We start from the raw sequence: 111,886 nt of genomic DNA, 5'->3' as shown, positions 1-111,886 counted from the left end.
GGGACTTCGGGCGGCGGCTGCCACATGCGGGCGAGGCCGAAATTGACGTTTTTGTGGATCACCAGCAGGCCGGCCGCCTGCAGCTCCTCGCGCGCGGAGGGCCGCCTCTCTTTCCAGGGCTTGACTGGGCCCGCCTCGACGCCGCGCGCGGCGATGACGATCAGCCTTCGCGCGGCGGCCTCTGCCGGGCGCAACAACCGCACGATCCTGCGCCAGACGCGGCGCGGCACGTCCTGCGCCCCGCCATCGTCCAGCCCGGCATAGAGCACCAGCACCGCGACGACGCGCAGCAACGCCGCCCGGTTGCGGGCGATCGCGGCTGGCCAGTCGAAGATGTCGGATCGCGCGGCGGTCATCCGGCGAGGGTAAGGGCGGGGAGCGGGGCGGTGGATCAGAGGATGGTGCCTGGGGGCGGCGGGTCTGGTGCAGGGTTTTGTTTTTGGTGGAGTTTTTTGGTTGTCGCTTCGCGACGACCCCCACCCTCTATCCCTCCCCACAAGGGGGAGGGAGGGCGTCGGCATTGCGTTCAACCGTCGCCTGTTGCGCCTGGCTCGAAGTGTTGGGTGAGGGGTGAGGCGCGGGGTTTCCCTCCCCCTTGTGGGGAGGGATCGCCAAGCCTTGTGAGCGTCAGCGAATTGGGCGCGGCCGGGTGGGGGTATTCCGGCGGCGCCGGACGGGCGCATGGGCGAAACGCTCGGGAACTTCCTTCTCCCTTGATGGGAGAAGGTGGCGCGCGCAGCGTGTCGGATGAGGGTGAGGGCGCTATTCTGGAGGGCTCCGATCCGGGAGCCCCCGTCTTGATCCTGCCGTTCGGATCTCGCGGCCTGTCCGGGGGGAGCCGTTTATTTCGGCGGGGTGAACCGCGCGTAGTTCGGGCAGTGCTGCGCATCAAAGCTCGCGCATCCGGTGTAGCCGCCCTCATGCGTGTAGCCCGTGCAGCAGACCCGTTCCGTGCTGTCCTTGCCCGCGCTGAAGCTGTTCGACGTCGCCCGGCTTTGCTGCAGGGGCGCGGTCTTGTTCTGGATTTGAATGATCTTGAAGTCAGACCCGGCGCTTGCCGTGCCCGGATGAAGAGTGACTGCCGAAACGGACAGGACAGTGAGCATCGCAATGGTTGTCAGGGTTTTCATGGTGCCAATCTCCTATGTCGATGCTGCCAGACTGTGTGACTCACCGCATTCGAGATGTGCGTTCGCGCACAGGCTGGCAGTTTCACGATGGAGCCGACACGGCGTCTGCACCGCGCCGCGATGATGCGCGGAAGGGCGTGGCCTGTGGGTCCGGGACGGTTTCTTGGATGCCGCTTCGCGACGACCTCCACCCTTCATTCCTCCCAACAAGGGGAGGGATTGCCAAGCCTTGTGAGCGTCAGCGAACTAGGCGCGGCTGGGTGGGGGCGTGGCGGTAACGGTTCAGCGCACTGGGAAACGTGCGGGACCTCCCTTCTCCCTTGATGGGAGAAGGTGGCGCGCGTAGCGCGTCGGATGAGGGTGAGGCTCGATTTCCAAGGGCCCTCATCCGTCTGCGCCGGTTCACGGAACCGCCGCATCCACCTTCTCCCACGGGGGGAGAAGGGAGGCGCCCCTGCGGGAGGCTTTGCGTCAGCGTCTCAGAAGGTTCGGCGTTGCGAGAATGTGCAGGGGCGTCACGAGGTGGCGCAAAGAAGTCTGAGTCGCCGCATTGGTGTGGATTTTATAGGAAGATGTATCCGATTTGGCCTTGTGTAAGGATGTTCAAAGGATATTACTTCCAGTCGTTCCAATATAGGATTGCGGAAAATGCACCAAATATTGACCGAAATTCCTGGTCGTGTTCTTGAGAATGCTACTTATGCGCTCACTCAGGCGAATATGCATGCAGTCTTTTCCGATCCGGGAAATGAGCATTGGGGGAATATGTCGGTTTTAAACGCTGCTCATGCTGGAGAGCTCTTTCTAAAAGCTATTGTCGCGACGGAACACCCGCTGCTAATTTTCAAAAATATTTTTGATTTTGGCGATAATTCCTCAACGGAAATAAGTCTCGAACGGTTGCTTCAGAAAGCGAAGACGCACGACTTGCAACATCTTCCTAAGATATTGTGGGCCGTTAAGGGAGAGCGAATACCTGATATGGATAGTTTCGAACGAATTCGGTCGATGAGAAACGCTATCCAGCATTTTTATCATCCTGCCGGATTTGATAATTACGGAGAGGCTGCTCGAGATGCGAGCCTAAAACTCATTTACAATATAATAGACCCATTAATAAATAAGTACTTCGGCTTATGCGCTATCGAGTTTCATGAGGATCACTCAATTGGGTATGATTATGTTGTTGCTACCCTTTTGCGACGAGCCTTGAAATTTAATGTTCCGAATGATTTTCACGTTGGTGAAATCGACATTATGGAAGAGTGCAAAAATACACCGAAAAGTTATAAGGATTGGGTCGTTTCAAAATTACTATAATATCGATACCTATTTGGTCGGGAATAGCACTCAAAGAAACTTGAATTTAAATATAGAAATTAATTATTCATCGGTCATAGACCTCATATGAATTGGAAGCTAACTGATTTGATTCTGATTTCTGTGGCCCAGATGCTCTCTCCATTTAGGTAAGGTCATTGCCATCTGGCTTTGCTCCAAAGTCATTTCGGACATTCCGGTGCTATTCATCCAGTAAATAAAATCTACGGAATTACGGTTAATATCATCATCGTAGAAATCACAAAAAGTCTCAATGAAATCCTTCTCAAATTCATCGCCTTTAAAATCGAACCACTCGCCGGCAACCCAAAAATCTGACAGCGCAATGTGAATCGCTCTTTCGAGATAACTCGCGTGCCAGAATGGCTTTATTCCAACTATTTCGATGTCAGGAATCCAAGTTCGCGCGGCTTTTCGGCGTTCTTGGATGTTTTTTGTTTTGCCAACTTTAATGCGATTTCCATTTCGGAACACATAAAGCCAACCGGGATGTCCATGTTTGACGCCGAAGTTCCTAATCCAACTCTCCGGTTGGAAATCTCCTATCTCCATCACACCCGCTCCACAAACCCGTCCAGAACCCGCTTCTGCCCGGCCTTGTCGAAATCCACCGTCAGCTTGTTGCCTTCAACGGCGACGACGTTGCCGTTGCCGAACTTCATGTGGAAGACGCGGTCGCCGATTGTGAAGGCCGACGGGGTGTCGGAGACGGATTTGGCGACGAGTTCGCCTTCGATGGTGCGGCCCTTGACCGATTTGCGGCCGGCGCCGTAGCCCGAGTCGGTTTCGCCGTAGCCGATGCGCTCGACGCCGACGCCGGAGCGCGAGCCCCAGTTCTGCGCGGTGCCGGCGTTGCGGTTCGCTTGCGCGCGCTGCCAGCCGGGCGAGGAGCGGTTGGCGGTGAACGGGTCGGCCTTGTCGAAGCGCGAGGCGCCGTAGGAGCCGTAGCCGCCATAGTTGGAGGACGGCTCGGCGACGTCGCAATGGGCGGCGGGCAGTTCGTCGAGGAAGCGCGACGGCACGGTGGATTGCCACAGGCCGTGAATGCGGCGGTTGGAGACGAACCAGATGTGGCAGTGGCGCTTGGCGCGCGTCAGGCCGACATAGGCGAGGCGGCGCTCTTCCTCGAGGCCGGAGCGGCCGCCTTCGTCGAGCGCGCGCTGGTGGGGGAACAGGCCTTCCTCCCAGCCGGGCAGGAACACGGTCTCGAATTCCAGCCCCTTGGCGGCGTGCAGCGTCATGATGGAGACGGCGTCCATGTCCTCGTTCTGCTCGGCGTCCATGACGAGGCTGACATGTTCGAGGAAGGCGCGCAGGCTCTCGAACTCCTCCATGGAGCGGATCAGCTCCTTGAGGTTTTCCAGCCGTCCGGGGGCCTCGGCCGAGCGGTCGTTCTGCCACATGGTGGTGTAGCCGCTCTCGTCGAGGATCTCCTCGGCCAGCTCGGCATGCGGCGTCGATTCCAGCCGCTCCTGCCAGCGGGCGAAATTCTCCGTCAGTTCGCGCAGCGCGGCGCGGGGCTTCGGCTTCATCTCCTCGGTCTGGACGAGGTCGGCGGCGGCCTTCAGCATGGGAATGCCGCGCTGGCGCGCATAGTCGTGCACCATGCGCACCGACGCGTCGCCGAGGCCGCGCTTGGGCGTGTTGACGATGCGCTCGAAGGCCAGGTCGTCGGCACCCTGGGCGACGACGCGGAAATAGGCCATGGCGTCGCGGATCTCCAGGCGCTCGTAGAAGCGCGGGCCGCCGATGACGCGATAGTTGAGGCCGAGCGTGACGAAGCGGTCCTCGAATTCGCGCATCTGGAAGGAGGCGCGCACCAGGATCGCCATGTCGTTGAGCTTGTGACCCTTGGTCTGCGCGGCCTCGATCTCCTCGCCGACGGCGCGGGCCTCTTCCTCCGAATCCCAGGCGGCGTGGACCTGCACCCTCGAATGGTCCGGATCGGCCATCTCGGTGAACAGCGTCTTGCCGAGCCGGCCCTCATTGTGGGCGATCAGGTGCGAGGCGGCGCCGAGAATGTGCTCGGTGGAGCGGTAGTTGCGTTCCAGCCGGATGACGGCGGCGCCCGGGAAATCCTTCTCGAAGCGCAGGATGTTGTCGACCTCGGCGCCGCGCCAGCCGTAGATCGACTGGTCGTCGTCGCCGACGCAGCAGAGATTGACCCTGGTTTCGCTCGCGGGCCGTTCCGCGCCGTGCGGCGCTGGCCCTCCGCGGGAGGCTCGCGCAGGCTCGGGCGCCCGGTCGGGCCTGCCGCCTGCGGCGGGGGAGGCAGGCGGGGCATCGCCGGGGAAGGGGATGTCGTCGATGGCGGTGGCGACGGATGATGGCGCTTTCGATTTCGGGCGCTGTGCGATCAGGCGCAGCCACATGTATTGGGCGGTGTTGGTGTCCTGGTACTCGTCGACCAGGATGTATCTGAAGCGCTCGTGATATTCGGCCAGCACGTCCGGATTTTCGCGGAAGATGCGGATCGGGTGGCACAGCAGGTCGCCGAAATCGCAGGCGTTGAGGGTCTTCAGCCGGTCCTGATAGGCGGCGAAGAGTTCGCGGCCCTTGCCGTTGGCAAAGGCGCGGGCGTCGCCCTCGGGGATGTCCTTCGGGCCGTAGCCCTTGTTCTTCCAGCCGTCGATCATGTGGGCGAAGGTGCGCGGCGCCCAGCGCTTGTCGTCGAGGCCCTCGGCCTGGATGACCTGCTTGATCAGGCGGATCTGGTCGTCGGTGTCGAGGATGGTGAAATCGGACCGCAGGCCAGCCAGCTCGGCATGGCGGCGCAGGATCTTGACGCCGATCGAATGGAAGGTGCCGAGCCAGGGCATGCCCTCGACCGCCTCGCCGACGAGCAGGCCGATGCGCTCCTTCATCTCGCGGGCGGCCTTGTTGGTGAAGGTCACGGCGAGGATCTGCGACGGCCAGGCGAGGCCGAGCGACAATATGTGGGCGATGCGCGTCGTCAGGACGCGGGTCTTGCCGGTGCCGGCGCCGGCGAGCACGAGAACCGGGCCCTCGGTGGTCTCCACCGCGCGGCGCTGCTCTTCGTTCAGGCCCTGCAGGTAATCGGGGCGCTGCTGCGGCCGGCGGGCGGCCATGGCGCGCGCGGCAAGGCCGCTGGGGGCGGTCTGCCCCGGCCCCGCGTTGGTCGCTGCCGGGGTCCGCGGCTCGTCGCCGAAGGGAATGTCGTCGAATGGGTCGCTCATCGCCATGGAATGTAGTGATTCGGGGGCGAAAGACCAGAACGGAACGAGAATAGCCAGAGCGCAGGAGGACCGGCGGCCGCGCCGTCCACCGTTTTCGGCGTCATGCGCGGTCAGGCGAGGTCGGCGGCGTCGAGCGTCCGGCCCAGCCGGGCGGCGTAGAGCTTGCGCCAGCCATGCTGCGGCGTGGTCATGAACCAGCTTCGGCGCAGGTCCCAGGCGCGGTCGATGCGGTCTTCCAGCTCGGGCCAGCCGACGGAGCTGTAGCCGCTCAGCGGATAGAAGGTGAATTCGGAAAACCAGACCACGCCGTCGGCCTCGTAGAGATCGACGCGGACGAAGTCGAAGCCGGCGCCCATGCGCAGGGCGGTGGCGGCGATGGTGTCGAAATGCTCGGGCCGGGGGATCAGCATGGTCGGCGAGACGCGGTCGACCAGCGTGTCGCGGGCGATCCCGTCTTCGTCGAGGATCACGTCGGCGGGGCTTTCGCCGTGGCGGTCGATCTTCATGAAGACGTAGAGGATGCGGCCGCCGGCGACGTAGCATTTGTATTCGCGATCGACGGGCCGGCCGCCGGACATCACCATCTCCTCGACGAAAAGGCGCGGCCGGATGTGCTTGTAGGCCCATTCGCCGCGACCGCGGCCGTAATAGCGCCGGTTCATCCACTTGTCGGCCCGGCGGATCAGCTCCGCCCGGTCGACCTTGCCGCCATGCACCAGCATGTTCCAGCCCGAGCCGTGATTGGCCTTGACCACGCAGTCGCCCGAAAGCGCGGCGTCGGGAATGTCGCGCGGATCGTCACCGGCCCACAGGGTCTCGGCGACCTTCAGGTCGGGAAACATCCGCCGCACGCGCTCCTTGCACAGGAGCTTGTCGGCGCATTCGGTGAAGCGCGGGTCGTGGTCGAAGAGTTTCCGCCACAGATACTTCTCGTGATAGTGGACCGGCAAGGTGATCCGCGGCCAATAGCCGACCCGGCGGCGGAAGCTGAAGACCAGCTTCGCATGGCGCATGTAGAGAAGCGCGTCCAGCGTTCTGAAGAAGATCCGTTTCAAGTCGCCAGCCTTGCGTCCCGCCCCCTGCCGCCGGGGCAGTGAATGCCGATTGACGCCGCCAGCGCAAGGGTAGACTTGGCCTTCGGTCGCAGGAACTGCGTAAATTCATGGTTTTCCCAAGGAGAATGACGCTCTTGTGAACGCATCCGCGGCGCCGAAGACTTTACGCAAGGGAATATTTACTTCGGGCCGAAAGTGCATGTTCGCGTCCCTCAAGGAACGATGTGCGGGCGGCGGGATTGCGGCTTGACCGGCGCCGGGCGAGGGCCCTACCGTGAGGCCGGCCGGATGCGGCCGGCAGCCCGCGCCCTTCGAGGCATGGCAAACGCATCCATCCGATCCCTTCGTCGATCCTTTCCAGGTGGCGGGCGGTTCAGCAATGCGGGCACTGAACGCTGCGACGCCATCGCCGAAGGAAACGACGATCATGCGTGACCATCACGACGCCAAGCTCATGGCGAAGACCCTGCGCGAGCAACTCGCCCGCGACGACCTGGAGATCAGCCACACCCGCGCGCTGGAAATCGTGGCCCGGCAATTCGGGCTCGACAGCTGGAACGTGCTGTCCTCGAAGATCACGCCGCCCGACGCGATCGGGCTCTCGGCGGCGGCGCCGATCCTGCGCATCTTCGACGTGGACAAGGCGCGCGAATTCTATCTCGACTTCCTCGGCTTCACGGTGGACTGGGAACACCGGTTCGGCGAGGATTTTCCGCTCTATTTCCAGGTGTCGCGGGGCGAGTTGCGGCTGCATCTGTCCGAACATGCCGGCGACGCCTCGCCGGGCGCCAACATGGTGGTGTCGACGCGCGGCCTGAAGGCGTTTCACGCCGAACTGACGGCGCGCAATTACCGCTACATGAAACCGGGGCTGCACGAGCAGGACTGGGGGCTGGAGATGCAGGTGACCGACCCGTTCCAGAACCGCATCCGGTTTCTCGAACAGGCCTGAGGGCCCTGCGCGGGGCCTGAAGTCGCGGGCCTGCGAGGGCAGGCCCGCCGATTCCGGCGCGGACGGTGGGCTGCGTGGTCACGGCGCGATGCTTCACCGTCGCCGCTGAACGGCCGGTTCGGTCGCGTGGAAACCCCATGCGAAGAAGGTGTCGTCGGGCATGGTGCGAAGGAAGGCGGCGATCGCGGCGGTTGCGGCCACGGCGAAAGCGAGCCGGCCTATCAGCACGCCGCCGATATCCGCGCCGAGTGCCATGACGAGCAAGGTGTCCTCGATGATGCTGTGGGCAAAGCCCATGAAGACGCAGGACAGGAAGACCTGGCGAGGGGACACGGCGCCCGACCGCGCCTCGCGGATCAACAGGCCGCCGCCGTAGGAGATCCCCAGGAACAGGCCGACCGCGGTGAAGTGGCCGGCTTCGCCGCGTATTCCGGCGAGCCGCAGCAAGGGCTCCAGGACGCGCATCATCAGCCCCAGAAGGCCGGTGGATTTCAGGATGTCGAGCCCCCAGGACAGGACGAGGAGAATGACGAGCATGGAGACCATGGTCTCCGTCAGCCCCATGAAGAAGGTCGCCCAATCGGTCGATGCGCTCATCGGGATCCAGGCCGGCTGCACGGGCGCCGCCAGCCAGCCCGTGGCGGCCAGAAATGTGTGCAGCAGGAAGGCGTAGAGCAGGCCGCCGGCGACGCGCAGCAGCGTCGTCACCATCATGGCCGGCCCCGCCTTCTGGATGATCTTCTGCTCGATCGGCAGGCCGTGCGCGAACAGGAGCAACGCCGAGAAGACGGTGATGTCCGCGACGCTGAGCGAGGAGACGGGAACGAGGGTGAAGACCAGGGGAACGGCGCCCCAGATGCCGACCAGCATTCCGGTCAGCCATGCCAGGCCCAGCTCCGGAGGCAGCCCGACAAGGCCCATGACGGGTTCGAAGGCAGGGGCGACCGCCTCGACCACGCCCAGCCGCGACAGGAGTTCGGCGGCGATGGTCACCGGGACCATGATCCGGGCGAGAACATAATAGATTTCAAGCGTTTCGCGTGTCTTGCGCAGGGCAGATGCGAGGACCTTCATCCGGGAACTCCATTGAAGTGGCGCTTCCTTGCTACCCCGAAGCCCATCGCATTTTCGGTCAAAGATTGCGCAGTCGTGCAATTTTATTGCACACCTTTCCGAGCACGGGAGACGCGCATGGACCGGATCGACAGAAAGCTTCTGAACCTCCTGCAACGCGATGCGTCGAGGACGAATGTGGACATCGCCGAGGAGGTCGGGCTGTCGCCGTCCAGTTGCCTGCGCCGGGTGCGGCGGCTTCGCAAGGCGGGCATCATCGAGCGCGTGGTCGCGATCCTCAATCCCGCCAGGACCGGGCGGGTTCTGCAGGCGCTGGTGACGGTGGAACTGAGGCTCCACGGAGAGCAGCACATGCGCCGCTTCCTCGACCTCGCGATCGTGGAAGACGCCGTGTCGCAAGCCTATGCCGTCACCGGCGAAACGGATGTCGTGCTGATGCTGTCGCTGCGCGACATGGAGGAGTTCGACGCCCTGTGCGACAGGCTCTTCCGCGACCAGACCAACGTCGCGCGGTTCTTCACCATGATCGTCATTCGAACCGCGAAGAAGGAAACGGCCATTCCGCTTTGAGCAGCCGGCGGGCGCACGAAAAAGGGCGACCCCGAAAGGGGCCGCCCTCTGATGCATCGGTGAAGGGGTGCTTATTCCACCGGTGCAGCAGTCTCGTCCTGCGGGGCAGGAGCCGGAAGGGCGCTGGTGGTGCCGTTGTCGAGACCCGGCGTGGCGCCCATTTCTTCCATGTCGCGCTTGCGCTGCTCGGCGGCGGCCTGTTCCTCGACGGTCACGAATTCAGGCGCGTTCTCGAGCTGCTCGCGGGTCATGTCCAGGGTCAGCGTGATGTCGCCGGCCTCGACATTCTCGGTCACGGTCAGGGCCTCGTAGCGGATGCCGACATCCTTCTCGCCAAGGCCGAGGAAACCGCCGACGCCGATGATGACGCCTTCAAGTTCGCCTTCCGACGAGATGACGAGGTCGTTGATGTCACCCAGCGTTTCGTCCTGGGCGTTGACGACCGTGTGGCCGACGAGCTCGGTGGAGCGGAACTGGTTGTCTTCCTCGTAGACGAAGAACATGCCGTCACTTTCCACCTTGGCGGTGGCGGTGAGGTCCTTCTTCATCGCCGGAGCGACTTCCTCGGCCTGGCCGGTCATGGTGTCGTTGCCGGTTGCGGCGTCGTCGCTCGGCAGGATGACGGCCGGCTCTTCGGCTGCGGGGGCCTGATCCTGGGCCAGGGACGGAGCGATCGGGCCCATGATCAGGGCGAGACATGCGGTCGAAGTCAAAAGCGTGCGTTTCATGACATTCTCCTCTCTTCACGGGCGTCGCATCAGGCGCGCCTTCGAGGTGGAAACGGTTGCAGTGACGAAGCGGTTCCCGGATCGCGGGAACAAAGCTTCTCAGGCCTGAAACACAGCGTGATGGAACCGATCGGCGAACCGTGCGGGTCAAATGTCCGGCCGCTACCGGCTCGATAGGGCGGAGCGGCCGTGTTATGGGCGAAGCATGTCTCGCGCTCTTTCCCGGCTGACGGCGGCCGCCATCCTTCTGCCCGTGCTGCTTGCCGGCCTTGCCGGCTGCACGGGCATTTCCTATTACGCGCAGTCGCTGGACGGCCATCTGGACCTGCTCGCTTCGCGCAAGAGCGTGGAGAAGCTGATCGACGATCCGTCGCAGCCGAGCGACCTGCGCGCGCAAATGGCGGCGGCGAGCGAGATCCGGCAATATGCGACGGACGCGCTCGGGCTGCCCGACAATGCCAGCTACCGCTCCTATGTGGACACGAAACGCGACTACGTGACGATCGCGGTGTTCGCGGCGCCGGAATTTTCGCTGCAGCCGCTGACATGGTGTTTCCCGGTCTATGGCTGCGTGCCCTATCGCGGCTATTTCTCCAAGGAGGCGGCGATCAGCTTCGCGACCGAGAGCCGGGAGCAGGGCCTCGACGTATACGTGTCGGGGATCACCGCCTATTCGACGCTCGGCTGGTTCGCCGATCCGCTGCTCAACACGATGTTCGACCGGGACGAGGCCTCTCTCGCCGGGCTGGTGTTCCACGAACTGGCGCATCAGCGCGTCTATGTGCGCGACGACACCGCGTTCAACGAGGGCTTCGCGGTTGCCGTGGAGACGACCGGCGTGCGGAAATGGCTGGCCGAGACGGCCGACGCGGCGGCCATCAGGCGCTACGAGGCGGGCCGCGCCCGCGAGGCGGATTTCGTCACGTTGCTGGACGAGGCGCGCAAGGAGCTGTGGGCGGTCTATTCCGGCCCCGGCACCGAAGCGCAGAAGCGGGCGGACAAGGCGGCGGCGATCGAGCGGCTGCGGGCGCGCTACCGGCGCATGCGGGACGGGCGCTGGGGCGGCTATCGCGGGTTCGACGCCTGGTTCGACACCCCGATCAACAATGCGAAACTGGCCGCAAGCGGGGTCTATAACGACCTCGTGCCCGACTTCCTGCGCCTCTTCGAGGCCTGTTCGGGCGATTACGAGGCCTTCTACGCCGCCGTCGCGCGGCTGGGCGCGGTGGCGGCGAACCGTCGCCACGACGCGTTGCGGGCCGCCGACAGTTGCGGCTGACGGGGGCCGATCAGGACAGCGCGCCGCGGTCGAGCGCGCGCTTCAGCCGGGCGGCATAGGCGCCGCGCCAGCCCTTCTGCGGCGAGCGCAGGAACCATGACCGCCGGAGGTCCCAGGAGCGGGCCATGTGGTCGTCCATCTCCTGCCAGTCGATGCAGTCGTAGCCGCTCTGCGAATAGAAGGTGAGTTCGGAAAACCAGACGGTGCCGGCGGTCTCGTAGAGATCGACGCGGACGAAATCGAATTCGGCGCCGAGCCGGCTCGCCGCCGCCTTGATCGCCTCCCAGTGGACGGGTTTGGGGATGTCGACCGACATGTTGGCGCGGTCGATCAGGATCCGGCGGGACCGGCCGTCGATGTCGAGCATGGCTTCGCGCGGATTGTCGCCGAAACGGTCGATCTTGAGATAGGCGTACATGACTTCGCCGGCGGCGACATAGAGCTTGTAGTCGCGGTCGACCGGCTTGTCGCCGTCCATCACGAGGGCCTCGACGAGGAGGCGGGGCGTGACGTGCTTGTAGCCCCACTGGGCGCGGCTGCGGCCGTAATAGCGGCGGCGCAGCCATTTGCGGCTTTCGCGCAGGACATGCGCCCGATCGACGTCGCCGCCGCGCACGATGATGTTCCAGCCCGATCCATGCGCGGCCTTGACCACGCAGTCTCCTTGCAAAAGCGCGTCGGGGATCGCCTGCGGATCGTCGCCCTCCCACAGGGTCTCGGCGACGGCCAGGTCCGGGAACCGCTCGCGCACCAGGCGCTTGGCCTGCAGCTTGTCGGTCCATTGCGGGAAGCGCGGATCGTGGTCGAAGAGTTTCCGCCACAGATATTTCTCGTGATAGCTGACCGGGCAGGAGGGGCGCGGCCAGTAGCCGACGCGGCGGCGGAAGCTGAGGATCAGTTTCGGGTGGCGCAGATAGAGCGCGGCATCCAGCGCCAGGAACACGGCGTCGCGCCGCGCGTGGGGCGCCGAGCGGAAAAAGCCAAAGATTTTCAAAGAACGCCCCATCATTCCCGCGCCTCTATGCGCGGGATGGGCGACCAGCGTCAACCCCGTCATGACGTTGCGGCATGAGAACCTGCCACCTCACCCGAAAGAACGGATGACGCCGCAGCGTCAAGGCCTTAAAACGGGGATCGCGCAACCGTCACCGTGGGGAGGAGAAGGATGGAAGGCACGATCTTTGGCGAGGGGCTCGACCGCAATCCGGCCAACTACCAGCCGCTGACGCCGCTGAAGCACCTGCAGCGCGCCGCCACCGTGTTTCCCGACCATGTCGCGATCGTGCATGGCACGCTGCGCCGGACCTATCGTGACTTCTACGCGCGGTCGCGCCAGCTCGCCTCGGCGCTGGCGAAGGCGGGCGTGAAGCGCGGCGACACGGTGGCCGCGATGCTCTCCAACACGCCGCCGATGCTGGAGGCCCATCACGGCGTGCCGATGGCGGGCGCGGTGCTCCTGTCGATCAACACCCGGCTCGACGCCGACATCATCGCCTTCCAGCTCGACCACGGCGAGGCCAAGGTGGTGCTCGTCGACCGGGAATTCGCCGGCGTGATGCAGGCGGCGATCCAGCGGGCGGAGTGCAACCCGCTGGTGATCAATTACGACGATCCGGACTATCCCGACGACGCGCCGTTCCCGAAGGGCGCGATGATCGGCGATTTGGAATACGAGGCCTTCATCGCCGACGGCGACCCGGCGTTCGACTGGCAGATGCCGGCCGACGAATGGGACGCGATCTCGCTCAACTACACGTCGGGCACGACCGGCAATCCGAAGGGCGTCGTCTACCACCATCGCGGCGCGGCGATGATGGGCTACGCCAACGTCATCGCCTCGGGCATGGGCAAGCATCCCGTCTATCTGTGGACGCTGCCGATGTTCCACTGCAACGGCTGGTGCTTCCCGTGGACGCTCGCCGTGCAGGCGGGCACGCATGTGTGCCTGCGCTGGGTGCGGGCCAGGCAGATGTATGACGCGATCGCCGACCATGGCGTGACGCATCTGTGCGGCGCGCCGATCGTGATGTCGCTGCTGATCAACGCGCCGGACGGCGACAAGCGCGACTTTCCGCAGACCGTGACCTTCAACACGGCCGCCGCGCCGCCGCCGGAAAGCGTGCTCTCCGGCATGGCCGACGCGGGGTTCGAGGTGACGCATCTTTACGGGCTGACGGAGACCTACGGGCCGGCGGTCGTCAATGAGTGGCACGCGCAGTGGAACCTGCTCGACGGGCCGCACAAGGCGGCGCAGAAGGCGCGCCAGGGCGTGCGCTACACCGCGCTGGAAGACGTGACGGTGATGGACCCGGAGACGATGGAAAAGGTGCCCGCCGACGGCGAGACGCTGGGCGAGGTGATGTTCCGCGGCAACATCGTCATGAAGGGCTACCTGAAGAACCCGTCGGCCACCGACGAAGCGTTTCGCGGCGGCTGGTTCCATTCCGGCGATCTCGGCGTGATGCACGAGGACGGCTACATCCAGCTGAAGGACCGGTCCAAGGACATCATCATCTCCGGCGGCGAGAACATCTCGTCGATCGAGGTGGAGGACACGATCTACAAGCATCCGGCGGTGGCCGCGGTGGCGGTCGTGGCGCGGCCCGACGACAAGTGGGGCGAGACGCCCTGCGCCTTCATCGAACTGAAGCCGGGCAGGGAGGCGACGGCCGACGACATCATCGCCCATTGCCGCAACCTGATCGCCCATTACAAGTGCCCGCGCCACGTGGTGTTCGCCGAACTGCCGAAGACCTCGACGGGCAAGATCCAGAAATATGTGCTAAGGGAACATGCCAAGGGTGTCTGAGGGGAAGCTGGAGCGTCGCCGGCCGGCATGACGCGTACGCGCTTCTCCGCGCACGGGAGGATCGGCCGTGGCGAAGCAGAGGGATTTCACGTCGGTTTCGGGGGCCGTTCCCTTCACGGCGAAGGATCGCGACGGTTACGAGGAAACCGTCTTCGACATCGACATCCTGCTGCAGTTCCATGCGAACGGGAAGGTCTTCGGGCGCGAAGAGGACGATACGCGCTATGACGGCGACGTCGACATCGCCGGCGACCACGACCTGGCCGGCACGTGGCATGTCGGGCTCAACGACGTGGTGCGGTTCGACCTGAAGCGCGTGAGGCCGGCGCGCGAGCGCGAAAACGAGATCCCCGGCGACGGCTCCGACTATTACGCCTATCCGACGGTCGCGACGGTGGCCTGCCTCGCGGACGGCTTCTACGCCGGCGTCCATGCCAATGGCCGCTTCGTCCTGATCGGTGGCCCGTCTTCCGGCGAAGGGATCCGTTTCGAGCTGCTGGGCGAGGCGGCCGACGGCTTTCCCGCCATGCAGACGCTTCCGAAGCTGGACAATCCGAAGCTCTGGGCGACGTTCCAGTACGGGCCCTATACCGAGACGCATCAATGGACGCCCGACGACGAGCCGCATGAACACACGCAGGGCTTCTGCCTGCGCATGCATGCCGACAACCATCGGGTCGAGGTGGTGATCACCGGCGACAGCGAGAGGAGCGACCTCTTCGCCTGGCCGATGCCGATGATGGTCGGGACGTGGAGCTTCGACCCGAAGAAGGGCTACCTGATCGACCTGGAGATGGCGCGCAAGGGCGAGAGCGACTACCAGTTCGACATCAAGGCGTCGCGCTACTGGGCGAATTTCCATGCCGGCAAGCTCTGCCTGCGGCCGATCCGCGAGGGGCTGGCCGCCGGCGATCGCGGGCCGGAGGAACGTTTCTACGACCTGCCGCCGCTCGACCATGCAAGCGTCTGGCTGCCTTCGGTCGAGGAGGATCCGCTCACCGACCTGCGGGAGCAGTTCGAGCGCGACAAGGAGGAAGGCTCGCGGCTCGGCCTGCGCTCGCTGGAGCAGCCGGAGGAGCCGCCCGCGCCCGCGCCCAAGCCGCCGCCGATGCCGCGACAGACGTTCTGGGACCGGCCGGCCTTCCAGATGATCTTCAGCGGGATCGTCTGGATCGTTCTCATCTGGCTCGCCTTCAAGTATTTCGGCTAAGGTCGTCGCAGCCGCGCGGGTGATCGCGGCGGGAGACGAGAGGGAGCATGTCGATGAGCAGCAAACACACCGGCTCGTGCCTTTGCGGCGCGGTCGCCTTCGAGATCAACGGCGAATTCGACAGGTTCTTCCTGTGCCACTGCAGCCGGTGCCGCAAGTTCTCGGGCACGGCGCACGCCGCCAATTTGTTCTGTTTCGAGGGCGACATGACCTGGCTGTCGGGCGAGGACAGGATCAAGGCCTACGAGGTGCCGGACACGCGCTTCATGAAGAATTTCTGCGCCGATTGCGGCTCGCCGCTGCCGCGCGAGCGCGGCGAGGGGATGATCGTGCCGGCGGGCTGCCTCGACACCCCCGTCGCGATCGCGCCGACCGCGCATATCTTCTTCGCCGACCGGGCGAACTGGGACGAGCACCTGGAAGCAGTGGAAGCCTTCGACCAGCGGCCGGGGTGATGCTGCACCGCAGTAAAAGCAGCCGTCCCATTCCGGATCAACATGGCCTGTCGCAGGGGAAATCGACCGGTTGCTGTAACGGATTCTGAACTCATTGCGAATACGCTCCGGTCTTCGACGGGGGAGTCTGTCCGATACTTCGGACGACGCGGAGGGGATGAAGACGAGAGTTTCGGCCAACAGCCTGCGAATGTTCGGCAGCCGTTTCGCGGCGGCGTCGGTCGTGATGATCGGCTTGTGGCAGGCGTCGCTCTACCTCGCCGCGGTGGTTGAAAGTCACGAAAAACGGGTGGTGATGAACGCGGCGCTGGAGCGCGCGGTGCACGGGCTGTCCGGAAGCATCTCGGGCTACGTCTCCGACCTGATGATCCTGGCGCGCAACGGAAGGCTGCGCGCGCTTGCCGCCGGCGACGCAGCCGGGTGGAAGGCGGCGACGGCGGATTTCGAGGCCTTCGTCTCCGAAAAGCCGCATGTCGCGCAGCTGCGCTTCATCGACGGGTCGGGCCAGGAGGTGGTCCGCGTCGACCGATGGGGCGGAGAGGCGGTCGTCGTCGGGCCGCAGGCGATGCAGAACAAGGCCGACCGCTATTATTTCAGGAACACGATCGACCTGGATGTCGGCGCGATCTACGCGTCGCCCGTCGACCTGAATGTCGAGCATGGCGCGATCGAACTGCCATGGCGTCCGATGTTCCGCATCGCCACGCCGATCGAACCGGCCGGGCCGGAGAGCCGCGGGATCGTCGTCATCAACATCGACGCAAGCGAATTGCTGAACGAGGTGTCCCAGGCGCAGCCGGGCAACGCGGCGCCGATCCAGCTCGTCAACGCCGACGGATACTGGCTGGCGGGCGTTCCGATCGACAAGCTCTGGGGCTTCATGTTCGGCCGCGACACGAGCCTGGCGGTCGAGGACCCGCAGGCCTGGGCGCGTTTCTCGCAGGGCGATCTCGGCGAGTTCGTGTCGCAGGGCAGGCATTACGTCTTTCGCGCGTTCCGTCCCGGGGCGGTGCTCGCCGATGTCGCCGCCGGCGAGGTGGTCGCGAGCGGCGACGGGAACTGGACGCTGTTCGCGGAGACGCCCGGGGCTTCGCTGCTGTCGGCCTGGCGCTGGTATCACCTGCCTTTCGTGATCGTCGGCCTGGCGATCACGGCGACGATCGCGGCGGGCTGGACCCAGATGGTCAATGCGCGGCGCAACTCGGAAAACGAGGCGCGGCGCGCCGAAGAGGAGGTCATGCGCCAAGAGCGGCTCGCGAGCCTCGGCAGCCTCGTCGCCGGTGTCGCGCATGAATTGAATTCGCCGATCGGCAGCGCGGTCACCATCGCCAGCACGATGGCGCGCGACGCCGACGCCTTCGCGCGCGCCGTGGAGGCCGGACCGGTGCGGCGCTCGCAGATGACCGGTTTCGTCAACGACATGCGGACCGGGTCCGACATGGTCCAGCGCAACCTGGAACGCGCCGACAGCCTGATCCGGCATTTCAAGCAGGTCGCCGTCGACCAGACCAGCGAGCGGCTGCGCGAATTCCGGCTGCAGGACCTGATCGACGACATTCTGAGCAGCAACGCGCACCAGCTTCGCGACACCAGGGTCAAGATCGTCAGCGACATCCGCACGCATGGGACGCTGAGCACCTATCCCGGTCCGCTGGCGCAGGTCCTGTTCAACCTGATCAACAACGCGCGCATCCACGCCTTTTCGCCGGACCAGGAGGGCGTGATCTCCATCGCCGCCCGCGACGACGGCGAAGAGGCGATCGAGATCACCGTCGCCGACAACGGCGCCGGCATCGCACCGGAACACCTCGACAGCATCTTCAATCCCTTCTTCACGACGAAGCTCGGGGCCGGCGGCAGCGGGCTGGGGCTCAGCATCGTGCTCAACATCGTGGAGAACGTGTTGGGGGGATCGATCGAGGCGGACAGCACGCCGGGGGCGGGAACGAGCATGACGATCCGCATGCCCAGATCCGTCCTCTCCGCGGACGACACAGGAAAGGAAAGGCCGCACCATGCCGATGAACTCGCAGCCTGACAATGACGACTTCATGGATTTCGTCGAGGACGACGCCGCGCCGAAGGCCGAGCCCTTGCGAAAATGGCGCGTCGCGATCATCGACGACGACGAGGCGGTCCATGAATCGACCCGGTTCGCGCTGCGCGACGTGCAGGTGTTCGATTGCCCGATCGAATTGCTGCATTTCAGTTCGGCCGAGGAGGCGCGCCGGCATGTCGACGCGTTCCGCGACGTCGCGGTCGCCTTCGTCGACGTGGTGATGGAGACGCCGGACGCGGGCCTGCGTCTCGTGCGCGACCTGCGCGAGGCGGGTCTGGGCGACATGCGCATCGTGCTGCGCACCGGCCAGCCGGGCTATGCGCCGGAATTGTCGGTGGTGTCGAAATACGAGATCGACGACTACCGGACGAAGTCGGAGCTGACGCAGACGCGGCTGATCACGGTGCTCACCTCCTGCATCCGCGCCTACAACCAGATCTGCATGATCAACCGCAGCCGGGTCGGCCTGGAGATGATCGTCGACAGTTCGACGACGCTGTTCCGGCGCACCAATCTGGAACTGTTCTCCTGGGGCGTGCTGACGCAGATCGCCGCCCTGCTGCAGGTCAGCCCGCGGGGCTTCGTCTGCGTCAACAGCCAGGCCGGCGACCTGCTGGAGAGCCGGATCGTCAACGCGGCGGGGCGGTTCTCCGACCTGCTCGGCAAGAGTTGCAGGGAGATACCCGACGCGCTGGCGCTGGACCTCCTGCGCAAGGCGTCGTCGAGCGAGCGGGCCGTGATCGAGGACGGCTTCTTCGCGCTGCGCGTCTCCAGCCCGCCGGACAGCGAACTGATCGCGCTGGTGGAGACCGAAGGCCCGCTGGCCGACACCGAACTTGCGCTCTTGGAACTGTTCTCCAGCAACATCGCGATCGCCTTCGACAATCTGTCGCTGGTCGAGCGGCTCGACCAGTTGGCCTTCACCGACCCGCATGTGAACGCGCCGAACCTGAACGCCTTCGACGCCGCGCTGCGGCAGCGCATCCAAGCGGCCGACAAGGGCTTCCGGCTGGCTCTGGTCGAGATCGAGGCCTATCACGAGATCCTCGCCGATTACGGCATTCCCGTCTCGCAGCGGTTCCTGCGCAGCGTCTATGGCGCCTTGTCGGAGGCGTCGCATCCGCCGATGGTCGCGCGGATCGGCGACGGCATCTTCGCGCTTCTCGGCGACGAGGCGAACATCCGGCGCGACGCGATCACCGCGGCGTTCGAAACGCCCTTCGAGGTTGAAGAGGCGGAGATCGTCGCGCGGCCGAAGAGCGTCATCATGGACGTGGACGAGAAACCGGCCTCGGCCGTCGGCGTGATGTGCGACGCGATGTCGGCTTTGACCTACGCGAAACAGTCGCGGCGCGAAGCATGCGTGCATTTCGACGCGGACATGCGCCGGGAGGTCGGCCGCCGGAGCCGCCTGCAGGCCGCGCTGAAACAGGCGGTGAAACATGGCGACGGGCTGGGGGTCGTCGTGCAGCCGAAAGTCAACCTCCTGACGGACGAATGCGTGGGGGTCGAAGCGCTTCTGCGCTGGCGCCACGAGGACGAGCAGATTTCGCCGTCGGAATTCGTTCCGCTCGCCGAAGCGATCGGCCTGACGCAGCCGCTGACGGATTTCGTGATCGGATCGGTCGGGGAATGGTATGCGAAGCAGAACGTCAACGAGGCGTTCTCGGTGGCGATCAACCTGTCGATGGAAGACCTCAACCATCCCGGTTTCGCCCGGCGGCTGCTGAGACAGGTGAAGCTCGCCGGCCTGCGGCCCGAGGCGGTGGAGTTCGAGGTGACGGAGGGCATCGCGATGAAGAACCGGCCCGTCGTCGTGCGGCAGGTCGGGATCCTGCGCGACGCCGGGCATCGCATCTCGCTCGACGATTTCGGCACGGGCTATTCGTCGCTCAGCCAGTTCGACCACCTGCCGATCGACGTGCTGAAGATCGACCGCAGCTTCGTCAACACGCTGAGCACCGTCTCAGCCAAGCGCAGCATCGCCGCCGTGGTCCTGAACATGGCCGAGGCGCTGAACGTGCAATGCGTCGCGGAAGGCATCGAGACCGAAGAGCAGAAACAGGCGCTTCTGTTCCTCGGTTGCGAGACGGGGCAGGGCTTCCTGATGGGGCGGCCGCAGCCGATGTCGGACTTCGCGATCGGCGCGGCGGGCCATTCTGCGAGCCTTCACTGACGCGCGGCCTTGACATCCTCCCGCGGTCGGGCGCTTCAGTCAGGCGCCGGAATGCAGGCCGGCGCGCGACACGGGACAGGCGGGATCATGACGACATCTTCGATGGAAGCGCTTGCGGAGCGGGTACTGCGCGCGACGGGCGAGGATCGCGCGCTGGACTCGGCGATCCGGGAAGCGCTGGACAGCGGCAATGAGGCGAAGCCGCGCTACACGTCGTCCGTCGACGACTGCATCGCGCTGATCGGCGCGGTGCTGCCCGACTGGGCGTGGCATGTGGGGCACGGGCCGCGCGGGATCATGCCTTACGCGTCGCTGCGCCGCCGCACTGCGTCGGAAGACGGTTCGGACCTGCGCGTCGAGGCGACGGCGTCGACCGTGCCGATCGCGCTTCTGCAGGCGATGGTGAAGGCGCTGTCGCCGGCGGATCACTGATCCCGGACATTCGAGACCGGGCGGGCCGTCATTCGGCGGCGTCGATGCGCGGGGCGTCCTCGGCGTCCGGGTCGCCGCCGGCGGTCTGGGCGTCGAAATCGGGGAAGGCGACGATGCGCTTTCCGGCGTGGTCGGTGTGCAGCACCACGAGTTCGCGTTCCTCGAAATAGTCGAGGAAGCGGCGGGCGCGGCGCTTGGAATGGGTGCCGTAGGCGCGCGCGATGGTCTCGTCGGGCGGGCAGGGTTCGCCGGCGATGGCGGCGCGGGCCAGCATCAGGAACACGCCCTGCAGATCCTCCGGCACGCGCCGAGCGAGGCCGAGCGCCGACTGCCATGCTTCGCCCTCGGCCATTTCGTCATCGACGCCGGAGCGGGCGATGGCGAGACGCAGGCGGAAATCCGGCATGGAGAGGGGCGCGCCGGTGATGCGGCGCATGCGGCCGCGCATCAGGAAATCCTGGTAGAGCTGCGCATCGGAGCGGAAGCCGGAGCCGGCGTCGGCGACGATCTCGGCCAGCGTGTCGGCGATCCAGACCTCCATCTCTTCCGCGCTCATCGGGGCGGGGCGGTTGGGGCTCTCGGCGGCGGGCTCGCTTTCCTGGCGGGCGACGGCCTGGGAGAGCTTCTCCATGATGTCGGTTGTGGCGCGGGCGGTGGGCGCGTTGCGCCTCGGCGCCGGCTGCAGCGCGAAATCCTCCGCCGTCGGCGTCAGGATCAGGTCTTCGGCGTCGGCCGGCTTGTCGGGCAGCGGGATGAGCTTCGGGCTGGACGAGCGCCCGCCGGTTTCCACCGCGCCGATGGTCACGTTGAGCGGGCGGCGCGACAGGGCGGGGCCGAGCGCGACGAAGGAGCCGCGCTTCAGGTCGCGGAACTGCTCGGCCTGGCGGCGGTCCATGCCGAGAAGGTCGGCGGCGCGGGCCATGTCGATGTCGAGGAAGGTGCGCCCCATCAGGAAGTTGGAGGCCTCGGCGGCGACGTTCTTGGCGAGCTTGGCGAGGCGCTGCGTGGCGATGACGCCGGCAAGGCCGCGCTTGCGGCCGCGGCACATGAGGTTGGTCATCGCGCCGAGCGAGGAGCGCCTGGCGTCCTCGGCCACTTCGCCGGCGGCCGACGGCGCGAACATCTGCGCCTCGTCGACCACCACGAGCACCGGAAACCAGAATTCGCGCTCGGCGTCGAACAGGGCGTTGAGAAAGGTCGCGGCGGCGCGCATCTGGTCGTCGATCTCGAGGCCCTCCAGCGTCAGCACGCAGGAGACGCGGTGCTGGCGGATGCGGCCGGCGACGCCGATCAGCTCGCCCTCGGAGCGGTTGGCGTCGACCACCACATGGCCGAAGGCGTCGGCGAGCGTGACGAAATCGCCCTCCGGATCGACGACGACCTGCTGCACCCATTTGGCGGACTGTTCGAGCAGGCGGCGCAGGAGGTGGGACTTGCCGGAGCCGGAATTGCCCTGCACGAGCAGGCGCGTGGCGAGCAGTTCCTCGATATCGAGCCTGGCCACGTCGCCGGTGGACGTCGTTCCCATATCGATGTCGACCTGCACGGCCTGGCTGCCTCTTCTGATCGTTGCCTTCGGCTGACGCGGCGCCCCGGTTCAAGGCGGCCGCCCGGACGCGGCGCCGACTCGCAGACGCGCCGCATCCCCTTGTCCTTAGAGGATCGGCCGGGAGACGAAAACCGGTTGCGACCGGCGTTCCACAGGGGGTTGCGGGGCGGGGGCCGGTCTCAGCCGTTGACCGCCTCGCGGCGGGCGCGGTGCAGCCAGTTGTCGATCTTGCGCAGCAGCGTGTCGGGGCTGATCGGCTTGGAGAGATAGTCGTCCATGCCGGCCTGGATGCAGCGCTCGCGGTCGCCCTTCAGCGCATGCGCCGTGACGCCGATGATCGGCGTGTGGGCGCCGGTCTCCGCCTCGCGGGCGCGGATCGCCTCGGTGGCTTCGAGGCCGTTCATTTCCGGCATGGAAATGTCCATCAGGATCAGCCGGGGCGGCTTGCGCAGGCTGGTGTCCACGGCCTGCCTGCCGTCGCCGACGATCTCGAAGGCGTAGCCGGCTTCGAGCAGGATCTGCGAGAAGACGAGCTGATTGACCTCGTTGTCCTCGGCGATGAGGATGTCGATGGCGAAATCGCCGGGCGCCGTCTCCGCGGGGGCGGGGGGCGCGTCGATCGGGCCGTTCCAGGCGTGCGGCGGTTCCGACAGGCGCGTCGCGCGGTCGTGCCATTCGCCGGGATGCGGGGTCTGCATCGGCGGGGTGTCGTAGAGGACCGGATAGTCCGCGCGCCGGCCGGCCTCCGCGTCGGCGGACCAGCGGTCGTGGCCGGCGGCGGCGATGGCGTCGGTGAGCGCGTCGAGCAGGTGCGAGGAGCGGGCCGGCTTCATCAGGCTCTTGTGGATGTTGAGACGGCGCAGGTTCTGGGCCGACATGCCGCTGTCGACCGAACTCAAGACGATGATCGGCGTGTCGGCGAGGCGGCGGTCGGAGCGCACGGCGGCGGCGAGATCCGTGCCGTTCATGCCGGGCATCTGGTAGTCGAGCACGATGCAGTCGAAGGGCGCGCCCTGCCGGTGGGTCTCGCGCAGGAGCTGCAGCGCCTCCAGGCCGGAGGCGACCGCCTGGCCCTCGAAATTCCAGGCGCCGAGCTGCTCCAGGAGGATGGAGCGGTTCACCGAATTGTCGTCCACGACGAGAATGCGTGCGCCGGAGACGTCGGTCTTCGGCAGTTTCGGGTCGCCGGCCGTCGCGTGCTTGGGCAGCGTGACGGTGAACCAGAAGGTGGAGCCCTGGTTGACGACGCTGTCGACGCCGTAGCGGCCGTTCATCAGCTTGACGATCGAGGCGGAGATCGCGAGCCCCAGGCCGGTGCCCTCGTGACGGCGGGTGGAAGAGCCGTCCACCTGCGAGAATTTCTCGAAGATCGTCTTCAGCTTGTCCTGCGGAATGCCGATGCCCGTGTCGGTGACGCGGAATTTCAGTTCGGTGCCGTCGCCGAGGTCGCGCCCGTCGACATTGATGAGCACATGGCCGAACTCCGTGAACTTCACGGAATTGGAGACCAGGTTGGTGATCACCTGGCGCAGCCGGCCGACATCGCCGACATAGGTGTCGTGCAGCGCCGGATCGACGCGCACGATCAGCTCGATGTCCTTTTGCTGGGCGCGGGCGGTCATCAGGGTCGCCACGTCGGCCACGGCCTCGCGCAGTTCGAAGGGCTGCGGGTCGAGCTCCAGCTGCTCGGCGTCGATCTTGGAGAAGTCGAGGATGTCGTTGATGATGGTCAGCAGCGCGTTGCCCGACTTGATGATGACGTCGGCGAAGGTGCGCTGCTTGGCGTCGAGATCCGTCGCCGACAGGAGTTCGGCCATGCCGAGCACGCCGTTCATCGGGGTGCGGATCTCGTGGCTCATATTGGCCAGGAACTCGGACTTGGCGCGGTCGGCGGCCTCGGCCTTCAACTGGGCGTCGCGCAGCGCCTTCTCGCGCGCCTTGAACTGCGAGATGTCCTCGACGCGGATGACGACGTAGAGTTCGCCGTCGGCCAGTTGCTCGCGCGACTTGTAGACACGCGAGGCGAAGACCGTGCCGTCGGCGCGCACGATGTCGTGCTCGTGCGAGAAGGTCTCGCCGGTTTCCATGACCTCGGCCTCGTACTGGGTTGCCTCGGCGACGCCCTGCGGGCCGACGATCTCTTCCGCCGTCTTGCCGATGATCTCGTCGATCGGCATGGCGTGCAGGTCGGCGAAGGCCTTGTTGGCGACCACGCAGACGCCGTCGCCGTTCTTGACGAGGACGGGGCTGGACAGGCGGTCGAGAATGCTCTGGGCGAGTTCGGCCTGGGTGCGCGCGGCGACAGCCTCGTTCTCGCGCGCCTTCAGTTCGGAGATGTCGGTCGTCACGCCGACGACGTAGACGGAGCCGTCGGAACCGTAGGCGAGGCTCTTGCGGGCGAGGCGGTGGCGGGGCTTTGCGTCGTCGCCGAAGGGGCCGATCTCCTCGAACTGCCGGGTCTCGGCGGTCTCGATCACCTGGCGGTCGGAGGCCATGAATTCTTGGCCGGCCTCGCCGAAGATGTCCTCGTCGGTCAGGCCGACGGCCTCTTCCGGCGAGATGCCGCTGATCTTCTGCCATGCGGAGTTGGCGTAGACGAATTTCAGGTCGGGCGTCTTGGCGTAGACGGCGGCCGGGATCGCCTCGATGATGTTCTGGTAGAGCTCGTTTTCCTGAAGCCGCTCGGCCAGAGCGTCCTGATTGTGCTTCAGCGTGGACACGTCGATCCGGAGGCCGATCAGGAGGCCTCTGTCCGTGCGCTGGTTGACGATCTTGAACCACCGGTCGTTCGATGTGTGGCGCAGCGTCTCGAAATGGTCCTGATGATATTGCTGCAGCTTGCGGCGTTTCCACTCGTCCGGATCGGTCTCATGGAGCGTGTCCATCTCGCCGCCGTCGTTGAAGTACCAGATCTTCTCGCGATGGGCGACTTCGACGGCGTCCTGGATGGTCATGCCGGGACGAAGGGCCTCTTTCAGCTTCGGGTCGTCGGTGTGCAATTGCCGGTTGGCGAGCACGAAGCGGTCGTTCTCGTCATAGACGATGATGCCGATCGGAATGCTGTCGAGGATCGTCTGGAGCAGGTCGGACAGTTTCTCCGACTCGGCGCGTGCGGCAAGGAGCTTGAACTCGCGATCCTTTTCCTCGGTGATGTTCGTGCGAATGCCGATGATCATGCCGTTCGACAGCCGCCGCGTTTCCCGCTTGTACCACTGGCCGGTCTCGGCCTGCTGGGCGATCTGCCCCACGACGGGCTGGCGCGCCTCCTCGACATAAGCGGCGACGTAGGCCTCGAGCTCGTCCTCGCTCATCTCCGAGGTGTCCTTGTCGGAGACGTATATTCCGCGCTTGAGCCCTTCGCGGATGATGGTTTCGAGCTTGGTGCCGGGCACCATGAGATGGGCGACATTGGGGTAATGCGCCTTGATCGCTCGATTGGCGAAGACCAGCCGCTCGTCTTCGTCGTAGATCACGACGCCGGAGCTGATCGTGTCCAGGGTGACGTCTATGATGTTGTAGAGACGGCGGGATTCGTCGCGGGCGCTTTCCGTCTCCTCCAGCATGGAGACGACGGTGCCGAGGCAGTTGCCGGTGCCGCGATAGCCCTGGAACCGGCCTTCGTCGTCGAAGACCGGATGGCCGCTGATCGACACCCAGCGCTGGTTGCCGCTGGGGCTGGTGTATTTGTAGATGAAGTCGCGGAAGGGCTCGTGCCGTTCCAGCGTCTTCAGATGCTCCCGGTAGCTTTCGGTCTCGCCGGAATCGCGCAGGAAGATGTCCATGCGCGACTGCCCGAGATAGTAGGCCGGGTCGATGTTCTCGTCGGGGCCGCCCACCTCGCCGGAGAAATAGGTGAACTTGTGCTCGCGGTCGGTGATCCAGACCCAGCCGGCGCAGACGCCAAGCAGTCGTTTGTAGTCGTCCAGCGTCGCGCTCTCCGGTGGGAGAACCGCCTGTTTGGATCGCGAACCGTCACCCATCATCGACCTGTCAAACGCCAAAGTTGAGCACGCTCGGCCTTTCGGCGTGAGCGCGCAATCCCCGCAGATTCCCCGAAACAGATGAAGCGTGCGTTAAACCTGCGCGCGAGCGTAACGATTTGCTATCGGTGCTCTTCCACCGACGCGTCGATCAGCGCCTTGTTGAAGTAGCGCAGCGCGCGCATCTGGCTGGCCCAGGCGATGATCTTGCCGGGGTCGGTTTCCGAGACGACGGGCAGGCGCGCATGGCCGCCGGCGTCGAAGATGCGAAGCGCGGTTTCCAAGGTGTCGCTCGGTTTGAGAGACGGGCCGCCGGTCTCCGGATCGTGGCGCTCGGGCTCGGCGTCGGGGCCGGGCAGGTCCATGAAGTCCATCACCTTGCGCGACCGGATGAGGCGGTGATGCGGCCCCTCGTGGATGAAGAGGCCGCGCATTTCCAGTTGCCGCTGGAAATAGGAATGGCCGTGGATGGCCTGGTTGAGGCCGTAGGCGATGGCGACGGTGAGGAGGAGCGCGATGGAGAGCGTGTAGCCGCCGGTCAGCTCGAAGACGATCATCGTGGTCGACAGGGGCGCGCCGAGCACGGCCGCGGCGACCGCACCCATGCCGAGGATGGAATAGAGGCCCTCGCTGGAGGCGAGTTCGGGGAAGACCGAGGCGGCGATGAGGCCGAAACTGCCGCCGGCCATCGCGCCGAGATAGAGCGAGGGCGAGAAGATGCCGCCGCCGAAGCGCGAGGCGAGGGTGATCGCGGTCGCCGCCGTCTTGGCGACGAGCAGCATCAGCATCAGCGACAGCGGCAGATTGTTCTTCAGCGCCGCGTCGGTGGTCTCGTAGCCGACGCCCAGCACTTCGGGAAAGACCACGGCGATGGCGCCGACGCCGGCGCCGCCGACCACCGGGCGCAGCCATGTGGGCATGGTGATGTGGCGGGCGACCCAGTCGGTGGCGATCAGCGAGAACTGGAACAGGATGGCGACGACGGCGCAGGTGACGCCGAGAAGGGCGAAGGCCGGGAACTCCCAGTAGGAGGTGATCTGGTGCTCGGGAATGACGAAGGCGGCGATGTCGCCGAACCACATGCGCGTCGCCAGCGTGCCGATCACCGCCGAAAGGATGATCGGCACCAGGGCGGACAGCGCGTAATGGCCGAGCACGACCTCATGGGCGAAGATCATGCCGGCGATCGGCGCGTTGAACGAGGCGGAGACGGCGCTGGCGACGCCGCAGGCCAAGAGAACGCGGCGCGCGGAATCGGTCAGCCGGAAGCGTTCGCAGATCGATGCGCCGAGCGTCGCGCCCAGATGCACGACCGGGCCTTCGCGGCCGGCGCTGGCGCCGGAGCCGAGCGACACGACCGTCAGCGCGGCCGAGGTGATGCCGGGCCAGAAGGGCAGGCCGCGCGCGCCTTGCGCGCAGGCCTCCATGACGTCGGCGACGCTGAAGGTGCGCTGCTTGGCTTGGATGGTCTGCAGAAGGATGCCGACCACGAGGCCGCCGATGACGGGCGCGATGAAGACGACGATCTTCGGGATGCCGGCGGCGGCGCTGACGACATGTTCCGACGCCGTGCCGAGCCAGGCGAGCTGGACGAGGCCGATCGCCTCGCGAAACAGGATGGTCGCCATGGCGACGATGCCGCCGATGACGATCGCCAGCAGCCAGACCAGCGGCAGGCGGCGGGCGGCGAAGGCGCGCAGGCTCGTCGCCGTCTCCGACAGCGCGGCCGCGACGCCGGTCCGCAAGGGGGCGAGCACGCGCTTGAAGGGTGACGGGATCTCGGACATGCCTGCCGCGGGGAATCGGTAAGTTCTTCTTGACGCGGCATTCTAGCCGAAGGCGGTCATCGGCGCGACAGGGCGGCCGTGTCGCGACTTGAACGGCAAATGACCCGGATCGGCCTTGATTTTCGCGTCCACGAGGTTCAGGAGACATGCATTCCGGGCCGACAGCGCGCTTTTGCCATCTGCGAAGCTCCTGCGCATGTCTCCCGGCCCGCACGCGACCGTTTCCGGCCGGAATGAAACCCTAACCAGGCGCCGCCGCGCCGTGTTCGTCATGTCCTTGTCCGATACGCCCTCATCCAGTCCCGCCGCCTCCGACCTGCCCCTTCCCGAATCGCGCATCGTCAGCCTGCCTGTCCTCTGCGTCATGGCCTTCGCCATCGGCCTCGTGGCCGCCGCCGGGGCGGTCGTCTTCCGAATTCTCATCTCGGTCGTCCACAACGCCTTCTTCTTCGGCACCTTCTCGACCGTCTACGACGCCAACCAGTTCGACGCGCCGAGCCCGTTCGGGCCGTTCATCATCCTGGCGCCGGTCGTCGGCGGCCTGATCGTCGTCTGGCTGGTCAAGACCTTCGCGCCCGAGGCCAAGGGCCACGGCGTGCCGGAGGTGATGTATGCGATCTACCACAACAAGGGGAACGTGCGCGGCGTCGTGGCGGTGGTGAAGTCGCTCGCCTCGGCGATCTCCATCGGCTCGGGCGCCTCGGTCGGGCGCGAGGGGCCGATCATCCAGATCGGCGCGTCCTTCGGTTCGACGATGGCGCGCTGGTTCAATCTCGCCCGCTGGGAGAAGATCACGCTGTTGTCGGCGGGTGCCGGCGCGGGCATCGCCGCGACCTTCAATACGCCGCTGGGCGGCGTGCTGTTCGCCGTGGAAATGCTGCTGCCGGAAGTCTCCAACCGCACCTTCCTGCCGGTTGTGGTGGCCACCGCGACGGCGACCTATGCCGGGCGCATCGCCTTCGGCCTCGATCCGGCCTTCATCGTGCCGCTCGCCGACGTGCCGATGCATGCGGCGGTGGACCCGTTCCAGCTGATCGGCTTCGCGCTGCTCGGCGCTCTGGCCGGCGTCGCCTCCTGGGGCTTCATCCGGTCGCTCGCCTGGTGCGAGGACACCTTCCCGAAACTGCCGGGCAACGAATACACGCAGAACATCATCGGCATGCTGATGCTGGGCGTGCTGGGCTACGGCCTGTTCCTGGTGACGGGCGCCTATCACACGATGGGCGTCGGCTACGCGACGATCCAGGACATCCTGAATTCGACGCCCTACACGCTGATCCTTCTGGTGTTCCTGCTGCTGGCCAAGGTGCTGGCGACCTCGATCAGCCTCGGGGCGGGGGCGTCGGGCGGGGTGTTCTCGCCGTCGCTGTTCATCGGCGCGACGCTGGGCGGCGCCGTCGGCGTGCTCGGCATGATGCTGTTTCCGGAGCACAATTTCCATCCGGCCGAATTCGCGCTGGTGGGCATGGGCGCGATGGTCGGCGGCGCGACGGCCGCCTCGATGACCGCGATCGTGATGATCTTCGAGATGACGCGCGACTACAACGTCATCGTGCCGCTGGTGCTGGCCGTGGCGATCGCGGTGGGCGTGCGGCGCTGGCTGATCACCGACACGATCTACACGATCAAGCTGCGCCATCGCGGCCGCCCGATCCCGCAGAACCGGCACACCAACATGTATCTCGTCCGCCCGGCGAAGGAACTGATGGCGCGCAACTTCATCGTGTTGCCGATCGACATGGGCATCAACGCGGCGATCGCCGAACTGGCCAATCACGAAGGGCCGATGCATGTGATCGCCACCGACGAGCAGCGCATCGCCGGCTTCGTGCGCTTCGGCACGATCCCCTACAAGGCCGACCGCTTCGCGCATCAGACGCTGCGCGACGTGATGTCGAGCGACTATGTGATCGCCTCGCAATCGCATATCCTGAACTCGGTGATCACGCGCATGAGCCAGCGCAACCGCTCCTACGCGATCGTGGTCGACGGGCCGGGCGTGGTGCCGCGGCCGGACAACATCGTCGGCGTGATCGACACGCAGGAAATCGCGCAGGCCGTGATTTCGAACCATTACGGGTGACCGCGCGGCGGGCCGTCGCGACGGTGACGGGCCGCGAAGGCGGGTGAGGGGACAGACTTGGCTTTAAGCGACATCAAGACCGCCGAGCGCAACGAGAGCGGCATCGCGCTGGCGCTCGACATTCTCAAGCAGCGCTTCGGCGAGCGGTTTTCCACGGGCGAGGCGCTGCGCCGCCAGCACGCGCATTCCACGACCTACATTCCGGCCCAGTTGCCCGACGGGGTGGTGTTCGCCGAGGACGCCGACGAGGTGCAGCAGGCGGTGCAGGTGTGCGCCGACCACAAGGTTCCCGTCGTGCCCTTCGGCACCGGCACCTCGCTTGAAGGCCACATCAACGCGCCGGCGGGCGGCATCTCCATCGACGTCAGCCGCATGAACCAGGTTCTCAAGGTCAATGCCGAGGATCTGGACTGCGTGGTGCAGCCGGGCATCACCCGCAAGCAGCTGAACGACTATCTGCGCGACACGGGCCTGTTCTTCCCGATCGATCCGGGCGCCGACGCCTCGCTCGGCGGCATGGCGGCGACGCGGGCGTCCGGCACCAACGCGGTGCGCTACGGCACGATGCGCGACAATGTCATTTCGCTCGACGTGGTGATGGCGAACGGGCGCAAGATCACGACCGCGAAGCGGGCGCGCAAGAGCTCGGCCGGCTACGACCTGACCCGGCTGATGGTCGGCTCGGAAGGCACGCTCGGCGTGATCACCGCGCTGACGCTGCGCCTGCAGGGCATTCCGCAGGCGATCTCGGGCGGCGTCTGCCCGTTCCCGACGTTGGAGGCGGCGGCGAACGCCGTCATCATGACGATCCAGATGGGCCTGCCGGTGGCGCGCATCGAGCTCGTCAACGCGCTGCAGGTGCAGGCGATCAACGCCTATTCGAAGCTCGACCTGCCGGTTTCGCCCTGCCTGTTCGTGGAGTTCCACGGCACCGAGGCGGGCGTGAAGGAGCAGGCGGAGACCTTCGGCGAGATCGCGGCCGAACTGGGCGGATCCGACTTCATCTGGTCGACGCGCGAAGAGGAGCGGCTGAAGCTGTGGCAGGCGCGCCACGACGCCTACTGGTCCTGCGTGGCGCTCCGTCCAGGCGCCAAGGCGGTGGCGACCGACGTCTGCGTGCCGATCTCGCGGCTGGCCGAATGCATCGCCGAAACCGAGGTCGACATCGCCGAAGCCGGGCTGATCGCGCCGATCGTCGGCCATGCCGGCGACGGCAATTTCCACGTCTCGGTGCTGGTCGACGACACGAACCCGCGGGAAATCGAGGCGCTGGAGAAATTCGTCGAGCGGCTGAACATGCGGGCGCTGGCGATGGACGGCACCTGCACGGGCGAACATGGCGTCGGCCAGGGCAAGATGGCGTTTCTCGAACTGGAACTGGGCGGCGCGCTGGACGCGATGCGGGCGGTGAAGCGGGCGCTCGATCCCGACAACATCATGAATCCGGGCAAGATTGTGCGGCTTTGAGCGGTTCGCCGTCGTAACGTCTTGATCTTGTGGTAACGAGTCGCATCATTAGGTTGGCGATCCGCTGATAGGATCGCTTTCCGGGAGCGAGCAACTGGCGCGGCTTTTTGTCATTTTTGGCGGTCTACTCGTGCTGGCGCTGGTGACAGCGCTGGTGGCGCCGTATTTCATCGACTGGGGCCGGTATCGCGCCGGGTTCGAGCGCGAGGCGTCGCGCATCCTCGGCCAGCCCGTGACGGTCTCCGGCGAGGCGAAGGCGCGGCTGCTGCCCTTTCCCTCGGTGACCTTCGAGACCGTGCGGGTGGGCGACGCGGAACGGCCGCTGGTCGTCGCCGACCGATTCTCCATGGACATGGAACTCGCGCCGTTCCTGTCCGGCGAAATCCTGATCTTCGACATGCGGCTGGTCAATCCGCGCATCGACCTGACGCTGGACGAGCGCGGCTTGCCGGACTGGTCCCTGCCGGCGGCGGGGCCCGTGCGGCCCGCGCGCGTGGTGCTGGAAAACGCCAGCATCATCAACGGCTCGATCACGCTGCATGACGCCGTCGACGGGCGCGACTGGGAGATGGACAGCATCAACGCGTCCGTTTCCGCCGACAGCCTCGTCGGCCCGTATCGCATCTCGGGCAGCGGCTGGCTCGAGGGCACGCCGCTTGGCCTGCGCATCGCCACCGGCGCGTTGTCGCGCGAGGGCTTTTCGCTGCGTACGGTGGTGGAACTTGAGCGGCAGGGCGTGGAATTGACCGTGGACGGCCGCATGGCGGAGCCGGGCGAGGGGCAGGACACGCCCTATACCGGCGTCTTCACGGCGCGACCGCTTGACGGCTTGTCGGACCGGCGCTTCACGGTCCAGGGTGCGTTTGCCGCCTCGCCGCGCAGCGTCGAGGTCGCCGAATATCGCGGCGAGTTCGGCGATGCGGAGGACCCGTACGTGGTCAGCGGTTCGGCGGCGCTGCAGGGCGGCGACACGCCGAGCTACCGCGTCGTGGTGACGGGCACCCAGGTGAACCTGCCGAACGAAGCCGCCGACATCCGCGCGAGCGTACCGCGGCTGACCTTCGCGCAACGCCTGGCGCGGGTGCGCACGACGCTCACCGCCCTGCCGCTGCCGGCCATGCCGGGACGCATCGAGGTGGACCTGCCAGCGATCGTCGCGGGCGACGTCGCGATCCGCGACATCCGCTTCGCCGCCTCGCCGGACACGAGCGAAGGGGCCGATCCGCGCAACCAGTGGAAGGTCAGCGGCTTCGAGGCGCAATTGCCGGGACGCACCACGGTGGAGGCGGACGGCGTGCTGCACCTGCCGCGCACGCGCGACGACGGCGACGACGCGCGGTTCGAGGGCTCGCTGGTCGTGGCGTCGCGGCAGCCCTCGGGGCTCGCCACCTGGCTTGCCGGTTCGGCTGACGAGGCGATCCGCCGGCTTTCCAATGCGGGCGTGGCGGCCGATGTGGAACTGTCGCCGGAACGCCAGCTGGTGGAGAACCTGGAGATTATCCTCGGCCCGGCGCGGCTGGGCGGCCGGCTGGAGCGCATCGCCGACCCGGCGCGCCGCTCGACGCTGGACATCGAACTGGCCGGCGACGGGCTGGACGTGGATGCGTTGGAGGCGCTGTCGGCGGTGTTCATCGGAAAGGACGGCGCGGCGCGCTATGTCGATCACGATCTGGACGTCGATCTCGACCTGACCAATCCGGACATTCGCGGCGTCAAGCTGGAGCGGCTCGACGCGTCGCTGCGCTCCTACGAGCACGACACCGAGATCAACCGGCTGCTGATCACCGGGCTTTACGGAGCGTCGGTTTCGGCGACGGGCAGCCTGACCCAGGGTGACAAGGGGCTGAACGCGACCTTCGACGCGACGGTTCTGGCCGGCGTCGGCGCCGGCCTGATCGAGGGGCTTTCGGCGCGCTTCCCCGAAGTGCCGGCACTGACGCGGCTGCGCGGCATCGCGGCGGCCAGCCCGACGGCCTTCGACGACGCGCGCCTCGACATCTACGGCACGGTCAGGGGCGACGCGGCCCTGGCCGGCGAGGCGAGCCTTTCGATTTCGGGCACGGTCGGCGGCACGGAACTGACCGTGACGGGCACGGCGCGCGGCGACATGAGCGATGCCGAGAAAACCGCGGTCAACATCAACGCGTCCTTCGACAATGGCGGGGCCGAGCGGCTGTTCGCGCAGGCGGGGCTGCCGGTGTTTCCCGTGGACAGCCCCGGCCCCATCCGCGTGGAGACGCGCGCCGAGGGCAGTCTCTTCGACGGCATGACCTCGCGCTTCAAGGCGACGAGCGGCGACACCGTGCTGGAAGTGGACGGCGTGCTGACGAGCGACATCCTGTCGACCGGCTTCACCGGGCAGGCGCAGCTGGAGGCCAACGACATCGAGCCGTGGCTGATGACGCTCGGCTATGCGCTGCCCGGCACCGGGCTCGGCACCACCGCCGACGTGTCGGCGGCGCTGTCGCAGCGCGGCGGCAAGACGGTGCTGCGCGAGATCGACGCGGTGATGAACGGCAGCCGGGTGACCGGCGACCTGACGATCACGGCCTCCGACGCGTTGCCGACGGTGCGCGGCGAACTCGCCTTCGAGAGCCTCGACGCCGGGCCGTTCTACGCGATGATCAGCGGCGACGCGGCGGCGGCGATCCGTGTGGCGGACGCCGAAGACGCGCTCGACCGGGAGTTCGGCCCGCCGATCCTGCCCGACCACGACATCGAGATCGACGTGACGGCGGGCGAGGTGACCTTCCCGTCGAGCGAGGCGGCGTTGAGCGATTTCTCCGGCACGCTCGCCTATCGCGACAACGAGATGGCGCTGCGCGATGGGGTGGCGAATCTGGGAGAGGCCGCGATCGGCGCCAGCGTGTCGATGCGCAACGAAGCCGGGCTGATGCTGCTCGACGCGCAATTGTCGATGGAGAAGGCGCCGACGGCGGTTCTCGCGCGGCCGCTGGACGGACTGATCGCCGGCACCGCCGACGTGGCGCTGCACCTGACCGGCACCGGGCGCAGCAACGCCGCGCTGGTCGATTCGATGACGGGCTCCGGCGTGATGTCCACCGGCGAACTGACGGTCGCCGGCGTGCGTCCGGACGGGTTCGGCGACCTCATCCGCGAGGCCGACGCCATCGGATACGGGATCACGCCCGAGCAGATCGAGGCGATCGCGGCCAAGACCCTGTTGACGGGCGAGACCGTGCTGGCGCCCGCCGACTACGCGATCTCGGTCACCAACGGCGCGGTGCGCCTGACCAACGCCCATGCGCAGGCGGGCGACCTGACGATCGACCTGGACGCCGACGCGGACCTCCTGACCGGGCTCATCGAGGGCGACGGGCGGCTGAGCTTCGATCCGGGCGAGGAGGATGTCGCGGGGCCGCAGCCCGAGATCGCGCTGACCTTCCAGTCGTCGGAGAACGGCGATTTCGAGACGGTGCGCGATTTCGGCCCGATCGTCGGTTTCGTGACGCAGCGCTCGCTGGAACGCGAGCAGGCGCGTGTCGAGGCGATGCAGGCGCGGCTTCTGGAAAAGCAGCGGCTGCGGCGCGAGGTGCAGTTGCTGAACGACCGCAAGCGCCGCCGCGAGGAACCGGCCCCCGCGCCGGAACCGACCGTTGAGGATGCGGCGGGGCAGGATGCCGCAGGGCAAGAGGCGCCTCAGAATGGCGCCGCCACGCAGGACAAGGACGCACTGAACCTGCAGGGCGGGCCGGCGGCACTGCGCGAGGCCGGCAACCATGCGGAGATCACGCTCGATCCGCGCGCGGTCGGCAATACGGTGCCGGCGGCCGCGCCGCTTTCGGCTGGCGGCCAGGCGCCTGTTGTCCTCGACCAGGCGGCGCGGCGCGGCATTGCCGCGGAAATCTTCGCGCGGCGTCTTGCGACCGGCGGGTCCACGCGCGGCGCAGGGCCGAAAATCATCGAACTGGAACAGGCGAACTGATGCGCGAAGGCGCGCCGATCACGCCTCGCTGAAGCGGCCCTGGAGCGCCTTGCCGAGCACGTGAAGCCGCAGGGCCGACGAGAGGTTGGAATCGCGCGGGCGGTTCTCGTCGATCTCGGCGACCAGCGAGGCGAGCGAACGGTCGTCGGCCTCGGCTTCCCATTTCAGCAAGGACAGGAATTCATCCTCGACCGAGAAGCTGGTGCGATGGCCGGCAATGGTGACGGAGTGCTTGCGGACCGGCATGGAGACGGGTGGCAGCGGCTACTTGTTCTTGCGGAAGGAATCGAGCGACACGACGTCGGCGCCGCCGCCTTCGCCGCCATCCGGCCCGTCCTCGTCCGGCTTCTTGCGCGGCGCGCCGGCGGCCGGTAGCGTCGCGGGGCCCTTGCCGGCTGCGGGCTCGAGCGGCTGGTCGGTATTCTCGTCGCCGGCGGCGTCGGCGTTCTCGACGTCGAATTCCAGCTCGAAATTCACCGACGGATCATAGAAGCCGCGAATCGCGGAATAGGGGACGTAGAGCTTTTCCGGCACGTCGGAGAAGGACAGGCCGACGCTGAAGGCGTTTTCGGTGACGTCCAGGTCCCAGAACTGGTGCTGCAGCACGATCGTCATCTGCTCGGGATACTGTTCGCGCATCCGGTTGGAGACTTTGACGCCGGGCGCGCCGGTGACGAAGGTGATGAAGAAATGGTGGTTTCCGGGCAGGCCTGTCTTGGCGACTTCCGTCAAAACCTTGCGGATCACGCCACGCAGGGCATTCTGCACCAGAATGTCATAGCGGATCATGTCTTCAGTCATCGATCGTCGTCCGGCTCCGGAAGGAACATTGTCGCTGCATGGTGTGCTTTTTTCGCGGCGGCAGGTCAAGAGGGCAGAAATGCCATCGCCCCGCGGCGAAACGGCCGGCGGCGGATCTGTGGACAATGACGGTCGGGACAAAGAGGGAGAAGTGGAGGCTTCTGTTGCCAGGTGCCTCCGGACCCCGCCTAGAGGGGCTAACCCCTAGGGCTTAAATCGAAGCTGTCGCACCGCCATTAGGCAGCGAGACGTGCCTCAGCATAGTTGTCGTTTGCAACTACTAGGTTGACCCGATAACGGCGGTATCATGCCGAACAAAAGAACGATCTTTACACCCTCGTCGATCCTGTTTCGCCCCCATCACAAACGGCCCTTGCCGGCCGCTTGTGGTGGAGGCGCCGGGTACCGCCCCCGGGTCCGAATGGCTTATTGCATCGCCAGTTTATTGTCATAGCCGGTTGCCCGGCAGTTCCTTACATAGTCAATTTCGCTACGGATTTCAAAGGGTCGGCTTGACTTTGCGGGACGTGTCGAGAACATGGCCGGGAACGGATGTCCGGCGGTTGTGACGCATGGCCCGCGCCCCGGATTCCGGCGATACTGGCGACGGCGAAACAGGGAGAACTCGATGAGCGAATATCTCGAGGACGTGCAGCGCTACGACGCGAGCGCCGACGAGGAGACGGTCACCAAGATCGTGAAGCATCTCGGCATCGCGCTGCGCAGCCGCGATTCGTCGCTGGTGTCCTGCTCCGATCCGAGCGAGCTGGACCGCGTGCGCGAGAAGTGGTGCACCAAGAAGCTGGGCAGCACCAACGATGCCGGAGCCGACGAAATCATCGCCAAGGTCTGTGAGGAGATGAAAGGCGACCGGAACAAAAACCGCGTCACCTTCTACTATCTGGTCGCAAAATACATGGGCAAGCTCGGCGACCTCTAGGCGCCGGACCGCTTGGGTTTTGCATGCCTCCGTCGTCTTCGGCGGGGGCATTTTTCGTGGTGCCGGACAAGGGCGTTGTCGCGTGCCGGCACGGCCCGTCTTATCTGTGGGCCTGGATTTGCGCGCATGGACGCAAATGCGGGAATCATGTGAGGTAATCCCATGAAGCAATATCTCGACCTGATGCGCCACGTGATGGAAACCGGCACCGACCGCGGCGACCGGACCGGAACCGGCACGCGCTCGGTTTTCGGCTACCAGATGCGGTTCGACCTGTCGGAAGGCTTCCCGCTGGTGACGACGAAGAAGCTGCATCTGCGCTCCATCATCTACGAGCTGCTGTGGTTCCTGAAGGGCGACACGAACATCGCCTGGCTGAAGGACAACGGCGTGTCGATCTGGGATGAATGGGCCGACGAGAACGGCGATCTCGGCCCGGTCTACGGTTACCAGTGGCGCTCATGGCCGACGCCCGATGGCGGGCATGTGGACCAGATCGCCAAGCTGGTCGACGGCATCCGCAAGAGCCCGTTCTCGCGCCGGCACATCGTCTCGGCCTGGAACCCGGCGCTGGTGGACGAGATGGCGCTGCCGCCGTGCCACTGCCTGTTCCAGTTCTACGTCGCCGACGGCAGGCTTTCCTGCCAGCTCTACCAGCGCTCGGCCGACATCTTCCTCGGCGTGCCGTTCAACATCGCCTCCTATGCGCTCTTGACCCACATGGTCGCCGAGGTGACCGGGCTGGAGCCGGGCGACTTCGTCCACACCTTCGGCGACGCGCATCTTTATTCGAACCATTTCGAACAGGCCGAGACGCAATTGGCGCGCGATCCGCGGCCGCTGCCGAAGCTGACGATCAGGCGCAAGGTGGACGACCTTCTCGACTTCACCTTCGAGGATTTCGAGATCACCGGCTACGAGCCGCATCCGCATATCAAGGCGCTGGTGGCGGTGTGAGCGCGCGCGCCGCCGTTCTCCTCGGTCTCGCTCTCGCCGCCGCGACGCCGGCCGCGGCCAATGATTCCACCGCCGAAATCGGCGCGGGCGGGATCGTGCTGGCGCAGAATTTCAGCGTCGCGATGCAGAGCGAGGTGTTGCACATCTCGATGGACGAGGTGCGGGTCGACTATGTCTTTCGCAATCGCAGCGATCGCGATGTCGAGACGCTCGTCGCCTTTCCGATGCCGGACATGGATGTGAGCCCTTATTGGGAAGTGGCGATCCCCAATCTGGACGACAATTTCCTCGGCTTCACGGTGACCGTGGACGGGCGGGCGATACGGCCGGAGTTGCAGCAGCGCGCCTATGTGGCGGGCGTCGACGTGACCGACAGGGTGCTGGCGGCGGGCCTGCCGCTCGCGCCGATCGGCGATTATGACGGGCTGGACGTTTCGCATCTGTCCGATGCCGAGATCGAGGACCTGCAATCCTGGGGCATCGTCATGGTGCAGGGCGACCTCGGCCGGGCCGGCGGGCGGCCCCAGATCGACGCGACCTGGACGCTGAAATCGGCCTATTGGTGGCGGATGGTCTTTCCGGCCGGCGTCGATGTCGCCGTGGAGCACCGCTATGTCCCCGCGACGGGCGGCGCGGCGGGGCTGTTCGTGCTGGGCGACGGGACGCGGACGGAGCCGCATCCCTATTACGCCGACAAGTTCTGCGTGGACAAAGGCTTCCTGTCGGCGGTGCGCAAGCGCGATGCCGCCAGCGGCGGCGACGGGCCGCATTATTCAGAGCGCTGGCTTTCCTACGTGCTGTCGTCGGGCGCCAACTGGGCGGGGCCGATCGGCACCTTCAAGCTGATCGTCGACAAGGGCTCGACCGACAATCTCGTCTCGTTTTGCGGCCAGGGCGTCACCAAGACCGGGCCGACCACCTTCGAGATGGACATGGACGGGTTCCTGCCCGAAAAGGACCTCGACTTCCTGTTCATCGTCGCGCCGGAGCAATGAGCACCATGCAGCCTGTCCTTTCCGTCATCGTCGCGGTGTCTCGAAACGGGGTCATCGGGCGTGACGGCGACATGCCGTGGCGGCTGTCGTCGGACCTGAAGCGGTTCAAGGCGCTGACGATGGGCGCGCCGATCATCATGGGGCGCAAGACCTTCGAGAGCATCGGCAGGCCGCTGCCGGGCCGGCTCAACATCGTGGTGACGCGCAATTACGACTGGGCGGCAGAGGGCGCGATGCGCGTCGGTTCGCTGGACGCGGCGCTGGAACTGGCGACCGCGCATCTTGAGAGCGCCGAGCCCGACCCGGAGGATCCGGACGGGCCGCCGGAAGACGAGATCTTCGTCATCGGCGGCGGCGAAATCTACGCGCAGGCGATGGGCATCGCCGACATCCTGCATGTCACCCATGTGGAAGCGGAAGTGGACGGCGACACGGGGTTTCCGGCGATCGATCCGGAGATCTGGGAAGCGGTCGAGGACGAGGCCGTGCCGGCCGGCGAGAAGGACAGCTACCCGACGCGCTATGTCGTTTACGAGCGGCGCGACGGCTGACGCCAGGCGGCGTCACTTCGGTCATATAAGTTTCGTGTCGGAATCTTTCATTTTGAGATTCGGACCTTTCAATCCGAAAAAGACGCACTATTAACTCACCTTTGAAGCGCAGGATGTAGCCCAATTCATCCCGGGCGGCGCTATGATCGTCGTTCGAGACGTCACTCGACATCATTCTGCGGACAAGGAGGAACCAACCTTTGGGCATGAAAAAAGACTATGAGGACATTCCCGGCACGTTCGTGTTCGACGCGGACCGGTCCCGGGAAGGCTATCACCTGAACCAGTTCTGCATTTCGCTCGGCAAGCAGAAGGGCCGCGACGCCTACACCGCCGATCCGGAAGCCTATCTGGCATCGTTTCCGATGACCGAAGAGCAGCGCCAGGCGGTTCGCGACCAGAATTGGAACCGGATGCTCGAGCTCGGCGGCAACGTCTACTACACGGCGAAGCTCGCGGCCTATCACGGCATCAACTTCCAGGGGCTCGCCGGCCTGATGACCGGCATGGGCCGCGACGAATATCGCGACATGATGCTGAATGGCGGCCGGTCGATCGAAGGCAACCGCTACAAATCCGAATGGGGAGAAGAATAACAATGGCCCGTATCACCGCAGGCGTGTCCTGCTCTCACGTGCCCGCCATCGGCGTCGCCATGGACACGGGCATCACCGACCAGCCGTACTGGAAGCCCTGCTTCGACGGCTTCGTGAAGTCGCGCGAATGGATGAAGGAAAACACGCCGGACGTGATCTTCCTCGTCTACAACGACCACTGCACGGCCTTCGACGCGTCCTGCATTCCGACCTTCGCGCTCGGCTGCGCGGCTGAGTTCCAGCCGGCCGACGAGGGCTGGGGCCCGCGTCCGGTGCCGGTGGTCAAGAACCACCAGAAGCTGGCGAGCCACATCGCCCAGTCGCTGATCCTCGACGAGTTCGACATGACCATCATGAACGAGATGGACGTCGATCACGGCCTGACCGTGCCGCTGTCGCTGATGTTCGGCGAGCACGGCCCGGACGACGAGTGGCCCTGCCAGGTCATTCCGCTGGCCGTCAACGTGGTGCAGTATCCGGCGCCGACCGGCAACCGCTGTTACAATCTCGGCAAGGCCGTGGCGCGCGCCGTGGAGAGCTTCGACGAGGACCTCAACGTCATGGTGTTCGGCACGGGCGGCATGAGCCACCAGCTGCAGTACAAGCGCGCCGGCCTGATCAACCCGGAATGGGACAAGCGATTCCTCGACATGCTGGTCAACGACCCGGTCGCCGCCAGCAAGATCCCGCATGTGGAATATCTGCGCGAGGCGGGTTCGGAAGGCGTCGAGATGGTGATGTGGCACGTGATGCGCGGCGCCCTGAAAGAGAGCGCCCGCGAAGTGCATCGCCACTACCACGTGCCGGCCTCCAACACCGCCGTCGGCCATCTCATTCTCGAGAACGTCTAAATCTCCTCCCGAGATGCAACGCCCGCCGGGAAACCGGCGGGCGTTTTGCGTTCCGGCTCAGTCGTCCCAGGACCAGCCCGGCTTGACGCATTCCTCGCGCGCCAGAGCCGCGGCGCGCGCGAACCGCTCCGACGCGGCCACGGCTTGCGTTTGCGGTGCCTCGCAGATGCTCGCGACGACGAGGGTTTCGGCGTTGTCCTGCCGATCCAGCGATGCAACGTCTTCATTCGCCTGTGCCATGCTGGCGAGTGCGATGCAGACAGCCAGCGCCTTCAGAAACGTTTTCATGACCGATTCTCCTCATTTTCGTATCCGCTTGCCGCTACGTCAGTTTTTGGTTTGTGAACCGACGTGGCGCGGTTAAGATCGAGCGTGAAATGCATGCCGAGAGTCACGAAAGCGCTCCGAAAGAATGACGAATTCGGATTCGGTGACGGCGGTCGGACCGTTTCGGTTCGATCGGGACGCCAATGAACTGACCTGCAGGGAAGGACGGTCGGTTCAGCTTCGACCGCAGACAGCCAAGGTCCTTTCCCTCCTCGCGGACAATGCGGGCAGCGTGGTCACCAAGGACCAGCTCATGGCGGATGTCTGGCCGAACACCTTCGTCACCGACGACAGCCTGGTTCAATGCATCTCGGAGATCCGGAAGGCGCTCGGACCGGACGGGTCGAAACTTCTGAAGACCGTGCCGAAGCGGGGCTACAGCCTGCGGGCCGAGGCCGGATCGCCGGACGCCTTCGCCGGTGTGCCGGCATCATGGCGAGGGCTGCTGCTTCCCGCCGGTGTCGTTGCGGTGGTTCTGGTGCTGGTCGGGCTTGCCGCGCTCTGGTGGGCGACGCGCCCGGCGGGCGAGGGGACGATGCAGACGATCGCGGTGCTGCCGTTCGCCAATGCCAGCGGCGACGAGGCGCAGGCCTATTTCGCGAACGGCGTGGCGGAGGACCTGATCGTCGGGCTGTCGAAGATCTCCGATCTGCGCGTGGTGTCGCGCGGGGCGTCCTTCGCGCTCGATTCAGGAGCGATGGACATCCGCGCGGTCGCCGACATTCTGAACGCCGACTATGTGCTTGAGGGCAGCGTGCGGCGCGCCGGCGACGATCTGCGGGTGTCGGCCGCGCTCGTCGACGGGGCGACCGGCAAGAACGCCTGGGCGGAGCGCTATGACGGCGCGACGGACGACATCTTCGCCTTCCAGGAGACGCTTCTCTCCAGCCTGATGAAGGTGCTTTCGGTGCGGCTTTCGCGGGCCGAGCGCGAACGGCTCGGCGTCTATGGCACGCGCGACATCGCCGCCTATGATGCCTATCTGCGCGGCCGCGAGCTCGAAAACCTGTACACGCGGGAGACCAACCTGCAGGCGGAAGAGGCGTTGCTGACAGCGATCCGCCTCGATCCGGAATACGCGCTTCCGCACGCGCTTCTGTCGCAAATCTACAGTTTCCGCGCGGAAAACAGGTGGGTGGAGCCGATCGGACCGACTGTCGACAAGGCGATGAAGCACGCCCGTCGCGCGGTCAGCCTGGACGACAGCCTGCCATTCGCGCATTTCGCGCTTGGCCGGCTTCACACGCGCAGCTTCTCGCCGGATTTCGAGATCGCGATCGCGGAACTCCGGCGGGCGATCGAGCTCGATCCGAACTATGTCGACGCCTACATGTTCCTCGCCAACACCTACATTTTCGACGGCCGGGCGGAAGAGGCGCTGCCGCTGATCGCCGAGGGGTTCGAACGCAATCCGATCGCGCCCTACTGGTATTATCTGGCCGAAGGCATGGCGGCCTATTTCCTCGGGCAGTACGAGAACGCCGAGAAGAGCCTGACGGTCGCGCGCGACCGCAACCCGACCGCGCCCTATCCCTACCGCTTCCTGATCGCGACGCATGGCCAGCTCGGCCAGATCGACGAGGCGGAATGGATGGCGATGGAATATGAGGCGCTCGGACGCACGGCCACCGTGTCGGCGATGCTGGAGACGGCCTCGATCCAGGATCCGTCCTATCGCGAACGTTTCGCGGACGGGTTCCGCAAGGCGGGGCTGCCGGAATAGGCAGTCAGGCCGCCACGGGCTGGCGGCGACCCTTCATGATGTTCCAGGCGAAGACCGCGACGAAGCCGGCCAGCGCGGCGAGGTTGACCCAATGCGGGGCGGGCCACATCAGGGCGGCGCCGACCGCCAGCGTCGCGACCCGCTCGACGATGTTCATGCGGTTTTCCCAATAGCCCTCGATCGCAGCCGCGATGGCCCAGAGGCCGAAGACGGCGAAGGTGAAGATCCACAGCATCTGCCCCCAGTCGCCCGACAGAAACGGCGTGTAGGCGAAGAGGAGGGGCACGAAATAGAGGCCCTTGGCGACCTTCCACGCGGCAAAGCCCGTCTTCATCGGCGGGCTGCCGGCGATCGCCGCGCCGGTGAAGGCGGCGAGGCACACCGGCGGCGTGACGTTGGAATCCTGGCTCAGCCAGAAGATGATCATGTGCGCCGACAGAAGCGTCGCCGCGAGGACGGCGGGCTGGAAGGCCTGGTCGTAGAGAAGCGACAGGCTTTCCACCGGCAGGGCGGCGATCAGGGCCTGCGCCTCGGCGAGCGGCATCGGGGCTGCGAGCGCGGCCATCTTGTCGGGCGCGGCCAGCATGAAGATCGCCTTTGCCGTCTCGGGCAACTGTCCGGCAGCCAGCACGTCGGCCAGCTGCGACTGGAGGATCAGCTGGTAGAGCGCCGGGGCCGAAAGCGTGCCGAGCACGATATAGGCGGCCGTCACTGGCAGGCCCATGCCGAGCACCAGCGAGGCCACGGCCACCAGCACGAGGGCGAGGATGAGGCTTCCCTGCGACCAGGTCGAGATCATCAGCGAGAAGGTGTTGCCGATGCCGGCGGTGGTGATGACGTTGACGATCAGGCCGACGCCGACGAGCAGGATCGCCGTCATGATCATGTTGCGCGCGCCCAGTTCCAGCGCCTCGATGATGCGGGTCGGGCCCATGCGGTTGGGCGTCAGCCAGGAGGCGACGATGCAGGCCATGATGGCGTAGCCGGCGGCATAGGTGGGCGTGAAGCCGCGCACCAGCAGCACGATCAGGAGCGCCACGGGGATGATGAAGGAGGGGCCGCCATTGCGGAACACGGTCCAAAGGTCGGGGCCGTCCTCGTCGGCCAGCGCGGTGGCATGGGAGCGCTTGGCCTCGATGCGCACGAAGAAGCCGACGGTCAGGAAGTAGAGGATCGCCGGCAGGATCGAGACCGTGACGATGGTCGTGTAGGGGATCTGGGTGAAATTCGCCATGACGAAGGCGCCGGCGCCCATGATCGGCGGCATGAGCTGGCCGCCGGTGGAGGCGGCCGCCTCGACGCCGGCGGCGAAAGTGGGCGGGAAGCCGGCGCGCTTCATCAGCGGGATGGTGATGACGCCGGTCGAGGCCGTGTTGGCGACGGCGGAGCCGGAGATCGTGCCCGTCAGCCCGCTCGACAGGACGGCGACGAAGCCCGGGCCGCCGACGAGCTTGCCCGCCACCGCGCGGGAAATGTCGACGATGAATTCGCCGGCGCCGGATTTCAGCAGGAAGGCGCCGAACAGGATGAACATGAAGACGTAGGTCGAGGAGATGCGGGCGATCGAGCCGAACATGGCGTCGTCGCCATAGAGCGAACGGAACAGCACGGTTTCGGCATGCAGGCCGCGGAAGCGAAAGACGCCGGGCACATACTGGCCCCACCAGACGATGTAGGTGAGCGCGAGGATGATCAGGACCGGAATGATCCAGCCCGTGGTGCGGCGGGTGAATTCGATGACGCCGACGACGCAGAGCAGGCCGGCCAGCCAGTCGCTCCAGATCAGCCGGACGCCGCGGTCGTAGATCGCGTTCTCGGCGTTGATGACGTAGATCGCGGCGGCGGCGACCGCTGCGCCGAAGGCGATGTCGAGTATGCGGATCGCGCCGCGCTGCGCCCAGGGCTTGTCGGAGACGGGGGAGACGAGCGTGCAGAGGAGGACGAATCCGGCGAAGTGGAAGCCGTTCTGGGTGAGGACGGCGACGCTGCCGAAGGAGTTCATCCAGACATGGGCCGCCGAAATGACCACGGCGACGACGAGCGTCACCAGTCCCAGCCCATGACGGTTCAGACCGGGCGAGCCGGTCTGGGTCATTGTTTCGGCACGCATCGCAAACCTCCCTGCGCGAATCGAGAGCAGGCGGGTTCGAGGCCGCGCAAGGCGGCCTCAAACCGGGTCCGGATCAGGGACGGAGGCGGTCCGGGATCGTCAGGCCGGCTTCCTCGTAGAAGCGCAGCGCGCCCGGATGCAGCGGCAGCGGCAGGCCGGCAATCGCCTTTTCCAGCGCCATCGCCTTGGTGGCCGGGTGGATCGCCTGCAGGAAGGCGAGATTCTCATACATGGTCTTGGTGATCTGGTAGACGTCTTCCTCCGGCAGATCGGCTGCGGTGGCGAGGAAGTTCGGCTGGGCGATCGTGGTCACGTCCTCGTCGAGGCCCGGATAGGTGCCGCCGGGGATGACGTATTCGGTCCACAGGTCCATGCCGTTGTTGGCGGTGACAATCTGCTCGGGCGAGAACGACAGAAGCGTCACTTTGTCGCCGGCCGTGGAGAAGAGCTGCGTCACGGCGCTGACCGGCACGCCGGCGGGCGTGCTCATGCCCGCTGCCTGCCCGTTCTGCACGGCTTCGGCCGCCGGGCCGTAACCGCCATAGAGCAGGTCATAGTCGGCATCGACATCGATGCCGAAGCCGGCGAGGATGGTCCGGTTGGAGCCGAGCGTGCCGGAGTTCTGCGCGCCGAGCGCCATGGTCTTGCCCTTCAGCGCGACGACGTCCTCGATCGACCCCGAATCGGCGAATTCCGAGTTGATGACGAAATGCTCGACATTCTGCCAGAGCATGGAAACCGAGCGCAGGTTTTCCTGCGGGCCCTCGGCCTCGATCGGACCGGAGCCGGTGCGCGCGTAGTAGCCGTAAAGACCCTGGAGAATCGCGAACTGGGCCTCTCCGTCCCGCAGGAGCTTGACGTTTTCGCCCGAGCCGGCCGAGGAAATCGCCGACATGCCGAGCTTCTGGGAGGGCTCCAGCTTGACCTTGGTCAGCGTGGAAATCGCGACGCCGACCGGATAATAGGTGCCGCCGGTCGAGGCGGTGGCGAGAATGTAGTTGCGGGGCTCCTGCGCGGAGACCGCGAACGTAGCCGAGGCGGTCAGGCCCAGGGCTGCGGCAGCAGTCAGAATGGTGCGACGGGTCAGGTGATTCATCGTGTTCCTCCCAGTTGAACAATCGTGCAGCCGAACCCTCCCGTTCGCCTGCCGCGAGGGAATCCATTGTTCCCAATGCGCGGCGGGTGGCAACCCCAATTCGTCGGCGAGTGCGGCGACAGGGGCAAATTCGCGGGCTCGTCCGTCAACCAAAAACGTCGGCAGCGCGTTGAAAGCGGGTCTCTGCGTTCCTATAACAGCCGGAGAGTACGCCGTCGGATGCGTTATCCGGCGGTCTTTTTGCAATCTGAGAGGACATGGATGCCCTGGAGCAATCAGAACGGTGGAGGCGGCGGCCCATGGGGCGGCGGAGGCAATAATGGCGGAGGCCCGTGGGGCCAGGGACCGTCCGGCCCGCGCGGCCCGCAGAAGCCGGGCGGACAACCGCCGGATCTCGAGGAAATCATCAAACGCGGCCAGGACCGGCTGAAACGGGCGATGCCCGGCGGCGGAGGCGGAAGCCCGCTCCTGTTCGGCCTGGTCGGCGCCGGCCTTCTCGTTCTCTACGTCATCCAGGGCCTCTACCAGGTCGATACCGACGAACGCGCCGTGGAGCTGCTGTTCGGCAAGCCCAAGGCGGAACTGTCCGGTCCGGGCCTGCACTGGCACTGGTGGCCGATCGAGACGGTCGAGACGGTTCGCATCGTCGAAAACCAGATTTCGGTGGGCACGAGCGGCGTCGGCGCGAACTCCGGCCTGATGCTGTCGGGCGACCAGAACATCGTCGACGTGCAGTTCGCGGTTCTCTACTCCGTCATCGATCCGGCGGCCTATCTGTTCAACGTGGCGTCTCCCGACGAGATGGTGCGCCAGGTCGCCGAAAGCGGCATGCGCGAGATCGTCGGCCGCCGTCCGGCGCAGGACGTCTTCCGTGACAACCGCGCGGCGATCGCCGACGAGGTTCGCACCTCGATGCAGGCGACGCTGGACGAGTATGGCGCGGGCATCGCGATCAACACCGTGTCCATCGAGGACGCCGCGCCGCCGCGTGAAGTGGCCGACGCCTTCGAGGAAGTGCAGCGCGCCGAGCAGAACGAAGACCAGTTCCGCGAGGAAGCCAACCAGTATTCGAACCAGAAGCTCGGCGAAGCGCGCGGTGAAGCCGCGCAGATCCGCGAAGACGCGTCCGCCTACGCGACCCGCGTCGTGCAGGAAGCCGAAGGTGAGGCGCAGCGCTTCATCTCCATCTACGACCAGTACAAGCTGGCGCCGGAAGTGACGCGCAAGCGCCTGTTCCTGGAAACGATGGAACGGGTCCTGGCCGATTCCAACAAGATCATCATGGACGAGAATGGCGGCGGACCGGGCGTCGTGCCCTATCTGCCGCTGCCTGAAGTCCAGGGTCGCCGCACCACGACGGGAGGCGCACAGTAATGAATTCGAACCGTCTGACACTTATCGGCATCGCCGTCGCGGTCGTTCTGATCGCAGTCTACGCCTCGGTTTTCGTCGTCAATGAGCGCCAGCAGGCGATCGTCCTTCGCTTCGGCGAGATCCAGGACGTGAAGACCGAGCCGGGCCTCTATTTCAAGCTGCCGTTCTCGTTTGCCGGCGCTGACACGGTGCAGATCATCGAGGACCGCCTGTTGCGCCTCGACCTCGCCGATCAGCCGCCGGTGCAGGTCTCGGGTGGCCGCTTCTACGAGGTGGACGCCTTCCTGACCTTCAAGATCACCGACGCGCGCAAGTTCCGCGAAACGGTTTCCGGCGACCTGCGCCAGGCCGCCGACCGCCTGCGCACGCGTTTCGACGCGGCGCTGCGCCGGGTCTACGGCCTGCGCTCGTTCGAGGCGGCCCTGTCGGAAGAACGCGCCGAGATGATGCGCCAGGTGCGCGATCTGGTTCGTCCCGACGCGCAGAACCTGGGCCTGAGCGTCGAGGACGTGCGCATCGTGCGGACCGACCTGACGGCAGAAGTCTCGCAGCAGACCTTCGACCGCATGAAGGCGGAACGTCTGGCCGAGGCCGAGCGCATCCGCGCCCGCGGCCGTGAAACGGCACGCCGCATCCGCGCCGTCGCAGACCGCCAGGTCATCGAGATCGTCGCCGAGGCGCAGCGTGAATCGGAGATCTTGCGCGGTGAGGGCGACGCCCAGAGGAACGGCATCTTCGCCGACGCCTTCGGCCGCGATCCGGAGTTCTTCGAGTTCTACCGCTCGATGGCGGCCTATCAGCGGGCGCTGGAAGGCTCCGACACGACGATGGTGCTGTCGCCGAACTCGGAGTTCTTCAAGTTCTTCAAGGACGCGACCGGCGCGACGCCTCCGGCGGGAGCCGGGCGACAAGCGCCGCAATGACCATCTTCCTGACGGCCCTCGGTCTCATGCTTGTGATCGAGGGCTTTCTTTATGGCGGGATCCCCAATTTCGCCAAGCGCATGGCGGCGATGCTGCTGGAAACGCCCGACGAGATCCTGCGTCGGGCGGGACTCGCCGCGGCATGCGCCGGCCTGGCGCTGATCTGGCTGGCGCATTACGTGTGATGGCAGCCCTTCACAAAGCGGCCACGCTTGTCACATATGCGTGACGTCCGTTTGTGCCGAACATGGCGGGCCCTAGGTTTCGCCATGTGACCGAACGGTCCCTTGACCGGCATTTCTCGCGGTATTTTTTGGAGGCAATCCGATGGTTCTCGACACCTTGGCCCTGAAACCCTTGCGGCTGGCCGGCGCTGCCATGCTGTCGCTGGCGATCGTCGCGGGCGGGGCGATGCTGCCCGGCGCTCCGGCACGCTTCGCCGACGCCCAGGAGGGGCCGGCATCGGTCGCCGACATCTCGGCCCGGCTGCTCGATTCCGTCGTCAACATCTCGACGTCGCAGACGGTCGGCGGCAGCGACCAGAACGTGCCGCGCCCGGAGGTGCCGGAAGGGTCGCCGTTCCAGGAATTCTTCGACGAGTTCTTCGACCAGCAGCAGGACGGCGGCGGGCCGCGCTCGCGCCAGGTGCAGTCGCTCGGCTCCGGCTTCGTCGTCGACGAGAGCGGCATCGTCGTGACCAACAACCACGTCATCGAGGGCGCCGACGAGGTCAGCGTCAATTTCAACGATGGCACCAAGATCAAGGCGGAAGTCCTCGGCCACGACCCGAAGACCGACATCGCGGTGTTGAAGATCGATCCGGGCGACAAGCAGCTCAAGGCGGTGCCGTTCGGCGATTCCGACACGGCGCGGGTCGGCGACTGGGTGCTGGCGATCGGCAACCCGTTCGGCCTCGGCGGCACGGTGACGCTCGGCATCATCTCGGCGATCGGCCGCGACATCAATTCCGGGCCCTATGACGACTTCATCCAGACGGACGCCGCCATCAACCGCGGCAATTCCGGCGGGCCGCTGTTCAACATGAAGGGCGAGGTCATCGGCATCAACACGGCGATCATCTCGCCGTCCGGCGGCTCCATCGGCATCGGCTTCTCGATCCCGGCCGAACTGGCGCAGCACGTCATCGACCAGCTGGTGGAATTCGGCGAGACGCGGCGCGGCTGGCTCGGCGTGCGCATCCAGTCGGTCACCGACGACATCGCGGAAAGCCTCGGCATGGACAATGCGAAGGGCGCGCTCGTCGCCGGCATCATCAAGGGCGGGCCGGTCGACGACGGCACCATCGAACCGGGCGACGTGATCCTGCGTTTCGACGGGCGCGACGTGGACAATGCGCGCGCCTTGCCGCGCATCGTTGCCGACAGCCCCGTCGGCAAGGCGGTCGAGGTGGAATTGATCCGCAAGGGCGAGCGGATGACCGTGGACGTGACGCTCGGCCGGCTGGAAGACACCGACGTTGCCATGGCGACGCCCGAGCAGGAGGAAGACGGCGCGGCCCAGGAAGAGCCGGCGACCGTCGAACTCTTCGGCATGACGCTGGCCGAACTGGACGAGGCGCAGCGCGAGGCGTTCGGCATCGGCGAGAGCGTGGAACGCGGCGTCGTGATCCTCGCAGTCGATCCCGAATCGGCAGCAGCCGAAAAGGGCATTCAGCCGGGCGAGACGATCGTGGAGATCGCGCAGGAGACCGTCACCTCGCCGAAGGACGTGGTCGAGGCGATCGACAAGCTGAAGGAAGACAACCGCCGCAACGCGCTTTTGATGCTCGCGGCCAAGACCGGCGAGTTGCGCTTCGCGACGATCCGGATCGACTGACGGACCTCGTCGGACGAGACATGAAAAAGGGCGGTCAGTGACCGCCCTTTTTGCTGCGCCAATCCTCGGCGGAAATCCGGTAGACGACGTGGCGCTTGAGATGCGGATGCGTGTCCGGGATCTTGAAATAGTCGAAATCGGAGCCGGGATCGCGGCGCATGCCGATGCGCTCCATCACCGCCGTGGAGCGGTGATTGTCGTGGACCGCGAAGGACACGATCTCGGCAAGGCCCATCTGCGTGAAGCCGTAGGCCAGCGCGGCGCGCGCGCCTTCCGTGACATAGCCCTTGCCCCAGGCCCGCGTGACGAGGCGCCAGCCGATCTCGACCGTGCCGGCCGGGAAATGCGGTTCGATATTGTCCTCGTGCAGGCCGCAGAAGCCGATGCATTTGCCGGTTTCGCGCAGTTCCAGCGCCGAGAAGGTGACACGGTTCTTCTGGCGATCGAGCAGCGTGTCGAAGAAGGCGTCCGCCTGCTCGCGCGTCCGGCGCATGGGAAAGAACGCCATGACCTCGGGATCGGAGTTGATCTCGTAGAAGAGGTCGCGGTCGCGCTCTTCCCACGGGCGCATGATCAGGCGCTCGGTCTCGACGCGCATCATCGGACGAACTCGTCGCGGCGATAGCCCTGGATGTAGAGCAGGGCCGTGAGGTCGTTGCGGTCGATGCGGATGTCGGCCTGTTCGGCGACCTTCGGCTTGGCGTGCAGCGCGACGCCGGTGCCGGCGAGGTCGAGCATGGTCAGGTCGTTGGCGCCGTCGCCGACCGCGATGGCGTCGGCGGGGGTGAGGTCGAGGCGGGCGGCGATTTCCATCAGCGCGTCGGCCTTGGCCTGGCGGCCGAGGATCGGCTCGGCGACCTCGCCGGTCAGCTTGCCGTCGGCCTGGAGAAGCCGGTTGGCGCGCTGCTCCTGGAAGCCGATCATCGCGGCGATGCGGCTGGTGAAATCGACGAAGCCGCCGGAGACCAGCGCGCACCAGGCGCCGTGCGCCCTCATGGTGGCGACCAGTTCGCGTCCGCCGGGCATGAGCTGGATGCGGGTGGCGATGACGCGTTCGATGACGTCGACCGGCAGGTCGCGCAGCAGCGCCACGCGTTCGCGCAGCGCGCCCTCGAAGCCGATCTCGCCATTCATGGCGCGCGCCGTGATGGCGGCGACATGCGGGCCGATGCCGGCCTCGTCGGCCAGTTCGTCGACGCATTCCTGGCGGATCATGGTGGAATCCATGTCGGCGATCAGGATCTTCTTCCGGCGCTCTTCCGGGCGCAGCGTCTGGATCGCGAAATCGATCGGCAGGCCGGCGAGACGCGACGTCAGATCGTCGGCGAGCGTCGCGCGGTCGTCGGCGGACAGCGGCTCGGCGATCACGACGTCGGCGGCTTCGCCTTCGCTCAGCCAGTCGACATGCGTGCCGGCGAGCGGCGCCTCGACCGAACGGAGAAGATCGGCGTCGAGCGTGCCGGCTTCGGGATTGGCAATCAGGGTGATGATGGTGTTCATGGGATGGCTCTCATGGACGCAGAGCGCGGAACCGCGATGGAGTGACAGGAAGTGGCAGGCAGGCAGGCGTCCCGGCGCGCGGTGTTGATAGCGGGACCGACGGCAAGCGGCAAGTCGGCGCTGGCGATGAAAATCGCCGGGTCGATGGACGGCGTCATCGTCAACGCCGATTCCATGCAGGTCTATGACGTGCTGCGGGTGCTGACGGCGCGACCCTCGCCGGAAGACGAGGCGCTGGCCGCCCACAGGCTTTACGGCCATGTGCCGCCGGGCGAAAGCTATTCGACGGGGCGCTGGCTCGACGATGTCGAGAGCGTGCTGGCGGACGACGCGATCGCCGGCCGGCCGCTGGTGTTCGTCGGCGGGACGGGGCTCTATTTCCGCGCGCTGACGCAGGGGCTGTCGCCGATGCCGGCCATTCCCGACGCGGTGCGGACGGGCATGCGGGCGCGGCTGGCGGAAGAGGGGGCGGCGGCGCTGCATCGGGTGCTGGCGGCGCGTGATCCGCGCGCGGCGGCGACGCTTCGGCCGGGCGACGGGCAGCGGATCGTTCGGGCGCTGGAGGTTCACGAGGTGTCGGGCCGCTCGATCCTGGACTGGCAGGCGGAAACGGGCACGCCGCTGATCGAGGCGGACGACGCGGAGCGGTATCTGGTGCTGCCGGAACGCGACACGCTCTACGCCAATATCGAGACGCGGTTCGACATGATGGTCGAGGCGGGGGCGCTGGACGAGGCGAGGGCGCTGCTCGCGCTCGATCTCGACCCGTCGCTGCCGGCGATGAAGGCGATCGGCGTGCGCGAATTCGCCGACGCGCTGGCCGGGCGATGCGCGATGGACGAGGCGGTGGCGCGCGCCAAGACCGCCACGCGGCAATATGCCAAGCGCCAGATGACCTGGTTCCGCAACCAGCTCGGCGAGGGCTGGCGGCGCGTCGAACGCCCGTGACGTCGCGTCCGCTAAAATCGCAGCGACGCCGCTAAGCAATCCTAAACCCATCCGTTTAACGAGCGTGCAACTCGCCTGACCTAGTGTGCGCGAATCCGTAACCGGTTTGTCTGCCATGCGGCTTCATCGCACCGAGAAGTTCTTCATCGCCTTTCTGATGCTCCTGGTGGGCGCCGCGGTCTGCGCCTATTGGGCCAATTCCGTTGTGTCCGGGGCCTTCGACGGACAGTCCGTTCCGGAGCCCGTCGCCAGCGGCATCGCCGCGCTGCAGCTGCAATTGGGGCTGCTGATCTCGGCCCTCATGGTCGGCATCGTCGTCTTCTACCCGATGATCCGCAGGCAGGCGCATGAACACGGACAGTGGCGCGAAAAGGCCGAGTCCATGGAGATGAAGAGCCAGACCTTCCAGCGGGCGGCCCTGACCGACCCGATGACCGGGCTGCAGAACCGACGCTATTTCGACGACGCGCTGGCGCAGTACATGGAGGAGTTCTCGCGCATCGAGCGGCCGCTCGGGATCATGATCCTCGACATCGACAAGTTCAAATCCATCAACGACACGCATGGTCACGACATCGGCGACGAGGTGATCAAGGGCCTTGCCGACACGATCCGGGACTATACGCGCCACCACGACATCACGGCGCGCATGGGTGGCGAGGAATTCGCCATCGTCGCGCCGAACGTGGCGCTGCCGGAACTGGAGAAGATGGCCAATCGCCTGCGGCTGGCCGTGTCGAGCCTGGTGTTCAACCTCGGCAACAATGTCCGGCTGAAGATCACGATCAGCGTCGGCATCGCGGTCTGGGACGGCAAGGAAACGGGCGGCACGCTCTACAAGCGGGCCGACGAGAACCTCTACGCGGCCAAGCGAGGCGGTCGAAACCGCGTCTGCGCCTGACGGGGCGGTCGCCGCCCATCCAGCACATCTCTTGTTCCGAACGAACCGCGATCAGCGAGGATCGCGACCGGTCGTCATTTGCGGAAGCGGTTGATGAGATCGCGGCCGGAAGAGCCGGATGACGGCGAGGATTGCGGCTGGCTCGTCGGGCGGGCCGGTTCCGGCCGGAAGGTCGGCGCGGGGTCGCGCTCGTGCTCGGGCCTGGCGAAGCGGTCGCGCCCGGAGCGCAGGCCGCCATCGTCGCTGAACAGGCGCGCCAGTTCCTCGCGCTCGGCCTGGAGCGGGTTCGCCGATACCTCGTTCGGCGAGAGCAGGCCCTCGTCGTCATGGAAGGACCCCTCGAGCGACGGGCGCTGTTCGCCGACCGGCCGTTCGCCGAGCGGCTGCTTGATGCCGTTGCCGCGATCGTAATGTTCGTCCGGGCCGCCATGCTCGCCGCGCGGGAACCGCATCATGTGGATGACGTCTTCCACCTCGATCATCGCGTCGCCGGTCTGGACCGCGGCCTGCTCGTCATAGAGGTGGTTGCCCGGAAGCTTGGCCTTCTCGACCTTCTCGAAGGTCATGCGCATCGGCGTGGAAACGCCCTGGCCGAAGGCGATCGCCTCGCGGTTGGCGAGCGAAGGCAGGAAGTTGATGGCGGAGCGCGACGAACCGGAGATCGCCTTGCGCATGATCTCCTGGTCGCGCTCGTTGCCGAGCCGCATGGAGAAGAAGGTGTTGCACTGGGAGAGGATCGTCTCGTCCAGCTCGCCGGGGCGCTGGGAGACGATGCCCAGATAGACGCCGTATTTGCGGCCTTCCTTGGCGATGCGGGCGATGGCCGAGCGGGTCGGCGCGAAGCCGGCCGTCTTGTCGGTCGGGATGTAGCGGTGCGCCTCCTCGCAGACGACCAGCGTCTGGATCTGCGATTTCGACCAGATCGCCAGGTCGAAGGCGAGGCGGCAGAGGACCGAGGCGACCGAGTTGACGATTTCCGACGGCATGCCGCTCATCTGGAAGGCGGTGATCGGCTTGCCGTTGTCGGGGATCCGGAAGATCGACGACACGACGTCGACGATGTTGTCCTCGATGGTGCGGTTGGCGAACATGAAGCGGTAGCGCGGATCGTTCGCGGCGGCGTCGATGCGGTTCTTCAGGGCCTTGAGGAAGGGCCGTTCGGCGCGTCCCTCCAGCATGCCGATGCGTTCCTCGATCAGGCTGGTCAGGTCGGAGATGCGGTAGGGGACCGGCGTGTCCGACGTGATGGCCGAGGAGTCATGCGACTTGCGCAGCCGGGGCTGGCCGCTGCCCTTGAACTGCATCTTGGCGAGGGGGATGAGGTCGCGCAGCGCGTCGACTTCCTCCGGGATCGCCGGCCGTCCGCGGAACAGGACCTCGGTGAACTCCTCCAACCGGAACATCCAGAAGGGCAGGTCGAGATCGGAATCGTTGATCGTGATGGCGAGGTCCGGGAAGGCGGACGAAAACTCGTTGTGCGGATCGAGGATGAGGATCCGGACGTCGGGGCGCGTGCCCACGATCTTGCGCAGGAGCAGCGTCACGGCGGTCGACTTGCCGACGCCGGTCGTGCCGACGACGGCGAAGTGACGCGAGATCAGGCTGTCGATGGAGATCAGCGCCGGAATCTCGTTGTTCTGCGACAGGAAGCCGATCGGGATCGCGCGCTCGTCGTCGTTCTCGTAGATCGCGGCCAGATCGACCTTGCGGATGCGGTGGGCGATGGCGCCCAGATGCGGATAGGAGGAAATGCCGCCGGTGAATTTCGCCTTGCCGTGCTCGTCCTCGACGATCTCGCCGACCAGTTCCACGTGGATGTGGATCAGGTTGGAGACGTCGCTGGACCAGAGCCCGGTGTTGGTGTCGACCTTGAACAGCATGCCGACGACGCGGTTGTTATCGACGCGGATCGAGATCAACTGGCCGACGGCCCAGTAATCCTCGCTGGCGGGATCGCCCCTGCCGGCGAGTGCGGCGATGACCGCGTGCGTGCCGTCGCAGGAGACGACATGTCCCTCGGTGCGATTGCGCTCGACGAATTGCGATCTGTCGGGTGATTGATTGTCGGATGAACGAATGTCGGATGACATGGAAAGAGCGTCGGCCGGCCTGTCTTGCATGATCCCTTGTCCCGCATACCAGGAACGCCCATTGTCGCCGCGCCGAGTTAAGGAATGGCTACAACGGATCAGCAAAAGCCGTTTGCTTTGGCGCAATACTTGACGGCACCCGCCGGCGGTCATATGGTCCGCGCCATGACGAAGATCATTCTCGTAGTAGGACCGCGCATGGGCAGGGCGATGTAATCGCCCGGCGGCAAGCTCCCATGCGCGGAAAACACAAGGCTCCTCAGGGGGCCTTTTTTATTGCGCGGAACAATCAAACACATCATTAGGTCTCGAAAGCGAACGGCAGCAGAGACGCCGAAGACGGGAACAGAAACATGAACGCGAATGCCGGTGCGGGCGAGAAACGCGAGATGACGGGCGCCGAAATGGTGCTCCAGGCGCTGAAGGACCACGGGGTCGAGCACATATTCGGTTATCCGGGCGGCGCGGTTCTTCCGATTTATGACGAACTCTTCCAGCAGGAAGACGTGGAGCACATCCTGGTGCGCCACGAGCAGGGCGCCGGCCACGCGGCCGAAGGCTATGCCCGCTCCACCGGCAAGCCGGGCGTCATGCTGGTGACGTCGGGCCCCGGCGCGACCAATGCGGTGACGCCGCTGCAGGACGCGCTGATGGATTCCATTCCGCTTGTCTGCATCACCGGCCAGGTTCCGACGACGCTGATCGGCTCCGACGCCTTCCAGGAATGCGACACGGTCGGCATCACGCGGCCCTGCACCAAGCACAACTGGCTGGTCAAGGACGTCAACGACCTGCCGCGCATCCTGCACGAGGCGTTCCGAGTCGCGACCACCGGCCGTCCCGGTCCGGTCGTCATCGACATTCCGAAGGACGTCCAGTTCGCGACCGGCCTGTATCACGGCCCCGACGCGGCCGACATGCGGGCCAGCTACCAGCCGAAGCTGTCGGGCGACGAGGCGCTGATCGAGGCGGCCGTCAAGCTGCTGGCGTCGGCCAAGCGGCCGATCATCTATTCGGGCGGCGGCGTGATCAATTCCGGCCCCGAGGCCAGCCGCCTGCTGCGCGAACTGGTGTCGCTGACCGGCTTTCCGATCACTTCGACGCTGATGGGGCTGGGCGCCTATCCGGCGAGCGGCGAGAACTGGCTCGGCATGCTCGGCATGCACGGCACCTACGAAGCCAACATGGCGATGCATGACTGCGACGTCATGATCAATATAGGCGCGCGCTTCGACGACCGCATCACCGGCCGGCTCGACAAGTTCGCGCCGAACGCCAAGAAGATCCACATCGACATCGACCCGTCCTCGATCAACAAGATCGTGCATGTCGACATCGGCATCATCGGCGATGTCGAGCACGTTCTCGAAGACATGGTGCGCATCTGGCGGGCTTCGGGCGGCGTCGCCGACAAGTCGGCGCTGGCGCAATGGTGGGTCCAGATCGGCAAGTGGAAGGCGCGCAACTCGCTCGCCTACACGCCGAACAAGGACGTCATCATGCCGCAATACGCCATCCAGCGGCTGTCGGAGGCGGCCAAGCGGAGCGGGCGCGAGACGTTCATCACGACCGAGGTCGGCCAGCACCAGATGTGGGCGGCGCAGTTCTTCGGCTTCGACGAGCCGAACCACTGGATGACGTCGGGCGGGCTTGGCACGATGGGCTACGGCTTGCCGGCCGCGCTGGGCGTCCAGGTCGCCCATCCGGACGCGCTGGTCGTCGACATCGCCGGCGACGCCTCGGTGCTGATGACGATCCAGGAGATGTCGGCGGCGGTGCAGTTCAACGCGCCGATCAAGATCTTCATCCTGAACAACCAGTATATGGGCATGGTGCGCCAGTGGCAGCAATTGCTGCATGGCAACCGGCTGTCGCACTCCTACACCGAGGCGCTGCCGGACTTCGTCAAGCTCGCCGAGGCCTATGGCTGCGTCGGCATTCGCGCCGAGAAGCCGGACGAGCTGGACGACGCGCTCGACGCGATGATCGCGGCCGACAGCCCGGTGATCTTCGACTGCCGCGTGGCCAATCTCGCCAACTGCTTCCCGATGATCCCGTCGGGCAAGGCGCATAACGAGATGCTGCTGCCGGACGAGGCGACCGACGAAGCGGTGGCCAACGCCATCAGCGCGGAAGGAAAGGCGCTGGTCTAAGGCGTGGCGGGTTCGTCCCGCCGCCGCCTGAGCGGGGTCACAGACAATGCGGATCGTGATCGGAAACAAGGCCTATTCCTCGTGGTCGATGCGGGCCTGGCTCGTGTTGAAAGCCTTCGGGATCCCCTTCGAGGAGACGGTGATCCCGCTCTACCGGCCTGAATCGCAGGGCCTGATCGCGCGCTACAGCCGTGCCGGCAAGGTGCCGGTGCTGATCGACGGCGACGTGACGCTTTGGGAGAGCCTGGCGATCATCGAGCATCTCGCCGAGACCCGTCCCGATCTCGCGATCTGGCCGGCGGACCCGGCGGCGCGGGCGCATGCGCGCTCGATCGCCGCGGAGATGCATGCCGGTTTCGCGGGACTGCGGTCGGCGTGCCCGATGAGCTTCGTCGCGCGCTACGCGCCGCGGGACCGCGGTGAAGACTGCGCGGCGGACGTCGCCCGGCTGTGTGCCGTATGGGAAGAGGCGCGCAGCCGGTTCGGGGCGGACGGCCCGTATCTCTACGGCACCTTTTCGGCGGCGGACGCGATGTATGCGCCGCTCGCCGGCCGTCTCTTCGCCTACCAGATCGACGTGCCGGAGACGGCGCGGAGTTACATGGACGCGGTGATGGCGCACCCGGCCTATCGGGACTGGGTGGACGCCGGATTGCGGGAGCCGTGGGTGATCGAGGAAATCGGCGTCGGCGAGACCGTCGTCGAGGACTATCGCGCCGCGGAGGCACCATGAGCGGTGACCGTCCCGGCCTTCTCGACTACACGCTCCTGACCACGCTGGCGCTCCTGTGGGGCAGCGCCTTCCTGTTGTCGAAGGTGGCCGTGGCGGAGGTGACGCCGATCACCATCACGCTGATCCGCCAGGTGATCTCCGCGGTGATGCTGTTCGCTTTCGCCATCGCGGCGCGGCGCTGGTTTCGGCCGACGGCGCGCGACCATGTCTTCATGATCGTGTGCGCGCTGGCCGGCACGGTGGCGCCGTTCACGCTGATCAACTGGGGCGTCGAGGTGATCGACAGCGGGCTGGCGGCGATCCTGATGGGGTTCATGCCGCTGACCGTGCTGGTGCTCGCGCATTTCGTCACCCGTGACGAGCGGATGACGCTGCCGAAATTCCTCGGCGTCGCGCTCGGGCTTGTCGGGCTCGCGATCCTGTTCTGGCCGCAATTGCAGGCCGGGTTCGGGCAGGACCTTTTCCGCCAATTGGCGATGCTCGGCGCGGCCTTCGCCTATGCCATCAACGCCTTGTCGATGAAGCCGCTTGTCGGCCGGCCGCCCATGGCGCTGATGGCCTACATCACCGCCTGGACGCTGGTCATCCTGCTGCCGGCGGCGTTCCTGTTCGAGCAGCCGCTCGCCATCGCACCGTCGCCGACCGTGACCGTGGCGCTGCTGGCGATGGGCACACTGCCTTCGGCCGTCGGCGCGCTGATCATGGCGGCGATCATCCGCCGGCAGGGCGCGGCGTTCTTCGGCCAGATCAACCTGCTTGTGCCGGTGGCGGGCGTGGTGCTCGCCGTCGTCTTCCTCGGCGAAAGGCCGGGACCACACGCGCTTCTCGCGCTCGGCGTCATCTTCGCCGGGCTGCTTGTGGCGCGGTTCAAACCATTCACCAGGACACCCATCGCTCAGGAGAGCCACCCATGAACGCACAGCTTCGGCCGACCGGCTCGGCCTATTTCATCGCCCAGGAGACCCAGCGTCCGGAAACCCACACGCTCGCGGTCCTCGTCGACAACGAGCCGGGCGTTCTGGCGCGCGTGATCGGCCTGTTCTCCGGGCGCGGCTACAATATCGAGAGCCTCACCGTCTCGGAGACCGAGCACGAGAAGCACCTGTCGCGCATCACGATCGTCACGCGCGGCACGCCGCATGTGCTGGAGCAGATCAAGGCGCAGCTGGAGCGCATCGTGCCCGTGCACCGGGTCATCGACCTGACAGTTACCGCGCACGCGCTCGGCCACGAAAAGCCGCTGGAGCGCGAACTGGCGATGATCAAGGTGGCCGGCAAGGGCGAGGCCCGCGTCGAGGCGCTGCGGCTCGCCGACGCGTTCAAGGCGACGGTGATCGACGCCAATATCGAGCATTTCATCTTCGAGGTGACCGGACGGACGTCGAAGATCGAGCAGTTCATCGCCATCATGGCGCCGCTCGGCCTCGTCGAGGTGTGCCGGACCGGCGTGGCGGCGATGAGCCGCGGCCCGGAAGGCATGTGACGATGGACAAGACCGTCCGTCCCGAACCGCATGCGGGCGCGGTCCTGCTCGACGGGCATATCGACGTGCCCGCCGAGCGGCTGACGGCCGTCGAGGCGGCGTTGCCCGAGCATGTCCGCCTGACGCATGCGGAACCGGGCTGCGTCTATTTCAGCGTGATGCCCTGCGGGGAGGTGGCGGGCCGCCTGATCGTTTCGGAGATCTTCGCCGACCAGTCGGCGTTCGAGGCCCATCAGGCGCGCACGGCCGCCTCCGCCTGGTTCGAGGTGACGAAGGACATTCCGCGTCAGTACAAGATCCGGACGGCCTGAATGGCCGAGCCGGGCTTCTTCACGCTGGCCTGGCTGTTCGCTCTCGCGGTCACCCTCCACAATGCGGAAGAGGCGATCTGGCTGCCGCGCTGGTCGGCCTCGGCAGGCCGGTTTCACGTGCCGGTTTCGGCAAGGCAGTTCCGTTTCGCAGTCCTGGTTTTGACGATCGCCGCCTGGGCGGTCGTGGCGTGGTCGGCGGCCGGCAGCCGGATCGCGGACTATCTCGTCTCCGGCTATGCGCTGGCCATGCTGGTCAATGTGGGTTTCCCGCATCTCGCCGCGACTGTCGCCCTGCGCCGCTACGCGCCGGGAACGGCGACGGCGGTGCTTCTCAACCTGCCGGTGACCGGGCTTCTTCTGCGGTCAGCGTTCGGCGAGGGCCGGGTCGATCCGGACCGGTTCCTCTGGGCGGGGCCGCTGGTGGCGATCGTGATCGCCGTGTCGATACCCGTGCTGTTTCGGGTCGGCGGCGCGGCTGGCGGTCAGAAGCCGTAGCTGTCCTTGGCGTAGAATGTGTTGAGCACGCTCACGCGCGGTTCGCCGGGCGTGGTGTTGATCTTCGGCCGGCCGTGCCAGCTCGTCTTCAGCACGCTGTGCGACGGCTTCAGCACGACGAAGGCGTAGCCGACATTCGGCAGGAAGGGGAAGGTCTTCACCGGTTCCAGGAAATAGGAACCGGGGTGCAGGACGCCCTTGGCGGACATCTGGTAGAGCGTCGTTCCCATGTCCTTCTGGCGGTCGTCGCGCGGCATGTAGAGCTGCATCGTCACGACCTTCTTGCGCGTGTCGGGATGCGGGCTGATGCTGTAGCCGTCGAGGTCCTTGTAGATCACGGGCTTGGCGAAGAGGCCGAGATCGTCGGCGCGGTCGAGCCCTTCGCCCTTGCGCCGGATTTCCAGGCCCTCCGCCAGCTTGTCGCGGATCACGGCCTCCAGTTCCGCCGATTGCAGCACCGCCGAGACCTTGCGCCAGCGGCCGTCCTCGTCCGGGTCGGTTTCCTCGGCATGAGCGTCGTAGAGACGGGCGGCGAAGCGCGTCTGATGGTGATTGAGCGCGTCGAAGGTGGCGTCGGCGGGCGGATTGTCGACCAGGCCGCGATAGAATTCCGTCGGGAAGAAATCGCGAAAGAAAATGTGGGGGAAGGGGGAGGAATACGTCTCGGCCATCCTTACGCTGGCCGTGGCATGGGCGATCAAAGCTTCCAGCGTGGAGTCTTCATCTTCAATGGCGTCCGCTGTTTCGGGTAAGGCCATTCGGTTTCCTCTTCACGTTTGGCACATTACTCGACGAAGTTGGAAGACATCGGCGTTAATGAGTCAAGAAACCTTTTTCATCGGTTATCGAAGATTCACTATCAGTATTCCTGAGATATTTTTTGCTTGGATTTGCCGGACTACAAGAAATGTTGCAATCGGATCAGGTCGCTATTGCCGATCTGGACGAGCCGGGAACAGCGCAGGCGGCTGAGCCCGACGTATTCGAGGTGGGTGTCGCTTTATCTGCGAGAGTTTCTGCGCGGATGTGCCGGGCGTTTCAGCCTTTGAACCAGCCCGCGCACTCTACGCCGCGCGATCAGCGTTCGGCCGCTTCGAACATCGTCATCATCAGTTCGACATGCTCCGGTTCGTGGGTCCATTTGGGAAGGAGCGCGCGCATCAGGTCGGGCGTCAGGTCGGGGTTGCTTTCACGCCATTTGCGCGCGGCTTCCAGCGCCTCTTCCTTGCGTCCGGCCATCCAGAGCGCGCTGAACAGCATCCGGTAGGCCCAGACCACGCCGGAGCCCGCCCGCATGCCGCGCTGGATCAGCTCGATCGCCTCATCGTAGCGACCCTGTTTACGCAGGGACGCGGCCCGGCCGAACAGCACGTTGAAGTGGAACGGATCGAGCGGGCTGAGCATTTCGGCCCGGTCGAAAAAGACGAGAGCCTCGTCCGGGTTGCCGCTGTAGATCGCGTTCCAGCCCTTGCGCAACCAGCCCCATGCGTTGTTGGGATCGAGCGCCAGGGCCCTGTCCGCGAAGAGGTCGGCCTGGGGGAAATCGTCGCCGGCAAGCGCGCTGGCCGCCGACAGGGCGACGAGCGATCCGGGGTCGTCACGCACCAGCGGTGCGGTGCGCCTGACGAGGTCGACGGCGATCTGGCGGTCGGTCACTGCGTCCCGGCTCCACAGATAGCAGCACTGGTGACCGTAGCACCACGCCTTGTAGGCGAGGGCCGGAGCATAGTCGGGCGCATGGGCGAGCGCGGTGTCGAGCAATTCGATCGCCCGGGCGTTTTCTTCCCGCCGATGCGCCCAGAAATGCGGAAGCGCCGTCAGCACCAGCTCATAGGCGGTCCGATCGGCCGCCGGACGCTGGCTGGCGCGGGCGATTTCCGCGGCCCGAAGATTGGGCGCGATCTGGCCCGCGACCTGCGCGGCGATGCGGTCCTGCAGGTCGAAGAGATCGTCCATCCGGTCATCGAACCGTTCCGCCCACAACGCGCGTCCGTCACCGGCGGAGACCAGTTCCACCGCGATGCGGACACGGTCGCCGGACCTGCGCACCGACCCCTCGACCAGATAGTCCGCGCCGAGCCTTTCGCCGATCGTCTGGATGTCGAGCGGCTGTCCGCGCAGGGCGAAGGCGGACTGGCGCGCGATCACGTGGAATTCGGTCACGCGTGACAGGGCGCCGGTGATTTCGGAGACCACGCCGTCGGCGAACATGTCCGCATCGGCGGCGCCCAGTTCGTCAAAGGCGAGGATGGCGAGGCGAGGCAGGTTTTGCTTGAATTCCGGCGCGGGAGAGGGGGGCTCGGAGGCCGCTTCGGCGGCGGCGCGCGTGGCGCGCAACCAGTCCTCGAAGCCTTCGGAAGCGAGGTCGAACCCGTCCAGGAAAGGGCCGTCGCCGGTCATGTCGGCGCCGATCTTGCCGGATTGCAGCCACACGAATTGCCGGTCGGCCATCAGCGCGCCCTCGGGGAGATCGCGGCGCATGACCGACAGTTCCTGGCGCAGCGACGCGCGGGCCTGTTCCTCCGGGCGGTCCGACCAGAGCAGGTCCGCAAGCCGCCCGCGTTCCGCCCGCAGGTCGGGCTGCAGTGCCAGAAATGCCAGCATCGCCTGTGCGCGCCGCGACAGCGTTGCGGGGGCTCCGGGGCCGGTCAGACGGAATGGACCTTTGAGATGCAGCGTCAGCACGGAAATGTCAGCAGCAGGCGAACGTTAAAACGGAAAAAGTGACCTTACGGCAGTAGCTTATCACCGTTTCCCGTTTCGTTCGATGGGGACGGGCGCATTTATGTCAAACTCCGCATGCGCGTCCAACCGGGCGCCATTCCGGCGTGGCGGTGCGCGAACGAATCCGGTACAGCCCTTTCCATGAAATTCTCCCCGCAACAGGACGACGCGCTCACCTCCGTCGCCGATTGGCTGGCGAATGGCGACCGGCAATTGTTCCGGCTGTTCGGCTATGCCGGAACCGGCAAGACGACGCTGGCGCGCCATTTCGCCGAGCATGTCGACGGGCACGTGCAATTCGCCGCGTTCACCGGCAAGGCGGCGCAGGTGCTGCGGGCCAAGGGCGCGTCGAATGCCAAGACGATCCATTCGCTGATCTACCGGCCGCGCGGCGAGGAAGCGATCGAGAACGAAACGACCGGCAGGACGTCGATGTCGCCGACCTTCTCGCTCAACCGGCAGAGCGACATCGCCAAGGCGAAGCTGGTCATCGTCGACGAGTGCTCGATGGTCGACGAACAGCTCGGCCGCGACCTGATGAGCTTCGGCACGCCGATCCTGGTGCTCGGCGATCCCGGCCAGTTGCCGCCGATCTCCGGCGGCGGGTTCTTCACCGACCACGAGCCGGACTTCCTGCTCACCGAAATCCACCGCCAGGCGGCTGAAAACCCGATCATCCGCCTTGCGATGGACGTGCGGGCCGGCAACGAAATCATGCATGGCGACTACGGCACGACGCAGGTGATCTCCAAGGCCGACGTCGACGCCGAACTGGTGCTGGCCGCCGACCAGGTGCTGGTCGGGATCAACCGGACGCGGCGGCGCTACAATCAGCGCCTGCGCGAATTGAAGGGCTTCACGGCTGCCTATCCGCAGGCGGGCGACAAGCTGGTGTGCCTGCGCAACGATCCGGCCAAGGGGCTGCTCAACGGCTCGCTGTGGAAGGTGATGACCGCCTCGAAGGAGACGGTGAAACCCGGCATCAACCTGCTCGTGTCGCCGGATGACGGCGACACGGATCGCGGCGTCGCCAAGATCAAACTCCTGAAGGCTGCGTTCGACGCGCCGGACGACGAGATCCCGTGGCAGACGAAGAAGCGCTATGACGATTTCGACTATGGCTACGCGCTCACCGTGCACAAGGCGCAGGGTTCGCAATGGGACGACGTGGTGCTGTTCGACGAGAGCTACGCGTTCCGCGACATGCGCAGCCGCTGGCTCTACACGGCGATCACGCGGGCTGCGGAGACGCTGACTATCGTCAAGTAGCGGCGGTTTCCCTGATCTCGAACAGAACCGCCGTGGCGTCGTCGCTCCGCTTCATGCGCGGATAGAGGAGGCCGTCGGGGTCCTCGCGCTTCTCGACGTTGCGCAGCCTTGCGCCGAGGACCGGGAGTGTGTCGCGCTTTGCCGCCTCCACCAGTTCGCCCGGTTCGTAGAGCCCGTAATTCGTCGCCAGCGCCGCAAAGCCGTCGGTGCACAGGAGCCCGGTCACGGGCAGGCGGTCCGACAGCGGGGCGGAGACGAGATGGTCCGCGGCGTCGGGCGCGGCGCCGAGCGTCCAGACGGGGCTCGAGGCGGTGTTGTATTGCGCGCGTCCGGCACGCTGGCGGGCCAGCAGGTGCGGATCGTCGATCAGGCGGGGCAGGTTGCCCAGGCCGCCGCATTGCTCGATCACCAGGCGGGCGGCCTCGCGCTCATGGGCGTCGTTGCCCGGCATGGCCGTGTGGGTGACGGTCGCGTCCTCGCCGTCGGTGAGGATGAGAAGGCAGTCGCCCAGCCCGTAGGTGCGGATGCGCCTGTCTTCGATGCGGACCATCTGGAAGCCGGCCACCGGCAGGTTCCAGGCCGGCATGTCGCGGCCGTTGGCGGCGAAGGTGACGATCCTGCGGGCGAGCGCGTTGGTGGAGCGGACGATGTCGACCATCGAGCGGCCCGGCGCGATCATCTCCTCGAAATGGACCTTGGCGAAGGAGGCGAGCCAGGCGGCGTCGCTGTCGTGGCGGCCGACGACGAAATCCGGGCCGAGGCCGGTCGCGCCGTCGATGACGAAGGCGCACTGGGCCGTCCAGCCCATCTGGTCCTCGTTGGGGCGGTTTTCGGAGCCGGGCAGGCTCAGCGAATCGATGATCGAAAGCGTCAGCATGGCATCGATTGAACGCATCTTCGTTGCAGCGGTTTGACAGTGGGGTGGAGGGCTTCGGTGCGGCTCTGCCCGCAGAATGCAACCAATTCAGGGCAACGGCGTTGGTTTGGCGCAGCCAACAGGAGCCAAGACATCATGCTCAAATGGATTCTGATCCTCATCATCATCGCCGCCATCGCCAGCCTGCTCGGCTTCCACGGCGTCGCGGGCCTCGCCGGAACCGCAGCGCGCGTGCTGATCTTCATCGTGCTTGCCGTCCTGGGCATCATGCTGCTGTTCGGGTTGTTGGCGGTCGCCTGACGGCATTGTGCCCGATACAATTTCGCGGCGGGCGGCGGCTTTCCAATTCTGCGCGGATACAATAGGTCGAAATTGCCGCTTCGCCGGCACGTCGACAATCCGCAAGAATGATCCGCATGCCCGCCAAACTGTCCGTCAATCTCAACGCCATCGCCATGCTGCGCAACCGCCGCGACCTGCCGTGGCCGAGCGTGACCGGGCTTGGCCGCATCGCCATGCAGGCGGGCGCGCATGGGCTGACGGTGCATCCGCGGCCCGACCAGCGCCATATCCGTTTCGCCGACCTTCCCGAGATCCGGGCGCTGCTCGACGACGAGTTTCCCGGCGCCGAATTCAACATCGAGGGCTACCCGACCGAGGACTTCCTCGCGCTTGTCGAGGAAAACGAGCCGGACCAGGTGACGCTCGTGCCCGACGATCCGACGCAATCGACCTCGGACCATGGCTGGGACTTCGCCGGCCAGGGCAATTTCCTGCGCGACTGCGTGCAGCGCCTGAAGGCGAAGGGCATGCGGGTTTCGCTTTTCGCGGACCCCGATGCCGGCGTGACCGGCATGGAGGCGGCCAGGGCGACGGGCGCCGATAGGGTCGAACTCTTCACCGGCCCCTACGGCGCCTGCTTCGACGATCCGAAGGCGGCGGCACGGCAGATCGACCTTCTGGGCGAGACGGCCGATGCGGCCCATGCGGCGGGGCTCGCGATCAATGCCGGACACGACCTGACCGTCGACAACCTGCCGGCGCTGGTGGCGCGCATTCCGTTCCTGGCCGAAGTCTCGATCGGCCACGGGCTGACCGCCGACGCGCTGGAATTCGGCATGGCGGGCGCGGTCAAGCGATTCAACGACGCGCTCGGCGACTGACCGGTCAGAAGTGCTCGCCGGCCTTGAAGGGGCCGACACGCATGCTCGCGGCGACGAGATAGGCCGTCGACCAGCCGATCAGCAGGAAGCCGTTGACGCTTTCCAGGCCTGCCAGGATGCGCCACTGCTCGCTGGTGACGAGATCGCCATAGCCGACGGTGGAGAAGGTGGTCGTCGAAAAATAGAGCGCGGTTTCGAAATCGCCGAAGACGTTCAGCACGTAATAGAAGACCGCCCACAGCCAGACCTCGACGGTCAGCACGGCGAAGATGCCGACGACGACCGTGTTCATGGCCAGCATGCGGCTGCGGCGGCCATTGGCGCGGAACTTGTCGGTCAGCCAGTTCATCGCATGCGTGACCCAGATCAGGCCGAATGTGTGGATGACGACCGTCATGGAGATGACGAGTGTGCCGAGGGCGAGATTGACGAACATCGCGGTGTCTTAGCCGAGGCGTCGGGCGTGTCAATCGCGCCGATGTCCGCTGTGAAATGCCGGATAGAACGGAAAGGAGCCGTTCACCATTTGGCGTTACCCTGTGGCGAAATTGAAGGAGAGCGCCATGTTGCAGCGTCTTTTCTCACGCGGAACGGCGAAGGACCGCATCGGAGCGGCCGTCGAACGCAGCGCCGAAATGGAACAGCGCGACATCCTGCGTGAACGCAGCGCGACGATCCTGGGTCGGTTGGAGCACCGCAAGGCGGAAGCCCGGCGGGCCGAACGCGCGCGCCTGAATGCAGAGCGCGAGGCCGTCGAGCGGGAAGCGGCCGAGTTCGAGCAATGGCAAGCGGCCGAGCGGGCGCTGCCCGAGGCGATGGCGGACACCGAACACCTTGAAGCGCACGAGGCCGAACCTGAGGTGATGCAGGAGGCCGAATTCACCTCATGGGACGAGGAGGCGGGGCCGGACGTGCTCGAGGCGGCCGAGCCGCATTTCGATGCGGGCGAGACGGATGTGCCCGTGGAAACGCTGTTCGCCGACGACACGCCGAGAGCCGCCGTCTATTCTGACGATGACGATGACGATGACGAGCCGTCGCAGGCCTGGGCGGAGGAAATCGAAGCGCCGCTGACGCATGCGCAGGCCAACGACCTGTTTCGTGACAGCGCGCCGCTGCGCGACGACTTCGACCGTGCCAAGGCCGCGGAGCCGCCGATGGAAGCGCATCCCCATGCGTCGGAGGCATCCGGGCACGAGCATTGGGAGACGCATCAGCTCGCCGACGAGGATCCGGAGGTCTACGAGCAGTTGCGGCTGAAGGCCGAGGAGGCCAAGGCCCGCATCGCCAGGCGGCTGGAGATGATGAAGGACGCGGGCAAGGCCCATGACGGGCCGCAGCTCATCGATCTCGGCGCCGCGGCGCCGCCGCTCGCCATGGACGGCGACGAAGACTGACCGAATTCCCCGCGACATTGGGCTTGACCTGACCGGGTGGCGCGCATAGAACGCCCGAACCGTACCGTACGGTACTTGTTTGGATCGCAGCATGCTTGCCCCTGAAACCATCGACGACGCACCCGCCGAGAGCGGCGAGGAGGAGTTCGGCCCGCGCCAGACGGATGTGCTGGACGTGGCGCTCTCGTTGCTGGTCGAGGGTGGCGACAAGGGGTTCACGACCGCCCGCCTGGCGCGCGCCGCCAGCTGCTCCAAGGAAAGTCTCTACAAGTGGTTCGGCGACCGCGACGGGCTGCTGGCCGCGATGATCACCTACCAGGCGAGCAAGGTGCGCGTGTCCGTGCCGCCGGCGGTCAAGCGGGATGCGACGGAGTATCGCCGGCAACTGACCGGGTTCGCGCGCGATCTCCTCACCGTCCTTTCCGGACCGACGTCGCTGGCGCTCAACCGGCTGGCGATCGGCGAGGCCGGTCATGCGGATGCGCGTCTTGGCCGGCTCATGATGGAGCGCGGACGCCACCCGATCGAACAGCGGGCGGTGCGCCTGCTGGAGGCGGGTCGGACGGCGGGACTTCTCGCCTATGACGACCGCCAGGCGGCATTCAACACGCTTTACGGCCTGATCGTCGGCGACCTGCATGTGCGCCTGCTGCTGGGCGAGGCGCCGTCCCTGCTTTCCAGCCAGGCGGATATCGACCTGCAGGCCCGGCGGGCCATCGACCAGTTCTGGCGGCTCCACGCAGCCGCGGAAAATCCAAAGACCAACAACACGTAAGGGAAGGAACAGATCATGCGTGTCTATTACGATCGTGATGCCGATCTCAATCTCATCAAGTCCAAGAAGGTCGCCATCATCGGCTACGGATCCCAGGGCCGCGCGCATGCGCTGAACCTGAAGGATTCCGGCGCCAATGACGTCGCCGTCGCGCTGCGCGAAGGCTCCGCCACCGCCAAGAAGGCGGAAGCGGACGGCTTCAAGGTGATGAGCGTCGCCGAAGCGGCCGGCTGGGCCGACCTGATGATGATGGCGACGCCTGACGAGTTGCAGGCCGGCATCTACAAGGACCACATCGCGGCCAACATCCGCGACGGCGCGGCGATCGCCTTCGCCCATGGCCTGAACGTCCATTTCGGCCTGATCGAGCCGAAGTCGACGGTCGACGTCGTCATGATCGCGCCGAAGGGCCCGGGCCACACCGTGCGCGGCGAATACCAGAAGGGCGGCGGCGTGCCGTGCCTGATCGCGATCCACCAGGACGCTTCCGGCAACGCGCATGACCTGGCGCTGTCCTATGCATGCGGCGTCGGCGGCGGCCGTTCGGGCATCATCGAGACCAATTTCCGCGAAGAGTGCGAGACCGACCTGTTCGGCGAGCAGGTCGTCCTGTGCGGCGGCCTGGTCGAGCTGATCCGCGCCGGCTTCGAGACGCTGGTGGAAGCCGGCTACGCGCCGGAAATGGCCTATTTCGAGTGCCTGCACGAAGTGAAGCTGATCGTCGACCTCATCTATGAGGGCGGCATCGCCAACATGAACTACTCGATCTCCAACACCGCCGAGTGGGGCGAGTACATGTCCGGCCCGCGCATCATCACCGAGGACACCAAGGCCGAGATGAAGCGCGTCCTGAAGGACATCCAGTCCGGCAAGTTCACCTCCGAGTGGATGCAGGAGTGGCATTCCGGCGCAGCCCGCTTCAAGGCGACCCGTCGCCTGAACGACGAGCACCCGATCGAGCAGGTCGGCGAGAAGCTGCGCGGCATGATGCCGTGGATCAAGTCGAACGCGCTGGTCGACAAGGCGAAGAACTAAGGTTCATCGCACCACAGATCGGAAGGCCGCGGGAGACCGCGGCCTTTTTTCGTTGCGGCTCGACGCACGAAATATTGCGTGTATTTTAGGTCAGTAATGTTGACATAAATTGCGCGAAGGCGCATGGTCGGTTCAACAAAATTTCCCGAGGAAACGACCATGGAACATGATCATCGCTTCGCCTCGCGCGAGGGGCGGATGAAGGCGTCCGAGATCCGCGAGCTTCTGAAGCTGCTCGACCAGCCCGACATCATCTCGTTTGCGGGCGGCATTCCCGATCCGGCGCTATTTCCGGCGGAGGCCTTCAGGGACGCCTATGCAGACGCGCTGACCGGCCCGGCGGCGGGCGCGGCGCTGCAATATTCGACGAGCGAAGGGCATCCGGGCTTGCGGGGCTGGATCGCGGAGCAGATGGCCGGGCTCGGCGTTGCCTGCGGTCCGGATAACATCGTCATCACCTCGGGGTCGCAGCAGGCGCTCGACTATCTGGGCAAGCTGTTCCTTTCACCGGGCGACACGGCGCTGGTGACATGGCCGACCTATCTGGGCGCGCTGCAGGCGTTCAGCGCCTATGAGCCGAACTACGACCGGCTGGATCCGATGGGGAACCGCGCGCCGGAGGATTTCGCCGCCGAGGCGCGGGCGAAGGGCGGTGCGGTGAAGTTCGCCTATGTGTCGCCCGACTTCGCCAACCCGACCGGCGAGACCCTGACACTCGGCGAGCGCGAACGGGTTCTCGATCTCGCCGATGCGCTCGACGTCGCGGTGATCGAGGACGGGGCCTATCAGTCGCTGCGCTATGACGGGGAGGCGATCCCGCCCTTGCTGGCGATGGAGATCGAGCGCAAGGGCGACATCGAGGCCTGCCGCACGATCTATTGCGGCACCTTTTCCAAGACGCTGTCGCCGGGGCTGCGCGTCGGCTGGGTGTGCGCCGCGAAGGACGTCGTCTCGCGGCTCGTCATCCTGAAACAGGCCGGCGACCTGCATTCGGCCACGATCAACCAGGCGGCGATGAACGTGGTGGCGCGGAACATTTTCGACCAGCAGGTCGAGAGGCTGCGCGCGGTCTATGGCGCGCGACGCGACCACATGCTGGCGGCGCTGAAACGCGAGATGCCCGAAGGCGTCCGCTGGAGCCGGCCCGAGGGCGGGATGTTCGTCTGGCTGACCTTGCCGGAAGGCATGGACGGCGCGGCGCTGCTGGCGCAATCGCTCGAGACGGCGCGTGTCGCCTTCGTGCCGGGCAGCGCGTTCTTCGCCGACGGAACGGGTAAGAACACCATTCGGCTGTCGTTCTCCTGCGCGCGTGAAGAGATGATCGACCAGGGGATCAAGCGGCTGGGCGAACTGATCCGTCTGGCCGCCGCGCCGGCTGCGGTGTAGGACGCCCGCTTGGAGGACATTCCATCTGGAGGACACGCCATGACGATCACCGAAGACATCGAGACGCTGAAGCGGCAGGAGGAAGCGCTGCGCTTCGACCGGCTGAGCGACGAGGACGCATGGACGCTGGGTTCGGCGATGCGGCAGCGCGCGGCCGAGCAGGGGCTCCCGCTCGTCATCGACATTCGCGTCGCCGGCCGGCCCCTGTTCTATGCGGCGTTGCCCGGAACTACGCCGGACAATCCGGAGTGGGTGCGGCGCAAGATCAATGTCGTCATGCGCTACCACAAATGTTCCTACCGGGTGGGCCGCGAGATCGAGGCGTCGGGCAAGCCGCTTGACGAGGGGCGGGGCGTGGAGCCGATCGAGATGGCGCCGCACGGAGGCTGTTTCCCGATCCACATCAAGGGAACCGGCGTCGTCGGCACTGTGACGGTCTCGGGCATCCCGCAGCGCGAGGACCATCGTTTCGTCTTCGAAAGCCTGTGCGCCTTTCTCGGCGTCGATCCGGCGCCGCTCGCGCTCGGGCCCGAAGACTGAAGCCCAGGCAAGGTCAGGCCGCGGAGAGCGCTCCCCGCGACCCGTTTTTCATCAGTTGGCTGCGTCGAGGCGAAGCGAAGCCACGCCGACGGCGAGGTTGATGCCTTCCTGCGACTGGACGCTGACGGGCTGAAGGGCGATGGATTTCTCCAGGCCGCCGATCAGCACATTGGCGCCGAGGCCGACCACGAATGAGGCCGAAGCCGTCGCGCCGCCGTAATTGCCGGCCAGCGCACCTTCCGAATAGCCGTTCGCCGTGGGGGCGATCACCGCCCAGCGCATCAGCGTGTTCTGCGTCTGGCCGAGGTCGAGGCCGAACTTCTCGATGCGACCCGAATAGGATTCCGTCGCCTGCCCGTCGAATGTCGGGAAGAAGGAGCATTCCAGGGTGCGGCTGGAGACGAGGGCGAAATTGACGCCGCCTTCGACGACGCAGTCGAGCATGCCGAGCTTGACGCGTTCGCCGGCGGAGGCCGGGGCTGCCAGTCCGGCCGCCAGCACGGTTGTGAGGAGAGCCGATTTCAAGGCTTTCATGTGAGTTTCCTGCTTGCTTGATTGATATCGCCGATGCGCTTCGCCCGGCGACAGGGCCCCTCTCTCGCCGGAAATTATGGCGTTGTCGTGCCGTTCGGACGTGAAGAAGGGCCGCGGAGCTGAACTCCGCGGCCCTTGGCGTCCCGAATTGTCAGGGAGGGTGCAGGACGCCTTACTCGGCCGGCACCATCGCGCCGGTGTCGCGCGGTTCGTTGGTGATCAACTTACCGCTGAGCTGGAAGAAAACCTTGATGGTCAACAATTGCACGGCGACGAGCGGGACGTAGATCACGGCATAGGCGATCGAGAACTTGTCGAGGACGCCGAGGCCGACGAGGCCCGGATTGACTAGGAAGTTCGCGAAGACGAACAGGGCGACGCCCGGGCAGATCAGGGTGAAGGAGCCCGACGACTTCTTGTCGCCGCTGACGAAGGTCTCGAAGTAGCGGGCCCGCTTCATCACGGCATAGCCGATGAAGCCGAAGACGAGCTGGATCGAGAACAGGACGGCGAGCAGGGCGAACCTGTCTCCGGCGAGCCATTCGACGCCGAAATTGTGCTCGAGCGCGCTCTTCATGCGGTAGATGGCGATGCCGACGACCGTGACGAAGGGGATGATGATCCACAGCGTCGGCACGGTTTCCGGATTGGCGCGGTGTTCCATCATCGAGCGGAAGCCCATGACGAGGAAGACCATGGCGAAAAGCACGGCGGCTACGATGAAGAAGCTGGCGCCCATGAAGCCGACCACGGAGGTGAGATGGTTGTGGCTCATCGCGGTGCCGGCCGAAAAGCCGACGCCGACCATGGCGAAGGCGAAGACCGCCAGCATCATGGCGAGCGAATTGTTGTTGGCGCAGTGGAAGCCGCCGTCGACCAGCACGCGCGACATGAAGTCGGCGAAGAGGCGCAACGCGTAGACGCCGATCAGGGCGAAGGCGAGCAGCGCGGCCGGGAACAGGAATTCCGCGATCTCCCACAGGCCGGGCACGAAGACCGCGCCGACGATGAAGCCGACATTGACGCTCATGGCGAGCGTCAGCGGGATCGCCATCAACTGCGTCTCGGCGTTGCCGGAGCGCAGCTTGTCGGCGGCCTCGGTCTTCTTCCAGGCGTTGAAGCGGGCGAAGTTCCAGACCAGCAGGCGGACATGCAGGACGGAGAAGAGCGCGATGCCGGCGAGCGACATGACGATCAGCGCCTGCATGGCGAACGAGCCGGACTGGAACGCCGCCAAAAGCGTGGTGAAGGACGGGATGGGCTGGCCCGCATGGGGCGTCATCCACATTATGTACATGAAAAACGACACGGCCAATCCGCCCGCGCCGAGCGCGGAGAGGAAGTAGAGCGGATTGTAGGGTGCCGGTGCAGCCTTGGTGAGGGGCATGATCGGATCTCCGTTTGTATATGCGCAATCTTTTATATAAGTGAAATTACATATAAATTGATCCAGATCAAGCGCGCCGCCGGTGCGGCCATCTTTCGCAGGCCTTGCCGGGCGCACTGGACGCGGACCGGATTTCCGGTAGGAGGGGGCCATGGATGACGCTTCGACAGTGGTGAGGCTGCGCGACGTGACGCTTCGTCTCGGCGAGGGCCCGTTGCGGTACGAGCGGGAGAACCGCGCGGCGATCGACGCGAACTGGGCGCGTCTGAGCGCCGCCAATCCGCGGCTGTGGAACGGACCGTTCTTCCTGTTCGAGGCGGTTTCTCTGACGGGTGATGCGCTGTCGGGAACGGCGCGACGCACGGATTTCGCCACCTTCCTCTACTGGCGCGACCACGGCAAGCCGGGGGAGGCGACGCACATCACCGGATCGTCGATGCCGGTGATGGCCGACGGAGCGTTGTTCGCCGTGCGGATGGGCGCGCATACGGCCAATGCCGGCCAGGTCTACTTTCCCGGCGGCTCCTTCGACGCGGACGACGTGATCGACGGTTCCTTCGACGTGACGCGTAACCTGTCGCGCGAACTGGTCGAGGAGACGGGGCTGGTGTTTCGCGAGGCCGAGGCCGACGCGGATTTCACCGCCGCCAGGGGCGCGAACTCCTATCACATCGCCCGGCGCAACCGGCTGCCTTTCGGTTTCGTGGAGGGGGTGGAGCGGCTGCGCCGCCATCAGGCCGTGACCGGGGACGACGAGATCGAGACCGCTGTCGCGGTCCATGCCGACTGGCGCGACACGGTCTCGCTGAAGCCGCATGCCGGACTGCTGGCCGATTGGCACTTCGCGAATGGCTGATTTTGCGGTAGCGGAGGACCTGGAAAAGGGAGATGCGCATGTCGCGACGCTACGCAATCTATGATGTCTTCACCGATCAGCCGCTGACGGGCAATCCGCTTGCCGTGGTCTTCGACGCGGAAGGGCTGGACGACGCGGCGATGCAGGCGATCGCGGGCGAGTTCAACCTGTCGGAGACGGTGTTCCTGCTGCCGGCCGACAATCCCGCCCATACCGCGCGACTGCGGATCTTCACGCCGGGACGCGAACTGCCCTTTGCCGGCCATCCGACTGTCGGCGCGGCCGTCGCGCTCGGTCACGAGGCGCCGGCGGCGGGCGACAGCCGCCTGATGGTGCTGGAAGAGCCGATCGGGCCGGTGCGCTGCGCGCTGCGGCTCGGCGACGCACCCTATGCCGAATTCGACCTGCCGATCCTGCCGACGCAGGCGCCCTTCGAGGAAGACAAGGCCGTGGTCGCCGCGGCGATCGGGGTGGACGCCACCGATATCGGCTTCGAGAATCACGTCGTCAGCGTGTGGACGGCGGGCAACAGCTTCGTCTGCGTCCCGCTCGCGGGCCTCGGCGTCGCCGAGCGCATGAAGGTCGATCCGGCGCGCTGGATCGACATCGCCCCCGTCATCGACGGCCGTTCGGCGTCGATCTACGCCTATTGCCGCGAGACGATCCGCCACGACTGCGCCTTTCACGCCCGCATGTTCGCGCCCGAGATGGGCCTCGGCGAAGATCCCGCAACGGGCGGGGCGGTGGCCGTGTTCTCCGGCGCGATCGCGCATTTCGACGGGTTGGCCGACGGGCCGAACGCGTTCCTCATCGAACAGGGTGTGGAGATGGGCCGGCCGTCGCAGATCCGCCTGGAAATGGACGCGCGCGCCGGTGCGTTCCACGCCGCGCGCATCGGCGGTCACGCGGTCCGCGTCGCCGAGGGCACATTGGCGATTTGAGGCCCTTTACAAAGCGGAAAAGTGCGACTAGATAGCCGGTCTCCCCGGGTGTGTAGCTCAGATGGTAGAGCAGCTGACTCTTAATCAGCGGGTCCACGGTTCGAGCCCGTGCTCACCCACCACAAATTCCTCAAGCATGACAACTGCTTGACTGATGTCTCCCGATAGAACAGGATGAGAACGTGTGCCGGACATGTGCCGGCACACGGCACACGCAAAAGCACACGGCAAAATCAGCGGGTCTGTACGTGATGGGGGCATTGTGGTTTGTGATCGGCGGCGTGTGCGTCGCTGCGATTTTCGCTTGGTCAAGGCTGAAGTCGAATGCGTCGCGCCGTGTTGTGCGAGATCCCCAGGACCGGGCGATCTTGTTGGCTCGCGAAATTCCAGGCATTCCCGAAAGGGCGATCGAGTTTCTCGCTGAGGCGAACGATGCGACGCTAGGCAGTGTTGCTGGCGTTCTCGCCTTCGCGCTGCGCTACGACCGGCCGATTGATCCAGCCGTTCTGCAGCAAACTGTTCTATATGCGCCGCCGGAACTGGTGCAGTTTCTAGCGAATGCAGGCCCGGCCGAGAAGCATCGATTAAATCAACTTCTGCAGGTGATGTAGTCAGCTGCACCATTCCACCTTGTGACCCGGCCACGGGCGGGCGAGGGCTTCGTCGACGAGCTGACGGCCGACGTCGTGGCCGGCGGCGGTGACGCTGGCGAGCGTTCGGCCGAAGGGATCGGTTCCGGTGCGGGTCAAGCGGATCTCGCCGGTCAGCAATTGCGCCAGGCGCTGCGTCGCGGCGCGGCCAAGACGGGCCTCGAGCGCGCATCGCGGATGACTGACTTCCGGCGCATCGATGCCGACAAGCCGGATCTTCTCGCGGTTCAGCCAGAAGGTGTCGCCATCGACGACGCAGGTGACGCGCCGGCCCTCACCGCAGATCGGCATGGCCGCAGCCGGCGCGACAGCGGCAAACAGCAGTACGGTAAGCGCGAACCTCACCGCGCCACCTCCTTCAGGTGCTTCACCTGGGCGTCGAACCAGGTTTCGGTTTTCGTCACCGCGTTGCGGGCCTTGGCGGGATCGAACTTGGTGACGTAGTGGCGCAGGATGCGCGTTTCCCTGGCGAAGCGGTGGCCGGACAGGTTGCCGATCTCGGCGTCGTCGCAGCCGGCATAGTCAGCCCAGGACAAGGCGGTGTCGCGCAGATCCTGGTCGCGGAAATCGGCAAGCGAAGCGACCGGCTCGAAGCCCTGCAGGGCGGCGGCGAGATCCGTCGCGCCGAGCAGCTTGCGATCGGCCTCGCCGGGCCGGCCAGTCGCGGCGATGTCGCGGCCGAGGCGGAACAGCTTTCGATACCAGTCCGGCCGCAGAGGCTTGCCGGCGCGTTCATCGACCACGACGCGGGTCGGCGTCACCGTCCAGCCCTCGCGCCGCTTGCGGGCGGCCTGCAGGCGCGCCGCGACGATGCGGGCGAGCGGAATGATCAGCCGTTCGCCGGTCTTCGACTGCAGCCACAACACGCCGTCCGGCCCGATCTGGCGTTGCTCGAGCGACAGCCGGTCGCCCTGGCGCTGCGCCGAGAACAGGGCCAGCCAGACGCAGTCGGCCATTTCCGGCCGGCCGATCCGATCGAAGACGTCGGTCAGCGCCAGCATCTCCGGCACGGTGCCGACGCGCACGCGCTCGTCTGGCACGGGCAGGCGATCGGTCAAAGACCGCATCGGATTGACGGATGCGCGCCTGGCGGCGATCGCGCGATCGAAACTCTGCGCAACGAGGGTGCGCACGCCGCGCGCCATGGACAGGCCGCGGGCGATCTCGACGCGATCGAGCAGTTCGCCCATCGCGTCCGGGCCGCACGCCGAAAGGGGGCGGTGCCAGGTGTGCGCGGCCTCGACGTCCTCGAGCGCGGCCATGCAGGTGCGATAGAAGCGCACGGTGTGCTCGGCGCGGGGCTTGCGCTTCTTGCGGCCCTCGACCATTTCGCGGCCCTGGTTGCGCGGATCGTTCTCGACGAAGTCCGTCACGATCTCGCACAGCGTGGTGAGCGCGGCGCGGTGTTTCGGCCGGGCCGCCCGCAAGCGGCGCGTCGTCGGCCTCGCCTCGAGCGCCTCGCCTGCGGCTCGTTGCCGCTCGGCGCGGCGACGCTCGGCGATCTCGACCTGCTTGGCGTCCGACCAGGCCTTGCATTCCTCCACCGTGAACCACTCGCCGTTGTCGTGGCGCAGATCCTCGCCCTTGTAGCCGAGCTTTCGGAACGAGGCGGACGGAAACCAGCGCGGCCGGCCGTCGCGCCAGGTCACCAGCGGGATCTTGATGATGACGGTTCCCATGTTCTGCCCTGCCTGCATGGTCCTGTCTCCTATCTAGCCTTGCGTTTCGGGGGGCTGTCAAACCAGTCGCGCTTGCGGCGCGACGGTTGAGCGGCGAGAAAGTCGGCGGCTTGATCGCCGAAGTCCTTTTTTGCGTCCTTACGCGCCGCGCTCATGTCGTCGCGCATTATCATGTCGCTCAGCTGATTGGCGCCGATCCCGTCCCGACGCCGCGCGGTGACGTAAGGCTGCGTCGCCCAATCCATCAACGCGTTGCGCATGGTCTCACGCACCGAGGGCGGCAGCTTGTCGTAAGCCTTCATGTGGTTTTCGAGCGTGGAACGGTAGCTTCCATGGGTCGCGTTTCCGGCGGCCATCGTCAGTACGCTGTCAGCTGCGCGCCGGGGAAAACGCGATCGACCCAGTCGAGGAATATCTGCGCGATGTCCTCGCCGGGGCGCGCATCGGGCAGGCCCGGCACGAGGAAGGTCTCGCCGTCGCTGGCCAATTGCGCCGACGCGCAGACCTGCATCTTGAACGTGCGATCGTCCAGCGCCGGGAAATCGAAAACGTTGTCGGTGAAGGCGATGGTGCGGCGCGGCGGGATGTCGTCCGGGTTGCAAAACCCGATTTCACCGGACTTGTAGGCATAGGCGATCAGCGGCATGGGGTTTTCTCCTTTCGTGCGGAAAAGCCGTGGAGGCGGAACTGGCGGCCGGCTTCGAGGAAGCAGATGCCGGCGAAGGCGAGGACGATGCCGATCGCCACCCACACGGCGGCGACCACCAAGGCGGCGCAGGGGTCAGCCATCGGCCTTGCTCCTCGCGCGTTCGTCCATGACGGCCAGCGTGTTGCGGCCCTCGCCGGTGAGGACGAGAGGCACGCGCGCGCCGGCGATCTCGGAGACCAGGCTCTTGTGGCGCAGGCGCGCGACCATGGCGTTGGTGATGCGCCACGGTTCGCCGCCGAGACCGTAGCCGCCGCGCCGGCGCTTCAGGCGCCACATGCCGATCTTGCGCAGCGCGTCGCGCTCGGCGGCGGTGAGATCCCTGGGATCGATCATGGCCGCTGCTCCCTTGCCGCGATGCGCGCGTTCAGCTCGGCGGTCAGGGCCTTCGCCACGTCGGTGATCTCGACAGACACAACGGCGCCGCACGGATCGACCAAAACCAAGGAAACAGCCTCGCAGCACGAACAGGGCACAATGTCGTAGAAGCGTTCTTCCGGCGGATCGTCGCTAAAATCGGCCTCCCGGTGACGGAACTCCATCACGACGCTTGCGGTGACCGGTCTCATCGATCTCGGGATCATGACGCTTCCTCCACCAGGTCGGCGGGGAGGTAGGTTCCGCCGTTGGTTTCGATCCAGCGCTCGACGGCGGGGCGCGACCAGCCGTTGATGCCGGGCAGCTTGCGGGGGAAGCCGCCTTCCTCCTCGAGGAGCAGGCGCTTGTTGCGAAACGTGTTTTCGGACTTGTAGCCGAGCAGGCGCGCGACCGCGTCGGCCTTGATCACCAGCCTGTTTTCAATGTGTTCCATGGGTAAAACGCTCCGTTTCGTGGCAAATCGGGCTGATTTGCATGGGAAAAAATGTGGAGCATTTCACATTATGTCAAGAAAATTCGCGTGAAAATGTGACACACGTGAAACGTGAGCCCGGAAAAAGTCCGCGAAATACGGGAAATCAGGCGACGCGACGGTCGCGCAGCGAGGCGACAATCACGCCGCGAATGACGACGCGCTCGTTATCGACGAGGAGCGGCCGGCGCAAATCGGGGGCGCTGCTGGCGGCAACCAGATAGGGCTGCTCGTAGATGCGCATCACGGTTTCGGCCTTGCCGACGCGATCATAGACCTGGGCGCAGACCGCATCGCCGTCAATCGGCGTGGCGTTGAGGTCGACCAGGAGAATGTCGCCGGGCATGTAGCCCTCGTGCTCCAGTGCGCGGGAGCGCATGACCCAAGGATCAATGCCGTTGCGCTGGCCAATAACGCCCCGCAAATCAGCGATAACCCGGCTGCTTGAGGGTGGCAGATCCGAAAGGTCGAAGGGGTCTGCCTCTGCTTCGGCCAAGCCGGCCGGCTTCCTTACCGGCGCAGTCTCGTAGGGCGGTATGCCGCCGACGCGCGCGATCTTTTCGATCGTCAGCGGGCTGAGCTGCGCGACGTTCTGCGGATCCTTCAGCCACTTGGAGAGTGTGGAGTGATCGATGCCTGCCTCGCGGGCAAGATTGGTCGGCCGCCATTTCCGGTGATCCAGAATGGCGTTGACCCAAGCCAGCTGTTTGCGACGAGCGTTTTCCACAAGGACAAGCATTAGCGCGGGGAACTCCAAACAACTGCGCGTGAATGTTCGCTTGACAATGGGGAGCAAATCACACTTTTTCACATTATGGAAGGAGATCGCCGATGAAGTCGTGGAAAGAGATCGAAGATCGCCGGGCGCAGGTCGGGCTTTCCCGAGCGGAAATGTGTCGCCGCGCCGGCATCTCCGAAAGCACCGTGTTCAAGGGCCTGCAGCGGACCGGAACACCGTCGCCTTCGGTGCGCCGTATCCTCGCCATGGTGCTGAGGGCGGCCGAGGTTACCGGCGAAACGCAGGACAAGCCGCACTCGCCGGCCGGCGAGGTGACGTCATGATGGCCGCGCTCGGGATCTGGCTGATGACCTTCATCGTGCTGTGGCTGGCCTTCATGGTCGGCGCGCGGATCCGCGAGGACGAGCGCCCCCGCCATCCGATGGAAGGAGACGGGGAATGAAGGCGCATCGGCAATTCCTGCTCGCGTCGGCTTCGCCCTTCGCCATCGCGGCCGACAGCTTCGCCCGCCTCCGGCTCGAGCGCGACCAGGCGCGGCGATCGGACGGCGAAATTCACGCCATCGTCGATGCGCGGGTGCTGGAAGGCGCCAAGGCCCGGTTCGAAGGGGACGGCGCATGAGCGAGGAAACGACGCTCACGATCGACACGCTGTTGCGATCCATGCGGACGATCGAGTTGGCGCCGGCGGTGCCACGCTTCATTCCGTCCGCTCACCTCGTGGACACGATCGAGGACTGGTCGGATTGCCGCTCGCCGAGCCGGGCAATGCGCCGTCGCAGGCAGGGGCACCGCCAGCGCGTGCGGTTCGTGCAGGTTCCCAAGCCGGACGGATATCGGGTCGGCAACGACATCTTCATGCATCCCGCCACCCTGCAGTTGATGCAGGAGACGTTGTCGCTCGCAATGGCGGACCGGATCGAAAGCGTGGCCTTCTACAGAGGCGGAGGCCGGACATGATGCTCGCCTTTGCCGTGTCGGACCGACTGGCGGCCGGGGCCGATCTCGCGGCGCGGCGGGCCTTCGCACAATCGCTGATCGACGACATCAACGCCAACGCGCTGGAGCAGGGCGTGCGCGGGGTGCGGCTCGCGCGCGTGCGCCTCGCCGAGCTCGACGACGGCTCGCAGGTGGTGACGGTCGAAGGGGAGGCCGGCCGGACGCCGGCCACCATGCAGGATTTCATGCAGGCGCGCCGCAGGGCGCAAACAGGAGGCGCAGGGTGAGCACTGAACTTGGAATTACGAAACTGCCGCACGGCTATCTGGTCGATGACGGACGCGGCGACAATCTGGCGGCGCTGTCCAATTTCTCGCACCTGGTCGACTGGCTCGCCGACGCGTTCGACGAGGCGGCCTGCCGGCGAGGAGCGCCCAAGGGGCGCGCGTTGGAGGTGTCGGATCGAATACAGGAGATGATCGACGGGCCGATGGGGCGATTGCAGGCGCGATTGGAAGGTCTGGACGATGTTGGCAATGCGCTCGCCGCGCTCCTGGCGGACGCGGCTTCGGCTGAAACGGCCGTCGAGACCGAGGAGGATCCGCCGTTCGAGGAGGATCCGATGGCCCAGTTCCTGGCGGGGCCGGAGCAGATCGTTTCGGAAGAGACCGAACGCAAGGTGCGCGAGACGCTTTCGGAAATTCCGGTCGCAAAGGACGAAGCGCCGCAGCCGGAAACCAGCGTCGAGCCCGCGCCGGAACCGGCGCCTTCCGCCGCTGCCTCCCCTGCCGACACGGTCGAGACGCTGACCGACAATCAGACGCGCGTGCTCGACGCGCTGCAATTGCGGCAGCTGCAGGCCGGGCCCGGCCGGTTCAAGGTGACGATCAAGCAGATCGCCCAGGCGAGCGGCGTCGCCAGCACGACCGTGCCCGCGGTGACGCGGGCGCTCGCGTCCAAGGGCCTCATCACCATCCACAGCACCGGCCAGCCCGCCGCGCCCGTCTATTACGAAGCCCCGATGACGGACGAAGGCGATGGAGACGAGGCGTGAAGGACGATCCTTGCTTCACATGCAATCTTCCCGACTGTGACGAAACGAGCCGGGGTTGTGCCGTTAGACAGCTCAACTGCAGCTATTCGGCCAAGATCAAGGCCGGACGGCATGACGAAATCCGAAGAAGCGAGCGCGAGGCGCAAAACGAAGTCTTCAGTTGGTGGCATCTGGAGCGCATGGCGCAGGCTGCCGAGGGTGTGAGGCCGTACAAGCGTTTCGATCGGCAAGCAGGAGGCGGCGCGTTATGACCTCGCATCCCGTTAGCGAGCCGATGCTGGCGCAGTTTCTCAATGCGGAGAGCGACGCGGCGCGGGCCGCGCTGCTGCTGGCGACGCCGCCGATCGTTCTGGTCGAATTCCAGGGCCAGTATCGCCGCGCCCTCGAGGCCGTGGAGATGACCGCCGGCACCGCCTATCTCGACGCGTTGCTGGCGATCCTCTCGGCGCGGCGCGACCAGTGGGGCCGGCCGGAGCGTTTCCTCGAGGTGCAGATCGACGCGGCCCGGATGATGCTCTGCATCGGAGCCGGCAGCGTCGCGTTCTCGAAAGCCGGCAGCGCACCCGCCGGCTGAGAGGCGGGCGGCGGTTCCTCTCGTTTCTGCCGCCGCCCGTTTGAATTGTTCCCGCCTTCGGCGGCCAGAGTTCCGCGTTTCACGAGTTTCCTCCCAGACTGCCGGGCGGTTTGAGTACCGCGTGCCGCCCGGCTCTTTTTTGGATGCGACCTGAAAGGATCGGCCATGAATTTCGGAAACGTAATCGAAGGACTGAAGCAGGGGCGTCGCTATGCGCGCGCCGGATGGAACGGAAAGGGCATGTGGATCGCCCTCACGCCGGGTTCGCTCTTTGAAGCCAAGCACGCGAGGCCTGGCCACGCGGCCAAGCATCGGGCGGACGAACTGCAGCGCGATCAGCCGCACGAAGGTGCCGAGGGCCTCATCGAACTGGCGCCGCACATCGACATGCGCGCCGCCGATGGAACGATGGTGATCGGCTGGCTGGCTTCGCAGACCGACATGCTCGCCGAGGATTGGGAAGAGGTCGCGGCCTAAGCCATGGAGCGGCCCCGCAAAACGAAGCGCCGGCGGCGGCCGCCGCCGCGCGTCCAGCCGAACCGGTTGCCGCGCTACAAGCGCGCGCGGCTGGCTTCGGCCTGGTCGGCCTATCTGCAGGCGGTGGCCGTGGTGGCGCGGGTGTCGGGCCTGCCGATGGAGGCGATCGCCGCGCGGCGCGGGGCCGGCCGGATCGGCGGCGAACTCGCCTTCTGCCGATCGGCGGCGATCTATCTCGCGGTTTGCGGCCTCGACACGCAGCAGGCGCATCTGGCGCAGGCGCTGTCCCGGCCGCGCTGGCCGATCTGGAACGCCTGCCGGAGCATCGAGGCGCGCCGCGACGACCCGAAATTCGACCTGCTTATGACGTCGATGGAAAAGATGCTCGGAGAGACGGCGTGACGGCGACCGGCCCGACATTCGCGGACATCAAGATCGCGCTCGAGGACAGGATCGAGAGCCTGGTGCGCGACTTGGTGCCGGACGGGCACAAGAACGGCAAATACTGGATCGGCAAGAACCCGACACGGGCCGACCGGCATGGCGGCAGCTTCTGGGTGCTGATCGGCAAGAACCCCGGCGTGTGGCGCGACGAGGCGACCGGCGACGGCGGCGACGTGATCAGCCTCGTCCAATATGTCGGTCAGCTGCCGGACTATTCGGCGACGCGGAGCTGGTGCCTGAAATGGCTCGGCTGGTCCAACGGACCGGTCGCGCCGATGAGCGACGCCGCCAGGCGGGCCGACGAGGCGCACCGGGCGAAGATCCGCGCCGAACAGGACGCGGCCGACCAGGCGGAGCGCGAAAAACAGTCAAGACGGGCCTTCGCGTTGTGGCTGAAGGCCGAGCGGCTGGAGCCGAAGGACTTTCCCGGCTCGATCGTCGATCGATATCTGCAGGGGCGCGGGATCGACCTCGTGACGCATCGCATCGCCGCCGGGCTGGAGCTTCCCGGCGCAATCCGGTTCCTCCCGGCGCATGACTACGTCCTCGCCGAGGGCAAGGGGCGGATCGCGCTGCCCTGCATGATCACGCTGATGAGCGACGCGGCCGGCAAGGCGCAGGCGGTGCACCGCACCTGGCTGAAGCCGGACGGCAGCGGCAAGGCGGATCTCCCCGACCCGAAGAACAACAAGCCGCGCAAGATCTGGCCAGGCCCGAAAGGCGCGGTCATGCGCATCGCCAAGGGCGAGACGGGCCTCTCGCCGGAACAGGCGGACCGGAAGGGCAAGCGCGGGCCGCTGGTCATCACGGAGGGCGTCGAGGACGCGTTGTCGGTGGCGATCGGCTGTCCGGAAATGCGCGTCTGGGCCGCCGGCACGCTCGGCAATATCGGCAACGCGCCGATGCTGGCCTGCGTGACCGACGTGACGGTGTGCGCCGACAATGACTGGCACAACCCGCAGGCCGCGCGCGACCTCAAGGCGAGCATCGACGCGCTGAAGGCGCAGGGCCGCAGCGTGCGCAAGGCGCGCTCGCCGATCGGCAAGGATTTCAACGACCTCTTGAAAGGAGAAACGGTGAAATGAGCGAAGAACGCGACGCAAACAACAACTGGAAACGCCCGCTGGCGCTGGGGATCGCCATCGCGATCGTGTTGCTGGCGATCGGGGCAAACGGCGCCCTCCACGAACTGGCAAAGGGAGCAGGACAATGAAGGCGCATGAGATCCACTGGCTTTCGGCGAAGATGGCGGCGCGATGCGCGTGCGGCCTGCCGGAGCAGGACGGCGACGCGGCGGCGATGCGGATGAAATCCGATTTCGAGAACGTGCCGCGCCAGCTCTACGACTATTGCCGCGACCGCAGCTTTCCCGCCCCGGAGACGATCGCGCGGCGCTGGGGCCAGATGATCGCGCGGCCGTTTCCGTTCGCCAGGCTGGCCGACGCGCCGGAGCCGGTGCAGGTGTTCTTCACGGTCTATCGGGCGCTGGCGCAGGTGCTGGAGCCCTGGCGCGAGCCGGACGACGAAACGCCGGCGGGGCCGGTGGAGCTGGCGGCCTGGGCCTCGCCTGCTGTCCACCACGCTTTCGGCGAATTGGATCTGAGCGTGGCCTTCGCGTTGATGGACGACGGTGATGGCCCGCTCGAACTCCTCAAGAGCGTGGCCACCTCGGATGTGGAAGAGATGGCCCATCACATACTCGGATGCAGTCGAAACGCCGCCGAGATCCTGCAGTCTTTCGCCGCCCAGATGTTGGGTCGGTTCCCAGCGGAGGAGTCGGCCGATGACGGTGTGGAAAACGATGCTGCGGGTTCGGCTGCGGGCGGTGAAGGCGGCGGGGCAGACGCCCCGAAAAAGCCCGCCCGCAAAGCCAGGCGCGCGACAAAGACGACGCCCAACACGTAGACCCAACTAGACCATGGCCGGAGACAAGACCGGCGGCGACCAGGGCGATCCGTTCGATCCCTGGTCGCCGGCCAAGCCGCTCGCATCGCAAAAGGGACTTGCCGCCGGCATGGGCGGCAAGGACGCCGTGCGCGCCGCGATCCTCAACGCCGAGGAGGAGCCGAAGACGGCCGAGCTCGGCCGAGACGATCCATTCCCGGGGCAGAAGATGGACGGCGCGGAGCCGGGAAAGTGGTCGGCCGACGAATTCGGCCTGCCGCCCGGTTGCCCGGTCATGCCGCTCGGCACCGACAACGGCCAGTTCTTCTTCCTGGACACGATCGGCCAGTTGCGCGTGCTGAAGGAAGGCGAGTTCGGCCAGGGGCCGCTCAACGGCCTCTTCATGGGACGGCACCTCTGGCTCTACTGGGCCTTTCCCAAGAAGAACGCGGACGGCGCGGTGACCGGCTGGCGCGCCGAGAAGGTGCGCGAGTGCCTGATGGCGGCCTGCGGCCGCAAGGGCGCCTGGTCGCCGGCCAACAAGGTGCGCGGGCGCGGTTTCTGGACCGATCGGCAGGGCAATCTGATCCTGCATTGCGGGGATCGGCTGATCACGCGGCGCGGCGAGGAGCCGCTGGGCGAGTTCGAGGGCGCGGTCTATCCGACGCGGCCGGCGATCAACCGGCCCTGGCCGGAAGCGCTGGCCGGGCGGCCGGGGCCGGCGCTGGACCTGTTGCCGCATCTGCGCGCCTGGAACTGGGTTCGACCCGAGCTGGACCCCGTGCTGCTGCTTGGATGGATCGTGATGGCGATGGTCGGCGGCGCGCTCGACTGGCGGCCGGAATGCTTCATCCTGGGCGACAAGGGATCCGGCAAATCGACGCTGCAGCGCGACATCAAGGCGCTGTTCGGCGACGGCATCATCCAGACCGGCGACACGACCGCCGCCGGCATCTACCAGGATCTCCAGTTCGACAGCCTGCCCGTGGCGATCGACGAGTTCGAGGGCAAGGCCGACACGCGCAAGCAGAAGGCGGTGATCGAGCTGGCGCGGCTGTCCTGTTCCGGCGCACCGATGATGCGCGGCGGCGACAACCACAAGGGCACCAAGTTCTTCGGCCGGTCGGCCTATCTGTTCTCGTCGATCAACACGCCGCCGCTCGACCCGCAGGATCTTTCGCGCCTGGCGCTACTGCGGCTGCGGCCGCATGCCGAGGGCGCGGTGCGACCCGTCATCCCCGACCCCAGATTTCAGGAAATTGGCCGGCAGCTGATCCGGCGCGTCTGGGACGAGTGGCATCGCTGGCCGGCGGTGTACCAGGGCTGGCGCGAGTTCCTGGCGGGGTGCGGCCATGACGGTCGCGGCCAGGACACGTTCGGCACGCTGATGGCGGCGGCCGACATCGCGATCGGCGAGGACGCGGGCGCGCTGAAGATCGCGCTCGGCACCTATTGCGACCGCGCCGCCTGGACCGACCATTTCGAAGTCAGCGGCATGTTCGAGCATGACGACGCCAGCGAGAACTGGCGCCTGTGTCTCAACCACATCCTTTCGACGCGGATCGACGCCTGGAAGAACGGCACGCGCCACACGGTGGGCGAGGTGTTGACCGAATTCTGGGAGCGCAGCGACCCCGCTGCGAAGCTTTCCGGCGACCAGGAGCCGATCAGCTACAACGAGGCGCGCAAGCTCCTCGAGCAGACCGGCATGACGCTGATGAAGCCGACCGTGAAGGACGGCGCGTTCGAGCTGCTGATCCCCGACCAGCACACCGAACTCTACAAGCTGATGCGCGACAGCAAATGGGCCGGCGAGATGTCGGCCGGCAGCTGGAAATATGCGCTGCAGGCCGCGCCGGACGACTACTGGCGCAATGCCTCGGCGCGCATCGACGGGCTGAAGAAGCGCGGCACCGCGTTCCGTCTGAACGCCATTCTGGTCAGTCGCAAGGAGGCCGAGAGCTGATGACCAGGAGCGCGGGACAGGCGATGGCGGGAATTTGGGCGCGCGAAAACATAACAGCCCGTACCCCGACCCATAGTCTTCAGAGAAGTTTCCGCGCGGTGTTTCGAGCGGCCGGCGGGTCAGGGTGGAACAGTGGAGCGCGAGACGTTCCATTGCGAAGTCGCCACAAGGCACTGACATCATTGATGAAATCGACATCTGGAACAGTGGAACACTGGAACGGGAAAGCCTCGCGTGCGCGTGCGCGCGTAAGAGAATGCGTGTTCCATTGTTCCAATGTTCCACTTTCAGAAAGTCATAGAGTTATCAGTGAGTTAGCAGGAAAAGTGAATGGAACGGGCTTTGTTCCAGTGTTCCAGAAGCGTGAAAACACCTTGAAATTCAACCGCTTGAATAAAAAAGGGGGTGAATATGGCCGATGACAAGCAGACCGGGCTGGCCAAGGCCCTCGACCTGGACGGGAAGGCGGCGGAGCTGTCCGGCGAGCTGCGCCAGGAGGGCGAGGAGAAGATCCAGCACGATCTCTTCGCCGGCTCGAGCGTGTTCGGGACCATCGTGACGTCCGGCGGCGAGACGGTGAAGGGCGGACCGGGGCGGCCGAAGGGATCCCGGAACCGATCGACGCGCGACCTGGTCAAGCTGATCGAGGCGACGGGGAAGAACCCGATCATCGGGCTAGCGGAGGTCGTGGCCATGCCGATCGACGCGATCGCGGCGACGCTGGGCTGCAAGAAGATCGAGGCGGCCGAGTTCTGGCGCAAATGCGCGAACGACCTGGCGCCGTATGTGGCGCAGAAGCTGCCGATCGCGATCGACCTGCCGGGGGCCAATGCGGGCGTGCTGGCGGTGTTCATGGGCGCCGCCCAGGGCGACGAGCCGAGCCTCGACCAGGTGTTCGGGCAGCTGATCGAGGGCAATCAGGAAATGCAGCAAAATCAAGAGCTTAGCGAAGCCGACGACGAGGCGGCACACGACGAACCGGCACACGATGAGGATAAGTGATTGAAAACGTTGAACAAACCTTTGACAGACCCGCTGATGCTGTTTCAGCGGCGCTTCGCCTGGCGCTGGCCGGCGAGAGGGACGGCAGACGGCCGGCGGGCCGGAGGGGTGGCCCTCTTCTCAGCCGGCCCGGCAGGGCGGGGCGTTCCCCGAAATCGGGTTTCGCTGAGAGAAGAGGGCATCGCCGTGCGATTTTCAGCTTCCGAAACGGGTCTCGCCGGTTCGCATATGTGCGGGAAACCAAACGCGGTGGCCCTGGGGTCGGGGGATATGGCGCGATGAATGCAGACCAGCAAGCCGCGATCGACCTCTATCGGAGCCTGAAGCTCGAGAAAGTGGATCTGCGATCCTACCAGGTGCCGGGCCCGGTAGCGGAAGCGTTCATGAAGGACCGGGCGAACTGGGTGCGGTTCATCATGGGGCCGATCGGCTCGGGCAAGACGAATGTCAACTTCTTCGACAAGCTGACCTGCGCCAATTTCATGCCGCGATGCAGCAAAGGGCAGTTTGCCGGCCACCGACTTCACCGGCATCTGGAGATCCGCGACACCTATCAGAACCTTTGGGGCACGACGGTGCGTTCATGGTGGTCCTGGTTCGGGCCTGATGTGGGGAACTGGTCGGGCGGGGAGGGGCGGAAAGCGACGCATCAGCTCGTTTTCCAAATGCCGGATGGCGGCAATCTCTATTTCGAGATCGTGTTCCAGGCGATCCAGGACGCTGACGTGGACGCCGCCTTGCGCGGCATCGAATTCACGACGGCGAACATGGGCGAGGCCGACCAGCAGTCCGGTGACGTGCTCACCTATCTGATCGGCCGCGCGCTGCAGCAGCGCTATCCGCCCAAACGGTTTTTCGATCCGGGGACCGACTATTACACCTGCGTAACGGGCGACTTGAACCCTCCGGATCCGGAAAACTGGACCTATGGCGTGTTCGAAGAGGACAAGCCTACCGGCCACAAGCTTTATCGCCAGCCGTCCGGGCGCGGACCGAACGGTGAAAACCGGCAGGCGATCAGTCGTGAGATCTACGAAAAGATGGCAGTCACCAACGCGCACCGGCCCTGGTGGGTGCAGCGCATGGTGGACGGGCAATGGGGTTACTCGCGCGAGGGCGAACCGGTCTATCCGGAATATGACGATCTCGTGCATTGCGACGCGGAGGGCCTGAAGGCGATACCGGGGCTGAAGTTGCGGCTCGGTTTCGACCAGGGAGTGACCGGCCCGGCCATGCTCGTGTTGCAGTGGACGCCTGACGGGCAATTGCGGTTGCTTGGCGAGTATTGTCCCGGCCGGATCGGGCCGACCGGCTTCGGCCGGGGGTGCAAGGTCTATCTCGCATCGGAGTTTCCGGGCTTCGAAATCGAGCGGGCGACGGGCGATCCGGCCGGCTTCTACGGCGGCGACAGCGAGACCGGCGACCTTGCGATGTTCGAGACCGTCCAGCAAGTGATGGGGATCACGATCTGGCCCGCCGAAAGCCAGGAACTGAACATTCGCCAGGACGGGGTGCGGCAGCTGCTGCGCTACCGGATCGATGGTCACAAGCCGGCATTCATCCTGGACGGGACGCGCGCGAAGAAAACGCGCAAGGGCTTCAATTCCGGCTATCGCTACAAGAAGCGCAAAGGCAACGACAACCGGACAGACCCGGTGCCGGAGAAGAACGAATTCTCCAATCCGCACGACGCGCTGCAATACGCGGTCGAGGATCTTCTCGGCGTCGCCGGCATCGTGCGCGGCGAGTTGATGGGCGGGCGCGGCGACAAGATCCACACGGACGGCGCCGGCTACGACGAGCCGGTCGGCACCGTGATGATCAACACCGATTTCGACGTGTACCGGTCATGATCGAGTTCCGCCCGGCCGAATTGGAGGATCTGGTCGCGGTGCGGCGGGCAACGCCGCGCCGGCACTTCCAGAAGCTGACGATGCAGATCCGCGACTATCCGGCCTGGGCGATCCGGTCGGGCGAGGAGCGGCTGGGCCTGTGCGGACTGGCGCCGATCGGCAGCGGAGTGATCGAGGCGTGGTTTCTCGCCTCAACGCGACTGCGGCATTCGCCGCACCGGGTGGCGGCGATGCGGGCGCTGATGCTGCGGCTGGCGACGGTGCTGCCGAACGACCTGCTGATTTGCCGCATCCTTGAGGGCCATCGTGCCGGCGAGCGGATCGCGCGGCTTTCCGGGTTCCTGCCGATCGACGAGTGGTTGCCGGGCACGCGGGTGCGCACCTGGGTGCGGCCCCCCGACGCTAAAACATAACAGCCGATGCGCGCTCTTACTGTTGCGGACCGTAGCTCAGAACGGGACGCGATCCATGGAACAAATCGGAAAGCTGTTCGGCGCGCAGCAGGGGCCGACCGCGGCCGAGAAGGCACTGCAAGCGGATCAGTACCAGAAAGCCAGCCGCGCCGACGCCGAGGCGGATCAGCGCCTCGCGCTCGCCAGCCGGGCGAGCAGCCTGCGCAAGTCGCTCGCCTATCGCGACCAGTCCCGCAAATCGACGCTTGGCGGCTGATGGCGGATACGTCTCAACAGGACATGCCGGCGCGCGACCTCAAGCGCACGTCCAAAGCATGCGAGGCAGCCTATCAGGACTGCTCCGGCCAGAAAGCGCGGCTGGACGAACTCTATGAATACGTGCTGCCCTATAGGGCACCCTCCGGCACGGGCTCGGCGACCACGTCAGGCCGGGTCGATCGCGTTTTCGACAGCACCGCGACCAAGGCGGCGTTCCGCTTCGCCGGGCGCATGCAGCAGGATGTGACGCCGGCCTTTCAACGTTTCTTCGAACTGAAGGTCGGTCCGTATCTCAACATCGACGGCGACGAAAAAAAGGCGATCGAGGAAGAACTGGCGATCGTGACGGCGAAGGTCAGCGCCGTCATCGAGGGCGCGGATTTCGCGGTGTCCTCCGGCGAGATGTATCTCGACCTGTTCGGCGGCACCGGGGCGATGCTCATTCTCGAGCACGAACACGACATCGCGCGCTTCCTGGCGGTGCCGATCGGCGAGATCGCCTTGCGCGAGGATGGCGCCGGCCATGTCAACGGGATCTACTGGAAGAAGGAATTCAAGGCTTCCAACATTCCCGGCATGTGGAAATCGGCACGGTTGAGCGACCGGCTGAGGCGGCTGATCGAAGACGAGCCAGAGACCAAGGTCAGCATCACGCAGGCCTGCGAGTTCGACGAAGAGAGCCGGATGTGGGAGTTCTCGGCGTTCGACAGCGACCACGGCAAGGACGAGGGATCGATCCATGCGGTCAACGAACGGACCTGTCCCTGGATCACGCCCCGTTTCTACAAGGTTCCCGGCGAGGCGATGGGGCGCGGCCCCGGCCTGATGGGCCTGCCGACCGCCAAGACGCTGAACAAGGTGACGGAGCTTTCGATCAAGGCTGCGGCCTTCGCCATTCTGGGCCTGTGGATCTATCGAAACGACCGGGTGTTCAACCCGAAAACGGCGAAAATGGCGCCTGGCGCGATGTGGCCGGTCGGCGCGACAGGCGGCACGATGGGCGCTTCGATCCAGAAACTGGACGTGCCCGGCCGTTTCGACATCTCGAACCTGATCCTGCAGGATCTGCGCGAGAACGTGAAGCAGGTGATGCTCGACGACACGCTGCCGCCCGACAGCGGCGCGGTGCGTTCGGCGACGGAGATCGTCGAGCGGATGAAGCGGCTCAGCCAGGACCTGTCCGGGGCCTATGCGCGGCTGATCCTCGAAATCATCAAGCCGCTCGTGCAGCGGATCATCGACATCCTTTATCGCCGAAAGCTGCTGAAGGTTTCGATTTCGATCGACCAGCTGATCACACGGGTCGAAGTGGTGTCGCCGATCGCCAAGCAGCAGCAGGCGCAGGACGTTTCGTCGCTCGTCGAATGGCTGCAGATCACGGCAGGGCTCGGCGGGCGCGAAATGATGATGCTCACCGCGAAGGTGGAAGACGTCTTCACGGAGATCGGCCGCAAGCTCGGCATTCCGGAACGGTTCCTGCGCTCGGAGACCGACAAGAAGAAGATCCAGCAGGCGCTGGCGCAGATGATCGCGCAGCAGCAACAGCAACCGGAGCCGGCGCAACCGCCACCGGCGCAGCCGATCGCTTAAGGCAACAGGGCAGGGCACATGACGACTATCGACAAGTCGAACGACCACGGCATCGATCCGGACGATCCGGGGCGGTATTTCGGCGAGCAGCCGTCGCTGGACGATCTTCTCGGCGCGGCGATGCGGTCGCTCGGCATGGAACAAGGCGCGGGCTGGGGCGGGATAGAGAGCCCGGCCGACGCGCTCGCCAAGCAGCGCGAGGAAAGCACGCGGGCGATGAAAAACGAGGCGAACGCCTTTCGCGACTGCTTCATGACGCCGGCCGGCCGCAAGGTGCTGGAGATCTTCCTCGATCAGTCCCTGCGGGCCGAGCCTTATCCGGAAGATGCGCAACTGCCAATGGACGTCATCGCGCCGCTGCTGATGGCGCATGACGTGCGCTGCAAATTCGTCAGGGGTATTTTCGCGGCCATCGCCCTGGCGGAAAACAGGCCGAACCAAGCACAGGACGACGAACGATGAGCAATGATCACGGGCTCAATCCCGCCCCCGACACACCGCCGCTGGATCCGCCCGGCGGCCAGCAGCAACCGACGACGCCCGGCGGTCCGCCTGCCGGGCAACCGCCGGCAAGTCCGCCCGCCCAGCCCGACCCGAACGACGCGACCCAGGGCAACCGGACGCTGCCGATCGGCGGCGGCGACGGGCAGAACGCGCAGCTGCACAAGCCGGACGGCCTGCCCGAACACCTTATCGGCCAGTCCGACCAGGAGACGATCGACCGGCTGGCCAACGCCTACAAGGGTGCGCGCGACGAACTGGCCAAGGGCAAGTCGCCGGACGTGCCGGAAAAGGCCGACGCCTACACGTTCGAATGGCCGGAGGCCTTGAAAGGATCGATCGCCGAGGATGACCAGGCGGTCGCGACCTTCCGCGAAATCGCGCATGAGCACGGTTTCACGCAGCAGCAGATCGACGCGGTTCCGAAGTTCTTCGAGAAGATGGCGGAAAAGGGCCTGATCGAGCAGCCGATCGACAACAACGCGCTCCTGGAAAGCCTCGCGCCGGCCGACTTCAAGGGTTCCGCGACGGACAAGCAGGTGCGCGGGGCGCAAAGGCTGACGGCCGCCGACAGTTGGGTGAAGCAGTTGACTGAGGCGCAGGGCTACACCGACGGCATGAAAAACGAATTGCGCCTGCTGACGACGTCGGCGGACGGTGTGGCGGTGATCGAAAGCCTGATGCGCGGCGGCATGACACAGAGCGTGCAGCCCGGCGGCCAGCCGGCGCCGAGTTTCACCAAGGCGGAACTCGAGGCGCGTGTCGCCGACCCGCGCAACGACAGCGGCAATCCGAAGTACCAGCCGGATTTCGCCGAACGCACCACGGCGATGTTCAAGGAATTCTATCCCGACTGAGCAGAATGCGAATACCCAGAGGGCGGTCTGGTACAGCTCGCGAGGCTCCCAGCACCTTTGAGGGACGGTACGACCGTAGGGACTCAGTCCGCCGCCCGTTTTCTCGCTATCCCGCCTGCAAGCGCAAGTCGCCGGCGGGAGATCCCCTAAAACATAACAGCCCGCGCGCGCGCCTATCGTCTCCCGGCATCGGTGGATGGACCCGGAACGCGCTTGGCACCCGTCAGACATGAAAGGCCCGAGCAGCGGCTGGCACTCGGCCCCCGGCTTGAACCTCTCATTCACGGGAACAGACCATGTCTCAGACAGCATCCAACCATTACGTGCAGCAGTGGAAAATGACCGCGCTGCACGAATATCAGTCGGGCGGCTTCGCGCTCCGCAACACCACGACCGCGCCGGAGAAGATCACCGGCGAGAAAATGCACTTCCCGATCTTCGGCATCGTCGAGGCCGAGGAAGACGTGAAGCGCGGCGACACCGCCAAGCCCTCCAATCCGAACGACACCACGGTGGCGGTCGATACCAAGAAGAGCCGCGCGTTCGAGGAGGTTTATGAGGACGATCTCGACCAGATGACCGTCAACCGCAAGCAGGCGGTTTCGAAGCGTTCGGCCGCCGCGCTGGGCCGCGTTCACGACAAGACGATCGTGCGGGCACTTCGCGCCGCGACCCAGGAGGTCGGCGCGTTCACCGACCTGATGAGCGTCAACACGCTGGTCAAGGGCAAGCAGGTGCTGATGGCGAACGACGTCGAGGTGCAGGACGGCAACGTGTTCGTCGCGGTCGACAGCGTGAGCTGGACGATGCTGATCGGCGACAAGCGGATCGCCAATGCGGACTATGTCGGGCCGGACCTGCCTTTCGTGAAGGGCAATCTCGCCAAGAGCTGGAACGGCATGCACATCTTCTCGCTGTCCGACAAGACGCTGCGCGAAAAGGACGCCGACACCCAGGCGACCTGCCTGATGTGGCACCGCTCGTCGATCGGCTTCGGCTATGTGCGCGAGCTCACCGGAACGGTGGACTGGGACAACCGCAAGGATTGCTGGACCCACAACATGCGCATGCGCATCGGCTCCAAGCTGCTGCTGCCGGAAGGCACCGTGAAGCTGAAGGCGAAATACGTCCCCAACGACATTTCGTTGCCGACCGCCTGATCTCCGGCCTGGCCTTCGGGCCGGGCCCCGCCTCTTTGCAAGAAGGGCACCCCTGAAACAACGATCGAAGGAATACGACAATGCGAGTTCTTGGAAACGGGCGCATCCGCCGGAAGGGCGAAGGCGTCTCCTACGGTTCCGGCGCAAACATCAAGCAGCTTTGCGACTGGGACTACGCGACCAGCGACGACGTGGCGACGGTCGAGACCGCCGGCCATTTCAACGACATGGCGGATGTCATGCAGGTCGGCGAGATCATCGACGCGCGGCTCGATCTCGACGGCACGCCGGTGTTCATGCAGTACATGTGCAGCGCCAATGACGGCACCAATGTCGCCATCATCCGCACCGCCGACCTGGAAACGGCCGGCGGCGGCGCGCGGGCCGTCGTTCCCACCGCAGACGGGCTGACGACCGGTCTCATCCTGCCGGGCGACCGTCTCGTCGAGGCGACCAGTGCCGACGCGAACCACATCCTGACCCTGCCGTTGGCAACGGCCGCCACGCGCGACCGGGAGATCCATATCTGGGTCGCGCCCTCGACGAACTGCGAACTGCGCACGCCGGCCGACAGCGACCAGACGATCAACAACGTCAACAGCGACGGCACCAACGAGGCGCTGCTCACGCATACGCAGCTCTATATCTGCCGCCAGCACCTGGCGACCGGATGGCTGCTGCAGGCCTTCACCGCGCTCGGCGCCGTGGCGACCGCAATCGTTCCGGACTGATCTGGCGATCAATCCGGTTCTCGCTTCCCCGGCCGATCGGCCGGGGAGGTCTTCCCTGTAGCGTCGATCGGGATCGGGCATGGACAAAATTACGATCATCAACCGTTCGCTTTCGCGCATCGGTTGCCGGCCGATCCAGAGCGAAACGTCGCCGGGGCCGGCCGGTATCGGCGTCGTGCTAACCTACGACGCCATTCTCGAGGACTTGCTGTCAAAGTACCCTTGGCATTTCACGACGCGGTTCGCAGCGCTTTCCCGCCTGACTGAAACGCCGCCGCTCGGCTGGACCTATGCCTTCCTGCTGCCGCCGGGCCGACTGGCCCTGCCGCGCGCCTATTTCGAAAGCGCCAGCGACAATCGGCCGCTTTCGCGGTTCCAATTGTCCGAACACAAGGTCTTCACCAAGACGGAAGCGCTGTTCGCCGAGTTCCAGGTCACTCCGCCGGTGGCGCATTGGCCCGGCTATTTTCGCGAGCTGGTGACGCTTTGCGTCGCAGCCGAATATGCGCTCGAGATCCGCGAGGAGCCGTCGCTGCGCGACCGGTTGCGGCGCGACGCCTACGGTCCGCCCGAATACCAGGGCGACGGCGGCCAGTTCAAGGTGGCGGCGGACCTGGACGCGCAGGCGGGCGCGTCGAAGCAGCCGGCGGGCGGCCGCAATCCGCTGTCCGACATTCGCGAAGGCTACAGCGCCGACGACGCGCGCAACGGATGGGACTGGTAGCCGATGGCGCGCATCACGACCGTCCAGGCCTCGCACACCTATGGCGTGCTCGACCCGCTGATCATCGAACGCCGGGACACGAAATTCGTGCCCGGCTCGCTGGCGGACGGGTTGAACATCATCATGTTGCCGCAGGGCGGCTATCGGGATCGCGGCGGATCGACGGACTTCAGCCGGGTTCGCAAAGCGCTTTCCGAGGTGGCAATCTCGTCCGGCATGCTGACCCTTTCCAACGGCGGCACCGCGGCGGATCTCCTGGACCCGGACGAAACCATCACGACAAGCGCAGCCAGCGGCACGCGCTTCGTTCTGTTCGAGATCGATTTCGGATCGGCGACCAAGCTGCATTTCATCGACGTGGACGGCGTGTCGATCGCCAGCACGGGGGCCTCCGGCGCACTCATCGCCGAATATTACGACGGGGCCGACTGGCAGGCTTTCGGCGCCGCGCTGGCGCTGGACCTGACAAGCCGGAACAGGCGCTTCGCCAGCGGCGGGCCAGGGCATGCCGGTCACACCGCGCAGCAGTTCCGGGTGGCCGTGGACGCGACGACGGCGGCCGGCGCGGTGAGCGTTTCGGGTGTCAGCGCGCATGTCGAGACATCGACCAAGACGGACGCGATCGTGCAGCCGTTCACGGGGGAAGACGCCAGCGAAACCGAGATCGTTTTCACGGCCGGGAATGCCGACATCTTCAAGGTGGGCGTCTGGAAAGCGTCGGCAAACTGGCCAGTGACCGAAAGCCAGCTGCGCAAGGTCAAGCCTGAACAGCGCTATGACACGTTGCTCGGGTTCGAGCAGGATCTGCAGCCGCACCGGCTCTTGAGAATGGGCGACGATGCGGAGTGGTCGAGCGCACCGATCACATTCACGAACGTGCCTCTCGTCGATTACGGCGGGGTCTACACCAACGGCGTCAACGAGAAGCAGGAGATCACGCTTTACAGCATCTCCGAAGGCCAGCAGTTCGAATTGACGCTGGAGGGGCTGACGACGACGGCGATCGCGCGCGGCGCAAGCGGCGCGGCGACGGCCGCGAGCATCACATCGGCGCTGGAAGCGTTGTCCAACACCGACAGCGGCATCACGGTGACGGCCAGCTCGACGACGACCTTCGTCATCGAATTCACGGGTGGGGCGAATGCGGAGCGGGACTGGCTGGTGATGGGCGCGACGGCGCTCGACGGCGACGGTTTCGTGCGGGTGCGCACGCTGCAGGAGGGCAAGGCCGCAGGAGAGCCGATCATCTCGGCAAGTGCCGGCTGGCCTGCAGTGGGCCGGTTCGTCAAGCAACGGCTGCTGCTGGGAGGACTGAAGAAACGGCCGAACGACGTGCTCGGCAGCGTGCAAGGCGATCCCTACAACCTCAACACGGAGATTGCGGTCTCGACTGCGGCCTTTTCCTACGAGGTGGAGTTTCCCGACAACACCGTCATTCGCGACATGGTGTCCGCTTCGGCGCTGGTCATCCTGGGCGACAAGCAACTCGCCTTCCTGCGTGACAACACGCTTTCGGCGACAACTGCGCCGAATTTCGGGTTTTCGGACAGTCCCGGCGTCAAGCAACAGGTCGCGCTCACCTCGTCCGACAATGCGCTGTTCTATGTCCAGGAGGGCGGCAACACGCTGCGCCTGGCGAACTATACCGCGCTCGAGGAGAATTACGTCGCCGACAACGCCTCCATTCTCTCGGCGCACCTGGTTCGCGATCCCATCGACATGCGGCGTCGCCGCGCAAGCGGCATCGTCAACGCGGATTTGCTCGTCATGGTCAATGCGGACGGCACGGCGACGGTGCTGACGATGATGCGAACGCAGGAGGTTTCCGGCTTCGCGCCCTGGTCGACCGACGGCAGCTATGTCGCGATCGCGGTGACGCGTTCGAACACGATGTGGATGCTGATGGAACGCGAAATCGACGGCACGGCGGAAATCCGCCTCGAGCGGCATGATCCGGACGGTTACCTCGACGAGGCGATCACGCTCGAAATCGCGGTGGCGACGACGACGATCACAGGGTTGTCGCGGTTCAACGGCCGCGACGTGTGGCTGCAGCATGACGGCAGTTTTTCCGGGCCGTTCACGGTTTCCGGAGGGGAGGTCGAATGCGACATCGCGCTGTCCGGCACGGTCGTGGCGGGCAGCTGGATTGCGCCGTTCGGCACGGATCCAAAAGTGTCGCTCGCCGAGGAGACACAGCGCCGGCCCGCGCGGCTGAAGCGCGTCTGCAGGGCCGAGGTGTCGATCTACAATACGACGTCGCTGGCGATCGCGGCGAACGGCGCGCCCGCCGTGAACATGCCGCTGCATACAAGCGACAGCGTGATTACCGACCTTGGGCCGCTCGACCAGCCGGTGACCGGCAAGGTCATGGCCGAGGGCATGCACGGTTTCACGGAAGAAGGGCAGGTAACGATCACGCAGGTCTTTCCCGGCCGGATGATCACACGGTCGCTGGAAAAAGACGTGGTCGCTTGAGGAGACTGAGATGGAACTGGTCGGAGCCCTGTTCACCAAAGCCGTCGCCGGGATCGGCTCGGCGGCATCCGCCGTCGGCGGCGCAGCCACGTCGGGCGGGCTGTTCAGCCTGCAGAACATCGCCACGACATTCGGCGTCGTGGCGCAGATCGGCGGCGGCGTGGCGGGCCTCGCGCAGGGCCGGGCCGACGCCGCGCAAAGCGCGTTCGACAGCCGGCAGGAATTCGTCACGGCCAAGGAAACGTCGGCCGCGCTGAAAGCGGAACTGGCAAAGACGGTGTCCGACCAGGCCGTGCTGTTTGCCTCCGGCGGGGTCAATCTGGGATCGGTGTCGGTGAAGCAGGCGCGCCAGCAGGCGGTGAGGGATGCGGAATATGAGCTCGACATCGCGTCGTCGGGCGCGCTGGCGCGATCGCTGGCGCATCGAAGGGCGGCGCGCAATGCGAGGGCGCGCGGGAATGCCGCCCTGATCCAGGGCGTCGTCGGCGCGACGCAGACGCTGGCAGACGCGCAGCTTGACCGGAAGGAAATCGGCTGATGGCGCGCGAGATACCGACTTTCGATGCGCGCGCACCGCGTCGCGGATCCGTCGCGGTCAACAACGACACCGGCGCGGTCGGTACATTCCAGGCGATCGCGAGCGCGGCCGGCCAGATTTCCGGCAGGCTGGCCAATATGGCGGCGAAGGCAGCGAAGCGCGAGGGCGCGGAAGCCGGCGCGGCGGCGGCGATGCAGGTATCCATGCCCGGCGTGGATTTCGCCTTCCCCGAAACCGGACCTGCGGCGTCATCCGGCGACACGGCGGCGCGGATCCGCGATCGGCTCGTTCGGGTGCATGGTTTCGCGCCGCATGCCGCGCAGGCGGTTGCCGGCCACGCTCAGGCGGAAAGCGCGGGACGGCCGGACGCGAGCGGCGACGCCGGAACGGCGATCGGCCTGTTTCAGTGGCGTGGCGAGCGTGCGCGCCAGCTGGAGACCTATGCCGCGAGCCGTGGCGTCAACTGGAAAGACACCGACACGCAGATCGACTTCGTCGTGCACGAACTGAAGACGACAGAACGCTATGCGGGCCTGCAGCTTGCCGGCGCAGCGGATGTGGAAAGCGCAGTAGCGGCGTTCATGCATTTCGAGCGGCCGCAGGGATACAGCCGCGCGGATCCTCGCGCCGGACACAATTTCGCCGGGCGCCTGGCATTTGCGCAGGGGCTCGGCCACACGACAGGGAAGCGGACGGTCAGCGGCCGCCCGACTTATGTTGATCCCAACGGTGGCGAATATTCAGAGAAGACAGTCACGTTTCCTATTGGCGATCAATGGTATACGTTTCCGTCTGTCGATGAACTCGGCAATATTCAAACCGAGGATGAGGTTGCCGAGTACGTCAAGAAACACGGACCGATAGATCCAATCACGGGTGAAATGTTTCCCGTATTCGCCAGTCGCGAAAAAGCTGAAGACTACGCGAAGCGGAGATCAGCGAGCCGTCTGCCCGGCGGCACGAGCGGCGCGGCGACCGCCGATGGCGGCGTGCGGGTTTCGTTGACCGGAACACTCGGCGGCATTCCGCAGATGCAGGGCGGAACAATCCGCGCGGACGCATACAACCAAGCGGCCATGGATATCGCCCTCAACCGCTTCGATACCAGCATGCGGGCGCAGATGGACGCGCTGGCGCTGCAGCACGAGGGCGATCCGAGCGCCCTGGGTGAAGCCCTGGACGGCGCCCTGAAAGGCTATGTCGAGGGTCAGCCGGCGAAGGTTGCCGCAAGCATAACGGAAAGCTTCGAACGCAATCGCGTGAGCCTGATGAGCGCGGCGGCCCGCCGCTACCAGGACCGCCTCGAGGAGGAACACCGGGTTTCCTTCGAAGCGCAGATCGCGAGCCGCAAGACATCGTTGATCCGCACAGCCACGACGTCGGACGTCACGCCCGAAAGCGACGCGGCGATCGCCGGCGAGCTGCGCGCCTTGCGGGCCGACATCGCCGCATCCGGCTTGCCGCCCACCGCGCGCGAAAGGCTGTTGCGGGAAACCGAACAGGACGTGGTCTCGGCACGGATCGTCGGCCGTTTCGACCAGATCGACGATCCCGCCGAGCGTGCCGCATATCTCCAGGAGTTCCAGGGCGAATGGGCGAAGGACAACGGGTTCGGCGGCCGGCTGGACGAACGAACCTATGACAAGGTCAATGCCGAGCTGATCCGGCGGGTGGAAGCCGACGAACTGGCCGCGGAACGCCGTGCGACCGCGGTGACGAAGCAGATCAACGGGCAGATATCGATCCTGAAAAAGGGCCTTCCTGTCCCGGAGGATCAGCGCCGGGCACTCTCGCAGGCGGCGGCGGAAACCGGTGGCGCCGCACTGACCTCGACCATGGATTTTCTCGACGGTCTCGCCGACTGGCAACGGGCGCATGTCGCCGTGCGCCCGCAAGTGGTCGCAGCGCAGATCGACGCCATGCGCGCCAGGATGATGCAGGACGGCGCAAACGAAAGCGCGTTGACGACGCTGGACGTGATGGAAGGCCTGCACAAGCAGATGATCGACGGCTTGCGCGACGATCCGCTGAGTTGGGCGCAGACGGCCGGCGTGGCGACGATCGAGCCGATCGACTTCTCCGACGACGCCGCGCTAACGGCGTCACTCGCGGAACGGGTCAACGACGCCGAGGCCGTCGCTTCGCATTACGGCGTCGCACCGCGTTATTTCACGCCCGCCGAGGCCGACGCGCTGAAGAAGGCGGTGCAGGACAATCCGTTGCAGTTGCCCGGCATCGTCGCAGGATTGACCGCCGGGCTCGGCGAGGCGACACCGGCGGCGCTGGCGGAGATATCGAAGGACGCGCCGGTGCTGGCGCATCTCGGCGGCCTCTTCCATGCGACCGGAAACCAGCGGCTCGCGGTCGAGATCGCCGAAGCGCTGCACATGCGCGCGCAAGACGGTTACAAGAGCCCTCTGCCCTCGAATGCAAAGCTGGAAAGCGCTGCGGCCGAAGCCACCGGCGCGGCCTTCTACGCGCAGCCGCAATTGCGCAATGCGGTGATGCGCACGGCCAATGTGCTGTTCGAGCGTCGGATCGCCGCGCTCGGCATCGATGCCAGCGATTTCGGCAATGCCGGCAACATGGCGCGCGAGGCCTACCAGCAGGCGATCGACGAGGTGTTGGGGGCGACGGAGCGCAATGGCGTCAAATATGGCGGGCTGACCATGGTGAACGGCGTCGAGACGATCGCGCCGCCCGACATGCGAGCAGACGCCCTGGAAGGGCTGATCCGCAATATCAGCGAAAGCGATCTTGCCTCGCAGATGGCGACCGGCAGCATCAACGGCGTGCCGATTTCGGTGCGTCAAATGCAGCGCGCGGTGCCCGTGAATGTCGGGCAGGGGCTTTACCGGCTGGCCCTGGGCGATCCCTATTCCGAGGATCCGCGTTATGTTCCCGCCCTGGACGGCGGCTATTTCGTCCTGGACGCCAGCCGCCTCGCCGAAAGGCGCCGCCTGCGGTTTCCGGCGCCGGATCCGTCGTCGCCGTTCATGAAACCGGTCGATGTTCTCGCGCCGACTGAGCGCCGGCTCGGGCTGCGCGGTGACGGATCGTGAGCTTCTATTTTCATCCTCCCCGTTCGAGCGCGCTGGACACATTCGCTGGCGGCGAGGCCGATCTCGGCGACATCTGGCGCGCGGCGCGGGACGCGGCGATCTATGTCGACAATTCGCTGGCGCGGGGCCAGGCGATGGAGGAAGCCTATGACCGGCGGATCGAGGCGATCCGGGCGGCAACCGGCACGACACTGGACAATCCGCAGCGCGCGGCGGTTTCCGGCATGCCCAGCCGCGAGGAGCTTGCGTCGATGTTGCCCGGCGAAAGCCGCTACGACGCGGCCAAACGCCGGTTTCGCGACGAGCTGAGCGCGCTCGCCGAGCGGTTCCCGGACAAGGCCGATCTGATCGGGGCGGGTCGTACGATCGAGGAAGACGCCCGCGCGATCACAAGTGAGGCGAGTGAGAGCGTGAGCCGGCTCGCCGGGTCACGGCCCGGCCTTGCGAAATGGGGCGCGCTTCTCGGCGGCGGCCTGTCGGGCAGTTTGCGCGATCCGTTGCAGGTTGCTGCTATCGTGGCAAGTGGCGGCCCCGGCGCGGCGCGCACGATCGGCGGCCGGATCCTGACGGTGGCCGCAAAAGAGGCGCTGATCAACGGCGCGGTGGAAGCGTCGCTGCAGCCGATGGTGCAGGCCTGGCGCGCGGAGGCCGGGCTTGATCACGGCGTCGAACAGGCGATGTTGAACATCGTCTTCGCAGCCGGCGCCGGCGCGCTTCTCGGCGGCGGCGTGCAGGGCGCCGGCGAATTGATCGGCCGGGCGTTGCGCGGAGCCGATCTGGACCGCGCGGCCGGCGCGCTGGCGGCCGACACGCGGATCCGCGAACCGGTGCGCCGCGCGTTGGCGGGCGACGCCGCCGCCGCCGCGACGGAACTGCCGACCATTCGCGAGGCGCTTCCGGCGGAAGCGCGGGGCGCGCTGGACGCGATCGAGACCGCTCGGCACTTCGACGCTGAGAAGCCTCGCGCGATCGAGCCAGACACGCACGACCAGGCGATGACACGGGCAAGCCGCGCGCTCGAGGCGGGTCCGGACGAGCCGTTGCGCTTCGACATCGACGAGGCGCAGCTCACCCGCATCGTCGAGCGCGTCATGCCCGAAAGCGCGCGGCCTGCCATTTCGCGCCAGACAGGCCTGACCGAATTCCTCGCCAAGGCCGGCGGGATCGACATCGCCGATCCGGACGTCGGCGGCAGCGACCTGGCACGGGTCACGGTGCCGTTTCGCGGCAAGCTTGCCAAAAAGGGCGGCATGCCGCTGGACCGCGCGCGCGAGTTGGCAGCGCAAAACGGCTATCTATGGGAGTTCGGAAACGTCGATGCAGCGACGGCGTCCACCCGGCCCGACGACCTCCTGCAGCTCCTCTTTCGCGAAAGTCGGGGCGAACGGGTCGTGCCGTTCGACGATGCGACCGACGCGGCGTCGCGCGCGGCCGACGATTTCGACGCGGGCCGGGCGCAGGCCGAGGACTATGCGAGCGCGATCCTTTCGCGCGAAGGCCCTGGCCTGGACGACGAGACCGTCATCCGCGCCATGGAAGCCATGCGCGACGAAGGCATCGATGCCAGTGCAGCGGTGGCGCGGGTGGCGCCGAATGCGCGTGCTGGCCAGCCGGCGGCCGGGTTCGACGATGCGTCGCTCCTCGAGGCAAGCGACGGCCGCCAGCTGGAGCCGTTCGCCGGAACGCTCGAGGAGACGTTCGATCATCCCGAGAAGTTCACGGTTGCCGCACGCGACGTCGAAGCCTTCGGCGACGAGACGATCCCCTGGGATGACGGACCGGTGACGTTTCGCGAGGCGATCGAGGCGATCGACCGGGGCGACCACTATGCAACGATCCTGGAGGCTTGCCGCCTATGAGCATCGCACAATGTCTTGCCGAAGCGGTCGCGGGCGGGGAACTTTCCAAAGAGGAAGCGACGCGCCTCGAGGCCGATTTCGAGCGGTTGCGCAGCGCGCGCGCCGAAGGCGGGGATCCACTCGCCGCCGAGCAGGCGCGAACCGATCTGCTGGACAGCCTGAGGGCCGACACAGTGCACAAGCGCCGCAAGGCAAAGCTGGCATTGAAGACGCTGCAGCAGAACGTCGCCGACGTGACAAGCTTCAAACTGCCGGATGGCCGCCGCGACATCGCCGAGGCCTGGCTTTTGAAGCTCGAGCATTTCGGCAACGCGCCGTTTTCCTCCGTCGCGGGTCGCACCGGCGCGATCATCGGCATGGCGCATGGCAAGATGGAGGAAGTGCTTTACCACTTCCGGCGAGGGGCCTTGCGGGGCGACGCCGGCCGGTGGAACGCGGCAGACCTGAAGAACGTGGCCCGCGAAGCCTTCGGCGAGGACACGGGCGACGCGGCGGCAAAGGGACTGGCGAAAGCCTGGCGCGAGACGCATGAGTGGCTGCGGCTGCGGTTCAACCAGGCCGGCGGCGCGATCGGCAAACTCGAGAACTGGGGCCTGCCGCAGCACCATGACGCGCGCGCCCTGCGCAAGGCCGGGCTGCAGGTCTGGAAAGACACGGTGCGGCCGATGCTGGATCTCGAGCGCATGGTGTACCCCTTGACGGGAAAGCCGGTGGATGCGGCCGAGCTGGACAGCGTCCTGGACGATGTCTTTTACGCGATCACGACCGAAGGCTGGATCAATCGAGAGCCGGCGCGCCGGCCCTTCGGGCGGGGCGCGCTCGCCAATCAGCGGGCCGAGCACCGTTTCCTCATCTTCCGCGACGCCGATACATGGCTTGAATACCAGTCGCAGTTTGGCGGCGGAGCAGACCCGTTCGCCGCGATGATGGGGCACGTCAACATGATGGCGCGCGACATCGCGGCCATGGAAATCCTTGGGCCGAACCCGTCGAGCACGATCGAGCTGGCCAAGCAGACGATCATGAAGGAGGCGCAGAAAGTGGCGGCCGGCAAGCCGGGGCGGATCGCCGCCGATGGCGCGAAGGCCCTGGAGCGCGCGAACTACTACTCGAAGCGGATCGACGATGTCTGGGCTTCGATCCGGGGCGAGGCCGAGACCCCTGTGTCGCGCCGCTGGGCCAATGTGGCGGCGGCCGGCCGATCGCTGATCACGTCAAGCGTTCTCGGCGCGGCGGCGATCTCGTCAATATCGGATGCGGGAACATCGGCGATCGCGCGACACTTCGCCGGCATATCGGCCAAGGGAACGTTGTTCGACATCCTGAAGCATTTCGGATCGATGAACCGGCGCGAGGCTGTTGCGGCGGGACTTATCCTCGACAGCGCGCAGCATGTGTTTCACGCCCAGGCGCGCTATGTCGGCACGCTGGACGGACCGGCCTGGGCCAACTATTTCGCCGACCGGGTGTTGACCATCTCGGGCTTGACGCCCTGGACGCAAGCCGCGCGGCATGGAACGGGAATGGCGTTTCAAATCGAGTTCGGCGCGCGCGTTGGGCAGACCTTCGATGCGTTGCCGGATGCGTTGCGATCGACCTTGCAGCGGCACGGGTTCAGGGCTCGCGACTGGGATCTGATGCGCAAGGCGAAGCTGCACAAGGCGCGCGGCAAGGTCGATGTGTTGCGGCCGGCCGAGATTGCCGACCAGATCGACCCGCGCCTTGCGGAACGTTACCTGGAAATGATCCAGACGGAGATGGAGCATGCCGTTCCCAGCGGATCGCACCGGTCGAAAACGATCCTGCGCGGGGATACCAGGCCCGGCACGCTGATGGGCGAGATCGCTCGCAGCTTCACCCAGTTCAAAAGTTTCGGCGCGGTCTTCATCCTGCTGCACGGGCAGCGGATCCACGGCATGGTCACCGGCGGCATGCGGCGCGAGGCGGCGGCCTATGCCGGCTCGCTGCTGATCTCGACGACATTGCTCGGCATGGCCGCGATGCAGCTGAAGCAAGTCGCCGCCGGCCGAGATCCGCGGGACATGACCGACCCCAAGAACTGGGGCGCGGCTATGCTGCAGGGCGGCGGACTGGGGATCTATGGCGATTTCCTGTTTTCCGGCATCAACCGCTATGGCGGCGGGTTCGGCACGACCGTCGCCGGCCCGCTGGTGCAGCGCGCCAACGACTTCTGGAATTTGACCGCCGGCAACGTCGTGCAGATGGCCAGTGGCGAGACGACACATTTCGGCCGCGAGCTCGTGAAATTCGCGCGAGGCAACACACCGGGTGGAACGATCTGGTATCTGCGCCTGGCTTATGAACGGATGCTTCTCGACCAGGTGCAGTTCCTGGTCGATCCGGAAGCGAACAAGGCCTTCAAGCGCCAGCAGCAATTCTGGGAGCGCGAATACGGGCAGCAATTCTACTGGGCGCCGGGAACGGCAACACCGCAGCGGGCACCGAATATCGGCGCAGCCCTGGGTGGCTAAAACATAACCGCCGAACGGCCGGACTAGGTTGATCCGGCCGGACCGGTCCTGTTCCGGCACACACGCGCCGCCCGGTCCTGCCCTGCACCGGGCGGCGTTCGCTTGTCTGTGAAAGCCCGTAAAACATAACAGCCGGGAAGCACGCCTAGTCTTGCGCGCATGACCGAGACGCCCTTGCCATACAATGATCGCGTGACGTCGCTTTCGCCGGCTGCGGACACGACCGTGCTCGACTACGATTTCGAGTTAACCCGCGAAGACGGATTGACCGTCATCCGAATTCGAGACGGCGCGCGGGAAACGCTGACGAACGGCGTCGATTACGTGTTTCCCTCCGGGCTTGGCGACACCGATGGCGGATCGATCCAGCTCGGAGTCGGCTCGCTGGAGAGCGATCAGTACCTGCTTGTCGGCTATCATCCTCTCACCCGACTTTCCGACTTTCTGGCCAGCCGGGCGTTCGACACCAGCAAGATCAACGCCGACCTGGACGCGCTCACGATCATCGCGCAGGAGCAGGGCCGCGACATCGCCCGGTCGCTGAAGTTCGAATTCGGCGTCGGCTCGGCAATCCTGCCTGTCCCTGCGCCAGTTGCAGGGCTTGCGCTGGTGGGCAACGACGACGGCGACGGTTACGTCAACAAGGATATCGGTACGCCCGAAAAGGGCGCGTTCGGCATATCGATGCTGGCGACGGCCACCAAGGCGGCGGCGCAGGCGTTGCTGGGCGGCGGCGCGGCGGGCATCGCCGTGTTCGAGGCCGAAACGCAGGCGGCCGGCCGCAGCGCGCTTGGCGCGGGCACGACCGGGGCGGCGCTGTTCACCGCCGCGAACGCGGCGGCGGCGGCGCTGATCATCGGCGCGATCGCCAATGTGGACACGGTCTACGGCGCGCCCGGCGACGGTTCGGCCAGCGACGTGGCGGCCTTCGAGGCGGCGAACACGGCCGGCGGGCTGATCTACGCGCCGAAGCCGGCGACGGGCCGCACCTTCGGCTCGCCGGTGGCGATGGACAATGCCGCGCTGCTGGTGGACCCGACCCAGACATGGGACCAGCTGACCGACGGCGGCGAACTGAACATGCATCGCGGGCATTTCACCGACACCGGCGACGGCGCCAACATCTGGCGGTTTTCCGACCGGGTGTTCATCGGCGAGGCGGCCAGCAAATGGGCCGGCGCGGCGGCGCTGTCCAGCCCGACGCGCGACGCCGGCACGTCGTGGTTCGCCAGCTATGACGACGGGCCGGCCTATCTCGGCATCGGCGCCAACCTGCTGGTCACGGCCGAGGCGAACACCGAGAACGGGCTGAAGATCGCCGGGGCCTTCGCCGCCACGGCCGAGGCAGAGACCAGCCCCGCCATGGCGCTTTCGGCCTTCGTCTCCAATGCGCGCACCTCGTCGTCGTCGGCGTCCTGGGCGCTTTATGTCGAGGCGTTCCACCTCGACGGCGCGGGGAGCTGGACCTACGGCATGGAAATGGAGGTGCGCAACGCCTCCGCCGACGACATCGACCCGAACCCCTACGACTTCTCCGCCGGCAAGGGCGCGCTCGGCATCTGGCTCGCGGCCTCCGGCCACACCGATTACGGCCCGGCCGCCGCCAACCCCTGCGCCGCCGCGCTGGTGATCGGCCGCAACGGCGCGGCCGGCTCGTGGAACAAGGGGATCGTCTTCACCGAAAACGGGCTCGAAGGCACGGACGGCTCGTCGGGCTCGTCCACCTATGCGTCGGCGATCGCGCTCGCGCGGCATCAGCGCATCGAATGGTTCGACCCGACCAACGACCTCGTCGCGGCGTCGATCACCTCCGGCATCACCGCCTATGCCAACCGCGTGGACATGGAATTTCGCGACCACCAGATCCTGTTCCGCGGCGCGAACCAGATCGGCGCGCTCGACATCCAGGCGACGATCGGCGCGGCGAACTACCTGCAGGTGGTGAGCAACGTGACCACCGCCGCGCCCTACATCGCCGCCACCGGCACGGACACCGACGTGGACCTGCGGCTGCGGCCGAAGAATGCCGGCCTGCTGCGCTTCGGCACGCATGCCGCGATCGGGGCCGAGACCGTGACCGGCTACATCACCATCAAGGACGACGCCGGCACCAGCCGCAAGCTCGCCGTCGTATCATAGGAGACCGCCCGTGAAGACGCTGACACTGACCGAAGACCAGAAACAGACGCTGCTCGCCTGCGTCGAACACGCGTCGCCGGACCGTCCGCTCGGCATGGCCGAGGTGCGCAAGAGCCTGCGCGTCATGAACGCGCTTTCCGGGCATGCGCCCGAGATCGACATCGAGGACGCCGATTTCGACTATCTGGCGACCCGGTTCGGCCAGACGAAATGGCTGCGCGCCAGCGCCGACATCGTCGCGATCGCCGACCTGCTCGACGAGGCGGGGAAAGCGACATGACGGACCGGTTCCAGATTTGCGACGCCATCACCCGGAAATGGGAGGGCGGCTATGTCGACCACCCGGCCGATCCGGGCGGCAAGACGAATATGGGCGTCACCCATGCGACCTATGACCGGTATCGCGATCTGATCGGGAAGCCGCGGCAGAGCGTGCTGAAGCTGACCGTGGCGGAAGCACAGGACGTTTATCGCAAGCTGTTCTGGGGACCGACAGCCCTCCAATACTTTCTCGTTCCAGGCGTGGATCTCGCGACCTATGACGCGGGCGTCAACTCCGGCGTGTCGCGCGCCATCAAATGGCTGAAGAAGGCGGCGGGCTCGAACGACCATTCGAAGACGGCGGCGAAGATCTGCGACTTGCGGCTAAACTTCATGATGAGCCTGCGGATCTGGAAGACCTTCGGCAAGGGGTGGTCTCGCCGCGTGGCCGACATCAAGGCCAAATCCGTCGCCATGGCGCTGGAGGAAATGGCGGCCGATCCGGCCGAGACGCTGCAGCCGGCCGACGTGCCGGACAGGCTGGCGGAGCATCGCATCGAGGCGGCCGAAAAGTCGATCGAGGCCGACAATGTCAAGAACACGGCCGCCACCGGCGCGACCGGCACGGCCGTCGGCGGCGGCGGTTTGGAGGCGACCGATCCGACCTTGATGCCGGCCTGGCTGGACTGGTCTCTGCTGGGGCTGTTCGTCGTGCTGGTGCTGGCGGCGGTGTGGTTCGTCAAGCTGCGGCAGGCGAAGCAGGATGAAGCCGACGCGTTCGTCGTCGAAGAACTGAAGCCACGCAAGGGAGCCTGACATGAGCGCGATCGCAGCCGCCGCCGGCGCGGAAATTCTCATCCCGATCCTGACCAAGGCGGGCGCGCCGATCCTGAAGGGGATCATCCGCCGCAGGATCGGCGGAAAGGGCGCAGAGATCGCCGCTGAAGCGATCGACGCGGTGGCGGGCCGTCTCGGCACGGAACCGACGCCGGACGCCATCGTGGAGGCGCACAAGGCCGATGCGCAGCATGTCGAAACGATCGTGCGCGAGACCGAAGCCGATTTCGGCGAACAGTGGCTGGCCTATCTCGGCGTGCTGGAAACGGACGCGCGCAGCGAAGACCGGCTGCAGCGGCTGTGGCGGCCACTGCTGGCCTACGGTTTCGGCCTGGCGGCGATCATGATGCTCGCCACGGTGTGCATCGTCATCCTGCGCCAGATCCCGCTGAACGCCGAGCTGGCGCCGCTGCTGGCGATCGTCGTGCCGATCTTCACCTACTGGGCCGGCATCGTCGGCTACTACGTGCGCCAGCGCACGAACGAGAAAATCGCGGGGGCGACGGCCTGACATGGACCCGGATCTGAAATGGTTGATCGGCATCGCGGTCGGTCAGTTCACCACTCTGGGCGGGCTGATCCTCGCGCTGTTCAATCGTCTCGCGGCGCGGCAATCAGCCGGCGACAAGGCCTTGCACGAGCGCGTCGATCGCGCCAACGACCGCATCGAGGTCGTGAAGGACAACTATGTCCGGCGCGACGACTTTCACGAGCACATGAAGCGCATCGAGGACGGCATCGCCAAGCTGGACGAGAAGCTGACCGACGCGCTGAAGAAATCGTCGCAATAGGAGGCTTGGATGCCGAAGTATCTTTTCACCGACAATGACGATTGGGAGATCGGTTTCGAAGCGATGCACGATCCCGGCTATCGCACGCTCATCTGGCCGGACAGCGGCGAAAGCAATGGCGACTTCGGCGGCGGCACGCTGCAGGTGCTGACCAATATCGACGGCGTCATCGCGGCAATCCCCGACAGCAAGGTGACGGCGGCAAGTGTCGATGGCGCCGAGGACCAACTGCAGCAGCTCGTCTTCGTCTCCGGGGGCAGCGTCATCGTGCGGCTTTCCGGCGCGACCAACCCGAACCTGCAGGTGGCGATCAAGTGACGACGTCGCTCGGCAAGCTTCGGCAGACCTACGCGCCGGGCACGGACCCCGCCCTGCTGCGCGGGATCCAGAAGCTCGCGCCCTGGCGTGCCGGCCTCGCCCGAGGAGCGGGCGGTGGGTGGACGCCAGCCAGACTATTCGGGCCAGGCGACAATGGCGCCTGGTTCCCGATCAAGTCGGGTCAGCTTTTCCAGGATGTTGCCG

The 111,886-nt window shown here is 66.0% G+C and carries 114 protein-coding genes, 1 tRNA gene, 1 other RNA gene and 1 pseudogene; 81 read left to right on the top strand and 36 right to left on the bottom strand.

Annotated features, from left to right (window positions below; genetic code table 11):
• Together MRY80_RS11995 and MRY80_RS11990 are read right to left on the bottom strand one after the other, a co-directional pair.
• A pseudogene (locus tag MRY80_RS11995) lies at positions 1-356 on the bottom strand (hypothetical protein); the annotation flags it as partial.
• Positions 357-842: 486 nt separating this feature from the next.
• Positions 843-1,130 carry a hypothetical protein gene (locus MRY80_RS11990; protein ID WP_293291256.1) on the bottom strand — a complete coding sequence of 96 codons (288 nt, stop codon included), beginning with the start codon at positions 1,128-1,130 and terminating at the stop codon, positions 843-845.
• A gap of 648 nt (positions 1,131-1,778) precedes the next feature.
• Here MRY80_RS11990 and MRY80_RS11985 point away from each other — a divergent pair.
• Positions 1,779-2,450, top strand: coding sequence for a hypothetical protein (locus MRY80_RS11985; protein WP_293291255.1), 672 nt, complete (start codon positions 1,779-1,781; stop codon positions 2,448-2,450).
• Positions 2,451-2,549: 99 nt separating this feature from the next.
• Here MRY80_RS11985 and MRY80_RS11980 read toward each other — a convergent pair whose 3' ends face one another.
• The 3 genes from MRY80_RS11980 to MRY80_RS11970 form a co-directional block, all read right to left on the bottom strand.
• Positions 2,550-3,023, bottom strand: coding sequence for a GIY-YIG nuclease family protein (locus MRY80_RS11980; protein WP_293291254.1), 474 nt, complete (start codon positions 3,021-3,023; stop codon positions 2,550-2,552).
• Positions 3,023-5,668: a UvrD-helicase domain-containing protein gene (locus MRY80_RS11975; RefSeq protein WP_293291259.1), complete on the bottom strand. Its 2,646-nt coding sequence runs from the start codon at positions 5,666-5,668 to the stop codon at positions 3,023-3,025. Before MRY80_RS11975 ends, MRY80_RS11980 begins: the two co-directional genes overlap by 1 nt.
• Before the next feature lie 110 nt (positions 5,669-5,778).
• On the bottom strand, positions 5,779-6,723 hold the full coding sequence (locus tag MRY80_RS11970; protein WP_293291253.1) for an ATP-grasp fold amidoligase family protein: 945 nt from the start codon (positions 6,721-6,723) through the stop codon (positions 5,779-5,781).
• Positions 6,724-7,150: 427 nt separating this feature from the next.
• On the opposite strand from MRY80_RS11970, the gene MRY80_RS11965 reads away from it, so the two are divergent.
• Positions 7,151-7,675 (top strand): glyoxalase superfamily protein, encoded by a 525-nt coding sequence (locus MRY80_RS11965; RefSeq protein ID WP_293291252.1) that lies wholly within the window; start codon positions 7,151-7,153, stop codon positions 7,673-7,675.
• Positions 7,676-7,768: 93 nt separating this feature from the next.
• Here MRY80_RS11965 and MRY80_RS11960 read toward each other — a convergent pair whose 3' ends face one another.
• Complete coding sequence (locus MRY80_RS11960) at positions 7,769-8,749, bottom strand: nucleoside recognition domain-containing protein (RefSeq protein WP_293291251.1); 981 nt, start codon at positions 8,747-8,749, stop codon at positions 7,769-7,771.
• A gap of 117 nt (positions 8,750-8,866) precedes the next feature.
• Between MRY80_RS11960 and MRY80_RS11955 the strand changes: the two genes are divergently transcribed.
• The gene (locus tag MRY80_RS11955; RefSeq protein WP_293291250.1) at positions 8,867-9,319 is read left to right on the top strand and encodes an Lrp/AsnC family transcriptional regulator; all 453 of its coding nucleotides are present in this window, start codon (positions 8,867-8,869) and stop codon (positions 9,317-9,319) included.
• Between the two features lie 71 nt (positions 9,320-9,390).
• Here MRY80_RS11955 and MRY80_RS11950 read toward each other — a convergent pair whose 3' ends face one another.
• Positions 9,391-10,047, bottom strand: coding sequence for a PRC-barrel domain-containing protein (locus tag MRY80_RS11950; protein ID WP_293291249.1), 657 nt, complete (start codon positions 10,045-10,047; stop codon positions 9,391-9,393).
• Between the two features lie 205 nt (positions 10,048-10,252).
• Between MRY80_RS11950 and MRY80_RS11945 the strand changes: the two genes are divergently transcribed.
• Positions 10,253-11,326, top strand: coding sequence for an aminopeptidase (locus MRY80_RS11945; RefSeq protein WP_293291248.1), 1,074 nt, complete (start codon positions 10,253-10,255; stop codon positions 11,324-11,326).
• Between the two features lie 10 nt (positions 11,327-11,336).
• On the opposite strand, the gene MRY80_RS11940 is transcribed toward MRY80_RS11945, so the two are convergent.
• On the bottom strand, positions 11,337-12,320 hold the full coding sequence (locus tag MRY80_RS11940; RefSeq protein WP_293291247.1) for an ATP-grasp fold amidoligase family protein: 984 nt from the start codon (positions 12,318-12,320) through the stop codon (positions 11,337-11,339).
• A 171-nt stretch (positions 12,321-12,491) separates the two neighbouring features.
• On the opposite strand from MRY80_RS11940, the gene MRY80_RS11935 reads away from it, so the two are divergent.
• The 6 genes from MRY80_RS11935 to MRY80_RS11910 all read left to right on the top strand — a co-directional run bounded on the left by MRY80_RS11935 (position 12,492) and on the right by MRY80_RS11910 (position 20,467).
• Complete coding sequence (locus MRY80_RS11935; RefSeq protein WP_293291245.1) at positions 12,492-14,135, top strand: acyl-CoA synthetase; 1,644 nt, start codon at positions 12,492-12,494, stop codon at positions 14,133-14,135.
• Between the two features lie 67 nt (positions 14,136-14,202).
• Positions 14,203-15,345, top strand: coding sequence for a hypothetical protein (locus MRY80_RS11930; RefSeq protein WP_293291243.1), 1,143 nt, complete (start codon positions 14,203-14,205; stop codon positions 15,343-15,345).
• Between the two features lie 53 nt (positions 15,346-15,398).
• Positions 15,399-15,800: a GFA family protein gene (locus MRY80_RS11925; protein ID WP_293291241.1), complete on the top strand. Its 402-nt coding sequence runs from the start codon at positions 15,399-15,401 to the stop codon at positions 15,798-15,800.
• Positions 15,801-15,957: 157 nt separating this feature from the next.
• Positions 15,958-17,838, top strand: coding sequence for a sensor histidine kinase (locus tag MRY80_RS11920; RefSeq protein ID WP_293291239.1), 1,881 nt, complete (start codon positions 15,958-15,960; stop codon positions 17,836-17,838).
• Positions 17,816-20,035: an EAL domain-containing protein gene (locus tag MRY80_RS11915; protein WP_293291238.1), complete on the top strand. Its 2,220-nt coding sequence runs from the start codon at positions 17,816-17,818 to the stop codon at positions 20,033-20,035. The genes MRY80_RS11920 and MRY80_RS11915 overlap by 23 nt, the downstream gene beginning before the upstream one ends.
• A gap of 87 nt (positions 20,036-20,122) precedes the next feature.
• A complete protein-coding gene (locus tag MRY80_RS11910) occupies positions 20,123-20,467 on the top strand; it encodes a hypothetical protein (RefSeq protein ID WP_293291237.1) in 345 nt (114 codons plus the stop codon).
• A 28-nt stretch (positions 20,468-20,495) separates the two neighbouring features.
• On the opposite strand, the gene MRY80_RS11905 is transcribed toward MRY80_RS11910, so the two are convergent.
• From MRY80_RS11905 to MRY80_RS11890, 4 genes are all read right to left on the bottom strand, one after another.
• Positions 20,496-22,013, bottom strand: a complete 1,518-nt coding sequence (locus tag MRY80_RS11905; RefSeq protein WP_293291236.1) for an ATP-binding protein — start codon at positions 22,011-22,013, stop codon at positions 20,496-20,498.
• Between the two features lie 182 nt (positions 22,014-22,195).
• A complete protein-coding gene (locus MRY80_RS11900; protein ID WP_293291235.1) occupies positions 22,196-25,999 on the bottom strand; it encodes a response regulator in 3,804 nt (1,267 codons plus the stop codon).
• A gap of 119 nt (positions 26,000-26,118) precedes the next feature.
• Positions 26,119-27,783, bottom strand: coding sequence for a chloride channel protein (locus MRY80_RS11895; RefSeq protein WP_293291233.1), 1,665 nt, complete (start codon positions 27,781-27,783; stop codon positions 26,119-26,121).
• A 42-nt stretch (positions 27,784-27,825) separates the two neighbouring features.
• The gene (locus MRY80_RS11890) at positions 27,826-28,056 is read right to left on the bottom strand and encodes a hypothetical protein (RefSeq protein ID WP_293291232.1); all 231 of its coding nucleotides are present in this window, start codon (positions 28,054-28,056) and stop codon (positions 27,826-27,828) included.
• Here MRY80_RS11890 and MRY80_RS11885 point away from each other — a divergent pair.
• The 3 genes from MRY80_RS11885 (at position 28,055) to MRY80_RS11875 (ending at position 35,279) form a co-directional block, all read left to right on the top strand.
• Positions 28,055-29,866, top strand: coding sequence for a chloride channel protein (locus MRY80_RS11885; RefSeq protein WP_293291231.1), 1,812 nt, complete (start codon positions 28,055-28,057; stop codon positions 29,864-29,866). The genes MRY80_RS11890 and MRY80_RS11885 overlap by 2 nt on opposite strands.
• Positions 29,867-29,923: 57 nt before the next feature.
• Positions 29,924-31,333 (top strand): FAD-linked oxidase C-terminal domain-containing protein, encoded by a 1,410-nt coding sequence (locus tag MRY80_RS11880; protein ID WP_293291229.1) that lies wholly within the window; start codon positions 29,924-29,926, stop codon positions 31,331-31,333.
• Between the two features lie 64 nt (positions 31,334-31,397).
• Positions 31,398-35,279: an AsmA family protein gene (locus MRY80_RS11875; RefSeq protein ID WP_346433398.1), complete on the top strand. Its 3,882-nt coding sequence runs from the start codon at positions 31,398-31,400 to the stop codon at positions 35,277-35,279.
• 18 nt (positions 35,280-35,297) lie between these two features.
• On the opposite strand, the gene MRY80_RS11870 is transcribed toward MRY80_RS11875, so the two are convergent.
• From MRY80_RS11870 to ssrA, 3 genes are all read right to left on the bottom strand, one after another.
• Positions 35,298-35,525: a ribbon-helix-helix domain-containing protein gene (locus tag MRY80_RS11870; RefSeq protein ID WP_293291227.1), complete on the bottom strand. Its 228-nt coding sequence runs from the start codon at positions 35,523-35,525 to the stop codon at positions 35,298-35,300.
• A gap of 18 nt (positions 35,526-35,543) precedes the next feature.
• Positions 35,544-36,080: an SspB family protein gene (locus MRY80_RS11865; RefSeq protein WP_293291226.1), complete on the bottom strand. Its 537-nt coding sequence runs from the start codon at positions 36,078-36,080 to the stop codon at positions 35,544-35,546.
• 150 nt (positions 36,081-36,230) lie between these two features.
• Positions 36,231-36,587: a transfer-messenger RNA gene (gene ssrA, locus MRY80_RS11860) on the bottom strand.
• A gap of 121 nt (positions 36,588-36,708) precedes the next feature.
• Between ssrA and MRY80_RS11855 the strand changes: the two genes are divergently transcribed.
• The 6 genes from MRY80_RS11855 to MRY80_RS11830 all read left to right on the top strand — a co-directional run bounded on the left by MRY80_RS11855 (position 36,709) and on the right by MRY80_RS11830 (position 40,970).
• Positions 36,709-37,020: a DUF2853 family protein gene (locus MRY80_RS11855; protein ID WP_293291225.1), complete on the top strand. Its 312-nt coding sequence runs from the start codon at positions 36,709-36,711 to the stop codon at positions 37,018-37,020.
• Between the two features lie 162 nt (positions 37,021-37,182).
• Positions 37,183-37,977: a thymidylate synthase gene (locus tag MRY80_RS11850; protein ID WP_293291223.1), complete on the top strand. Its 795-nt coding sequence runs from the start codon at positions 37,183-37,185 to the stop codon at positions 37,975-37,977.
• The gene (locus MRY80_RS11845) at positions 37,974-38,972 is read left to right on the top strand and encodes a DUF4424 domain-containing protein (protein ID WP_293291221.1); all 999 of its coding nucleotides are present in this window, start codon (positions 37,974-37,976) and stop codon (positions 38,970-38,972) included. Before MRY80_RS11850 ends, MRY80_RS11845 begins: the two co-directional genes overlap by 4 nt.
• Positions 38,969-39,523 carry a dihydrofolate reductase gene (locus MRY80_RS11840; protein ID WP_293291220.1) on the top strand — a complete coding sequence of 185 codons (555 nt, stop codon included), beginning with the start codon at positions 38,969-38,971 and terminating at the stop codon, positions 39,521-39,523. Before MRY80_RS11845 ends, MRY80_RS11840 begins: the two co-directional genes overlap by 4 nt.
• 206 nt (positions 39,524-39,729) lie before the next feature.
• Positions 39,730-40,119 (top strand): protocatechuate 4,5-dioxygenase subunit alpha, encoded by a 390-nt coding sequence (gene ligA / locus MRY80_RS11835; RefSeq protein ID WP_293291219.1) that lies wholly within the window; start codon positions 39,730-39,732, stop codon positions 40,117-40,119.
• Between the two features lie 2 nt (positions 40,120-40,121).
• Positions 40,122-40,970 carry a class III extradiol dioxygenase subunit beta gene (locus tag MRY80_RS11830; protein ID WP_293291217.1) on the top strand — a complete coding sequence of 283 codons (849 nt, stop codon included), beginning with the start codon at positions 40,122-40,124 and terminating at the stop codon, positions 40,968-40,970.
• Between the two features lie 57 nt (positions 40,971-41,027).
• Here MRY80_RS11830 and MRY80_RS11825 read toward each other — a convergent pair whose 3' ends face one another.
• Complete coding sequence (locus MRY80_RS11825) at positions 41,028-41,258, bottom strand: hypothetical protein (protein ID WP_293291215.1); 231 nt, start codon at positions 41,256-41,258, stop codon at positions 41,028-41,030.
• 124 nt (positions 41,259-41,382) lie between these two features.
• Here MRY80_RS11825 and MRY80_RS11820 point away from each other — a divergent pair, with 124 nt between their 5' ends.
• Complete coding sequence (locus tag MRY80_RS11820) at positions 41,383-43,020, top strand: winged helix-turn-helix domain-containing protein (protein ID WP_293291214.1); 1,638 nt, start codon at positions 41,383-41,385, stop codon at positions 43,018-43,020.
• Between the two features lie 4 nt (positions 43,021-43,024).
• Here the strand turns inward: MRY80_RS11820 and MRY80_RS11815 are convergent, their stop codons facing one another.
• Positions 43,025-45,130, bottom strand: coding sequence for a TRAP transporter fused permease subunit (locus MRY80_RS11815; protein WP_293291212.1), 2,106 nt, complete (start codon positions 45,128-45,130; stop codon positions 43,025-43,027).
• A gap of 73 nt (positions 45,131-45,203) precedes the next feature.
• Positions 45,204-46,226, bottom strand: coding sequence for a TAXI family TRAP transporter solute-binding subunit (locus MRY80_RS11810; RefSeq protein ID WP_293291211.1), 1,023 nt, complete (start codon positions 46,224-46,226; stop codon positions 45,204-45,206).
• A gap of 261 nt (positions 46,227-46,487) precedes the next feature.
• On the opposite strand from MRY80_RS11810, the gene hflK reads away from it, so the two are divergent.
• From hflK to MRY80_RS11790, 4 genes are all read left to right on the top strand, one after another.
• A complete protein-coding gene (hflK, locus tag MRY80_RS11805) occupies positions 46,488-47,600 on the top strand; it encodes an FtsH protease activity modulator HflK (RefSeq protein ID WP_293291210.1) in 1,113 nt (370 codons plus the stop codon).
• Positions 47,600-48,523: a protease modulator HflC gene (locus tag MRY80_RS11800; RefSeq protein ID WP_293291209.1), complete on the top strand. Its 924-nt coding sequence runs from the start codon at positions 47,600-47,602 to the stop codon at positions 48,521-48,523. Before hflK ends, MRY80_RS11800 begins: the two co-directional genes overlap by 1 nt.
• On the top strand, positions 48,520-48,708 hold the full coding sequence (locus MRY80_RS11795; protein WP_293291208.1) for a DUF2065 family protein: 189 nt from the start codon (positions 48,520-48,522) through the stop codon (positions 48,706-48,708). Before MRY80_RS11800 ends, MRY80_RS11795 begins: the two co-directional genes overlap by 4 nt.
• A 142-nt stretch (positions 48,709-48,850) precedes the next feature.
• Complete coding sequence (locus tag MRY80_RS11790) at positions 48,851-50,359, top strand: Do family serine endopeptidase (protein ID WP_293291207.1); 1,509 nt, start codon at positions 48,851-48,853, stop codon at positions 50,357-50,359.
• A 34-nt stretch (positions 50,360-50,393) separates the two neighbouring features.
• Here the strand turns inward: MRY80_RS11790 and MRY80_RS11785 are convergent, their stop codons facing one another.
• Positions 50,394-50,960 carry a GNAT family N-acetyltransferase gene (locus MRY80_RS11785; RefSeq protein WP_293291206.1) on the bottom strand — a complete coding sequence of 189 codons (567 nt, stop codon included), beginning with the start codon at positions 50,958-50,960 and terminating at the stop codon, positions 50,394-50,396.
• Positions 50,957-51,859 carry a phosphoserine phosphatase SerB gene (serB, locus tag MRY80_RS11780; protein WP_293291204.1) on the bottom strand — a complete coding sequence of 301 codons (903 nt, stop codon included), beginning with the start codon at positions 51,857-51,859 and terminating at the stop codon, positions 50,957-50,959. Before serB ends, MRY80_RS11785 begins: the two co-directional genes overlap by 4 nt.
• 126 nt (positions 51,860-51,985) lie before the next feature.
• Here serB and miaA point away from each other — a divergent pair, with 126 nt between their 5' ends.
• Complete coding sequence (gene miaA / locus MRY80_RS11775; protein ID WP_293291257.1) at positions 51,986-52,807, top strand: tRNA (adenosine(37)-N6)-dimethylallyltransferase MiaA; 822 nt, start codon at positions 51,986-51,988, stop codon at positions 52,805-52,807.
• Positions 52,808-52,922: 115 nt separating this feature from the next.
• Positions 52,923-53,708: a GGDEF domain-containing protein gene (locus tag MRY80_RS11770; RefSeq protein ID WP_293291202.1), complete on the top strand. Its 786-nt coding sequence runs from the start codon at positions 52,923-52,925 to the stop codon at positions 53,706-53,708.
• A gap of 74 nt (positions 53,709-53,782) precedes the next feature.
• On the opposite strand, the gene MRY80_RS11765 is transcribed toward MRY80_RS11770, so the two are convergent.
• The gene (locus tag MRY80_RS11765; RefSeq protein WP_293291201.1) at positions 53,783-55,828 is read right to left on the bottom strand and encodes a DUF87 domain-containing protein; all 2,046 of its coding nucleotides are present in this window, start codon (positions 55,826-55,828) and stop codon (positions 53,783-53,785) included.
• A gap of 323 nt (positions 55,829-56,151) precedes the next feature.
• Between MRY80_RS11765 and MRY80_RS11760 the strand changes: the two genes are divergently transcribed.
• Genes MRY80_RS11760 through MRY80_RS11735 form a run of 6 tightly spaced genes read left to right on the top strand, consistent with a single transcriptional unit; the run spans position 56,152 to position 60,973 of the window.
• Positions 56,152-57,951 (top strand): acetolactate synthase 3 large subunit, encoded by a 1,800-nt coding sequence (locus tag MRY80_RS11760; RefSeq protein WP_293291200.1) that lies wholly within the window; start codon positions 56,152-56,154, stop codon positions 57,949-57,951.
• 46 nt (positions 57,952-57,997) lie between these two features.
• Entirely contained in the window at positions 57,998-58,684 is a 687-nt protein-coding gene (locus tag MRY80_RS11755) for a glutathione S-transferase family protein (RefSeq protein ID WP_293291198.1), read from the top strand.
• Complete coding sequence (locus MRY80_RS11750) at positions 58,681-59,598, top strand: DMT family transporter (RefSeq protein WP_293291197.1); 918 nt, start codon at positions 58,681-58,683, stop codon at positions 59,596-59,598. The genes MRY80_RS11755 and MRY80_RS11750 overlap by 4 nt, the downstream gene beginning before the upstream one ends.
• Positions 59,595-60,167, top strand: a complete 573-nt coding sequence (gene ilvN / locus MRY80_RS11745; RefSeq protein WP_293291195.1) for an acetolactate synthase small subunit — start codon at positions 59,595-59,597, stop codon at positions 60,165-60,167. Before MRY80_RS11750 ends, ilvN begins: the two co-directional genes overlap by 4 nt.
• Before the next feature lie 2 nt (positions 60,168-60,169).
• Positions 60,170-60,478, top strand: coding sequence for an antibiotic biosynthesis monooxygenase (locus tag MRY80_RS11740; protein ID WP_293291193.1), 309 nt, complete (start codon positions 60,170-60,172; stop codon positions 60,476-60,478).
• Positions 60,479-60,973 (top strand): HXXEE domain-containing protein, encoded by a 495-nt coding sequence (locus MRY80_RS11735; RefSeq protein ID WP_293291191.1) that lies wholly within the window; start codon positions 60,479-60,481, stop codon positions 60,971-60,973.
• Here the strand turns inward: MRY80_RS11735 and MRY80_RS11730 are convergent.
• The gene (locus MRY80_RS11730) at positions 60,961-61,731 is read right to left on the bottom strand and encodes a hypothetical protein (RefSeq protein WP_293291189.1); all 771 of its coding nucleotides are present in this window, start codon (positions 61,729-61,731) and stop codon (positions 60,961-60,963) included. The two genes, MRY80_RS11735 and MRY80_RS11730, sit on opposite strands and share 13 nt — an antisense overlap.
• Positions 61,732-62,050: 319 nt before the next feature.
• On the bottom strand, positions 62,051-63,577 hold the full coding sequence (locus tag MRY80_RS11725) for a hypothetical protein (protein ID WP_293291187.1): 1,527 nt from the start codon (positions 63,575-63,577) through the stop codon (positions 62,051-62,053).
• A 261-nt stretch (positions 63,578-63,838) separates the two neighbouring features.
• On the opposite strand from MRY80_RS11725, the gene MRY80_RS11720 reads away from it, so the two are divergent.
• Positions 63,839-64,966, top strand: a complete 1,128-nt coding sequence (locus MRY80_RS11720; RefSeq protein WP_293291185.1) for an ATP-dependent RecD-like DNA helicase — start codon at positions 63,839-63,841, stop codon at positions 64,964-64,966.
• Here the strand turns inward: MRY80_RS11720 and MRY80_RS11715 are convergent.
• Positions 64,959-65,861, bottom strand: a complete 903-nt coding sequence (locus MRY80_RS11715; RefSeq protein ID WP_293291184.1) for a hypothetical protein — start codon at positions 65,859-65,861, stop codon at positions 64,959-64,961. The two genes, MRY80_RS11720 and MRY80_RS11715, sit on opposite strands and share 8 nt — an antisense overlap.
• 117 nt (positions 65,862-65,978) lie before the next feature.
• Here MRY80_RS11715 and MRY80_RS11710 point away from each other — a divergent pair, with 117 nt between their 5' ends.
• Together MRY80_RS11710 and MRY80_RS11705 are read left to right on the top strand one after the other, a co-directional pair.
• The gene (locus tag MRY80_RS11710; RefSeq protein ID WP_293291182.1) at positions 65,979-66,143 is read left to right on the top strand and encodes a DUF1328 family protein; all 165 of its coding nucleotides are present in this window, start codon (positions 65,979-65,981) and stop codon (positions 66,141-66,143) included.
• Positions 66,144-66,259: 116 nt separating this feature from the next.
• Positions 66,260-67,006, top strand: a complete 747-nt coding sequence (locus MRY80_RS11705; RefSeq protein WP_293291180.1) for a pyridoxine 5'-phosphate synthase — start codon at positions 66,260-66,262, stop codon at positions 67,004-67,006.
• Between the two features lie 4 nt (positions 67,007-67,010).
• On the opposite strand, the gene MRY80_RS11700 is transcribed toward MRY80_RS11705, so the two are convergent.
• The gene (locus MRY80_RS11700; protein WP_293291179.1) at positions 67,011-67,442 is read right to left on the bottom strand and encodes a potassium channel family protein; all 432 of its coding nucleotides are present in this window, start codon (positions 67,440-67,442) and stop codon (positions 67,011-67,013) included.
• Positions 67,443-67,569: 127 nt separating this feature from the next.
• Here MRY80_RS11700 and MRY80_RS11695 point away from each other — a divergent pair, with 127 nt between their 5' ends.
• From MRY80_RS11695 to MRY80_RS11675, 5 genes are all read left to right on the top strand, one after another.
• Entirely contained in the window at positions 67,570-68,403 is an 834-nt protein-coding gene (locus MRY80_RS11695) for a hypothetical protein (RefSeq protein ID WP_293291178.1), read from the top strand.
• 91 nt (positions 68,404-68,494) lie between these two features.
• Positions 68,495-69,178 carry a TetR/AcrR family transcriptional regulator C-terminal domain-containing protein gene (locus MRY80_RS11690; protein WP_293291176.1) on the top strand — a complete coding sequence of 228 codons (684 nt, stop codon included), beginning with the start codon at positions 68,495-68,497 and terminating at the stop codon, positions 69,176-69,178.
• A 15-nt stretch (positions 69,179-69,193) separates the two neighbouring features.
• Positions 69,194-70,213 (top strand): ketol-acid reductoisomerase, encoded by a 1,020-nt coding sequence (gene ilvC, locus MRY80_RS11685; RefSeq protein ID WP_293291175.1) that lies wholly within the window; start codon positions 69,194-69,196, stop codon positions 70,211-70,213.
• A gap of 159 nt (positions 70,214-70,372) precedes the next feature.
• On the top strand, positions 70,373-71,599 hold the full coding sequence (locus tag MRY80_RS11680; protein WP_293291173.1) for a PLP-dependent aminotransferase family protein: 1,227 nt from the start codon (positions 70,373-70,375) through the stop codon (positions 71,597-71,599).
• A 39-nt stretch (positions 71,600-71,638) separates the two neighbouring features.
• Positions 71,639-72,139 carry a heme-degrading domain-containing protein gene (locus tag MRY80_RS11675; protein WP_293291171.1) on the top strand — a complete coding sequence of 167 codons (501 nt, stop codon included), beginning with the start codon at positions 71,639-71,641 and terminating at the stop codon, positions 72,137-72,139.
• 51 nt (positions 72,140-72,190) lie between these two features.
• On the opposite strand, the gene MRY80_RS11670 is transcribed toward MRY80_RS11675, so the two are convergent.
• Positions 72,191-72,673 (bottom strand): DUF992 domain-containing protein, encoded by a 483-nt coding sequence (locus tag MRY80_RS11670; protein ID WP_293291170.1) that lies wholly within the window; start codon positions 72,671-72,673, stop codon positions 72,191-72,193.
• A gap of 172 nt (positions 72,674-72,845) precedes the next feature.
• A complete protein-coding gene (locus MRY80_RS11665; protein ID WP_293291169.1) occupies positions 72,846-74,060 on the bottom strand; it encodes a hypothetical protein in 1,215 nt (404 codons plus the stop codon).
• Between the two features lie 151 nt (positions 74,061-74,211).
• Between MRY80_RS11665 and MRY80_RS11660 the strand changes: the two genes are divergently transcribed.
• The 4 genes from MRY80_RS11660 to MRY80_RS11645 all read left to right on the top strand — a co-directional run bounded on the left by MRY80_RS11660 (position 74,212) and on the right by MRY80_RS11645 (position 76,468).
• Positions 74,212-74,916, top strand: a complete 705-nt coding sequence (locus tag MRY80_RS11660; protein ID WP_293291167.1) for a hypothetical protein — start codon at positions 74,212-74,214, stop codon at positions 74,914-74,916.
• Positions 74,917-74,954: 38 nt separating this feature from the next.
• Complete coding sequence (locus tag MRY80_RS11655) at positions 74,955-75,857, top strand: PhzF family phenazine biosynthesis protein (RefSeq protein ID WP_293291165.1); 903 nt, start codon at positions 74,955-74,957, stop codon at positions 75,855-75,857.
• A gap of 46 nt (positions 75,858-75,903) precedes the next feature.
• Positions 75,904-75,979, top strand: a tRNA-Lys gene (locus MRY80_RS11650).
• Between the two features lie 126 nt (positions 75,980-76,105).
• Positions 76,106-76,468, top strand: a complete 363-nt coding sequence (locus tag MRY80_RS11645) for a hypothetical protein (RefSeq protein ID WP_293291164.1) — start codon at positions 76,106-76,108, stop codon at positions 76,466-76,468.
• Here MRY80_RS11645 and MRY80_RS11640 read toward each other — a convergent pair whose 3' ends face one another.
• From MRY80_RS11640 to MRY80_RS11600, 9 genes are all read right to left on the bottom strand, one after another.
• Positions 76,469-76,852 carry a thermonuclease family protein gene (locus tag MRY80_RS11640; protein ID WP_293291163.1) on the bottom strand — a complete coding sequence of 128 codons (384 nt, stop codon included), beginning with the start codon at positions 76,850-76,852 and terminating at the stop codon, positions 76,469-76,471.
• Positions 76,849-78,204 carry a hypothetical protein gene (locus MRY80_RS11635; protein WP_293291161.1) on the bottom strand — a complete coding sequence of 452 codons (1,356 nt, stop codon included), beginning with the start codon at positions 78,202-78,204 and terminating at the stop codon, positions 76,849-76,851. The genes MRY80_RS11640 and MRY80_RS11635 overlap by 4 nt, the downstream gene beginning before the upstream one ends.
• Before the next feature lie 11 nt (positions 78,205-78,215).
• On the bottom strand, positions 78,216-78,542 hold the full coding sequence (locus MRY80_RS11630; protein ID WP_293291159.1) for a DUF6525 family protein: 327 nt from the start codon (positions 78,540-78,542) through the stop codon (positions 78,216-78,218).
• A gap of 2 nt (positions 78,543-78,544) precedes the next feature.
• The gene (locus MRY80_RS11625; protein ID WP_293291158.1) at positions 78,545-78,832 is read right to left on the bottom strand and encodes a hypothetical protein; all 288 of its coding nucleotides are present in this window, start codon (positions 78,830-78,832) and stop codon (positions 78,545-78,547) included.
• Complete coding sequence (locus MRY80_RS11620; RefSeq protein ID WP_293291157.1) at positions 78,823-78,975, bottom strand: hypothetical protein; 153 nt, start codon at positions 78,973-78,975, stop codon at positions 78,823-78,825. The genes MRY80_RS11625 and MRY80_RS11620 overlap by 10 nt, the downstream gene beginning before the upstream one ends.
• Entirely contained in the window at positions 78,968-79,228 is a 261-nt protein-coding gene (locus tag MRY80_RS11615; protein ID WP_293291155.1) for a hypothetical protein, read from the bottom strand. Before MRY80_RS11615 ends, MRY80_RS11620 begins: the two co-directional genes overlap by 8 nt.
• On the bottom strand, positions 79,225-79,476 hold the full coding sequence (locus tag MRY80_RS11610; protein WP_293291153.1) for a hypothetical protein: 252 nt from the start codon (positions 79,474-79,476) through the stop codon (positions 79,225-79,227). Before MRY80_RS11610 ends, MRY80_RS11615 begins: the two co-directional genes overlap by 4 nt.
• Positions 79,473-79,703, bottom strand: coding sequence for a hypothetical protein (locus MRY80_RS11605; RefSeq protein WP_293291152.1), 231 nt, complete (start codon positions 79,701-79,703; stop codon positions 79,473-79,475). Before MRY80_RS11605 ends, MRY80_RS11610 begins: the two co-directional genes overlap by 4 nt.
• A 145-nt stretch (positions 79,704-79,848) precedes the next feature.
• The gene (locus tag MRY80_RS11600) at positions 79,849-80,538 is read right to left on the bottom strand and encodes a helix-turn-helix domain-containing protein (RefSeq protein ID WP_293291151.1); all 690 of its coding nucleotides are present in this window, start codon (positions 80,536-80,538) and stop codon (positions 79,849-79,851) included.
• Between the two features lie 35 nt (positions 80,539-80,573).
• Here MRY80_RS11600 and MRY80_RS11595 point away from each other — a divergent pair, with 35 nt between their 5' ends.
• From MRY80_RS11595 to MRY80_RS11415, 37 genes are all read left to right on the top strand, one after another.
• On the top strand, positions 80,574-80,804 hold the full coding sequence (locus MRY80_RS11595) for a helix-turn-helix domain-containing protein (RefSeq protein WP_293291149.1): 231 nt from the start codon (positions 80,574-80,576) through the stop codon (positions 80,802-80,804).
• Entirely contained in the window at positions 80,801-80,923 is a 123-nt protein-coding gene (locus MRY80_RS11590; RefSeq protein ID WP_293291148.1) for a hypothetical protein, read from the top strand. The genes MRY80_RS11595 and MRY80_RS11590 overlap by 4 nt, the downstream gene beginning before the upstream one ends.
• Entirely contained in the window at positions 80,920-81,102 is a 183-nt protein-coding gene (locus tag MRY80_RS11585) for a hypothetical protein (protein ID WP_293291147.1), read from the top strand. Before MRY80_RS11590 ends, MRY80_RS11585 begins: the two co-directional genes overlap by 4 nt.
• Positions 81,099-81,440 carry a hypothetical protein gene (locus MRY80_RS11580; protein ID WP_293291146.1) on the top strand — a complete coding sequence of 114 codons (342 nt, stop codon included), beginning with the start codon at positions 81,099-81,101 and terminating at the stop codon, positions 81,438-81,440. Before MRY80_RS11585 ends, MRY80_RS11580 begins: the two co-directional genes overlap by 4 nt.
• The gene (locus tag MRY80_RS11575) at positions 81,437-81,706 is read left to right on the top strand and encodes a hypothetical protein (protein ID WP_293291145.1); all 270 of its coding nucleotides are present in this window, start codon (positions 81,437-81,439) and stop codon (positions 81,704-81,706) included. Before MRY80_RS11580 ends, MRY80_RS11575 begins: the two co-directional genes overlap by 4 nt.
• Positions 81,703-82,473: a hypothetical protein gene (locus MRY80_RS11570; RefSeq protein WP_293291143.1), complete on the top strand. Its 771-nt coding sequence runs from the start codon at positions 81,703-81,705 to the stop codon at positions 82,471-82,473. The genes MRY80_RS11575 and MRY80_RS11570 overlap by 4 nt, the downstream gene beginning before the upstream one ends.
• Complete coding sequence (locus MRY80_RS11565) at positions 82,470-82,724, top strand: hypothetical protein (RefSeq protein ID WP_293291141.1); 255 nt, start codon at positions 82,470-82,472, stop codon at positions 82,722-82,724. The genes MRY80_RS11570 and MRY80_RS11565 overlap by 4 nt, the downstream gene beginning before the upstream one ends.
• Positions 82,721-83,047, top strand: a complete 327-nt coding sequence (locus MRY80_RS11560) for a hypothetical protein (RefSeq protein WP_293291140.1) — start codon at positions 82,721-82,723, stop codon at positions 83,045-83,047. Before MRY80_RS11565 ends, MRY80_RS11560 begins: the two co-directional genes overlap by 4 nt.
• Before the next feature lie 165 nt (positions 83,048-83,212).
• On the top strand, positions 83,213-83,524 hold the full coding sequence (locus MRY80_RS11555) for a DUF2829 domain-containing protein (RefSeq protein WP_293291139.1): 312 nt from the start codon (positions 83,213-83,215) through the stop codon (positions 83,522-83,524).
• A 66-nt stretch (positions 83,525-83,590) separates the two neighbouring features.
• Entirely contained in the window at positions 83,591-83,926 is a 336-nt protein-coding gene (locus tag MRY80_RS11550) for a hypothetical protein (RefSeq protein ID WP_293291138.1), read from the top strand.
• Positions 83,923-85,053: a toprim domain-containing protein gene (locus MRY80_RS11545; RefSeq protein WP_293291137.1), complete on the top strand. Its 1,131-nt coding sequence runs from the start codon at positions 83,923-83,925 to the stop codon at positions 85,051-85,053. Before MRY80_RS11550 ends, MRY80_RS11545 begins: the two co-directional genes overlap by 4 nt.
• Positions 85,050-85,181, top strand: coding sequence for a hypothetical protein (locus MRY80_RS11540; RefSeq protein WP_293291135.1), 132 nt, complete (start codon positions 85,050-85,052; stop codon positions 85,179-85,181). The genes MRY80_RS11545 and MRY80_RS11540 overlap by 4 nt, the downstream gene beginning before the upstream one ends.
• Positions 85,178-85,873 (top strand): hypothetical protein, encoded by a 696-nt coding sequence (locus tag MRY80_RS11535; protein ID WP_293291134.1) that lies wholly within the window; start codon positions 85,178-85,180, stop codon positions 85,871-85,873. Before MRY80_RS11540 ends, MRY80_RS11535 begins: the two co-directional genes overlap by 4 nt.
• 13 nt (positions 85,874-85,886) lie before the next feature.
• On the top strand, positions 85,887-87,818 hold the full coding sequence (locus MRY80_RS11530) for a hypothetical protein (RefSeq protein ID WP_293291133.1): 1,932 nt from the start codon (positions 85,887-85,889) through the stop codon (positions 87,816-87,818).
• Positions 87,819-88,003: 185 nt separating this feature from the next.
• The gene (locus MRY80_RS11525; RefSeq protein WP_293291132.1) at positions 88,004-88,240 is read left to right on the top strand and encodes a hypothetical protein; all 237 of its coding nucleotides are present in this window, start codon (positions 88,004-88,006) and stop codon (positions 88,238-88,240) included.
• Entirely contained in the window at positions 88,230-88,820 is a 591-nt protein-coding gene (locus MRY80_RS11520) for a hypothetical protein (RefSeq protein WP_293291130.1), read from the top strand. Before MRY80_RS11525 ends, MRY80_RS11520 begins: the two co-directional genes overlap by 11 nt.
• Before the next feature lie 278 nt (positions 88,821-89,098).
• Complete coding sequence (locus MRY80_RS11515) at positions 89,099-90,673, top strand: hypothetical protein (RefSeq protein WP_293291129.1); 1,575 nt, start codon at positions 89,099-89,101, stop codon at positions 90,671-90,673.
• On the top strand, positions 90,670-91,086 hold the full coding sequence (locus MRY80_RS11510) for a hypothetical protein (RefSeq protein ID WP_293291127.1): 417 nt from the start codon (positions 90,670-90,672) through the stop codon (positions 91,084-91,086). Before MRY80_RS11515 ends, MRY80_RS11510 begins: the two co-directional genes overlap by 4 nt.
• 55 nt (positions 91,087-91,141) lie before the next feature.
• On the top strand, positions 91,142-91,342 hold the full coding sequence (locus MRY80_RS11505) for a hypothetical protein (protein WP_293291126.1): 201 nt from the start codon (positions 91,142-91,144) through the stop codon (positions 91,340-91,342).
• Positions 91,342-92,934: a portal protein gene (locus MRY80_RS11500; protein WP_293291125.1), complete on the top strand. Its 1,593-nt coding sequence runs from the start codon at positions 91,342-91,344 to the stop codon at positions 92,932-92,934. Before MRY80_RS11505 ends, MRY80_RS11500 begins: the two co-directional genes overlap by 1 nt.
• Positions 92,935-92,952: 18 nt before the next feature.
• Positions 92,953-93,396, top strand: coding sequence for a hypothetical protein (locus MRY80_RS11495; RefSeq protein WP_293291124.1), 444 nt, complete (start codon positions 92,953-92,955; stop codon positions 93,394-93,396).
• Entirely contained in the window at positions 93,393-94,292 is a 900-nt protein-coding gene (locus MRY80_RS11490) for a hypothetical protein (RefSeq protein ID WP_293291122.1), read from the top strand. Before MRY80_RS11495 ends, MRY80_RS11490 begins: the two co-directional genes overlap by 4 nt.
• 296 nt (positions 94,293-94,588) lie before the next feature.
• Positions 94,589-95,452: a phage capsid protein gene (locus tag MRY80_RS11485; protein WP_293291120.1), complete on the top strand. Its 864-nt coding sequence runs from the start codon at positions 94,589-94,591 to the stop codon at positions 95,450-95,452.
• Positions 95,453-95,532: 80 nt separating this feature from the next.
• Positions 95,533-96,183, top strand: coding sequence for a hypothetical protein (locus MRY80_RS11480; protein ID WP_293291119.1), 651 nt, complete (start codon positions 95,533-95,535; stop codon positions 96,181-96,183).
• 79 nt (positions 96,184-96,262) lie between these two features.
• Complete coding sequence (locus tag MRY80_RS11475; RefSeq protein WP_293291117.1) at positions 96,263-96,907, top strand: hypothetical protein; 645 nt, start codon at positions 96,263-96,265, stop codon at positions 96,905-96,907.
• A 3-nt stretch (positions 96,908-96,910) separates the two neighbouring features.
• Complete coding sequence (locus tag MRY80_RS11470; RefSeq protein ID WP_293291116.1) at positions 96,911-99,385, top strand: hypothetical protein; 2,475 nt, start codon at positions 96,911-96,913, stop codon at positions 99,383-99,385.
• A 10-nt stretch (positions 99,386-99,395) separates the two neighbouring features.
• Positions 99,396-99,923: a hypothetical protein gene (locus MRY80_RS11465; RefSeq protein ID WP_293291114.1), complete on the top strand. Its 528-nt coding sequence runs from the start codon at positions 99,396-99,398 to the stop codon at positions 99,921-99,923.
• Positions 99,923-102,985, top strand: coding sequence for a phage tail tip lysozyme (locus tag MRY80_RS11460; RefSeq protein WP_293291112.1), 3,063 nt, complete (start codon positions 99,923-99,925; stop codon positions 102,983-102,985). Before MRY80_RS11465 ends, MRY80_RS11460 begins: the two co-directional genes overlap by 1 nt.
• Positions 102,982-104,844: a hypothetical protein gene (locus tag MRY80_RS11455; protein WP_293291111.1), complete on the top strand. Its 1,863-nt coding sequence runs from the start codon at positions 102,982-102,984 to the stop codon at positions 104,842-104,844. Before MRY80_RS11460 ends, MRY80_RS11455 begins: the two co-directional genes overlap by 4 nt.
• Positions 104,841-107,336 carry a hypothetical protein gene (locus MRY80_RS11450; RefSeq protein WP_293291110.1) on the top strand — a complete coding sequence of 832 codons (2,496 nt, stop codon included), beginning with the start codon at positions 104,841-104,843 and terminating at the stop codon, positions 107,334-107,336. Before MRY80_RS11455 ends, MRY80_RS11450 begins: the two co-directional genes overlap by 4 nt.
• Positions 107,337-107,510: 174 nt before the next feature.
• The gene (locus tag MRY80_RS11445) at positions 107,511-109,475 is read left to right on the top strand and encodes a hypothetical protein (RefSeq protein WP_293291108.1); all 1,965 of its coding nucleotides are present in this window, start codon (positions 107,511-107,513) and stop codon (positions 109,473-109,475) included.
• Positions 109,476-109,485: 10 nt separating this feature from the next.
• On the top strand, positions 109,486-109,755 hold the full coding sequence (locus MRY80_RS11440; RefSeq protein WP_293291107.1) for a hypothetical protein: 270 nt from the start codon (positions 109,486-109,488) through the stop codon (positions 109,753-109,755).
• Positions 109,752-110,552 (top strand): glycosyl hydrolase 108 family protein, encoded by an 801-nt coding sequence (locus tag MRY80_RS11435; protein ID WP_293291106.1) that lies wholly within the window; start codon positions 109,752-109,754, stop codon positions 110,550-110,552. The genes MRY80_RS11440 and MRY80_RS11435 overlap by 4 nt, the downstream gene beginning before the upstream one ends.
• A 1-nt stretch (position 110,553) precedes the next feature.
• Positions 110,554-111,084, top strand: a complete 531-nt coding sequence (locus MRY80_RS11430) for a 3TM-type holin (RefSeq protein WP_293291104.1) — start codon at positions 110,554-110,556, stop codon at positions 111,082-111,084.
• A gap of 1 nt (position 111,085) precedes the next feature.
• Positions 111,086-111,364: a hypothetical protein gene (locus tag MRY80_RS11425; protein ID WP_293291102.1), complete on the top strand. Its 279-nt coding sequence runs from the start codon at positions 111,086-111,088 to the stop codon at positions 111,362-111,364.
• A 9-nt stretch (positions 111,365-111,373) separates the two neighbouring features.
• Positions 111,374-111,682 carry a hypothetical protein gene (locus tag MRY80_RS11420; RefSeq protein WP_293291101.1) on the top strand — a complete coding sequence of 103 codons (309 nt, stop codon included), beginning with the start codon at positions 111,374-111,376 and terminating at the stop codon, positions 111,680-111,682.
• A partial coding sequence (locus MRY80_RS11415) for a hypothetical protein (protein ID WP_293291100.1) occupies positions 111,679-111,886 on the top strand: 208 nt, incomplete at its 3' end. The genes MRY80_RS11420 and MRY80_RS11415, both read left to right, overlap by 4 nt.

Source organism: Oricola sp. (assembly GCF_022763245.1).
Classification (GTDB): domain Bacteria; phylum Pseudomonadota; class Alphaproteobacteria; order Rhizobiales; family Rhizobiaceae; genus Oricola.
The sequence above is the reverse complement of the archived record's forward strand: the minus strand, read 5'-3'. Positions and strand labels throughout refer to the sequence as shown.

Excerpts from the sequence above, each read along its gene's own strand:
- MRY80_RS11590 (WP_293291148.1), top strand. The coding sequence starts at position 80,801 with ATGATGGCCGCGCTCGGGATCTGGCTGATGACCTTCATCGTGCTGTGG.
- ligA (WP_293291219.1), top strand. The coding sequence starts at position 39,730 with ATGAAAAAAGACTATGAGGACATTCCCGGCACGTTCGTGTTCGACGCG.
- MRY80_RS11890 (WP_293291232.1), bottom strand. The coding sequence starts at position 28,056 with ATGACGAACACGGCGCGGCGGCGCCTGGTTAGGGTTTCATTCCGGCCG.
- MRY80_RS11515 (WP_293291129.1), top strand. The coding sequence starts at position 89,099 with ATGAATGCAGACCAGCAAGCCGCGATCGACCTCTATCGGAGCCTGAAG.
- ilvC (WP_293291175.1), top strand. The coding sequence starts at position 69,194 with ATGCGTGTCTATTACGATCGTGATGCCGATCTCAATCTCATCAAGTCC.
- MRY80_RS11475 (WP_293291117.1), top strand. The coding sequence starts at position 96,263 with ATGGACAAAATTACGATCATCAACCGTTCGCTTTCGCGCATCGGTTGC.
- MRY80_RS11525 (WP_293291132.1), top strand. The coding sequence starts at position 88,004 with ATGAAATCGACATCTGGAACAGTGGAACACTGGAACGGGAAAGCCTCG.
- MRY80_RS11535 (WP_293291134.1), top strand. The coding sequence starts at position 85,178 with ATGAAGGCGCATGAGATCCACTGGCTTTCGGCGAAGATGGCGGCGCGA.
- MRY80_RS11420 (WP_293291101.1), top strand. The coding sequence starts at position 111,374 with ATGCCGAAGTATCTTTTCACCGACAATGACGATTGGGAGATCGGTTTC.
- MRY80_RS11975 (WP_293291259.1), bottom strand. The coding sequence starts at position 5,668 with ATGAGCGACCCATTCGACGACATTCCCTTCGGCGACGAGCCGCGGACC.
- MRY80_RS11680 (WP_293291173.1), top strand. The coding sequence starts at position 70,373 with ATGGAACATGATCATCGCTTCGCCTCGCGCGAGGGGCGGATGAAGGCG.
- MRY80_RS11730 (WP_293291189.1), bottom strand. The coding sequence starts at position 61,731 with ATGGCCTTACCCGAAACAGCGGACGCCATTGAAGATGAAGACTCCACG.
- MRY80_RS11840 (WP_293291220.1), top strand. The coding sequence starts at position 38,969 with ATGAGCACCATGCAGCCTGTCCTTTCCGTCATCGTCGCGGTGTCTCGA.
- MRY80_RS11960 (WP_293291251.1), bottom strand. The coding sequence starts at position 8,749 with ATGAAGGTCCTCGCATCTGCCCTGCGCAAGACACGCGAAACGCTTGAA.
- hflK (WP_293291210.1), top strand. The coding sequence starts at position 46,488 with ATGCCCTGGAGCAATCAGAACGGTGGAGGCGGCGGCCCATGGGGCGGC.
- MRY80_RS11695 (WP_293291178.1), top strand. The coding sequence starts at position 67,570 with ATGTTGCAGCGTCTTTTCTCACGCGGAACGGCGAAGGACCGCATCGGA.
- MRY80_RS11435 (WP_293291106.1), top strand. The coding sequence starts at position 109,752 with ATGACGGACCGGTTCCAGATTTGCGACGCCATCACCCGGAAATGGGAG.
- MRY80_RS11605 (WP_293291152.1), bottom strand. The coding sequence starts at position 79,703 with ATGGAACACATTGAAAACAGGCTGGTGATCAAGGCCGACGCGGTCGCG.
- MRY80_RS11900 (WP_293291235.1), bottom strand. The coding sequence starts at position 25,999 with ATGATGGGTGACGGTTCGCGATCCAAACAGGCGGTTCTCCCACCGGAG.
- MRY80_RS11625 (WP_293291158.1), bottom strand. The coding sequence starts at position 78,832 with ATGCCGCTGATCGCCTATGCCTACAAGTCCGGTGAAATCGGGTTTTGC.
- MRY80_RS11855 (WP_293291225.1), top strand. The coding sequence starts at position 36,709 with ATGAGCGAATATCTCGAGGACGTGCAGCGCTACGACGCGAGCGCCGAC.
- MRY80_RS11765 (WP_293291201.1), bottom strand. The coding sequence starts at position 55,828 with ATGCAAGACAGGCCGGCCGACGCTCTTTCCATGTCATCCGACATTCGT.
- MRY80_RS11910 (WP_293291237.1), top strand. The coding sequence starts at position 20,123 with ATGACGACATCTTCGATGGAAGCGCTTGCGGAGCGGGTACTGCGCGCG.
- MRY80_RS11850 (WP_293291223.1), top strand. The coding sequence starts at position 37,183 with ATGAAGCAATATCTCGACCTGATGCGCCACGTGATGGAAACCGGCACC.
- MRY80_RS11495 (WP_293291124.1), top strand. The coding sequence starts at position 92,953 with ATGACGACTATCGACAAGTCGAACGACCACGGCATCGATCCGGACGAT.
- MRY80_RS11630 (WP_293291159.1), bottom strand. The coding sequence starts at position 78,542 with ATGGCCGCCGGAAACGCGACCCATGGAAGCTACCGTTCCACGCTCGAA.
- MRY80_RS11885 (WP_293291231.1), top strand. The coding sequence starts at position 28,055 with ATGTCCTTGTCCGATACGCCCTCATCCAGTCCCGCCGCCTCCGACCTG.
- MRY80_RS11725 (WP_293291187.1), bottom strand. The coding sequence starts at position 63,577 with ATGCTGGCATTTCTGGCACTGCAGCCCGACCTGCGGGCGGAACGCGGG.
- MRY80_RS11735 (WP_293291191.1), top strand. The coding sequence starts at position 60,479 with ATGGCCGAGCCGGGCTTCTTCACGCTGGCCTGGCTGTTCGCTCTCGCG.
- serB (WP_293291204.1), bottom strand. The coding sequence starts at position 51,859 with ATGAACACCATCATCACCCTGATTGCCAATCCCGAAGCCGGCACGCTC.
- MRY80_RS11520 (WP_293291130.1), top strand. The coding sequence starts at position 88,230 with ATGGCCGATGACAAGCAGACCGGGCTGGCCAAGGCCCTCGACCTGGAC.
- MRY80_RS11915 (WP_293291238.1), top strand. The coding sequence starts at position 17,816 with ATGCCGATGAACTCGCAGCCTGACAATGACGACTTCATGGATTTCGTC.
- MRY80_RS11825 (WP_293291215.1), bottom strand. The coding sequence starts at position 41,258 with ATGAAAACGTTTCTGAAGGCGCTGGCTGTCTGCATCGCACTCGCCAGC.
- MRY80_RS11660 (WP_293291167.1), top strand. The coding sequence starts at position 74,212 with ATGGATGACGCTTCGACAGTGGTGAGGCTGCGCGACGTGACGCTTCGT.
- MRY80_RS11580 (WP_293291146.1), top strand. The coding sequence starts at position 81,099 with ATGAGCGAGGAAACGACGCTCACGATCGACACGCTGTTGCGATCCATG.
- MRY80_RS11925 (WP_293291241.1), top strand. The coding sequence starts at position 15,399 with ATGAGCAGCAAACACACCGGCTCGTGCCTTTGCGGCGCGGTCGCCTTC.
- MRY80_RS11700 (WP_293291179.1), bottom strand. The coding sequence starts at position 67,442 with ATGTTCGTCAATCTCGCCCTCGGCACACTCGTCATCTCCATGACGGTC.
- miaA (WP_293291257.1), top strand. The coding sequence starts at position 51,986 with ATGAAAATCGCCGGGTCGATGGACGGCGTCATCGTCAACGCCGATTCC.
- MRY80_RS11985 (WP_293291255.1), top strand. The coding sequence starts at position 1,779 with ATGCACCAAATATTGACCGAAATTCCTGGTCGTGTTCTTGAGAATGCT.
- MRY80_RS11760 (WP_293291200.1), top strand. The coding sequence starts at position 56,152 with ATGAACGCGAATGCCGGTGCGGGCGAGAAACGCGAGATGACGGGCGCC.
- MRY80_RS11490 (WP_293291122.1), top strand. The coding sequence starts at position 93,393 with ATGAGCAATGATCACGGGCTCAATCCCGCCCCCGACACACCGCCGCTG.
- MRY80_RS11510 (WP_293291127.1), top strand. The coding sequence starts at position 90,670 with ATGATCGAGTTCCGCCCGGCCGAATTGGAGGATCTGGTCGCGGTGCGG.
- MRY80_RS11800 (WP_293291209.1), top strand. The coding sequence starts at position 47,600 with ATGAATTCGAACCGTCTGACACTTATCGGCATCGCCGTCGCGGTCGTT.
- MRY80_RS11815 (WP_293291212.1), bottom strand. The coding sequence starts at position 45,130 with ATGCGTGCCGAAACAATGACCCAGACCGGCTCGCCCGGTCTGAACCGT.
- MRY80_RS11560 (WP_293291140.1), top strand. The coding sequence starts at position 82,721 with ATGACCTCGCATCCCGTTAGCGAGCCGATGCTGGCGCAGTTTCTCAAT.
- MRY80_RS11465 (WP_293291114.1), top strand. The coding sequence starts at position 99,396 with ATGGAACTGGTCGGAGCCCTGTTCACCAAAGCCGTCGCCGGGATCGGC.
- MRY80_RS11965 (WP_293291252.1), top strand. The coding sequence starts at position 7,151 with ATGCGTGACCATCACGACGCCAAGCTCATGGCGAAGACCCTGCGCGAG.
- MRY80_RS11690 (WP_293291176.1), top strand. The coding sequence starts at position 68,495 with ATGCTTGCCCCTGAAACCATCGACGACGCACCCGCCGAGAGCGGCGAG.
- MRY80_RS11990 (WP_293291256.1), bottom strand. The coding sequence starts at position 1,130 with ATGAAAACCCTGACAACCATTGCGATGCTCACTGTCCTGTCCGTTTCG.
- MRY80_RS11895 (WP_293291233.1), bottom strand. The coding sequence starts at position 27,783 with ATGTCCGAGATCCCGTCACCCTTCAAGCGCGTGCTCGCCCCCTTGCGG.
- MRY80_RS11785 (WP_293291206.1), bottom strand. The coding sequence starts at position 50,960 with ATGATGCGCGTCGAGACCGAGCGCCTGATCATGCGCCCGTGGGAAGAG.
- MRY80_RS11795 (WP_293291208.1), top strand. The coding sequence starts at position 48,520 with ATGACCATCTTCCTGACGGCCCTCGGTCTCATGCTTGTGATCGAGGGC.
- MRY80_RS11870 (WP_293291227.1), bottom strand. The coding sequence starts at position 35,525 with ATGCCGGTCCGCAAGCACTCCGTCACCATTGCCGGCCATCGCACCAGC.
- MRY80_RS11480 (WP_293291119.1), top strand. The coding sequence starts at position 95,533 with ATGCGAGTTCTTGGAAACGGGCGCATCCGCCGGAAGGGCGAAGGCGTC.
- MRY80_RS11945 (WP_293291248.1), top strand. The coding sequence starts at position 10,253 with ATGTCTCGCGCTCTTTCCCGGCTGACGGCGGCCGCCATCCTTCTGCCC.
- MRY80_RS11955 (WP_293291250.1), top strand. The coding sequence starts at position 8,867 with ATGGACCGGATCGACAGAAAGCTTCTGAACCTCCTGCAACGCGATGCG.
- MRY80_RS11950 (WP_293291249.1), bottom strand. The coding sequence starts at position 10,047 with ATGAAACGCACGCTTTTGACTTCGACCGCATGTCTCGCCCTGATCATG.
- MRY80_RS11670 (WP_293291170.1), bottom strand. The coding sequence starts at position 72,673 with ATGAAAGCCTTGAAATCGGCTCTCCTCACAACCGTGCTGGCGGCCGGA.
- MRY80_RS11865 (WP_293291226.1), bottom strand. The coding sequence starts at position 36,080 with ATGACTGAAGACATGATCCGCTATGACATTCTGGTGCAGAATGCCCTG.
- MRY80_RS11790 (WP_293291207.1), top strand. The coding sequence starts at position 48,851 with ATGGTTCTCGACACCTTGGCCCTGAAACCCTTGCGGCTGGCCGGCGCT.
- MRY80_RS11980 (WP_293291254.1), bottom strand. The coding sequence starts at position 3,023 with ATGGAGATAGGAGATTTCCAACCGGAGAGTTGGATTAGGAACTTCGGC.
- MRY80_RS11615 (WP_293291155.1), bottom strand. The coding sequence starts at position 79,228 with ATGATCGATCCCAGGGATCTCACCGCCGCCGAGCGCGACGCGCTGCGC.
- MRY80_RS11635 (WP_293291161.1), bottom strand. The coding sequence starts at position 78,204 with ATGCAGGCAGGGCAGAACATGGGAACCGTCATCATCAAGATCCCGCTG.
- MRY80_RS11710 (WP_293291182.1), top strand. The coding sequence starts at position 65,979 with ATGCTCAAATGGATTCTGATCCTCATCATCATCGCCGCCATCGCCAGC.
- MRY80_RS11830 (WP_293291217.1), top strand. The coding sequence starts at position 40,122 with ATGGCCCGTATCACCGCAGGCGTGTCCTGCTCTCACGTGCCCGCCATC.
- MRY80_RS11540 (WP_293291135.1), top strand. The coding sequence starts at position 85,050 with ATGAGCGAAGAACGCGACGCAAACAACAACTGGAAACGCCCGCTGGCG.
- MRY80_RS11750 (WP_293291197.1), top strand. The coding sequence starts at position 58,681 with ATGAGCGGTGACCGTCCCGGCCTTCTCGACTACACGCTCCTGACCACG.
- MRY80_RS11740 (WP_293291193.1), top strand. The coding sequence starts at position 60,170 with ATGGACAAGACCGTCCGTCCCGAACCGCATGCGGGCGCGGTCCTGCTC.
- MRY80_RS11485 (WP_293291120.1), top strand. The coding sequence starts at position 94,589 with ATGTCTCAGACAGCATCCAACCATTACGTGCAGCAGTGGAAAATGACC.
- MRY80_RS11585 (WP_293291147.1), top strand. The coding sequence starts at position 80,920 with ATGAAGGCGCATCGGCAATTCCTGCTCGCGTCGGCTTCGCCCTTCGCC.
- ilvN (WP_293291195.1), top strand. The coding sequence starts at position 59,595 with ATGAACGCACAGCTTCGGCCGACCGGCTCGGCCTATTTCATCGCCCAG.
- MRY80_RS11770 (WP_293291202.1), top strand. The coding sequence starts at position 52,923 with ATGCGGCTTCATCGCACCGAGAAGTTCTTCATCGCCTTTCTGATGCTC.
- MRY80_RS11935 (WP_293291245.1), top strand. The coding sequence starts at position 12,492 with ATGGAAGGCACGATCTTTGGCGAGGGGCTCGACCGCAATCCGGCCAAC.
- MRY80_RS11665 (WP_293291169.1), bottom strand. The coding sequence starts at position 74,060 with ATGCCCCTCACCAAGGCTGCACCGGCACCCTACAATCCGCTCTACTTC.
- MRY80_RS11575 (WP_293291145.1), top strand. The coding sequence starts at position 81,437 with ATGATGCTCGCCTTTGCCGTGTCGGACCGACTGGCGGCCGGGGCCGAT.
- MRY80_RS11705 (WP_293291180.1), top strand. The coding sequence starts at position 66,260 with ATGCCCGCCAAACTGTCCGTCAATCTCAACGCCATCGCCATGCTGCGC.
- MRY80_RS11810 (WP_293291211.1), bottom strand. The coding sequence starts at position 46,226 with ATGAATCACCTGACCCGTCGCACCATTCTGACTGCTGCCGCAGCCCTG.
- MRY80_RS11610 (WP_293291153.1), bottom strand. The coding sequence starts at position 79,476 with ATGATCCCGAGATCGATGAGACCGGTCACCGCAAGCGTCGTGATGGAG.
- MRY80_RS11655 (WP_293291165.1), top strand. The coding sequence starts at position 74,955 with ATGTCGCGACGCTACGCAATCTATGATGTCTTCACCGATCAGCCGCTG.
- MRY80_RS11505 (WP_293291126.1), top strand. The coding sequence starts at position 91,142 with ATGGAACAAATCGGAAAGCTGTTCGGCGCGCAGCAGGGGCCGACCGCG.
- MRY80_RS11555 (WP_293291139.1), top strand. The coding sequence starts at position 83,213 with ATGAATTTCGGAAACGTAATCGAAGGACTGAAGCAGGGGCGTCGCTAT.
- MRY80_RS11450 (WP_293291110.1), top strand. The coding sequence starts at position 104,841 with ATGAGCATCGCACAATGTCTTGCCGAAGCGGTCGCGGGCGGGGAACTT.
- MRY80_RS11460 (WP_293291112.1), top strand. The coding sequence starts at position 99,923 with ATGGCGCGCGAGATACCGACTTTCGATGCGCGCGCACCGCGTCGCGGA.
- MRY80_RS11720 (WP_293291185.1), top strand. The coding sequence starts at position 63,839 with ATGAAATTCTCCCCGCAACAGGACGACGCGCTCACCTCCGTCGCCGAT.
- MRY80_RS11425 (WP_293291102.1), top strand. The coding sequence starts at position 111,086 with ATGGACCCGGATCTGAAATGGTTGATCGGCATCGCGGTCGGTCAGTTC.
- MRY80_RS11715 (WP_293291184.1), bottom strand. The coding sequence starts at position 65,861 with ATGCGTTCAATCGATGCCATGCTGACGCTTTCGATCATCGATTCGCTG.
- MRY80_RS11500 (WP_293291125.1), top strand. The coding sequence starts at position 91,342 with ATGGCGGATACGTCTCAACAGGACATGCCGGCGCGCGACCTCAAGCGC.
- MRY80_RS11430 (WP_293291104.1), top strand. The coding sequence starts at position 110,554 with ATGAGCGCGATCGCAGCCGCCGCCGGCGCGGAAATTCTCATCCCGATC.
- MRY80_RS11920 (WP_293291239.1), top strand. The coding sequence starts at position 15,958 with ATGAAGACGAGAGTTTCGGCCAACAGCCTGCGAATGTTCGGCAGCCGT.
- MRY80_RS11530 (WP_293291133.1), top strand. The coding sequence starts at position 85,887 with ATGGCCGGAGACAAGACCGGCGGCGACCAGGGCGATCCGTTCGATCCC.
- MRY80_RS11595 (WP_293291149.1), top strand. The coding sequence starts at position 80,574 with ATGAAGTCGTGGAAAGAGATCGAAGATCGCCGGGCGCAGGTCGGGCTT.
- MRY80_RS11755 (WP_293291198.1), top strand. The coding sequence starts at position 57,998 with ATGCGGATCGTGATCGGAAACAAGGCCTATTCCTCGTGGTCGATGCGG.
- MRY80_RS11675 (WP_293291171.1), top strand. The coding sequence starts at position 71,639 with ATGACGATCACCGAAGACATCGAGACGCTGAAGCGGCAGGAGGAAGCG.
- MRY80_RS11470 (WP_293291116.1), top strand. The coding sequence starts at position 96,911 with ATGGCGCGCATCACGACCGTCCAGGCCTCGCACACCTATGGCGTGCTC.
- MRY80_RS11620 (WP_293291157.1), bottom strand. The coding sequence starts at position 78,975 with ATGGCTGACCCCTGCGCCGCCTTGGTGGTCGCCGCCGTGTGGGTGGCG.
- MRY80_RS11820 (WP_293291214.1), top strand. The coding sequence starts at position 41,383 with ATGACGAATTCGGATTCGGTGACGGCGGTCGGACCGTTTCGGTTCGAT.